The sequence below is a fragment of the Myroides albus genome (assembly GCF_024722315.1).
Taxonomy (GTDB): domain Bacteria; phylum Bacteroidota; class Bacteroidia; order Flavobacteriales; family Flavobacteriaceae; genus Flavobacterium; species Flavobacterium album_A.
In genome coordinates this window covers 749,730-865,072 of record NZ_CP102754.1, presented here as the reverse complement: position 1 = coordinate 865,072, position 115,343 = coordinate 749,730, and the positions used below count along the sequence as shown (strand labels likewise).

Below are 115,343 nucleotides of genomic sequence, written 5' to 3'. Positions count from 1 at the left end.
TGCAAAGCATGTTCTGGTAAATACGCTCTTACCATCTGCAATTTGTTGTGCTAAAGTTTTATCCTCTATTACTACTTTTTTAGTTTCTGTTTTTGGCATGTTTTGTATTGTACCTCCTTCAGGTAAGTAGATTCCCTCTTTTATCTTACCAGCAAATACTTTTTCATTTTCATCTCCTTCTACTTTCAACATTCCAAGAGCACCTTTGTTAAAGGCTCTAAAGATGGAGTGATCCACAATCACAAAGGTACCAGGGGTATTTACTTTGAATTCGACCATAGCTGCTCCACCAGCAGGTATAAGTGTAGTTTGTACATTTTCGTTTACCAAATCTCCACCTTCTACGTGTACTCTGTCGAAAATTTCTCCAATAACGTGGAATGAACTCACTAAGTTAGGCCCACCATTTCCAACAAATAGTCGAATAGTTTCTCCTACTTTGGCTGTGATAGCGTTTTCGTTGACTAGTCCATTCACATGACCATTGAATACTACATAGTCAGCATCTTCTTTTAATGCTTTATTCATGTCAAAGGGTTGCATCCCTTTTTCTCCGTAATTTCCTTTTGTATAGAAATCACCTTGCATGATGTAGTACTCTTTATCGACAGGAGGAAGTCCTCCTTCAGGTTCTACTAAAATTAATCCGTACATCCCGTTGGCAATGTGCATACCTACTGGAGCTGTAGCACAGTGGTATACATAGATACCTGGCTGAAGCGTCTTAAACGAGAAGGTTACTTCATGCCCCGGCGCAACTAATGATGAGGCTGCTCCTCCTCCAGGACCTGTTACGGCGTGCATATCAATATTGTGAGGTAATTTGTTGTCCGGGTGATTTTTTAACGTAAACTCTATTTCATCTCCTACACGTGTACGGATAAAACTTCCTGGTACTGTACCTCCAAATGTCCAATACATATATTTTACTCCATCAACCATTTCGCCCTCTTGTTCAAGGATTTCTAAATTGACGAATAATTTTGTCGCTTCTCTTTTGCCAACTGGTTTTGGGACAAAAGGAGGGGGAGTTAATTCTGCTTGAGCTTCGCCTTTTACAACAATTTTCTCTGCCATGTCAGCGGTCATTTTTGTCGGTTTCGCGTCTTTGTTTTGACAGCTTCCAAGTGTAAGTAAACCTAAAGCTAATAACATTACTCCAAGTTTGTTTTTTAGTGATTGTGTTTTTGTGTTCATATGACTGTTTGTTAGTATCTATTTTCTACATCAAAGATAAAGGACAAACTTGTCTTTTATAATGATAATTATCAGTTTATTACTTAAAGATAGAAAAAATTATATAATTGTTCTTTTTCAGTACGATAAGGTATGATATGTTTATTTAGGTTGTCTTGCGAGTTTGTAGGGAATAGCAGGGATGAAATGTTGATTTAAGGTGAGTTTAACTCAATCCAATAGTTCGTTTTTAGTGATAAAGTGATGAATTGTAATGAGTATAAACGCTGTTTGTTTTAGGTCTTATTGGATACAAAATCTTTGATTTATCTCATTGTTTTAATAATATCTTATCATCTAATAGCATGAGTGAGTGAACTCTATTCTTATTGACTTTAAGAATTGAATATACGCTTTCTCTACACATCTGTTCAAAAAATAGAACTCAGGTGAATTTGTTGTTTTTTAATGAAGTGTGAAATTGACTAAAAGTATATGATAAAATGGAAGAACAAACATTCTAAAATCTATTTTAGAGATAGGTGTATCGAGAACATAATGTTCCTACGTGTTTTTCGAAAACTCACGTATAGTTTTTTTCGGTTTTGATAAGGGGTTTCTTGCACCTTTCTTGCACCTTTCTTCGAGAAAACCGCACTTTTGGCAAGGAAACCCCAAGAAAAGTGCAAGTAACCCCCAAGGAAGTGCAAGCGAAGCCCATCCATAAAGTATGTCAATGTACTTTTGAAAGCTGCTCAACTTCACCTTTATTTTCCGCGATTCTTGCGATAGATAACTTGACAATTTTGGGAGTAATATAAGTGTTTAATCGTCTTTTAGAAGCAGCAATCCTATTTGCTTTTTTTGTCGAAATCATGTCGAATCTGTGTGATTTTGAAATTGCCAAGTGATAATTGTTGCTTCGTGATTATGGTAACTGTAAGAAATGGGCATAAGTTGTTGTAGAAGTGAACTTGCAATGATTCCCGTTGATTTGTAAACTGTGCTGTAAAACTGTAGCTAAATTTGAAATAGCCATTGTTTCACTTTATTTGAGTATATAGGGGCATGAAATGTATCCAACCGAAAGGTATTCACTTGTAAAGAGGTTTTAAACGAACAAAGCTTCTTTTGTATAGGAAGCTTTGTATTATATTATTTCCATTATAGGTTAAAGTTTTGGTCAATCTGTTTGACTATAATTTCTGCGAGAAGTTTCTTTGCCCGCATGATCTTTACCTTGACATTGTTTAATGGTTCGTCCAGTATTTCAGCAATTTCATTGTAAGAGAGTTCCTGAAAATACCGAAGTTCTATTACCTCTTGATAGTGAGGTTTTAGTAGTTTGATATAACTCTTAAATATTTTTAAGTTCTGTTCTTGAATAATATCGTCTTCAATATTATTTGAGTCATCTACAATATTGTTATAAGTAGAGTTGTTTTCGTCATTCATGTCTAAGAAAGAAAGGTTCTTTCTCTTGCGGATAAGGTCTATGTGTACATTCTTTGCAATAGTAATCAGCCAAGTATTGAAGGCATAGGTATCTTTATAAGAACTAATATTGCTAAAAGCTTTAGAAAAAGTTTCAATGGTTACATCTTCAGCATCTGTTTCATTATTGATTCTCTTAACCATAAACAAATACACCTCGCTCCAATAATGATTCAACAGAAAGGTGAAAGCACTTTGGTCTCCTTTACGAGCTAATTCAATATAATCAGTAATACTTTTTTTCAATTTTTTGTCGCGTGATAAAATGTGTGAAACTATAATATGTACTTATAAAAATATGAATAATTTCTAACAAAGGCAGTGTCCACACTAATTCTTTTGTGCCAAATTTACTAAATGTCTTTCCGCTGAATATATGGGCGATAATACAGCGAAAAAGGAATACTCCTAATACGATTTCCCATTGATATAAGAAGCTAATCAATAGCGTGAATGCAATGTAAAATAAGAGTTTGTTTAGATTGAAGAACCTTATTTTTAACTGTGCCCAAACGGAAAGTTTACGCAGGAGTAAATCCTGTTTCTTAATCGCATTTTTCCATTCAGAAATAGTGTTTTTGCTTTCAATTATAGTAAAGCTATCAGGCGAAAAACTTACTGAAGTATTCGTACTTGTTCCGATTTGATTAATGAATGTATATTCATCGCTAAAGGGAATTTTCATATGGCTGATAAAGCCATTTACTTTATAGAACAATGATTTGTTGTACGCTTGGTTATAGGCATTTCCATATAGTGGTTTTCCCGCACCACTCCACGAGAACAAGTTTGTTGTTTTTTGGACATTTTGGTAGCGTATCAATTTATTGATAAACGAACGTCTTTTGTTTGCTATTTGCGTAAATCCGATTACTAGATTTTTTTGCGTACTCAAGCCTCGACTCATAGAAAAAATCCAGTTTGGAGTCATTGGGCAAGCTGCCGGTTCAACAAATAGCAAATGTTCAAATTTAGCAACTTTAATACCTAAGGTAAGGGCGTATTTTTTGTTGCCCCAAAAAGTTTCATTGTTTACAACATCTACCAGTTTGGCATTAGCGTTTTTGAGCGCAAAGTCTTCTAAAATCTCCAAGCTTTCATCTTCGGATGCGTTGTTGACTAAAATAATCTCATAGCCAGGGCTGAAATCCTGTGCCTTTAAAAGTTCGAGGAACTCTGGTAGTTTTTGTTCCTGATTCTTCACGTAGACAATTACAGAAACAGGTTCAGATATATGCGATTTTTTATCTTTTAAAGTAGAGTGAAATGCAACATTACTATTGATGGCAAAATAATAGATTAATTCTATAACTGTTATAGCAATAAAACAATAAAATAATAATGTTAGCATGTGATTAAGTAATTTCTTTTTTAAGGAAACAAATGTACAATTTATCCTTTAGATTATAATTTTTTTAAATCAGAAGATGTTTACTTCTGCGTCAATTGAAATACCAAATATCTGTTGCACTTGTTTTTGGATAGAATGAGCTAATTTTTCTATTTGACTACCTTGTGCTTGTCCATAATTAACCAAAACAAGTGCTTGCTTTTCGTGTACTCCAGCATCGCCAAGTCTATAGCCTTTAAAACCAGTCTGCTCTATTAACCAACCAGCGGGCACTTTTACAAATTGATCGTTGATTGTATAACTTGGCATAGTTGGATATTTGGCGTGTAAGGCATTATATTGTTCAACTGGGATAATCGGGTTTTTAAAGAAACTACCACTGTTTCCAATTTCTTTTGGATCAGGTAATTTGCTTTGGCGAATAGCGATCACCATATTGCTTATATCTTGAATAGTAGGAGTAGTAATACCATTTTTATCAAGTTCTTGCTGTATCGATCCGTAACCAGTCTTTAAGATGTGATTTTTCTTAGTTAATTTAAAAACAACAGAAGTGATTACATATTGATTTTTTAATTCATTTTTAAAGACACTTTCCCTATAATCAAATTTACAAGCAGCATTGTCAAATACTCTTTGTTCTTGCGTGGATATACTTAATCCTGTACACGATTCTAATACATCTTTCACTTCAACACCATATGCACCGATATTTTGAATAGGTGTCGTCCCCACGTTTCCGGGGATTAAAGATAGATTTTCTATACCGCCATACCCTCTTTCTATACACCAAAGAACAAATTCATGCCAATTTTCACCAGCTTGTGCTTGAACCCAAACACAATCGTCATCTTCTTTTACAACCTCAATTCCCTTTAAGTTAATCTTTACGACAGTTTTGTTGATATCTTGAGTTAAGAGCATATTGCTCCCACCTCCCAGGATAAATAGTTTGTCAGGTGAATTGCCCTTCAGGATTTCTTTTAATGTGCTTAAACTTTCTATTTCAACAAAGTATTTTGCTCGTACATCTAATCCAAAAGTATTGTAAGGTTTAAGAGATATATTTTGTGATATTTTCATAAGTTGTCTAATTGAAATTGTTGTCTTCTTGTATTTTGAAAATTTCAAATTCTTGATGTATGCTATTTAGTAAACTCTCAGTTCGTTCAACATGTGTATCAGAGATGAATATTTGTCCGAATGTGTCCAAGTTTACAAGTTCCAATATTTTGCGAACTCTGTTTTCGTCAAGTTTGTCAAATATATCATCAAATAACAAGATAGGAGCAATTCCCTTCTGTTTTTTGATAAAGTCAAATTGAGCGAGTTTAAGGGCAATTAGAAATGACTTTTGCTGTCCTTGCGAACCAAATTTTTTGATTGGATGTCCGCTGAGTTCAAAGAGCAAATCGTCTTTGTGTATACCAACTGAGGTATATTGTACTGCGCGATCTTTCGGCAAAAACTCTTTGAAAAGTTCAGACATTGTCTTGTCGTGCAATTGAGAATCGTATTTTAGATCAACGTCATCGTGATTGTCTGTAATGAGTTGATGGTATTTATTGAATATAGGTACAAACCCCTCTAAGAAAGACTTTCTCTTTTCGAAAATGGGTTGTGCAAGTAATTCTATCTGTTCGTTGTATATTTCTATTGTCGCTGGATCAAAGTAATTGTTTTGTGCAAAGTTTTTCAGTAGCGCATTTCTTTGAGAAATAAGTTTTTGATATTGAATCAATTGTTGGAGATAGCTATTGTCCATTTGAGAAATGACGCTGTCTATAAATTTTCTGCGGGTTTCGCTGCCTTCTATGATTAAATCAGCATCAGAAGGAGAGATAATTACTAAAGGGATCAGCCCAAAGTGATCAGAGAAGCGATCGTAGTTTTTACCATTTCGTTTTAGTATCTTTTTTTGTCCTTTTTTTAGACTGCATACAATGTGTTCATCCTTATCTTGTAGTGAAAAGGTTCCATCAATGACAAAAAAGTCAGTATTGTGCTTAATGTTCTGCAAGGCTACTGGGTTAAAGTAACTCTTTCCATAAGCCATATAGTATATTGCATCTAAGATATTGGTTTTACCAACACCGTTAAATCCGACAAAACAGTTTATTCTTTGATGAAAATCAAAGGATTTATCAGAAATATTTTTGAAGTTTAGGATGTTTATTCTTTTTAAATACACGCGGTTATCAGCAATTTTAACGTTTTATAACGGTCTTTATTAAAATTTGGTGCAAATTATCAAAAATATAGATAGAAAGCACTTTTATATTACAATAAAAATCCTATTTTTGCCTCTTATTAAACTATTGTATACATGGCAACTTATAATAAAAGAGGTTATAAAGCCCCAAAACCAAAAGACGAAGCGACAGATAGCGAATTTGACCAATATGGAAAAGCAGATGCTGGAAATAGTGCAACCGCTGAAGTATTTAATTCTTTAGATAAAAGTGCTAACCGTGTAGAAGGTTGGGTGGCTCGTAACTCGAAAGCTATTTTTGGTGTGGTAGGAGCTGTTGCTTTAATCACGTTAGGATACGTAGGATATGACAAGTTTGTTGTAGAGCCTAAGAATGATGAAGCAGCTGAGCAATTAACTCAAGCTCAAAGTTATTATGTAGAGGCGTTAAGTAATCCAGGTGAAAAAGATAAGAACTTTGATTTAACCTTAAATGGTGGAGAAGGAAAGCTTGGTGCTTTAGGAATTATTGAGAATCACAAGGGGACTGATGCTGCTAATTTAGCAGAGTATTATGCAGGTATTGCATATTTACAACAAGGGAAGTTTCAAGATGCAATTAATCATTTGAACAATTTTAAATCAAAAGATGCGTTGATCAATGCTTTAGCAATTGGAGCAATTGGAGATGCTTTTTCTGAATTAGGACAAAAAGAGGATGCATTAGACTACTATAAAAAAGCTGTAGCGGCAAGTAATAATGATTTAACTTCTCCGCGTTTTCTAAATAAAGCTGGAATTGTAGCTTTAGAATTAGGACAAAAAGAGGAAGCTTTAAAAATGTTTACTGAAATTAAAAACAATTATTTAGGATCACCTGAATCAATGATGGTTGATGCAATGATTGGGATGGCTCAATAATTAGAAAATGGCAACAGCAAATAAAAACCTTTCTGAATACGATAAATCTACTTTGCCAAATGGCAAAGATTTTAAAGTAGGTATCGTAGTCTCAGAGTGGAATGATACCGTGACAAATGGACTTTTTTCTGGTGCAGAATACGCATTGAAAGATTGTGGAGTACTGCCAGAAAATATTATCAGATGGAATGTTCCAGGAAGCTTTGAGCTTGTATATGGAGCAAAGAAAATGATAGAGTCTTTTGAAGATTTAGATGCTGTTATAGTGATTGGTTGTGTGATTAAAGGAGAGACAATGCATTTCGAGTTTGTATGCGAAGGTGTTACTCATGGAATCAAAGACCTAAACTTGATGGCTGAAATTCCAGTATTGTTTTGTGTTTTAACAGATAACAATATGGAGCAATCATTAGCACGTAGTGGTGGAGTACATGGAAACAAAGGTACAGAAGCCGCAGTAGCTGCATTAAAGATGATTGAATTAAATAGGAAGTATTAAGAATACAAATAGTATAAAGTTAAAAACCTGCAATTATAAATCTAATTGCAGGTTTTTTTATTTTAAATAATTAACTATTTCTAAAATAGCTTTCGGAGTTTAATTTATTAAATTTGTGTTTCGATTTTTTTTTTAAAATCACAACTAAACAAACTAAAAGAACCTAATAAAAGTAGATGTCAAATATAATTAGATTACTGCCAGACCACGTAGCTAACCAAATTGCAGCAGGGGAAGTCGTTCAGCGACCAGCTTCTGTTGTGAAAGAATTGGTTGAAAATTCGGTAGATGCGGGTGCGACAGAAATAAAATTAGTATTAAAGGAAGCTGGTAAGACACTTATACAGGTTATTGACAATGGAAAGGGAATGTCTGATACAGATGCTCGAATGGCATTTGAACGACATGCAACTTCTAAAATTTCATCTGCTGAAGATTTGTTTGCATTGAGAACAAAAGGCTTTAGAGGTGAGGCATTAGCTTCTATTGCGGCTATTGCTCATGTTGAGTTGAAAACAAGGGCAGTTGATGCAGAATTGGGAACTCATATTGTTATTGAAGGAACCAAACTTGTTTCGCAAGAGGTTGCGGTTACACCTGTAGGAACATCTTTTTCTGTAAAAAACTTATTTTTTAATATTCCAGCTCGTCGCAACTTTTTGAAGTCAACAAACGTTGAGTTTAGAAATATTGTAGATGAATTTGAGCGCATTGTCTTAGTGCACAGTGATATTCACTTTGTGCTAATTCACAACGGAAATGAAGTTTACAATCTGCCCCCTGCTAATTTGCGTCAGCGTATAGTTAGCGTTTTTGGTAGTAGAACGAATGAAAAGTTAGTCCCTATTAAAGAAGCTACTGAGATTGTTGAAATAAGTGGATTTGTTGGAAAACCTGAGTTTGCTAAGAAAAGTAGGGGAGAGCAGTTCTTTTTTGTCAATGATCGATTTGTAAAGAGTGGTTATCTTCACCACGCTGTATTAGCCGCTTATGAAGGATTGCTGAAAGAAGGTACACATCCTACTTATTTTATCTATTTAAAAGTTCCTACGGATTCTATAGATATTAATATTCATCCTACCAAAACGGAAGTTAAGTTTGATGACGAGCAAGCTTTATATAGTATTTTGAGATCTACTATCAAGCATAGCTTGGGACAGTTTAATGTCGCTCCTGTGTTGGATTTTCAAAGAGATTCTACTTTTGATACGCCTTATGACTATGAAGGAACAGAAGCTTCTACTCCAACGATAGAAGTGGATAGAAACTTTAATCCATTTTCGAGAAATGAGTATGGAGAATCAGATAAGTTTGAATATAATCCGTTTGAGAATCCATTTATGCAAGAGGAGTCTGATAGTGATTCAGGTGTTATCGAGTCAAAAATGACAGCATTGGAGGATGAAGAACAACAAGAGTACGTTGATTTAGATACAGGGGAAATTATTTTAGAGAGCAAGGAGTTTGCATCTGATACCATGACTTTCGGATCTAAGAGCAATGACGAGTTTTCACTACACGATGACTACAATAACCATATTGATTTCGAGAAAAGTACTACGGATACTGGTTATATTGCTTCAAAAGGTAATGATGTCAACTTTGCTAAATCTCGATCTACTGCAGGTACGAGAAAAGAAGATAACCGAAATGCAAAGGGAAGTGGTAAGGAATGGAATAGTTTTTACGAGGGGTTGTACTCTGAAGGAAAGGACTTAGATGTATCTAATTTACACTTTGAGACTGAAGTTGTTGAGTCTACTTTGTTCGATAAAAGCAAAGAAACAAGTTCTACTTCGCGTACGTTTCAAATCAATCGCAAGTATATTGTAAGTCCTATCAAATCGGGATTAGTAGTCATCGATCAAGGAAGAGCACATCAGCGAATATTATACGAGAAGTTTTTAAGTGATATCACAGATCACCGTGCGGCTACGCAGCAATTGCTATTTCCTTTGACGCTTTATTATACGCCTTATGAAGTTGCTATTTTGAAAGAATTACAAGATTTGTTGAAACAAACTGGTTTTGGATTTGAAGAAATGGGAAGTGACTTTGTAGTGATTTCTGGTTTACCAGTTAATGTAGCGGAAAGTGAAGCATCAATTGTCTTGGAAGACTTGATTACTGATTTTAATGAAGGTATTCCACAGACGAAATTTAGTCAAGGAGATCGCATAGCAAAATCTTTGGCACACAGTTTGGCTGTGAAAACAGGAACAACATTAACAGAAGAAGAACAAGAGAATATTGTGAATACATTGTTTGCTTGCAAAGAACCCGATGTTTCACCATTTAGAAAACCTACTTTTATTACTATGAAAGTAGAAGATATTGAAAAAAAATTTAGTTTATGATGAGAATTACAGATACAGTAAAGCACTTACTTATAATTAATATCATTTTTTTCGTTGCAGCGAACTTAGTGGTTCCAGCGATGAATCAAATATTGCCAATGTATTTTTTTGAAAGCTCTAAGTTTTACATTTGGCAACCTATTTCGCATATGTTTATGCACGGTAGTGTCATGCATATTTTCTTTAATATGTTTGCTTTATTTTCGTTTGGTACAACATTGGAGGCGATATGGGGAGGTAAGAAATTCTTGCTTTTTTATTTGTTATGTGGTTTAGGTGCTGCAGCTTTGCACACTGGTGTAAATTATTATACAGTTCAATCAGGTATCTCAGCTTTAGTTGATGCGGGACTTGATAGAAGTGAAATAGTCGGTTTACTGTATGAAGGAAAGGTTGGTATTAGCTGGGAGTCAGTATTAGGTAGGAATGAATTGATTAATCTTTTATCTGCTTATAATACGCCTGTTGTAGGAGCGTCAGGTGCCATTTATGGTTTGTTAGTTGCTTTTGCATTTATGTTTCCCAATGCTGAATTGATGATGATGTTCGTACCTGTGCCTGTGAAAGCGAAGTATTTTGTTCCAGGAATATTACTTTTAGACTTATACGGTGGTGTTGCAGGCGGATTTAGCCTTTTTGGAGGAGGAGGAGGAATAGCTCATTTTGCTCATATCGGAGGTGCTTTAATGGGATATTTGCTGATGATTTATTGGAGGAATACACAATTTAATAAGAATCGTTGGGATAGATAATGGCAAATGTGTTAGATGACTTAAAGAATAGTTATAAGAAGGGAGGAATAGCCCAGAAGTTAATCTTCTGGAATATTGGTGTTTCTCTTGTGTTTTTTGTATTTCAAGGTCTGTTTCCTGAAGTATATAACAAAGTATTTTATTGGTTTGTATTGACTGATGATGTCAAAGGCCTACTTTTTAAGCCTTGGACATTACTTACTTATTCTTTTATACATGCAGGAATTGTACATTTGATACTGAATATGATTTTATTGTATTTTGTAAATCAATTGTTCGCTACTTTTTTTAGTCAAAAACAATTTGTAACTACCTATTTATTAGGTGCTTTAGTCGGAGGACTGTTCTTCTGCTTATTTGGATTAATATTTGTACATGCTGGAAACGTCTTAGTTGGTGCTTCAGCAGCTATTATTGCTCCCTTGTTAGCTTTAGTTACATTTAATCCTCATATGGAGGTTAGATTATTGCTGATAGGGACAGTGAAAATTTGGTATATAGCGGCCTTTATTGTTCTAATAGATGTTTTGCAACTCATGGGTAGTAGTAATGTTGGAGGGCATTTGGCACATTTAGGTGGAGCTGGTATAGGTGCTGTATATGCAATTATGTTGAAAAGGGGTACAGATTTAAGTGCTATATTTGATAATGTGGTTAACCTTTTTCGAAAAAAACAAGGAACAAAGTTTAAAAAGGTTTACGTAAATAAGAACAAAGAGAAATCAGTTAAGAATGATACGAATGCCGATGTTCAACAAAAAATTGATGCTATCTTAGACAAGATTAGTAAATCGGGATATGAAAGCTTGACAAAAGAAGAAAAAAGCTTTTTATTCAAAGCAGGTAAAGAATAAGATATGAAAAACCTTTCGTGGTTTAATAAAGTTGTTTTTTGTATCAATGTAATAGTGGCAATTATTACATTGGTTGGTTATTTCTTGCCTTTTTTAGCTCCTAAGTTATTTCCTGTTCTAAGTGTATTTACGTTGTTTTTACCTGGCTTGTTAATTGTTAATCTCATCTTTGTTTTTTATTGGGGAATTCAGTTTAAGAAGCAAGTGTGGTTGGCAATTGTCATATTGCTTTTGGGAATTACATTCATTAATAAATTCTATAAGTTCTCTGGTAAAGCGACAGCTGGGGAAGGCGGCGACTTTACCTTAATGAGCTATAACGTTAGGCTTTTTAATTTGTTCAAGTGGATTGAATCAGATAGTATACCAGAGAATATTAAAGAGTTTATCGATCTACATGATCCAGATGTTTTGTGTTTACAAGAATTTTCAAAGAATACTTCTCTAAAATTTAATCAATATCCTTATCGCTATATCGTATCTCATGGAAATAAGATAAAGACTGGACAAGCCATATTCTCGAAATACAGAATTATAGATAAGGGGGAAATTCGCTTACCTAATAATTCGAATAACAATGTTGTCTTTGCTGATATCTTAGTAAAGAATGATACCGTTCGAGTATATAGTATTCACCTTCAGTCTTTCAGTATTAAACCTGATATACACGAGATGATGGATGAGAAAAGTTCTAAGCGCAATCTTGATCGTATGTCTAAGGCATTTGCAGAGCAGCAATTACAATCTGAATTAGTTCGATCACATATGAACGATGCTAATCATCCCAAGATTATCTGTGGTGATATGAATAACAGCGCTTATTCGTATGTATATAGAAATGTAAAAGGAGATCTGAAGGATGCTTTTATCGAGGCAGGACACGGTTTTGGGAAGACCTTTGATTTTGATTATTTCCCTATGCGAATAGATTATGTATTTGTGGATAATCGCATAGAAGTAAAAGAGTTTAAGACATATAGTGAATTTTATAATTCAGACCACTTTCCTTTGGTTACCAGATTGAAAGTTTCTGAGTAAAAAAATAAGGCGTTCACAAAGAACGCCTTATTTTTTTATTTGATCATATCTAAGATTCTTTCTAATGCCATACCCCTTGATCCTTTTATAAGCACTAAAGAGTTTTCGAAAAGTTGCTTCTCCTTAGCTGAGTATTCCTTGAAATTGTCAAAGTTCTCGAAAAAGAATAGAGAATCTGTAGCTGAGTTTTTACACTTGTAAAAGTTTTGCCCTATGAAATATGCTGTTACACCTTCATTGTGTAAATCTTCTACTATCTTATTGTGTTCTTTCAAACTATCTGAACCTAATTCAAACATATCACCTAAAATAAGAATTTTAGGTTGTTTTGAGTTTAGTTGCTTAAAGTTGTTTATAGCTACTTCCATACTACTTGGATTTGCATTATACGCATCTAAAAGAATTTGTGATGTTCCTATTGTAATCCATTGTGAACGGTTATTATTGGGGGTGTATTCTTCAATAGCCTGCTTAATATCTTCAGTAGGCACATTAAAGAACTGACCTATAGTAACTGCGGCTGCAATATTAGTAGTGTTATACAAACCTGTTAGATTTGAAGATATTGTCAATCCATTTATCTTAACACTCGCATTTGGTTGAGCATTGTATTCATCAAAATGTACATCAGCCTCTTGCTCTACAGCAAAAGTGTATCGACTAAAGGTTAATGTTTTTGCATCTTGTCTTGGGTCATCAAGATTTACAAAGGCAGTTTTGTGGTAATCTTGTAGGTAATCATATAGCTCGCTCTTGGCTTTAATCACTCCTTCGAAACCGCCAAAACCTTCTAAATGAGCCTTGCCAAAATTAGTAATATACCCAAAATCAGGATCGACTAATTCACAGAGGAAAGCTATTTCTTCTTTGTGATTAGCTCCCATTTCAACGATTCCTAAATCAGTTTCTTCTGTAAAGGATAATAAGGTTAATGGTACGCCAATGTGATTGTTGAGGTTGCCTTTTGTTGCTGTTACATTGTATTTTTTAGATAGAACTGTTGTTATTAGTTCTTTTGTTGTTGTTTTTCCATTGCTACCCGTTAGAGCAATAATAGGCAAGCCAATTTGACTTCTGTGGTATTTAGCCAATTGTTGCAAGGCCCCCAATGCATTTGGGACGTATAGCATTTTCTTTTCATCTGTGATAAGCTTCTTATTGTCCATTACCACAAATGCAGCACCTTTAGTAAGTGCTTCTTGAGCAAATTCATTTGCATCAAATTTCTCTCCTTTTAAGGCAAAGAATAAAGAGTTAGGATGTACGTTTCTCGTATCTGTAGAAATGCCATCGCATTGTAAAAAACACTGGTATAATTCTGCTATTTCCATAGGACAAAAGTAAAAAAAAAGCCCTAATTATTTAGGGCTTTTCTTATATCAATAAAACTTAATTTTTCGTTTTTCTTTTTGTTGATTTAGGTCCAACTTTAGTCATTACTAAACGGAAACCGATATAATCAGAAGCTTGATCTTCTGGGTAATATCTTCTCGTAGCTGGATCTAACCAATATGCTCTATCTTTCCATGAACCACCTTTAATTACACGTGATTTGGTGTCATATAAATTTGCAGCTTTATCCGCTTTTGGCAATTGGTCAACTTTATTGACAATTCCTGTGTATGGGTTTGTCTTTAGAGTTGAGTCATCAAATTCTTCTTGAGCTACTTGTCCTGGAAGATTTCTCACTCTTAATTTACCAGTTGAGAGGGTGTCAAATTTAACTGTTTGATCAGTCACTATGACAACTTTACCATCAGGTCCAATTTGGTTTTTGTAGTATACATTGCCCTTGAAGAAATTGAAGTCAGCCTCTTCTTGATCCAAGCGAGGATCGTATATATCGGCAACCCATTCGGCAACGTTACCAGCCATATCGTATAGTCCAAAGTCATTAGCAGGGAATGATTTAACTGGTGTTGTTATATCTCCATTATCTGTTGACCAACCCGCAATACCTCCGTAATCACCTCTACTTTGTTTGTAGTTAGCATATTTGGTATTTAAGACTTGTGGTTTGCCTCTTTTTCGTTTATTATTAGCTTTATCCCAAGGGTATTTGCCTTTGCCTTTATAGTTGTTGTATTCTCTGTTTCCAACTAATCCAATAGCTGCATATTCCCATTCAGCTTCGGTTGGAAGTCTATATTGAGCAGTAAATAAACCATAGTTTTGCGAAGCGTATAAGTTGCGTTCACCTTCAGCTGACTTATTGTTTTTACCTTTATAGACAATATCGCTATTTCCTCCATAAACAGATTCTGGATTTTGCAAATACGCTTCAGTACTAAAATGTGCATCTCCATAGGCCTCACTAACTTTGGCATCTTTTTTTAAGAAGCCAGCTTGTTCTAATTTTAATTCATTGACACGATCCGTTCTCCATTTCGCATAATCCGTTGCTTGTAGCCAAGTAACCCCAACGACAGGGTAGTTAGCATAAGCAGGGTGACGTAAATAAGACATGATAAGTGTTTCGTTAAAACCAGACGGGCTTCTCCAAACGGTCGTATCTGGAAGTGCGCTTTTATATATCTCTTGATAAATTTCGTTGTTCTGTGGGTAAACCGTACTCAACCAATATAAATACTCATTGTACATGATATTAGTTGTTTCTGTTTCATCCATGTAAAAAGATTGCACATACATTTGTTTTGGATTGTTGTTCCAATCCGCCATGATGTCATCTTGTACTCGTCCCATTGTAAATGTTCCCCCTTCTACGGGTACCATACCATTGGGAGTTTTTTGGACATACTTGGTATTGTATTGAAACCCACCTTTAGAATCATTTATTTTCCACCCAGTAGCTGTTGATACATTATTGTTGGAATTACCACAACTTGTTAAACTTGCTGCTAAAAGAAAGCTTGCAAATAATTGGAAATTTAAAAGTTTATTAATCTTCATCTTATTTATCATGGACATAAAATTCTACGCAATTTATTAATTAACGTTTAATTGGCAATGCTATATCTTTGATTAACTTAAATGTTTAAAGTTAAAAATGTTTGTTGTTATAACATATTAGCTATATAACGATAATAATTGTTATCTATTGTTTGTATAAAGGTAAAATATTTTTTAAGTACTCTTTAGCAATTTTACTGCAAATATATATGAAAAAAATCTTAATTAGTGCCTTATTGCACAATTGCTTTACATTTGTAAGACATATTAATATTTAAAGTAATGTGTTTGATTTTTTAATACTTTTGGGTAGAATCAATTTACATTTCTACAAGGATTTTATTTAAAGCTTCATTTCTCTGTAATCTCTATGTTTTGTTAGAAGGTAGACTTGGTAGAAAAAGTTGCGAATATGCGATTTAAAGTTTTTGAAAGATTTAGTTTTTTATAAATTAACAATTACTTGATTATTTTGTTGAAAAAACAAAGAAATTTATACTTATTGGATTTAAAGTTTATTATGTTGTGATAATTAAGTGAGTAATGATTTGTCTTTTGTTAATTAAAACTAAAAATATTAGTAAATGATTAAGAAATAAGAGATTTCTGAAAACAGTAATATTTGAAATCTTGTAAAAAAAATTATATTTGTACTGTTCATTATTAAAAAGTGTATGAAAAAAATATCATTTATATTGTTAGCTGGCTTAGTGAGTCAATATATGTTAGCTCAAGATATCCGACCAATCGTAGTCGGAGTTCCTTTTTTAACAATCAATAGCGATGCTCGATCAGCAGGTATGGGAGATATGGGGGTTGGAACTTCTGTTGATGCTTATTCTCAACAACACAACCCTGCAAAGTATGCTTTTGCAGAACAAAGTCAAGCCTTTTCTATGAGTTATACTCCTTATATGTCTAAAATTGCAAGTGGAATGTCACTTGGGCAATTAACATATTACAATAAGTATAATGAACGAAGTGCTGTAGGAGCGAGTTTGCGTTATTTTGGTATGGGAGATATTGAGATGCGTCAACAAATGGATGATATGCCAGTTAATCGTAAACCTAACGAATTTGCAATAGATGTTTCTTATTCTTTGAAGTTAAGTGACAATTTTTCGATGGCTGTTGCTGGTCGATTTATCAATTCAAATTTAAAATATCCTGATGAAGTTGGAGGTAATTCAAATGCGAGTACTTTCGCAGTTGATGTGTCTGGTTTCTACGAGTCTCGAGTGATGCAGTTTGCAAATTTTGATGGGCGTTGGAGAGCTGGTTTTAATATTCAAAATTTGGGACCAAAGATTGAGTACGATGATTTACCAAATGGTTCTTTTATTCCTGCAACATTAAAATTAGGTGGAGGGTTTGATTTTATCATCGACTCTTATAATACACTTACGCTTACTGGAGAGGTTAGTAAACTATTAGTTCCTACGCCTCCTCGTAATGCTTTTGACGAAGAAGCTAAACGAGATTATAATGAAATCGGATGGTTTAAGGGAGTTTTTAAATCATTTGGAGATGCACCAGATGGATTTAGTGAAGAAATGAAAGAAGTTATGTGGTCGATGGGAGCTGAGTATTGGTACGATAACCGCTTTGCTTTTCGAACTGGTTATTTCCACGAAAGTAAAGATAAAGGAGCTCGACAGTTTGCGACAGTAGGAGCAGGTTTTAAATACAATATGGTTACAGTAGATTTATCATATTTGTTTTCAACGTCATCAGTTAATAATCCTTTAGAGAATACACTGCGTTTTTCATTAACTTTTGATTTAGGTAGAAAAACTTATCCAAAAGGTTAAAAAAAATAGATATATTTGTATATACAATCCAAACAACAATAAGTTCATTGTGTTTGGATTTTTTTGTCTAATATAGTCAAGTATATTTTTATGAAAAAGGTTGAAATTGTAGCAACTTTTCTGGAGTATGATTCGAAAGAAGAGTTAAACGAGCAAGACAGAAATTTAATGGAGAAAGCCATTGAAATTAGAAAAACTGCGTACGCTCCGTATTCTAAGTTTAAAGTGGGAGCCGCTTTGCTTTTAGAAGATGGCACAATTGTACAAGGATCTAATCAAGAAAATGCTGCTTATCCTTCTGGTTTATGTGCAGAACGCACAGCTATTTTTTATGCAAATGCAATCCATCCAGGTAAGAGAATATTAAAATTAGCTATTTCTGCATCGTCTGATTTGAAAGTGACAGACCAACCTATTCCTCCTTGCGGTGCTTGTAGACAGAGTATTTTAGAATATGAAACTAAACAGAAAGAACCTATAGAAATGTTCTTTATGGGAGCAGAGGGAGTAGTGAGATATTCTCCTTCCCTCATTAATATTTTACCATTCCATTTCGATAAAGATTCGATGTAATGAAATTACTTATATGCTAATTAAATTAGTATATAAGTTTTTTTTTGCTAATTATTTAATATACTTTAAGCTCTAATCTTTTGTATTAGGGCTGTATCTTCTATATCTGAAAAAAAATGCCATTGCTTTTTTTACATTATACAGAATTAATTATTACATTTGACTTACTAAATAGCTTATGCTTTAAAGAAGGTTATTTAGGGCCCCTAAAAAGACATTAACAAGTGGGCTTTTCGAATTTTAAAAATGGATACATACCCCCAGATCATCACAATGTTAGCTAGCGCTGGCATTGTGGACAATGAGATTTCTGTAAGTAAATTGTTACTTACGCTTTTTTTAGTTTTATTAAACGGTTTTTTCGTAGCAGCAGAGTTTGCTATTGTGAAAGTTCGTACTTCTCAAATTGAAGTTCATCAAGAGTTAAATTCTAAAGTCGCAGGTATTGCAAAAGGCATTGTTGGGAATTTAGATGCCTATTTAGCTGCTACTCAGTTAGGAATTACTCTTGCTTCTTTAGGATTAGGGTGGGTAGGAGAAAGTTCTTTAACTCCTGTCATTTTAAAAGTATTTGAATTAGTTGGAATGACTGGACCAGAGTATGCAACTTTGGCTAAAAGTATTTCCTTCCCTTTAGCATTTGCTATTATTACTATCCTTCATATTGTTTTTGGAGAGTTAGCGCCTAAATCTATGGCTATTCACTTTCCGACAAAAACAACTTTTACTGTTGCTTTGCCTCTGCGTATTTTCTATTTTGTTTTTAGACCTGTTATTTGGTTAATGAATGGTTTAGCTAATGGTATCCTTAGATTGTTTGGAATTACACCTATTCATGGATCTGATATTCACACAGAGGAGGAACTAAAAATGATTATTACAGAAAGTCAAGAAGGAGGAGCTATTGAGGAAACAGAGAGAGTACTTATTCAAAATGTGTTTGACTTTGACGATAGGAGAGTAAACAATATTCAAACTTTAAGAAAGAATGTTTCAGCTATTGATATAGAGACTTCTGTAAAAGATGCTATTGAATACGCCATTAATGAAGGTTATTCAAGATACCCTGTATTTGACGATTCGCTAGATAATATTAAGGGGGTTATTTACACGAAGGATTTAATGAAAGCGATGATGACAGATCCTGGTAAAGCTGATATTGCAACTTTACTTCGTGAACCAATCTATATTTCCGAAAATGCATTGATTAAAAATGTGCTTAAACAATTCCAAGCAAAGCATCTTCAGATGGCTATTGCTACCAATGAGGTAGGAGAGTTCACTGGGATTGTTACAATGGAAGATATCTTGGAAGAATTAGTTGGTGAAATCCAAGATGAATACGATAATGAGGAACCTGTAGTAGAAACAACAGGTGAGGGTATATACTTAGTACAAGCCCATTACAATATCTCCGATATTAACAGATTGCTTCCTTATAAATTTGAGGAGAGTGAACATTATGATACTTTAGCGGGGTTATTAGGTGAGGTCTATCCTGACCAAGAGTTCCAAGTTAACGATACAATTGATTTAGAAGATTATCAAGGTGTCATTTTGAAAATGTACAGAAACTCAGTAGAAAAAATTCAATTGAGTTTAAAGAGTCACGACACAGACAAATCTGATTCTTAATTGAGGTCAATAATATAATTTAAAAGAGCATTAGGTTGAATTACTTAATGCTCTTTTTGTATAAATAATGCTCTTAATTATAGCAACTTATTCTTGATTGTTGTGATATATTAAAGGTACTTCTATCTTTGTTATAACAAGTAAATAGATTAGAGATGAGATATAAAGCAGAATATGAAACTCCCGATGCTAATGATTATATAAATTTGAGAGTGGTGTGTGGGTTGTCTTCAAAAACTTTGATGGCTGCAACTATTGGGTTGGCAAACTCACTGTGTAGTGTTGTTATCCTCGATACAGAAGATAATGATAAAGTGATCGGGATGGGACGACTGGTAGGAGATGGCGGTTGTCATTGTCAAGTTGTTGATATTTGCGTTCATCCTACACATCAAGGCAAGGGGTTAGGAAAGGTGATTATGCACCAATTAGATGTGTTTATCAAAAGTAACCTTCCTGATTCTTGTTACGTTAACCTTATTGCGGATGGAGAAGCTTACAAGCTATATACGCAGTATGACTTTAAAGAAGTCTGGCCAGCGTCCAGAGGAATGGGATATGTTAAAAGGAGTAAAGAGTGAATTTCGTTTTCTAATCCCAGTATTATAAAAACAAAAAAGAGGAAATACTTCCTCTTTTTCTTATTGTTTCTTTAATGTAAATGTTGTTAGCACTGCTATTACTGAGAATAATACAAGTACGATGGCTAATGTTGGAAGAATACTACTGATATATAATCCTGTACCAATTAGCAAATAATAGAGTAGACCAAATAACGCACCAGCAGTTCCAATAGACGTTTTATAGTTAGCTAAGGCTTGGCTTAAAATATTTGGTATTGCAATTCCAAATGAAGCAACTATGAGTAGCATTGGCAATAAGAAGAACATTGTATTCTGTATACTAAAGAGTATTCCTGCATTTGCTATAGCTATAATAGAGGCGTATTTCATCATTTGTAGGGATGTATATCCTTTTTCAATTGCCTTTTTGTTTATGTAGCTTCCTATAAATGAACCCATAGCTAAGACTATACCGCTATATCCGTATATTGTTGAATCATAGCCTGCCTTTTCAAAAATAAAGGGAGCAAATGAATAGTAGCTAAATAGTAAAACATTATATGACATTACTAATAAGGCATATTTCCATATTGTTGCATCACTATACAATCTCTTTGCTACTTCCAATGTGTTTTTTAGCGTTGCTTTATCTGTGTTTTGTTTTGTTTCAGGTAAGCTTACAAAAGCTTTGCTAACTAATAGTATCGAAAGTATTGCTAATAGGGAGAATACTCCCATATAGCCAAAGTGTTTCGAGGTTAACCCTCCTATGAGTAGTCCAATTACAGGGCTAACTGATAAAGCAACTCCCATAATTGAAAAAACTTTAGCTAAATCTTTTCCTGTGTAACAATCTCTCATCATGGTCTGGGTAACTACTGACCCCACCGCAATTCCAAAAGCGGCTAAGAATCTGGCCATTAGAATAACCTCAAAGTTTGGAGCTATTAATGCGATAATAGAGGCTGTAAAATAAGTGAGCAATCCATATATCATCGCTTTTCTTCTTCCTAAATAATCACTTTGAATTCCCCAGAATATTACTCCAATCGCAAATGCTATGAAATAAAGACTTATAGTTAGTAAGGTTGTAGTTTCTGTTATATTAAACGATTCCGCAAGACTCGGCAACGCAGGGCTATAGATTGTTTCAACGAATTGCGGAAACATCATAAGTACAATCATGAAGCCAATGCTTAATTTAGTTTTCATTGTTTATAAATTTTCTGCAAATATCCTTTAAAGAATGACTAACTTTATAACATAAGAAATACAAGAAATAATAATAATCGGACAATGGCTTACTTAGAACCTACTGATTACTTTAAAGCAGAAGATATAGATTTACCAGTTGTTGGTATTGCATCGAATCTCGTTTTGCACGATAGTGGTTATCACCATCATGACCACCACTATCAGATACTCTATGCTCCGAGTGGGTGTATGACTTTAACAACAGATGATAGACAGGTTATCTTGCCACCTTCGAGATTGATGTTCATTCCCCCAACAGTAAAACACAGGGTTACCTTTAGAAATGTCGTAGATTATCGTTCAATTTACATTCGAAGTGAGTACTTTAATAAGCTTGACTCAGGACTAAAGGTTATAGCCGTGAATCCACTCTTGCGGGAGCTTATTGAACGTATATGTTTTTGGAAATTTACTTCCTATGATCAGCGCCAAGAGAATTTGTTGTCGGTATTTTGGGATGAACTTGAACTTGCAAAAAGCGAGGACTTTACTTTGAAAATCCCTGAAGATTATCGCCTTAAATCACAAATAGAAAAGTATGTCCTACACAAGGAACTTCCCCCTTTTTTGAGTGTATTAGCCAATAGTGTTGGTGCAAGTGAAAAAACAATTTCCCGTATATTCAAAAAGGAAACAGGGATGAATTACCAAGATTGGAGATTACAGTGGAGGCTATTTCGATCAATTGAATTGTTAGCGGAGAGAAAGAGCATTAGCGAAGTAGCTTTTGCTTTGCAGTTTTCTTCTGATAGTGCTTTTATAGATTTTTTTAAAAAGCATACAGGGAAAACGCCTTTGAAGTATATGACTGAAATTTAAAAGACTATTGATTATGGAAGATTTTAAAACGCTGTTATGTCGAATTAGAGAATGTAAAATCTGCGAGGACGAATTGCCTTTAGGTGCTAATCCTATTGTCCTGTCTGCTGTAGATTCAAAAATAATTATTATCGGACAAGCACCTGGTTTGAAAGTTCACAATTCAGGGATACCTTTTAAGGATAAAAGTGGTGAACAATTGAGAAAATGGTTAGGCGTAACGGAAGACGAGTTTTATAATACTTCTAATTTCTCAATCATACCTATGGGATTTTGTTATCCTGGTAAGGGAAAAAATGGGGATTTACCTCCAAAGAAAGTATGTGCTCCTACTTGGCACCCTCTTCTTTTAACCGAATTAAAGTCAACTAAATTGATTTTGTTAGTAGGGCAATATGCGCAAAACTACTACCTGAATAGCTCTCGCAATTTAACTGAGAACGTGTATCATTTTCACGATTATTTACCAACGTATTTTCCATTGCCTCATCCTTCTCCAAGAAATAATATTTGGAAGGCAAAGAACAAATGGTTTGAAGATGAAGTAGTTCCTGTACTTCGTCACCAAGTGGATATAATTTTAGGTAAAAGCGAAGGTAATTAAGCTTAATTGCTAAACTGAAGCTTATTTCTCAAAAGCATATAGAGTAAGCTAATGACTATAATACCAGCACTCAAATACATAATAATTGGAATATTGCTAATGATATCTTTATAGTACCAACCAGCAGCAAATGCACCTCCACCAACACCTATCTCTAAGGCGATATACATAGTTGAAACTGCTCTACCACGCTGATCTGGTTTACTAAAGTCAATAGTCCAAGCATTTAAAGCTGGAGATAATATACCTAATGAAATACCATAAATAAATGCCCCAGTGTATAAACCTGTAACATTCTCAAGGAAACCTATACAGATCAAGGATACTATAAGCAGTACTAAGCCAATATTAATAATCAAGACTCTGCCGTACTTGTCAGACACTTTACCTGCAACAAATCGCACTAACAAAGATGAGAGTGTGAAAATCATAAAGAAGATACCCTTATTCTGAAGGCCCAAATGCTCTGTCCAATCGGGAATTAAGGTAAGTATTACTCCATAGGCTATATAGGAAAGACAAGTCACTAAAGCAGCAGGGAAGACAGCCATATCAAAGATATCTTGTTTTGACATTTTTAAAAGTGAAAAGGAAAACTTCTCTTTTTTAGGCAAGGTTTCTTTCATATTTAAAAGAATCAAAATCGACAACAAAGCAAATAATGCAGAGCTATAAAAGAGAAAGTCAATGGAAGTATATAATTTGATTGTGCTTCCGATTGCTGGACCAATTGCCATACCTGTACTAAAAGAAATTCCGTGTAATCCCAAAGCTTCACCCCATCGTTCTCTTGGGACTATATCCGCTACATAAGCTGCAGTTGCAGTAGGTTTAAAACCAGTCGAAAAACCATGTAGTAACCTTAAAAATAAGAAACCAGATACAGTTGTTAGAATAGGGTATAACATACTACATATAAAACAAACGATAGAACCAATAGCCATGATGGGTACTCTACCTATTTTATCTGTCAGTTTACCACTAAAAGGCCTTGATATACCAGCCGTAATGGTGAATAATCCAATAATTAAGCCTTTGTATTCCGCTCCTCCTAAATTAGAAAGATATTCAGGTAATTCAGGAATAAGCATGTTGAAACTTGCTGAAAACAAGAGTGAACTTAAGCAAACAAGAATAAAATGTCTATTGTATATAGGGTGTTGTTCTTTAGTAGTCATAATCTTTTTGTACAGAGGTGCAAAGGTATGTTTTTGTCTTGCTTGTACAAAATGCATGAAACAAAATAAGAGACTCTAATTTAGAGTCTCTTACTGTTTTGAGAAATATAATAAGAAAATTACTTTTCCTTGTGGTAAATAGCGTCTGCTGTGTCAAATTTCTCTAACATTTCAGCAGGTGCCTTTTTGCCGTAATTAGAGGTTAAATAAATAGCGATTGAACTAAAAATAAAACCTGGTATAATTTCGTATAAAGTGTTTCCAAATAAAATAGGCCATAAGATAACCGTAACTGCTCCAACTAATACACCAGCAAAAGCTCCCATACCAGTAGTTTTTCGCCAAAATAAGGTAAATAGTATAGCTGGACCAAAGGCAGCTCCAAAGCCAGCCCAAGCATGTGATACTAATGCTAATATTTTGCTATCAGGATCGTAGGCAATAAAAATGGCAATTAAAGCAATTAATAAAACAGCAAATCTTCCTGTCCATACAAGTTCTTTTTGACTTGCACTTCTTCTGAAATAAGCTTTGTAGAAGTCTTGAGTTAGCGTACTTGAAGACATAAGTAGTTGAGCACTTAGCGTACTCATCACAGCTGCTAAGATTGCCGATAATAGAATACCAACTACCCATGGACTAAATAGTTGTTTGATTAACTCTATAAAAATCATTTCGTTATCTTTAGTAACTACAGCAGCTATATCAGTATGTTTGTAGTAATAACTAATACCAAGGTAACCAATTGTTACTGCTCCACCTAAGCACAGAATCATCCAAGACATTCCTATGCGTCTTGCATTCTTCATTGTTTTTACGCTATCTGCTGCCATGAATCGCGCTAAGATGTGTGGTTGTCCAAAGTATCCTAACCCCCAAGCTGCGGCACTAATGATAGCGATGAAACTAACATTATGAGTCAAACTCGAATAAGATATATTCGTTGCAATTGCTGCTTCTGCCGTATATGCAGTGATAGCATCCCAACCTCCCATGTACATTATAATCATTACTGGAGTTAGAATCAAAGCGAACAGCATTAAACTAGCTTGAATCGTATCACTCCAACTAACTGCTAAGAAACCACCGATGAAAGTATAAGCTATCGTTGCTAATGCCCCAAGGTATAAAGCATTAAGGTATTCCATGTGGAATAGTGTTTCGAAGAGTCTTGCTCCAGCTACCATACCTGAAGCACAGTATATAGTAAAGAAAATTAATATCGTTATAGCTGATACTGTTTTTACCAATCTTCCATCCTTGCCAAAACGATTGTTAAAGAAATCTGGAAGAGTTAAGGCATTATTATTAATCTCTGTATGTATACGCAATCTTCCCGCTACTAATTTCCAGTTGTAATAAGCTCCGATAATCAAGCCGATAGCTATCCAACTCTGTGATAAACCTTTTGCGAATATCGCTCCTGGTAATCCATCAGTAACCAGCCTGACATGTCTGATGCTCCTGCGGATAAAGCGGTTACAAGAGGACCAAAGCTTCGGCCTCCTAATATATAGTCTGAAAAGTCTTTTGTGCGTAAATAGGCAATTACACCTATACCCAATACTAAGACGAGATAGATTGTGAAGGTAATAATTGTTGGATCTAATGTTTCAAGCATTTTGTAGTTTTTTTAAATTATTTAATTGGTTAAAAATATCTAAAAAAATATCTAAACTCACAAGATTTGCAATGATGAAAATCTCGGTTTTATGTGATTAATTTTAATGTTTATATGTAAATATTTGATTTTTAATCACATTGTGCACTAACTTTACAATGTTAAAATTCTACTTATGTTAATGTTAGAAGCTTTTTTTACTGAATCTTCGAGGGAGTCGTATAAGTGTAAAGTAATTGTTTTAAAAGAAGGGATGATTGCCAATCGCATTGGTTTGATTAAAAAGGGTGGCTTGCGCATGTTTTTAGACAAAGACGGTGAGGAGGTTACTTTTCAATTTATGTTTGAAGGAAGTTTAATATCTTCTTTTGAGAGTTTTTGGACAGGAGAACCAAGTGCGTATAGTGTCGAAACAATCGAAGAAACAGAAATATATTGGATTGAGAAAGAGGTTTTTGAAAGTATTTTATCTGATAATCAATCGCTCAAAATTGCATTTCAAGACTACATTATCAATCGAATGCTTGCTTACCAGCGACTTTTTCTTTCGCGTATAAAGTATTCGCCAGAAGAGCGCTATAAGCAACTTCAAACCTTATCTCCAGAGTTATTACAGCGAGTTCCTCAGCATTATATTGCTTCTTACCTTGGAATCACAGCAGTGTCTTTGAGTCGAATAAGAAATAGAAGGTAAGTTATTTCTTAACAATTGTTATCGTCAGTATAATGTGTTTGTGCTTTACTTTGCTTGTATAATATTAAAAGATATAATTATGACAAAGAAGCAATTAATTGAACAAAACTTTAAAGACATTCTTGATAATCCTGTTTTTGATGAGCAGATTATAGGGAGGTATTTTGATAGGGATTACGTGCAATATGTTGATGGAAAAAAACTCGATTATGAAATGTTTTGTCAACACATGAAAGCTCTAAAAAATAAAACGAAGTCTCTTGAAGTAAAAATAATCTCATGCGTAGAGCAGGGGGATGAGGCGTTTACAAATCATTTGGTATCTGTCGTAGATGCCAATGGCAATGTGAGTACGATTAAGGTGATTGCTTATTTTAAGTTTAGAAATGAAAAGGTTATTCTGTGTGATGAACTTACTTTTCATTTAGAGGGAGATATAGCAAGTAAGGATCTGGGGTCTGTAATAGAGTAGAAAGCTATTTTACTTTGCTAATGCATAATCTGGATTAGAATTCAGTAGAAGAATCACATTGTATTTTGTTGTAGTGTTTTTTCAGAATGCTTAGCTGTATTTTTTTAATGAGATTTGAATGGAATAGATACGGCCACAATCTTCTAAAGTGGTCAATCTTCTATTGATCAATAGGTTTTTAGAACGTTGTCAATCTTCTCTAACATGTCTAAAAAGAAATAGCCCTACATAATGGGGGGCTATGTAGGGCTAAAAGTAGTATGAAAAAAAAGTTTTCAAGAATATTTCAATAACTGTGCCATTTTTTATCATTGAACGTGATTATTGGTTATAATGTATTGTAAACCTGTGTAGTATTTGATAATTATGCAAATCCATGGGGTATCGTATGTTTACTATAAAGGTGTAAGAGGCTGTCTAAAAAGCCTAAAAAACAAAACCCCGTCTAAAAAAGGCGGGGTTTTTTCATTGTTTGTCCTCAAAAATAATTATCTTCAAGGTGCAACCAAACAATAAGAAAGACAAATATAATGTTCAAATCTGAAAGTTTAAAATCGCCGAGTCTATTTCCTGAAGATATTTTTTCTAAAATTCCTCTAGACCATCCTGTTCGTCTTATCAATGCTGTTGTTGATGAGTTAGATATTAGTTCTATTTTAAGTCAATACAAAGGAGGAGGGACCACCAGTTATCATCCCCGTATGATGATAAAAGTCTTATTCTACGCCTATTTCAATAATATTTATTCATCGCGTAAGATTGAACGGGCTTTGACGGAGAACATTTATTTTATGTGGTTATCTGGTAATAGCTTGCCTGATCATCGCACGATTAATTATTTTCGCGCTAAGCGATTGAAAGGTCAAATCCATCAGCTTTTTGCAGATGTGGTTCGTCTGTTACAAGAATTACAATATGTTAGTTTACAAGTTCAATATATTGATGGAACAAAAATTGAATCTAGCTCTAACCGATACACCTTTGTATGGCGTGGTTCAGTGGAGAAAAACAAGGCTAAATTAGAAACAAAAATTCAAGATGTTCTCACAGAAATAGAGGGTCAAATCAAACAGGATCAAAGTGAACTCGCAAAAGAACACTGTTCCAAAAATATTGATAGTTTAGAGCTTAAAGAAAAAGTGACTCAGTTAAATAAACATAGGGCAGACCTACCCAAACCTACAGCTAAACAGCTCAAACAGTTAGAAGACGAGCATTTACCTCGCTTGCAAAAATACGAACAACAACTAGAAACTTTAGGTACTCGAAATAGTTATAGTAAAACAGATCCAGATGCTACTTTTATGCGAATGAAAGAAGATCACATGAAAAACGGGCAACTTAAACCTGCCTACAATACTCAAATAAGTACTGAAAATCAATTTATTACACATTATACTATTGCACAAAAATCAACTGACACCACTACCTTAATCAATCATCTAGAGACTTTTGAACAAACCTATGCACAACAAAGTAAAGAAGTTGTAGCAGATGCTGGGTATGGTAGCGAAGAGAATTATCTGTATTTACTTGAAAGAGAAATAACGCCCTATGTGAAATTTAATTATTTTCATATGGAACAGAAAAGAGCTTGGAAGAACAACCCTTTTCTACAACACAATCTTTACTACAATAAATTGTTTGATTACATCTTATGTCCAAATGGAGAAAAGCTACCTAATATTGGAAGTAGTACTAAATACACCACCACTGGTTTTGCGTCAAAAATACATCTGTATCAAGCTTCTAACTGCTTGAAATGCTCGTTAAAAGAGCTATGTAATAAAGCAGCAGAAAACAGAACAGTCTCTATGAATCATAGATTGGTTCAAATAAAACAACATATTAGAGAATTACTCAACTCTGAACGCGGTAAATATCATAGAAGTAAAAGACCTGTAGAAGTAGAAGCTGTTTTTGGACAACTAAAAAGCAACAACAAATTTACTAGGTTTACTCTAAGAGGATTAGAAATGGTCGAAATTGAATTTGGACTGATGGCTCTTGCACATAATTTAAGAAAACTTACTAAGAATAGAGAAAAATCGACTTTAAACAACAATTTTCATCCTAAAAAAGAGACTGATAAACGAAAAATGACAAATTATAAGTCTAAAACTCGTTTTAATTGCAAGAACTTTTAATCTAAGAGAAAAGTAACGTTTTATATAATACAAAAGAGGGTGACCTTTTGGGACACCCTCTTTTTGTTTTTGTATGTATTATTTATTGTATTTGCTTTTTGTTTGTAAGATTGATGAAAATGGAAAGTAAGATATAAATGAGGATAATCAATGGTATAGCCAAATACTGTAGTGTAATTAGCAATATGATTGATAGGACTACAAATCCGATTTGCAATTTATATGAGCTTAAATTCCCTGGTTTTATTTTTAGAGAAAACAGAGGTAATTCTGCGTTCATGATTATAGCACTTAAAATACTGATTACAACCAATAAATAAGGGTTACTTAAAACAGATATTATTGTTTCTGATTCTGTTGTTGCGATTATCATTGGAATACTCAAGATAAATAACGCATTACCAGGTGTAGGCAGTCCGATAAAAGAATCTGTTTGTCTTGTATCGATATTGAATTTAGCTAATCGGTACGCAGCACCTAAAGTAATTATGAAACCAAAATAGGGAACTACTCCCATGTAATATGTTTCTGGAGTGAGGTTGTATATCTCTTGATTTTCTTGTATGCTTGCTAACATTTTATAGACTACTAAGCCTGGTACAACTCCACTTGTAACCATATCTGCTAAAGAGTCTAATTGAAGACCTAATTCGCTTTTTACGTCTAAAATACGCGCAACGAACCCATCCCAGTAATCAAAAAATATTCCTAAACATACCCATAAAAATGCCATCGGGATATTGTCGTCGAATGCGTAAATACATGCGATTAATCCTGAAAGTAAGTTTAAAAGTGTTATTGCATTGGGAATGTGTTTTTTCATAATTGATTTTATTTGTGTATAAACTTTATAACGGTCTATCTATCATTAATGGTACAAATGTATCATAAAGTTACTAATTTTTATAGTGTTTGTTTGTATTACTTTATGTAATGCGCACTTTGAAAAGTAAAATGATATTGCTGCGAATCAAATTTCAAATGTGTTTTTTTTGCTACTATAGAGTCAATAGCGTTTGAGTGTATCAACAAGTTTGAGTGATTGTGTATTATTGGAAAAAGGAAAAGCACATTCACAATAGAATAAAATGGAATAGTAGGGTTATTGTAACTCATATTACGTGATAGTCTTATAAGTGAAATATAGTTGAGCAAGAAAGGAGTTTATTAATGGTGTAAGTTCACTGTGATATGTTTTTACAGCTATTGAAAGCAGAGGGGAATAGGTTTTCTTGGCAGTATTTGGCTAATTGGGAATACAGATTTACTACTAAAACGCTTTCTTAGGTGGTTAGGCAATTTTTTTTTATTGTAAATCATGAGGGAGTAAGCTATTTTTGTGATTACTCAATAAGAATTGAACAACTATTTATATCATCGTATATGGGAAAGAAAATAATGTGCGTGCTTTTATGCTTATGGTTTGGGCAAATTGCTTTGTCTGCAGAACGAGCTTTGTCTGATCGCGCTCAAATTAGTGTATTGACTATCGGCACAGGTCCTATGTTACACGAGTTGTATGGTCATACAGCTATTCGCGTTTTTGATCCGTCTTATGGAATAGATAGAGTGTACAACTTTGGAATGTTTGATTTCAGTACACCTAGTTTTGGATTGCGCTTTATAAAAGGTGATATGTTGTATTATGCCGATTATACATCAATGAAGGACTTCGTTAGAAGTTACGTTTATTACAATAGAAGTGTATACGAACAAGTATTGAACTTGACTGAAGATCAAAAAGAGAAGATTTGGCACAGTTTGGAAAATGCTTTAACTGAGGAAAACAAATACTATGTCTATAAATTTATTGACCAAAATTGTACAACAAAGGTTGTTGATATTGTCAATCAGGATACCAATACAGTAGTTGAAGCAGAGGTAACTGATAATATTAAAACGTATAGACAGATGTTTAATGACTATTTGGATAGTAGTTATTTTTTAAAGTTAGGGATAAACATGATACTCGGTGCTCGCATTGATCAGACGAATGACAAACAGTTTCTTCCTGATAAGTATATGATGGGACTTGAGCAAACGAAAATGGATGGCAAACCTATTGTAAAAGAAACCAAGACTATCTTTGAAGCAAACCAAGAGTTAAGAGCAACAACTCCATGGTGGGATACCTATGCTTTTTTTAGCTTGTTATGCGTTGTACTTGCTGTAATGTCATACAAAGTGAAAGCAATTCGCTATAGCCTAATATTAATTATTGGATTATTTGGAGCCTTCTTTTTATTTGTAAACTTTTACTCTTTTCACGTTGAGGTATTGAACAATAATATTTTACTATTGTGCAATCCTTTGCTGCTATTGCTCCCTTTCGTTAATACAAACATTAGAATGGGCAGAGTTTTGCATATCGTTTTGTTGATAGGTATGACAATTTATGTTGTTTTAAATATTACTTCTGAAAAATTAGTAGTTACTCTTCCTTTATATCTTTTAACTTTGTGTTTATTAATAATTGACAGAATTATTATAAACAAAAAAGATTAAGCTATGTTTTCAATTTTTAAATCTAAACCAGTATTAAAAGATTTAATACCCAATAATTATGTAGATATTCATTCGCATTTGTTATTTGGTATTGATGATGGTGCTAAAACAAAAGAGGATACAGTCTTCATTATTCAATCCATGAAATCTCTTGGGTTCGAACAAGCAATTACAACACCACACACCACACCTCTTGTATGGGATAACACCAAAGAAGGAATTTTGTCAAAATACCAAGAAGTAAAAGCAGTTTTACCTCAAGAAGCAGAGGCATTAAAGTTGCGCGTTGCATCTGAGTATTTGATGGATGAGAGTTTTCTCAAGAGAATAGCATCAGAAGAATTATTGACGTTAAAAGACAAATGTGTTTTAGTGGAGATGTCTTACATCAATCCGCCTATTCAATTACAAGATATATTATTTCAATTAAAGTCCAGAGGATATGACATTGTATTGGCGCATCCAGAGCGATACAATTTTTATCACAGCAATACGGATATGTATGCTAAATTAAAGAAAATGGGATGTCAATTTCAAATGAACCTACTTTCAGTGACAGACTATTATGGAGGTCACGTTTTGGAGGCTGCAAATTTTCTATTGAAAAACAATATGATAGACTTTGTAGGTTCTGATATTCACCATAGCAAGCACATCAAAGCGTTTGAATCAAAAGTACAAGTGAAAGATATAGGTAACTTTGAAAAAGCAATTGAGAACAATCAATTCTTTAGAATATAAGTTAAGATCTGTAATACAAAAAAGCCTAATCAATTGATTAGGCTTTTTTGTATTAAAATAGAATAAGTTTTCTCGGGTTATTTTGCAGGGATAACTTCTCCTTTAATTCTCAAGGGAACTACACCATTTACATAGTTAACTGCATTTGATTCTACAGTAATTGTTCGGCTAATACGGCCTACATTCATGTTGTATTGTACATCGATTTTTCCTTTTTGACCAGGTAAGATTGGTTCTGCTGGTTTAGAAGGAACTGTACATCCACATGTAGAACGAACATCAGTAATGATTAATGCTTCATCACCTGTGTTTGTAAACTCAAAAGTTCTAAGACCATTGTCTTTTCCTCTTTCTACTGTTCCGTAGTCAATGGTATTGTTTTCAGCTTTAAATTCGATTTTTGGTCCTTTTTGTGCGAATGAAACTGCACTTGCAAGTACCATTACTACTACTGCTAAAAATTTTTTCATTATACGTCTCTTTAATATTTGTTTTACTAAAATTAAATAAAATAGTTATTCAAGCAAATTAATAATTATAATACTTCATTTTAGGAGTAATTTTTTTATTATTAACGAGTAATAACTATTTTTGCTGATACAAAGATACGGAAAAAAAAGTTTAGTGATTTTTCACTACAAGTGAATTTTAATATTCATTATACTTTTTTAGAAGTGTTTAACGTTAAAACAAGTAAATTTTTTTAAAGAATGAGTATTCCTGCACAATTTGACGCGAAGCAAGTAGAGCAAAAGTGGTACCAGTACTGGCTTGAGAATAAGTATTTTCAGTCAATACCAGATCACAGAGAGCCTTATACAATTGTAATCCCTCCACCTAACGTAACTGGAGTTTTACACATGGGGCATATGTTGAATAACACAATTCAAGATGTATTAATACGTCGTGCACGTTTAAAAGGGCTTAACGCTTGTTGGGTTCCTGGAACTGATCACGCTTCTATTGCAACTGAAGCAAAAGTCGTCGCAAAATTGAAAGAGCAGGGAATCAATAAAAACGATTTAACACGTGAGGAGTTCTTAGCACATGCTTGGGAGTGGAAAGAAGAATACGGTGGAGTAATCTTGGATCAGCTTAAGAAATTAGGTTGTTCATGTGATTGGGACCGTACTAAATTCACAATGGACCCTGAGATGTCAGAACAAGTGATTAAAGTATTTGTTGATTTATATAATAAAGGTTTGATCTATAGAGGTTACCGTATGGTGAACTGGGATCCTGAAGCCTTGACTACTTTATCAGATGAGGAAGTAATCTACGAAGAAAGACAAGGAAAGCTTTATCATCTTAAATATCAAATCGAAGGTAGTAGTGAGTATTTAGTGATTGCTACCACTCGTCCTGAAACTATCTTAGGGGATTCAGCTATTTGTATTAACCCTAATGATGAGCGTTATACTCATCTTAAGGGAAAGAAAGCGATTGTGCCGATTTGTAATCGAGTAGTACCTATCATCTTTGATGAGTATGTAGATATGGAATTCGGAACAGGATGTCTTAAGGTGACGCCTGCTCACGATGTAAATGATAAAGATTTAGGTGAAAGACATAATTTAGAAATTATCGACATCTTTAATGCCAATGCAACCCTGAATGAACAAGGATTACATTATGCAGGTAAAGATCGCTTTGTAGTGCGCAAAGAAATCGAAGCTGAGTTAGCGTCTATCGGAGCTTTAGACAAAGTGGAGAACTATGTGAATAATGTTGGTACTTCTGAACGTACAAAAGCAGTTATTGAGCCAAGGCTTTCGGATCAATGGTTCCTTAAAATGGAAGAATTGGCAAAACCTGCATTAGAGGCAGTATTAGAAACAGAGGATGTTAAGTTATATCCAAGTAGATATAATAATACATATAGAAGCTGGTTAGAGAATATTCGCGATTGGAATATCTCTCGTCAGTTGTGGTGGGGACATCAAATACCTGCTTTTTATTACGGAACGGGTAAAGAAGACTTTGTCGTTGCTGAGACAATTGAGGCTGCTTTAGAATTAGCTAAGGTAAAATCGGGCAATTCAGCAATGACTGTGGCTGATCTAAAACAAGATGAAGATGCATTAGATACTTGGTTCTCATCTTGGATATGGCCAATGTCTGTATTCAATGGAATTAATCATCCTGATAACAAAGAATACAACTACTATTATCCAACAAATGATTTAGTGACTGGACCGGATATTATTTTCTTCTGGGTAGCGCGTATGATCATGGCAGGATATGAGTACACTGGTAAACAGCCATTTACAAATGTATATTTTACGGGGATTGTTAGGGACAAACAACGTCGAAAAATGTCTAAATCATTAGGAAACTCTCCTGATGCCTTAGGATTAATTGACAAGTTTGGAGCTGACGGTGTTCGTGTAGGACTGTTATTATCTGCTTCTGCGGGAAATGACATTATGTTTGATGAGGAATTATGTGCTCAAGGAAAAGCTTTCACTAATAAAGTGTGGAACGCATTCCGTCTAATCAAAGGATGGGAAGTGTCTGAGACATTAGCACAACCAGAATCTGCTAAAGTATCATTAGCATGGTACGAAGCGAAGTTACAGAGTGCTTTAGTAGAGATAGAAGATCACTTCTCTAAATATAGAATTTCGGATGCGTTAATGACCATCTATAAATTAGTATGGGATGATTTCTGTTCTTGGTTCTTAGAAATGATCAAACCAGGTTACCAACAACCAATCGACAAAGCTACTTTCGAGAAGACTATCGAATTGTTAGAAGCTAACTTGAAATTGTTACATCCATTTATGCCATTCTTGTCAGAAGAAATTTGGCAACATATTAAAGAGCGAGATGCTGCTGATGCATTAGTTGTATCTGCATGGCCAGAGATGACGTCATTTGATGAAAACTTGATTAAGGAGTTTGATTTCGCTACAGAAGTTGTTGCAGGTATCCGTACTATTAGAAAAGACAAGAATATTTCGTTTAAAGAAACGATAGACTTAAAAGTAATCAACAATGATAAAACGTCAGCATACTACGATAGTATCATCTCTAAATTAGGAAACGTTGTTTCTATAGAGTATGTATCTGAACAAGTAAGTGGAGCACTATCATATCGCGTAAAATCTAACGAGTACTTTATTCCTGTAACAGGAAGTGTAAACTTGGAGGAAGAAATCGCTAAGTTAGAAGATGAGTTGAAATACTTAAAGGGATTCTTGAAATCTGTACAAGGGAAATTGTCAAACGAGAAGTTTGTAAATGGAGCTCCTGCACAAGTAATCGAGAATGAAAGAAAAAAAGAAGCAGATGCTTTAGCTAAAATAGCTACTATTGAACACAGCTTAGCTGGATTAAAATAGCATTGTATCTCTTAACTATAAAATGCCTCTAATTAGCACAAGCTAATTAGAGGCATTTTTTTATCTTCGCACTTATGAAAATTAATGTACATAAACATGGGGCAACTGCACAAGTTGAAGGCATAGAGATTGTTAATCAATATCCTACAACTTTAGACACGTCTTTACCTGCTTATTCGGTAGGTATCCACCCTTGGTATATTAAGGAGGATAATATAGAGGAAGAATTGAGGCTGTTAGAATTGCAGTTGCAAGGAGTAAACTGCTTAGCAATAGGAGAGTGTGGTTTAGATAAAAAGGCGAATATTTCGTTAAATATTCAAGTTGAAGTATTCAAGAGACAGTTACTACTTGCAGAAAAATATAAAAAAGCAGTAATTTTGCACGTCGTTTCAGCCTTTCAAGAGGTTATTGCAATTAAGAAGCAGCTGAATATCAGTGTTCCTTTGATTATTCACGGATTCAATAAGAAGCATGAAGTAGCAGAAAGTTTGTGGAAAAACGGTTTTTATTTGTCTTTTGGCAGGCATTTAATTGACAAGGAGAGCTTACAGAGTACTTTTTTGCAAGTTCCCAAAGAGCGATTGTTTTTAGAAACAGATGACGCTGCTGAAGTGACTATTGCTGAGGTATATCAAGTAGCCGAGAGGTTATGTAAAGATATAGAAACGATAATAGAGCAGAATTATAGAACAGTATTTAATAGATAACAACAGTCAATAGACTGATTAATAAATAGAATTAATGGCGATTTGGCAAGAAAGAGCAGAATTACTTTTTAAAGAAGAAGGTTTACAAAAACTGAAAGAGGCAAAGGTATTAGTTGTAGGATTAGGAGGTGTTGGATCATTTGCAGCAGAATTTTTAGCAAGAGCAGGAGTTGGTAGTATGACTATTGTCGATGGAGATACAGTGGATATCACTAATATCAATAGACAATTGCCCGCTTTGCATTCTACAGTAGGTCAACCTAAAGTAAAGATCGTTGGTGATCGCCTTTTGGATATCAATCCAGAATTAAATCTTACGCGCATAGAAGAATTTATTTCTCCAGAGCGAGCACACGAAATAGTTACTTCGGATTTCGATTATGTGTTAGATTGTATTGATAGTATTACTCCAAAGATAAATATCATTTTGGCAGCTAAACGCAAAAAAGTAAAGGTTATTAGCGCTATGGGAGCAGGAGGAAAGATGCAGGTGAACAAAGTGGTTGTGAAAGACATAAGCAAAACAGATGTGTGTCCTTTAGCTAAACAAATCAGAAAGCGCCTGAAGAAAGAAGGTATTTCGTCAGGGGTTAAGGCTGTTTTTTCTGTGGAAAAACCCGATGAAAGTAGCTTGAAAATGACTGATGGAAAGAATTTTAAAAAGTCTTTTTTTGGGACAAATAGTTGGATGCCTGCTTTATTTGGTTTGACTTCAGCCGAGGTAGTTGTGAGGTATATTTTAGAAAAATAGTAGGAGGGTATGCGTGTACTTCTGTACCCATTTTCTTCAATTAAATAAAATTAAAAGCCTTAAGAATGGCTAATTCTTAAGGCTTTTTTTGGCTTGTAAGGTGAAGGTTAGTATCCAATAGTAAATTGTCTATTGAGCAGTTGTTTGTTGTTTACTTCATCTATAATTGCAACAGCTAAATCTTCTACAGATATTCTACTTCTACATTCGCTGTCATATACGGGCGTATTTGTACCATATCTAAATCGACCGGTACGCACTCCTGTGTTTGTGGGGTTCATTTCTATTGCTGGACTACAATAAGTCCAGTTAAAGGATTCCTCTTGACTTAATATTTTTTCGAAATAATCCTTAGCGGCTAAGGCTCCAGGTTTTATAACGTCTGGAAAATCTGCTGAGTTAACCAACTGTAAATTTGGTTTAATGTATAAAGTACCAGCCCCACCAATGACTATTAACCTTTTTGTATGGCTATCTTTTACTGCTTGGTGAATAGAAGTAGCACCTTGTATATAATCGTCATAGAGGTTTGGATTAGTCCAACCAGCATTAAAAGCACTGATGACTGTATCAGCACCTTTTAATAGTTCTGTTAGTTTATCTGTTTCCATTACATCCACAGATTTTAAAGTAAGCAAACTTGATTGAGCAATCGCTTCAATGTTGCGCGCCATCGCGGTAGTTTCTATATTTCGATAAACTAATTCTTTCAGTATCGCTTTTCCTACATAACCAGTAGCGCCGATCAAAACAACTTTTTGCATAGTACTTTACTTTTTATTTGTGGTAAAAGTAGTTAGTTTAGAAGTTGATAGAATAAAAAACCGACTTAAACTAGAAATTTCTTAATCTAGGTTAAGTCGGTTACTTAAGAATGATGATCTTCTATTCTTAATATGATGGAATTACGTTAATGACCATCAAAAACTGTAGAATAATAATTACAGCCGTTAACAACCACAAATACAGGAAGGCTATTCTCTGTGAGAAAGGTTGTTTTTCGCCAGCTTGTTTCTGTGCTTTCTTTAGGATTAACATGGGCATTATTAAAGCTAAAACAACTAAAGAAACAGAAGCATATCCCAAGGCAACGATGAATCCATCAGGGTAGAACAAAGCAAATCCTATAGGTGGTAAAAACGTTAATAAAATCGCACTTGTATTGTTTTTAATCAACGGCTTGTGTTTCCCTAAATCCTTTATATAGTCTTTTAGAGCCATTGCAACTCCCCAGAAAGAAGTTAGTATAGCTGCTCCCGCAAAAATATTAAAAGCAACCTTGATCACTTTGGAGTTTTCAATTTGGCGAATTGCTTTTAGTAGCCCTTCTATCTTTGTGTTTTCTTTTAGTATTTCTGTAAAAACTCCTTCATTAATGTTTCCAAGTATGGTTAACTCCCAAATCAAATACAATAATAAAGGGAGTATACTACCGACAAAAAACACCCACTTTAATTGTTTTAGATTGCCATCCAAGTATTTTACGAGTGTAGGTATAACGACATAGAATCCAAAACTGGTAAAAATTACGGGAATAGTAGCTAATACGGGTATTGCATTCGAAGGTTTATGCAATAGGTATTGAGCTTCTATTTTTGGGAGTAATAAGCCTATTACTACGCAGAGAAAAATTAATTTAATTGAGAATACTATTTTAGTACTTATATCGACAAGTCTTGTACCAAATGCAATAATACCTCCAAACATGACAGTAAATAAAATAGCGGATACTTCGGTAGATATTTCTCTGTTGAGCCATAGTTCTAAATTTGTGCGAAGGATATCTCCTCCTCCTGTAATATAGGCAGATACCAAGGCATACATTAAAGTAAGCATGCTGATTGCAGTAATAATTGCTCCAGTATTGCCAAGGTATTTGAATGTCAATGTATTTAGACCATCTTCTTTAGAATTGTATTTGTAAACATCAACCAAAAGTATCGAAGTGTAAAACATCGCGAACCAGATACAGAACAAGATAAAGGCCATAAAAGTAAAACCTACACTTGCTGAGATGATTGGCATTGCTAACATTCCTGCGCCGATGGTAGTCCCTGCTACAATAAGGACGCTTCCGATAATTTTTTGCATTTTTAAATTTTGTTTTATTAATGTTGATGATGTACTATTTTGTTAATCTAATATGGGTAATATTCCCATAGTCATTAGTATTTGAATAACTAAAATACCAGCCCCAAATAGGAAAATGAATGAAAAGGCTACTTTTTGTAATAGTGTAATCTTTTCTTTTCGATGTCGCTTTACTTGTATGTACAAAAGTACTGGAATGAAAAGTGAAGTGATCACGACTGATATGGCTGCGTATCCTAAAGCAATAATAAAGCCATCAGGATAGTAGAATACAAATAACAAAGGCGGTACAAAGGTGATAAGGTAAATTACGAGTGAATTATTTGCAAACACTTGTTTTTTGCTCAAGTCTTTGATGTAATCAAATAAAGCCAATGCTACTCCTAAAAAAGAGGTTAATATAGCAGCCGCAAAGAAAATATTTAGTGGAATATTAACCCATTTGGATGTAGTCACATTCTTTACTGCTCTTAGTACTCCAGAAGGTCCTTTGCTTTCATTGATAACGCTGTATAATGTTTGTTGATCTACACTTCCTAAGATTGATATTTGCCAAAACAAATACACAATTAAGGGTAAAATACTTCCGTATATGAATGCCTTTTTAAGCAATTTCGTATCTCCATTTAAATAGTTTACCATACTTGGTACGACAATGTGAAATCCAAACGAGGTGAATATAATAGGTATGGAAGAGAAAACTAATGCTCTTTCAATAGGAAGGCTCATTAAGTTCTCTATTTTGACAAACCCAAACATAAATAGGATAACGACAAGCAAGAAGATTAGTTTAATCATAAATATCCATTTAGTTGCGATGTCTACTACTCTTGCTCCTAATCCCACAATACCCCCAAAAACAATGGTAAAGCCAATGGCTATTACTTGGGGACTGAGATTAACTCCAAACCAATTTGAGATATTCAATCGAAGAATATCAGTACCACCTGCAATATAAGCACAGACAAGTGCGTACATCAACGTGAGCATACTAAAACCTGTGATATATTGCCCTGCTTTTCCTAAATATCTAAATACCATTGTGTTTAGACCATCTTCGTGTGAGTGATCGCGATAGGTATCTACCAATAGAATTGCTGTATAACACATGGCGAACCATATAAAAAACATGATTAAGGTAATTCCTGAGAATCCAACACCTGAGGATATTATTGGCATTGCGAGCATTCCACCTCCTATAGCTGTTCCAGCAATGATTAAGGTACTTCCAATTAGTTTACTATTCACTTTGTTAATGATTTGGTGTCTATTATGAGTAAAAAATAAATATATGTTTTTATTTATTAAAATAATAGAATATGTTGTACGATTATTTGATTTTTTATTATTTGTATTTAGCTTAAAATATGTTAATGTGCTTCTCGAGGCTACCGAAAAGGACACTTTGCGAAACATTGTTTATATTTGTACTAATACTAAATAGTAAGTTATGAGTATGGATAAATTAGAGAAACAGCTCACTGATAAAAAGATTAATCCAACTGCTATGCGATTGTTGATCTTAAAGTTTTTGAAACAACAAAATGGCGCTGTTTCCTTAGCAGATATTGAATCAAGCTTCGAGCAATCGGATCGCGTAACTATTTATAGAACAGTAAAAACCTTTGAAAGCAAAGGATTGCTACATAGTATTACCACAAATAATGTTACTCAATATGCTTTGTGTTCTCAGGAGTGTGATGCTAATAGTCATCACGATACTCACTTACATTTTGTCTGTAGTAGTTGCAAAAAGACAATTTGTTTGACGCAAGTTTCTATACCTCAGATTGAAATACCTCAAGGTTTTCAATTAGATGATATTGAAATTGTTGCTAAAGGGATATGTAGGGAATGTAAATCCTAATATCGATAATTGCTGCTGCTAAATCGATACTTTGAGATAACGTGGCTTATAATGTGTAGAGCGTGTTCTCTTGAATTTTCAATGAACCAAGTATGTGTATTAAGTCCACCACATACTACACCTGCTAAGTACAGGTTAGGTATGTTCGTTTCCATTGTCTCAGGGTTATAAATTGGTGTAAGTGATTCTGTATTGGCAATTTCTATTCCCAATTGCTTTAGGAAATCAAAATTTGGCTTGTAGCCAGTAAGGGCTAACACAAAATCATTTTTTAGTGTGATATCTCCATTTGGAGTATTTACAAGGACACTATCTTCCTTTATTTCAGTAAGGTTACTATTGAATAAAGCTTTGATACTTCCTTCTTTTATTCTGTTTTCTATATCTGGTTTTACCCAGTATTTAACATGGGAACTAATTTCTCCATCTCGAATAACCATAGTGACATTTGCTCCTTTACGGTAGCACTCTAAAGCTGCATCAACAGAGGAGTTACTTGCTCCTACCACTACCACATCCATACCTGCATAAAAATGGGGATCATTGTAGTAATGCGTAACTTTAGGTAAATCTTCTCCTTTGATATGAAGTAAATTAGGGATGTCGTAAAAACCAGTTGCAATAATGACATTACTCGCCTTGTAGTTTGCTTTATTCGTCGTTATGACAAAGTGATCACTTTCATCTTTTTTAGCATCGATAACAGTTTCAAATAAATTAATCTTTAACTCATTCGATGTCGCAACTCTTCTATAGTATTCTAAAGCTTCATTGCGTCGTGGTTTTTTCTCTGTAGAGATAAAGGGTATATTGTCTAATTCGAGCAAATCAGCTGAAGAAAAGAACTGCATATTGACAGGATAATAATACAGTGAGTTAACTATACAGCCTTTTTCAACAATAAGGTATGATAACCCTTGTTTTTTTGCTTCTAGTCCGCAAGCTATACCAATCGGTCCTCCGCCTACTATCACTATATCAAATTGTTCCATGTTTTTTTACAGTATGATTATTTTATGTATTACACAAAGATACTTATTTCTTTTAGGAATAGGGAGGTAAAAAGGAAGATTAAATGAAATAGAAGTCTAAAAGGGAGGGATTGTTATTTGTTTTCATGTTCGTCATTCTATCGGACTTGTAGCAAGTGTAAAAAGAAACAGGGAACCAATAGGCTCCCTGTCAAAGTGAGGTTATGCTATATAACCTATATTTTAATTAAATACTATAAAGCAAATAGATTATTTAGTTGCTTTAGTAGAAATTTTAATTTTGATTTCGTCGTTGATAATTTTATCTCCAGCTAAATCTTTAACGATTGAACCTGAGTTAAAGTTAACTCCCCATTTAGTTCTATCAATAGCAAACTCTTCAGAAACGATAGTAACATCATTATCAGTTACAGTTACCGTAGCAGGGAAAGTAATTGCATTAGTAGCTTCTTTCACAGTCAAGTTTCCAGTAACCATTTGTTTTCCATTTTCTTCTGCAATAGAAGTTAATTCAAAAGTTGCAGTTGGGTATTTTCCTACGTTAAAGAAGTGGTCTGCTTTTTCTTCAGCACTCCCTTTTAAGTGAGCTTCTAATCCAGCTTTTCCATCAGGATCTGTAATATCAGTTACATTGATAGTATTCATGTCAAGAACAAAAGTACCATTAGTAACTTTTCCTTCTTTTACGAATACTTTTCCTTCTTTTAAAGTAATTGTACCTGTGTGATTGTCACCAGATATTTTTCCACCAACCCAGTCAATTTTTGAGTCAGCAGCTACAACGTTGTAGTTGATCGCATCAGCAGCTGGTGTTGTAACCTCTTGCTCTGTTGTAGTTGTTGCTTTGTCAGCATTTTTGTTACCACATGATGTCAATGATAACGTAGCGATAACCGCTAAAGTCAATACAATTTTTTTCATTTTTTTTAAATATGCTAATTTGAGTTGCACAAATTTACAATAGTTCTAAATAATAAACAACGAGTCAGAAAAAGATGACTGTGTTTTTTTTTGAATAAAAAAAAGCTGTACGATTTCGTACAGCTTTTAATATTGTGATTATAAAATCTTATTCAGCAATTAATTTACCTTGCATCATTGCGAAGTGAGCAGGGAATGAACATAAGAAATCATAAGTACCAGCTTCAGTAATAGTGAATTCAATTGTATCTGACTCACCTCCACCTAAAGTTTTTGTATGAGCAACTACGTTGTCTTTTCCACTAGCTGGGATATAATCTGTATCAGGTGATTGTGCACCTTCAGTTGCAAATGCAGTAAGATCAGTTCCTGGTTTTAATAATACCCAGTTATGTCCCATTACAGCTTTGTCCATTTTCCCAACGTGCTTAAGAGTTAGTTTAATTGTTTTTCCAACAGGAACTTTAATTTCAGTTTTGTTAAACTTCATTTGATCATCTCCTGTAATCAAAACTCTAACTGTCTCTTTTTTATCAGTTGTAGCTTCTGTTTGTGCTCCTTCTGGAGTAACTTTTGCATCTTGTTTTTTATCTCCACAAGATACGAACATAACAGCAGTAATTGCCAATGCGAAAACAGTATTTAATCCTTTCATAATTATTGAATTTATGTTAAATGTAAAAAATTAGTTTTTTTATAACTATAAAGGTAAGATAATTCTGTGAATTAAGGTTAGTGGTAGTTCAAAATTTTGTTAAAACTTTATATTTCTTTAAAGCTTGATATGATATTTATCAGTTTTTCACTTTCTACCTCACTGTTTTTGCTCGTAGTCCAACTGATTATTTCATAATTGGCTTTTTGGCCTTCTATCATGACTTGAATCATATACATATACGTTTCGTTTTGAGACATCTTTAATTCATAGGTCTTACCAGGCAGCCCATTAATACGTACTTCATTTTCTTTGACTATCTCGTAATTAGGTTTTTTGTTGTAACGCGCTAAAGCTTTATCAATAAACGCACTGAAATCGCTATCTTCTGTCTTAGCTTCTTTTGTTGCTACGAAATACACTTGTTTGAAAGTATTACCATATTGCAAATCAGCATTAGGAAACAAGTTTTCCATTGGTGCAAGATTTCCAGGCATCTCGATTGTATAATAATTTTCTACGGTTAACGTAGTTGGGGGTGTTACTTTCTGGTTACAACTAATAGTAGTCAAAGCTAAGAAAGCTATAGCGATTATCTTTTTCATTGGAGTATATATTTAGGTTCTTATAAAAGTACTAATAATTTGCTATTCTCAGTACTAAGACCATGTTAAGTTTAGGTGTTTAGGCGAGATACAATTGTTTTATATAGAATGGAAATGTAGGAGGTGTTATTGTTCAGTTTGTTTGGTTTAGCGGATTCGTTGAGGTGTTTCCGTTATCATTGCATTATGTTGGGGATGTGGTCGGCTTATAATGGCACTTTTTAGCCGACCACAAGCCTATCACAAGCCGACCACAAGCCGACCACCCTCTTATTTGATGTAATAAAGACTACATTGTACAGAAATTATTTGTTTTTTCCTTAGCCAGTTCAACGGCTTGCTTCTTAAAAGCTGCATCGTAAGTCTTTCTAATTCTTTTCATAAGTCAAGGATAAGTTTTTATGCTTAACTCTTTGTCCAGACTAAGTTAGCAAGTCCAGTTTTACTATGATCCGTTAGGAAGACGTATCGCCAAGACGCATAAGGGCATCACCACCCGCTGGGTATGGGATGGCAATGTGCCACTACACGAGTGGCAACACCAGCATGCCTACCCTCGCCTGATGCAGGTAAACGATACAGGTAAGCTGTGTAAGGTCACAGAACCTACGGATAGTATCACGACATGGTTGTACGAAGTAAATTCTTTTGTACCTTGTGGTAAGATTAAGGATGGGGAGCACTTTAGTATTGTGAGTAACTATCTCGGTACACCGGAGTATATGTATAGCTCAGAAGGGGAGCTAGTCTGGCATGGTGTCTTAGATATCTATGGTCGTATCGATATGAAGGTAGGTAAGCGGATGGACTGTCCGTTTCGATATCAGGGACAGTATGATGATCTGGAGAGTGGTCTATACTATAACCGCTTTAGGTATTATAATCCTGATATGGGGATGTATGTTAGTCAGGATCCTATTGGGTTAAATAGCCGTAACTATAATCTATATAGTTATGTTAGAGATACTAATCGAATAACAGGCCCTTTTGGTCTAGATTGGGTTTATATCTTAGAAGATAGCAAAGGGAAACCATATTATGTTGGTCGCGCAGGAGATGACATGAGCCTGATGGATGTAGCTAGAAGGCACAATGCAACAGAAGGAACTATAGATGGAGCACGTTTCGGGGAAGGTGATACCTTGAAGAGAAAAACAGACTTTGATATTAAGCCTGACCCTGTTAGAGGTTTAGAACAAATCGGTATTGACGATACAGGTGGAAAAATAGGTAGAAGTCAAGAGTTTAGACGAGGTAATAATATCGATGGTATCTCAGAAAGAAAGCGAAAGAAAGCGGATGGTAAGAAAAGAATGAAACAAGGTAGAGAGTTCCTAAATAAAGAAAATGTAAAGAAAGTAACTGAACTTCCTACTCTTGAAGAATTAACATTCGATGAATTTGACAAAAAAAGAAAACACAAGCATTAGGAATATGAAGAATGAAATAGATAAAAAAGCATATAAAATATTGGATAAATATGCCTTTGAAGATGATACCTCTCTGTGGAGACATGATGACATTAATTACGCTATCACTAAAGGGTATTGGTTAACAGAACCTAAAGAAGACTCTATTCCCCATAGTGATTTTATTAAATTATTAGCTCGTGTACATGTAGAGATGAATAAACAAAAATGTACTAATCTATTCTTAAGAAGCCTGACTCTGAGCCGACCTGACTATCGTGTAGGTCTTGGGGTAATGGCTATAATGAAGACCTTTCCAACACATACATTCTATAATAAAGAACACAATTTAGAAGAGGAAGAATATGATAAAGTAAAATATGTAACAACTCCCTGTTCTATCTGCAATGACTATATGTACCAACCTAGCTCATTAAATAGTTCATTACTTTATTTAATGTATCTAGGGGGAGGAAAGAGTCTTGACTTAACAAACCTTTATGTAGGCATGCTTATAGATAAACGCTTAGAAGAGGAGACACCAACTGATGAAGATATAGAACGATTCTCAGCAATCTTAGATCTCGTTCTTTCTAGTGAACAGAAGGATACACCTACGATTTTAAGAAAAAGATTAACCAAGAGTAGACTACTTCATAAAGAACAAACAGATCAGGTTCAATCTTTCTTGGGACTACTAGGGTACTGTGGAATACTTCACAGTGATAAACATCTAGGAGCATTTTATGAATATAGACAGCTAGGTTGCCCTCCACACAAAACACATAATTCAGACTGGTCTTACCCAGTTGATTTCTGGTTAGGAGAATATGGTATCGATAAAGTTGCTTTTAAGTATTGGTTCGGAGAGTATAAAGGATTGGAAAAATATTGGAAATGATGAAAAGGACTTAGTTTTAATTAGCTAAGTCTTTTTAGTATCATCTGCAACTATCTCGGTACACCTGAGTATATGTATAATGCTACGGGGGACTTGGTCTGGCATGGTGTCTTAGATATCTACGGACGTATCGACATGAAGGTAGGTAAGCGGATGGACTGTCCCTTTAGATATTAGTTGCAGTATGATGACTTAGAGAGTGGTCTATACTATAACCGCTTTAGGTATTATAGTCCTGATATGGGGAATGTATGTGAGTCAGGATCCTATTGGGTTGATGGGAGGTATGGCGCTGTATGGGTATGTGCATGATGTGAATGGGTGGCTGGATCCTTTTGGGTTGTCAGCTTTAGGTGGAGGATAAGGACCTGTAAGAAAAGTTAACAAAAATATGGGAGGCGAAGTTAATCACATGCCTGCAAATTCGGCTACCCAAAATGCTGGTGGATTAGGAGGTAAAAAGATATCTAAGTATAAAGGACTTGGAATTCTAATGGATGTTGCAGATCATCAGAAAACAGCTAGTTGGGGGTCATTTGATTCTGCTGTTATATGGAGGTAAGTTCAAGAAGATTTGATTAGAAGAGGTAAGTTTGGAAAAGCAATGGAAATGGATATAAGAGATGTGACACGCAAATTTGGAAATAAGTATAATGATGGAATGAAAGATATGATAGATTATGCAATAGATAAACAATATATAACTAAACAAGAAGGAAAAAGATTAAAGCGAAAATACTTACATCATTAATATGAAAATAAATATTGAAAGTAGAACCTCGATAAATAATAATTATTTAGGAACTAAGAAAAATAAGATAGTTGAAGACATTGATAATATTACCTATTATTATGAATTAAATGCACAAAATGAAATAGAAACTTTATCTGTACGTTCTTGTGATGAATTTAATTTAGATAAGGAAAAGGTTACATATAATAACTTTGATATAATATCAACCAAATATAAGGCAATCGAAAGTGATGATGATACCTATTATTTCCTTCAACAAAACTTAGTAATATGGTTAAATAAAGAAGAACGTTGTTTTAATGAAATTCTTATTTATAAAGAAGAACTAAGTTCTTTTTACAAAGAAATGTGTACTAAAAGTAAAAAAAGAACTGAATCCAAAAGAGAATTGTCTGAACTTGTAACTTTTTTACCTTACATTGGAATTAATTCATTTAAATTTGATTCTACTGCTACAGAATATGCAGATTTAAATGAACTAGAAGTAATGTCTAATAAATTTTATATTGATAAAAGTAGTTATCTATTGAGGTTTGATAAAAATAAACTTTCTCAAATAACAATTTATAGACGATTATTTAAAGGTAATATTATATATAATGATCTAGATTTAAATAAAAAAGAAAATCTAGAATATTTAACTAAAAATAGTTCAATAATAGAAAGAAAAGGATATTGGGTTTTACCTGAAATAGGAATAACTATAAGTAATGATTTTGAAGAATTATTCTTTTTTAACAAAGAGTTGTTAAAATTCTGGATAATGATAAATAGACCAATTACAAGTTGGTAATAATAAAAGATCTAGCCATAATTAGCTAGGTCTTTTTTTTTTAACTTAAAACAAGTGTATAGTAGTTTAAAAAATGATACGATACACTGTTTTATCTTCGGAGAAGCCGTAGATACAGCTACAGGGCGTGTGACCAATACCAATACAGATATAGAGTTACAAGGGGCAATTCCTTCAGCGTAGAATAGGCATCAAAGGCAATATAAAAGCCAGTGACCGATACCAATGGGGACCGGGTAATCAGCTTCGCTCTATCATCAGTAATCTCACTCGCTCTAAGGTGGACTTCGAGTACGACCAGTGGGATAACCTGGTTAGTGGAACGTATAGCGGAGCTACTGAGCTTAAGACCATCTACAAGACACCTGATGCGGTGGAGGGCCGAACGTTAAGAAATAGTCCTGTGGACTATTTTAGTGATGGAGCCAGCAGGCGTGCGAGGGAAAACGAGAGTGCGAAGCAAGACGACAGAGTCTATGATACAGGTGGTAAGCTGATGAGTGATAAGCATCACTATTATTACTATGACAGCAAGGGGAACTTGATTTACAAGGAGTATAAAAAAGCTGACTTATTAGGCGCACTAGATAAGTACTACGTCCGCGAGCATCTAAAGGCTAAGCCTAAGGGCAGTGGTATCGGGTATATGTATAAGTGGTCAGTCAGCGGACAGCTTACTACTGTATTTAGTTCTAGCGGATTAGAGACGTATTACTATTATGATCCGCTGGGCAGGCGTATCGCTAAGACGCATAAGGGTGTCACTACCCGCTGGGTATGGGATGGCAATGTACCGCTACACGAGTGGCAACACCAGCATGCCTACCCTCGACTGATGCAGGTGAACGATACAGGTAAGCTGTGTAAGGTCACAGAACCTACGGATAGTATCACGACATGGTTGTACGAAGTAAATTCTTTTGTACCTTGTGGTAAGATTAAGGATGGGGAGAGTTTTAGTATTGTGAGTAACTATCTCGGTACACCTGAGTATATGTATGATGCTACGGGGGACTTGGTGTGGCATGGTACACTAGATATCTACGGTCGTATCGATATGAAGGTAGGTAAGCGGATGGACTGTCCGTTTCGATATCAGGGGCAGTATGATGACTTAGAGAGTGGGCTATATTATAACCGCTTTAGGTATTATAGTCCTGATATGGGGATGTATGTGAGTCAGGATCCTATTAAGTTTTTAGCTGGGATAAAATTCTATCCATACGTAGAAGATTCAAATATAGATTATGATTCATTAGGACTTATTTCTGAGGGAAAGTTTGGAACTTTTAAAGGAACTAAGAATACTCTAGATGAAGTAGGAAATGGTATTCAAAGGCATCATTTAAATCAAACTGGAGTATTCAATTTTGATAGGGATTCAGGAAGGGTAATTGGGTTAGAAGGTTATGCTTCTCGAAAAGGGAGTCAACATTATAAGGCTCATTTACATATGGATGATTTTTATGAAAAGTTAAGAGTTAAAGGGAAGATTCCATCCGTTTTTAGATATAATGTTGAATTATATAAATCACTGAGAAAAGCAGAAATGGGAAGAAGGGTAAGTGTGAAAGGAGTATATTTTGCTGTATTAGAACAACTTACTAATGGTAAATTTCCATGGAATAAAGTAGATAATATTAATGTTAAACGTGTAGCACATCATTAGAATATAAAATAATGAATTTAAAAGAATTATTATTTGGAAAGAAGATAGAGATTTCACCAAAAATGGATGAAATAGCTCAAAAGTTAATAAATAATGAATGGTTTATTAATTGTGGACCTGAGCATCAAGTTGAAATAGAAACCTATTTTAAGCTAGATCAAGTGCGTACTATTGATGAAGTAGAACAAAAGATGTCTTATAAAAAAGATGTAAAGAATTTTGTTACACTCGATAATCTTTTTATTGAGTCAGCCCGAAGAGGAAGTTTATTTAATCTGCTATACTATCCTAATGATAAAAACTCATCTAAGTATAATAATCTTACAGAGGCCATTGATAAAAAGTATATTAAAAAAGGATTATTTAAACCTGATTATATTTTTCACTTATTTAATGAAAAATATAATGTAGATATTGATTTATACATTAATAGATTATTTATAAATATTTTAGTTGAATTGTATTATAAAGAAAAATATCCTGAGTATCCTACTTTTTTATTGGATAATATCGATATCTATCTTAAAGGAAAGATTATAATTGGTTGGGTAGGAAGGTTTGGAAGTCATGAAGTTGTTGAAACTGATATATTCCCAATTTATCCAGAGGAAGGAAAAGTTAATATTTGGTAATACTAAAAAAGACTTAGTTTTAATTAGCTAGGTCTTTTTAATTACTTAGGTACTTCTACGCATGCTTATGACAAACAAGGTACCGAATTTTGGCATCGTCAGTTAGACATCTATGGTAGATGTATTAAGGTAGATAATGACTTTGTTCCTTTTTTATATCAGGGGCAGTATGATGATCTGGAGAGTGGTCTATACTATAACCGATTTAGGTATTATAGTCCTGATATGGGGATGTATGTGAGTCAAGATCCTATTGGTCTTATGGGAGGTATGGCGCTGTATGGGTATGTGGGTGATGTGAATGGGTGGCTGGATCCTTTTGGATTGTCAGCTTTAGGTGGAGGATAAGGACCTGTAAGAAAAGTTAACAAAAATATGGGAGGCGAAGTTAATCACATGCCTGCAAATTCGGCTACCCAAAATGCTGGTGGATTAGGAGGTAAAAAGATATCTAAGTATAAAGGACTTGGAATTCTAATGGATGTTGCAGATCATCAGAAAACAGCTAGTTGGGGGTCATTTGATTCTGCTGTTATATGGAGGTAAGTTCAAGAAGATTTGATTAGAAGAGGGAAGTTTGGAAAGGCAATTGAAATGGATATCAAAGATATAAAACGAAAATTTGGAGGAAAGTATAATGAAGGTATGAAAGATATGATTGATTATGCTATTGACAATGATTATATTACAAGCAAAGAAGGTAAGAGATTAAAACGAAAATATTTATATCATTAAAAATTATGGAAATAAGTATAACAAGTAAATTAAAAATAAACAATATTAGTATAGGAGATAAAAAAAAAGTAATTAGTGAAACAAATAATGGCATTACGTATTATTATGAATTAAATTCTAGAAATGAAATAAAAACAATATCTGTCCGCTCATGTTATGAATTTATTCTTGATAATAAAAAGGTCAATTGGCTTAATTTTAAAGAATTATTAGATACACATACGCATATAGAAATTCCTGATGATACATTCTATTTTGAAGAATTAGATCTTATAGTCTGGTTAAATAAATCCAAAAAAATATTTAATGAATTACTGATTTTTAATCAAGATTTAAAGAAATCATATGAAGATTATTTCAATAGTTTTATTGTTAATAAAAAGGTAATAAAAAAAATAGAAAATGATTTGTATTTTGCTCCATTTGTAGGGATTAATTCTTTTTACTTTGGTGAGAATATTGAAGAATTAATTCTTTTAGATGAACAAGAAATTAATATATTACCAAGTCGATATTATGTAGATGAAAAATATATTAGTTTTCGTTTTGATAAAATGTTATTGTCACAAATAATGGTAAATAGATATGCTTTTGAAGGGAAAATATATTTCAAAGAATTGAATCTTAAAAATAAAAAGGATTTGGATAATCTCATAGATAGAGAATTTAAAATTGAACGTAAAACTCATTGGGTTTTTCCTAATATTGGTATGGTTTTAAGTAAAGATAAAAGAGAACTTTATTTTGTTGATAGAGTTTTATTAGAATTTTGGAAGATGATAAATAGACCAATTACAAGTTGGTAATAACAAAAGACCTGACTGTATTAGTTAGGTCTTTTTTTTTAACTTAAAACAAGTGTATAGTAGTTTAAAAAATGATACACTGTTTTATCTTCGGAGAAGCCGTAGATGCAGCTACAGGGCGTGTGACCAATACCAATACAGATATAGAGTTACAAGGGGCAATTTCTATTGTATGGGAGCGTACCTATTATAGCGATGTATCCACGCGAGCAACCACATATTTCATAAGCTAACTTAAGGTAGTAAGTTTGTTTCAAATAATAAATAGATGAGCAAACAAGAAATAATGTATTCTCATGTAGAGGATTGGAGAACAAGTGGATTAACGCAATCAAGATACTGTGAAAGTGTAGGAATTAAATTAGCAACCTTTAGTTATTGGGTGGTTAAGTATAAGGCAAAGTCAGAGTCAACACAATTAGACAATAATTTTATAACTGTGACAAAAGACCAAGTAAGCAATAGTCAAGAATATGAAATCGTATATCCCAATGGTGTAAAGCTACGTGTACAAACAGACAATCTTAGCGAACTATATTCATTAGTAAACTTAGTATAATGTTTAGTTTGAGTAGTTCTAATCAATTTCATTTGTATAGACAAGCTTGTGATATGCGCAAGAGTTTTGATAGCCTTTGTGGACTTGTCCAGAATGAACTTCATCAAGTAGCTCATAACGGGAGAGTCTATATATTTATCAATAGACGCTGTAATCAAATGAAGCTCTTGCATTGGGAAGCAGGAGGCTTTGTACTATACCACAAACGCTTAGAACAAGGAACTTTTGCTTTTCCCACGCATAGTAAAGCTCAAATAAGTTGGAGTGATTTAGTACTGATGGTAGAGGGAATCCAGGTTATCAAAAGTAACCAAAAAAGGCGTTTTTCATTGAAGTAAAACAGGTTAAAACCTTGTATATTTAAGGCTTTTGACGTATTTTTACTTCATGGAAATAGACTTAGAAAACTTATCGAAAGAACAACTTTTGGCGCTTATAAAAAAGCAGTCCAAGACTATTTCCAAACAAGACAAAGTAAATACTAAGTTAGAGCAAAAGACATCTAAGTTAGAGCAAAAGACATCTAAGCTAGAACAAGAAAAGCAAGAACTCCAACGCTTAGTAGATCTTTTACGACGCATGCAATTTGGACAAAAACGCGAGCGTTTCGAAGACCCTAATCAAACACAGTTACCTTTAGAGGTTCAGCAAGCAGTCTTAGAAGAACAAGAAGAAGTAATCAAACAAGAGATCACTTATTCTCGTCAGAAGAAAAAACATCCAGGAAGAGCTAAACTACCTGATCATTTACCAGTAGAAGAAATAGAAATCTACCCAGAGGGAGATTTATCTGATAAGATTTGCATTGGTAAAGAAACTACAGATGTGTTAGATTATGTTCCAGGTTACTTTAAAATCAAACGGTACATCCGATATAAATACGCCACGAAAGATAAAGACAACACTCAAATTAGTATTGCATTGCTTCCAGAGCGAATTATAGATAAAGGAATACCTTCAGAAGGATTATTATCTACAATACTTGTTGACAAGTATGTAGATCACCTTCCACTATATCGCCAGAAGCAACGCTTTTCAAGAGAAAATATCGATATAGCTTCTTCTACTATAGATGGCTGGGCAACTCAAAGCATGGATGCTTTAAAACCACTATATGAAAAGCTTCTGCTGGACATCAAAAATGAAGGATATCTTCAAGTTGATGAAACCACCATCAAAGTCTTAGATGAGAAAAAGAAAGATAAATCTCATCTTGGGTATTATTGGGTGTATCACGCACCTATATCCAAACTCGTAATGTTCAATTACAGTCCCACACGTAGTGGTAGCGCTGCACTACCTGTATTAGAAAACTTCAAAGGATATCTGCAAACCGATGGTTATAGCGGATACAAAGCCTATGGAGCTAAGTCAGATGTAACGCATCTTGGTTGTTGGGCACATGCTCGTCGTGAGTTTGAAAGAGCTCTTGACAATGATAAGACAAAAGCACAGCATGTACTTATAGAAATACAGAAACTATATGCTGTGGAAAAAAAGGCGAAGGAACAAAACTTAACACCTGATCAAATCAAAGAGCTTCGTCTAAAAGAGAGTTTACCTATCATCAATGAACTTGGTAAGTATATGTTTGTTCAAATGAAACTTACACTTCCTAAAAGTCAAATAGGCAAGGCCTTTGCTTACTCTCAAACTAGATGGGATAATCTTAGTGCGTACTTATATGATGGAAATCTACAGATTGACAATAATCTTGTAGAAAACGCTATTAGACCTGTAGCGCTTGGTCGTAAAAATTACTTGTTCGCAGGATCACACGATGCAGCGCAAAGAGCAGCGATGGCTTATACCTTTTTTGCTAACTGCAAAAAACACGATGTTAATCCATATCAATGGCTTAAATATGTTCTAGAAAATATTCAATCTATCAATCATAAGAATATTACAGATTTATATCCTCATAACTATAAAAAGGCAATCTCTGACGCTGTAGAATAATTTTTATACCTCACAAGATGTACTTGCTAGGGTGGATACTGCGTATGGGTGGGATAGTAATGGGCAGGTGGATGTGTTTGGGTTGAGTAGTTTTGATCCATTTGAATTTGGTTTTATTACTTCTTTTCCTGATAATCTACATTTTGGTCAGCAAAGAGTTACACCTAATTTTAGTGATATTGGATCTCAAGCACATCCTTCAATTCGAGGACGTGCTATTTCTGATGTAGGAAAGGATATTGCAGCTAATAGAATAAATCCCAATATATTTTTAATTTCATATACTGTTGATCCTACTACAGGTAAGGCTGTGACTTTAAACAACAGAGGATTAGCAGCATTGTCCGAAGGAGGCAAAATGCCATCAGATGCTATATTTGTTCCTTTTGATAAAGTTCCTGAAAGACTTAAAAAAGATTTTGGTTTACTTGGATATTCAAATGAAGTTGTTCCATCAAAAAGTATTGCTGTTACTCAAAATAAGGATGGAACAGGATTAGATAGAATTATTAAAAACTATACATAATATAAATGAAAGAATACAATTACAGTTTAATACCTGAACGTGTTAATTTTGATATTTCAACAATCGACTTAAAAGTCCAATATTCTAGAAGGGAAACAAACGTTAAAGTTGAAGGAAAAATACTACAAGATTATAAGGATAGTTTAAGATTGCATGACATAAATATAACTTTTAATACAGTAGCAGAAGTAAAATGTATAACATTAGATTTTTTTGAATCTAATTATACTAATCATAAAATTTTTAAAGTTAATGAGGATTTAAATAAATTCGATTTTTGGGAAAGATTTGGCTATTGCCCAGATTCTGGATTTTATGAAGTAGATAGCTCAGAGTTGCTAAAAGAAAAGAACAAACTTTATGATCCATCAAATACATTTAATTTAAAACATTATTTGATAGTTGGGTATGATAGTTATATTGAAATACTAGCAGGTGGATATTTTTATGATATATCTAATAAATAAAATCAGTAATAAAAAGACTTAACTTAGTAATCAGGTTAAGTCTTTTTTTAATGACTACATGCAATATGTTAAAGTTGTAAAAGAATAGCGATACAGCATCATTAGTGATTATATCGGTCGCCCAGTACAGGCATTCGATGATAGAGGAGCTAAGATATGGAGTACAGACTATGACATCTATGGTAGATTAAGGAACTTAGAGGGAGAACGACCCCGCGCGACAGTTTGGCTCATTCGCTATAAACATCTACTAGATATTTACTAAACGCTCTGCCCTTATTTAGACAACTTGGTCAGTATGAAGGTATCGAGCTGAATGGGCTTTACTACAATAGGTTTAGGTATTATGATTCCACGACAGGGTTATACATATCTAAGGGTTCGATAGGTCTAGCAGGGAACAATCCTACTATGTATGCTTATGTATGGGATAGTAATGAGCAGGTGGATGTTTTTGGGTTAGATTTGATAGATGGTAAACCACAAAATCCTAGTATAGTTAGGAGGTTTATGTCAAGATCTGAGTATAAAGCATTTAAGAAAAATGGATTTAAATTTGATCCTACAGATACAAGAGGAGGGATTAGTGTAACATCTACCAAAATAAAACTACAAAATAGAGATGCAATTAAAAGAAGTACAGGGGCTTTTGGTGCAGATTATTATGTAGATATTGATACAAAAGGAAAAAATGTTGAGCTAAAAGGTAAAACAAAAGGAGGAGTTATGGATTGGAAGATTAAAGATGATGTTTCACCTAATGATATTGTAGGTTCAGGAAAAGTATATAAATAGATATGGAATTAAATAAATTGATAATTAAGTATTTAGATTTAAAAAGAGAGCTAATAGAGTTATTGTCTAATTTAGAAGTAGATAGTAAGTTGTCAGAAAATATTGATATTAATATTCTTTATGAATTAATGAAAGATAATACTTTTGAATGTAATGTCTTTGAGATTATGCTACATATAGATAGTGCATTAGCAACAGATTATATTAATAAATTTTATTTGGCTGGAGATCCGGAAAAGAAAACTAGATTTAAAGGAAATATTGATGTTATGTTAGATGATTATAAAGAAATATTGGGAAAAGATATGTTTTTGAAACTCATTGATGTTTTGCCTCTATCTACAAAAGAATTTCCTCCTATACGAGAAGCTATTGATTCTGTAAAAGATGATTGAAACATTATGATTTTTAGATGATGTCATTTATGATTAGTTAGGGTTAAATATAAAACAAAAGGCTTAATCTAGTAATAGGTTAAGTCTTTTTAAAATTAAATATAAATTACTGAATACCATATTGTATGTGTGTTTTGTGTCGGACGTCCGATACAGGCATTCGATGATAGAGGTACTAAGGTATGGAGTACAGACTATGACATCTATGGAAGGCTTAGAAACTTAGAGGGCGATAGACCCCACGCGATAGTCTGGCTCATTCGCTATAAACATCTACTAGATGTTTACTAAACGCTTTGCCCTCATTCAGACAATTTGGTCAGTACGAGGATGTAGAGTTGAATGGACTTTACTATAACCGTTTTAGGTATTATGATTCCACGACAGGGTTATACATATCTAAGGGTTCGATAGGTCTAGCAGGGAACAATCCTACTATGTATGCTTATGTATGGGATAGTAATGGGCAGGTGGATGTTTTTGGGTTGATTACTTCTGAAGCATTAAAAGAATTACAAAGTGAAATAAATTCTGTTTTTAGTAAATATGTACCTGATATAAAAGCTATTGATCCTGATGCTATTATTGGCTATAGATGAAGTACAGCTAGTGGTATTAGTACAGCTCATTTATCTTTAGATCAACAGAAGCCATTGAATTTAAATAGCTTTGATATTGACGCTTTTATACAATCGGATAAACTTTATAAGCAGTACAAGAAGAATCCATTATTTAAAAAGTCAGTAGAGTATTTAAAAATAAAAGAACTTCAAATGCAAATTAATAGTGAGTTAAAAACAAAATTTCCTGGGAACGATTTTAAAAAACAAAAATTTAGTTTTTACTTTTTAGTCAAGGAGCTTTTGATTTTAAAGAGATAGAGTAAGTAGCAGTATTGGTTTCTTTTTCGAGAGCTTTCTTACAATTTTACATTCCCTTAATACTACTGTCTAAATAAAACTGTAAATTACAAGGGTATAACTAATAATATCAAAACAATATGGCAAAAAGAGTTTTAATGTTGGCAGGTGATTTTGTGGAAGATTACGAAGTAATGGTTCCTTATCAAGCACTTTTATCTATTGGAGTACAAGTGGATGTAGTATGCCCTGGAAAGAAAAAGGGAGAAGTAATTGCTACTGCAATTCACGATTTCGTTGGTTTTCAAACTTATGCTGAATTAAGAGGGCATAATTTTGTAATCAATAAATCTTTTGATGAAGTAAAAGAGGGGGATTACAGTGGATTATACATTTGTGGAGGGCGTTCTTCTGAATATATTAGGTTGAATAAGAAAGTGATTGATATCGTTAAGTATTTCTTTGCACAGAATTTACCAGTAGCAGCTATCTGTCACGGTATCCAAGTGTTAACTCCAGCAAATGTGTTAAAAGGAAGGACATTGACAGCTTATCCTGCAGTAGGACCAGATATTGTACTGGCAGGAGGTAAGTATGAGGAGGTAGGTGCAGATAAAGCAGTAGTTGATGGGAATTTGGTGACTTCACCAGCTTGGCCTGGTCATCCCGATATTCTTAGAGAATTTTATAAAATGTTGGGCATTGTGATTGGCTAACATTCGAATAAATTATCCACATTTGCGATGCTAAAAAAGGAGAATTGATTTAACATTTCTTATTTTAGCATCGCAAATTTTTTTAAATATGATTACGAAAGAACAATTTCAAAGGGAATTAGATATAATTATCAGTAATGCTATTCGAGAAGATGTAGGTGATGGGGACCACAGTTCTTTGGCTTGTATTCCCAGTACAGCAACAGGTAGAGCAAAACTACTTGTAAAAGAAGATGGGGTAATAGCAGGAGTGGAGTTTGCTAAAATGGTATTGAATTACGTAGATCCAACTTTGGAAGTACAGGTGTGTATCGAAGATGGAACTCCTGTGAAGATTGGCGATATTATTCTTTATATATCAGGTAATTCTCAGTCAATTCTAAAAGCGGAACGTCTTATGTTAAACAGTATGCAGCGCATGAGTGCTATTGCAACTAAAACCAAGTTTTTTGCTGATTTATTAGAGGGGACTAATACGGTAATATTAGATACGCGTAAGACAACTCCAGGTGTTCGTGCTATTGAGAAATGGGCAGTTAAAATTGGCGGTGGTGGCAATCATCGATTTGCTTTGTATGATATGATTATGTTGAAAGATAACCACATTGATTTTGCAGGAGGGATTAAGGAAGCTATTGAAAAGACAAATCAATATTTAAAAGACAATAATAGAGATTTAAAGATTATTGTAGAGGCAAGAAGTATTGATGAGGTTAAGCAAATCTTGGCTTGTGAGAACGTTTATAGAATTTTGTTAGACAACTTTGATTATGCTATGACTCGTGAGGCTGTCGCTTTAATAGGAGATCAATGTCAAACAGAGTCTTCTGGCAATATTGATGAAACTACTGTTAGAGAATATGCGTTATGCGGTGTGAATTACGTTTCTTCTGGAGCATTGACACATTCAGTGCACAATATGGATTTAAGTCTAAAAGCAGTTGTTTAACCCGTAAAAGATGGTTGACGGTCAAGGTAGAGTAGTTTGTCCTTCTTGTGGTAGTACACAGGTAATGGAGTTTAAATATGAGCAATATTCTTGTGCTAATTGTAGGGAGTTATTTGTTGTCCTCGAAGGAGAGAAGACTGGTGAACTTAAGACTGAAGCTGTTGAACACATTCCTTTGAGCAATGAAAGTGGACGAAAGATGATTTCTATAGGGCTATTAATTTTTATGGCCATTGTCACCACAGTTGGTCAAAGATATAAGGAAAGTAAAAAGCCTGCAAAAAGCCTGAAACTTCACAAAGAAATGAAGATCTATCATATACCAAAGGTTTCAACGGATACAATTGCGTTGCGTTTGAAAAAAATGTAATCTAAATTATTATAATCTATACTACGCACTATTTTTATTGAGTTATATTTTATAGATAATGGTAATTTAAGTTGAATAGATTGCCTTGACTTAATGCTGTGTTCGGTGATTTTGCAGAGGTGATTTTGAGAAAGATAAAAAGAGAATTAGTAAATATACTGTTTCATAATGGCAAAGACATTAAAAAAAATAATTTGTCCACAATGTGGAAGTAATAAGATAAAAGAGTTAAAGGATGATTACTATAAGTGTGAAAGTTGTCAAACCAATTTTTTCTTAGATAGTGATGATATTAATATTAATCACAAATACACTTATAATGACAGTTATGATCCTAATGCAGAGAAGAATAAGAAAGCTGCCATAAAGTTTGTAATTATCTTTTTAGCTGTGATTTTGGTGTTAAGCTTTATAGGGCCAATTATCAGTGTAATTTCATCTTCAAAATCTAAGAATACGACAATAGTAGAACCTGTTCAAGAAATTGTACCTCCTAAAAAAGAGGTTAAGATGGTTCCTATGAGTATTAAGGCAAATACACTTTATAGGTTAAAAGAGAATAAAGTAACCTTAGTACAAGTGGCAACGACTAATGATTTTTTCGCAAAAAGAGATAAAGTTCGTTTATTTTTAATACTAAACGATGTGATAACGGGAGAAGAACTCAGTAGGAAACCAATTGATGTTGACTTGTCACTGAAAGGCGTTGGTCTAATGACTGACTTTTCAGTTGAGTTCTTTAAGATTTCAGATCGTGATTTATACCTTATTGTAAATAATTATCACTTACTGAAATTCAATGATGTTTTACAATGCTTTGAGAAAGTAGACGAAGAATTGTTTAGAAGTCACAAAGAGTTTAGTGAAGGTATCGCAGGATTAAAATACAATACTTTTGATGAAGGTATAGAAGTCACTAACAACTTGGGTAAAAAGTTTATGTATTATATATATTTGAACAAGGTGTATTCAAGTGATGAAGTCTATAAAGTCTATGATTTGCCATTGCCAAATGGAGTTAAAAAGACTGGTTACCTTTTTACAAGAAAGAGTTTTGATTATCCAGATGAAGCGAGACAACTAATTCAATATGATTATTGGTATCAAGAAGGATATCCGATGTATTATTTTTACTTTGAATGGAGGAGGGATTATGGTGGATCTGGTGTGTTTTCAAGTAGTTCACCACACAAGAAGGTATTAATATTGGATTATACGCGAAAAAAAGCGAGAATAGGAAAAGTAAGGGACTTTACGCCTAATCGAAAATATGCAGTAGGTACTGTTGTCGGATCAGATGAGGAAGGGGTGATCATTGCAATCAAACAGTCTATATTGGAGAATGAAACTTATTCTTTGCAAAAATTATCAAGCAAAGATGGCTCGATTTTATGGACGAAGAAAACAGAAATGAAAGGATTTAGAAATGTTGAAATGATCGATGGCGTATTCAAAGTAGGAGTAGATTATAATGTGTTTCAAATCTTTGATACAAAGGGTGAAGTACTTTCAACAATCGATCAATCCAATTTAAAAACACCAGTAGAAGAAAAAGAGTAAATTATGGGAATATTCAATTTGTTTAAAAAGCAATTGGCTACTGTTATTGAGTGGTCAGAGCAGAACAGAGAGATATTGTGGTTTCAATATCCCTCAGCAACAAGTGAAATTAAGAATGCTTCTAAGCTAATTGTCGGACCTGGACAAGGGTGTGTATTAGTCTATGAAGGAAAAGTGCAAGATACAATCACAGATGAAGGAGTGTATAGTCTATCTACTGATAATCACCCTTTTATTACTACACTGAAGAAGATTCGTCAGAATTTCGAAAGCGAACATAAGTTGTGCGTATTTTTCTTCAGAAAAGCACAAGTTGTGAATCAACAATGGGGAACTGCTACCCCTGTTAAGTATGTGGATAAAACCTATAATATCCCTATTGAGATGGGAGCTAATGGTAATTTCTCTTATAAAATCAACGACGTTGCTTTTTTATTTAATGAGCTATTGGGACAAGAAACTCACTTTGAAACCAAGGATATGAATGAGGTAATAAGTGGTAGAATACCTCAGGCAATTTCATCCTATTTGGCAAGTCAAAGTTTCGGTTATCAAGAAATTGATAGTCAATTAGAACTGATATCAAGTGAGGTCACTGCTAAATTAAATAATGAGTTTGCCAAATTAGGGTTAGAGTTAACTGATTTTAGAATTGTAGGAACTCTATTCGATGCTAATACCCAAAAGCGAATTGACAAAGTATCAGATATTGCTTCGGATGCAAAAGCTGCAGAGATGGCTGGTCTGTCTTTTGTTGAATTAGAGAAATTAAAAGCATTGAGAGATGCAGCTCGTAACGAAGGAGGAATGGCAGGAATGGGGATGCAGTTAGGGGCAGGTATGGAGTTGGGAAAACTATTTTCGGCAGAAACAAAATCTATTTTGGACGATGAAGGAGAAGATGTCTTAGAGAAGTTAAAGAAACTACATCTCTTGGTGAAAGAAGGAGTACTCTCTCAAGTGGAATTTGACGAGTTAAAATCAGAAATACTAAAAAAATATAAGTCATGAAATATATAATTGGAGTGCTTCTTACTTTGCTATTGCTTCTTGTGACAATGTATTTGGCACTTGGTTTTTGGGGGATTAGCATGTTTGACGCAATGCATTTAAACAATGCGTTTAAGACGATTGGAATTTTATTTGTTGCATCTATATTGTTAGTTCTGATTGTGTCTTATTTCTTTAAGAATCCTCACAAAGGATATGATACAACAAAAGGCAATATTGCGCATCCGAAGAAATAATCACTACCTTTGAATAGTAAAGAAGTAGAGTATGTCAAAAGAGATAGAGGATAAATTAGAACGTATTCCTATTCTCAATCAAATTGTATGTTTTTTTAAGAATATTAAGTTTTCTTTTTTAGAAGGATATTCTTTGTACGATTTGATTGAGTTGTATTTTGTGGGAATTGTCAAGGGAGCTTTTTCTTATAGAGCGGGGTCTATTGCCTTTAGTTTCTTTATGGCTCTGTTTCCTTTTGCCTTGTTTATTCTTAACTTGATACCGTATATTCCTGTAGATAATTTTCAAGCTGACTTTATGCAGTTTATTGCAGATTCGGTACCACCTACAACATTTGAAGCTGTGAAGTCCACGTTGGATGATATTATGAATAATAGTTACAAATCCCTCTTGTCTTCTGGTTTTTTGTTGTCTATTTTTTTAATGACAAATGGTGTTTTTGCTATCATAGGAGGATTTGAGTCATCATATCATATTACAATCTCTCGCAATATCATAAGACAGTATTTGGTAGCATTAGTACTGTCTGTTTTTTTAGCATTCCTACTTATTTTCTCAGTAGCTTTTTATGTGGGGTTAGAAGTTTTGATGTTTAAATTTGAGATTGATAATACTTTGATACAATGGTCGAGAAGTCTATTTTTATTGTTGATCGTCTTAGTGACTACTTCTATACTCTACAAGTTTGGCGCTAAGGAAACGAAGAATGTTTCATTTATCTCGATAGGATCCGTTTTTACTACTATTTTATATATTCTTACTTCCTTTTTATTTGGTGTGTATGTACTTCGTTTTGCGCGATATAATGAACTCTATGGGTCTATTGGAACTTTGCTTGTTGTGATGTTTTACCTTTGGATTAACTGTATGATTCTATTGTTAGGTTTTGAATTAAATTTAGCTATAAGTAAACTTAAGTCAAAAAAATAATTATATTTGGTTATAAACCTTAAACCAAAACGATATTTTATGAGAAACTCATTTTTGACAATAGTGTTTTTGTTCGTAGCTGTATGCACGGCAAATGCACAAGGCATAGTAGGTAAGTGGAAAACGATAGATGATAGTACAGGAAAAGAAAAATCTATTGTAGAGATTTATGAGAAAGACGGAAAGTACTACGGTAAAGTAGCTAAACTACTTAATCCGAGTAAACCAAATCCCAAATGTGAGAAATGTGAGGGAGATGAAAAAGGAGCGCCAATAGAAGGATTGGTTATCATTAAAGGCTTGCAGAAAAAAGGAGAGGAATACACAGGAGGTAAGATTACAGATCCAGAAAGTGGTAAGCAATACAAGTGTACTGTAAAGCTCAATGGAAAGGACAAATTAGACGTTAGGGGGTATGTTGGAATTTCTCTAATGGGGCGAACTCAAACTTGGGTGAAGGCAAATTAAGATTGTAGGATTGAAAGATAAGATAAAGAAAAGGTCATTGGCTATTGCCAATGACCTTTTTTATTGGATGTAAGTCTTGTACGGTATATAATTGGGTAAAAAAATAGAAGGGACTGCGCATTGTGCTATTTATACTTGGGATTATTCATAAATATTCATCGCTTCATTACATATAGGGCTATCTATATTTAGGAAATTTAAGACACTGTGTTATTTCGGTGTAACATAGGTTGAGTTATCAGTGAGCTCTATTGGTGTGGCGGTATAAATTTACACCAACCTGAAACATACTGATGTGTTGTTGTATACTATAGTGTTTTTTATGTAGATTATAAATTATATTGGCTGTATGTGATAATTATATATTTGTTTGTGTATTCAATCTTGCGATAAATAAGTACGAATGCAGTGAGGTTGGGAATGATGTAAACTGAAAAAGTTATCTTTGTATTTAGTATTAAAAAAGTGAGATGAATTATTTCGTTGAGGTTATTATTCCGTTAGCATTAGAGCCAACATTTACTTATCAAGTAAGTGAAGCTGAATTTGAGTTTATCCAAGTAGGGATGCGCGTAGCCGTTCCCTTTGGTAAATCAAAAGTTTACACTGCTTTAGTGATAGAGAAGCACAATAGAGTTCCTCAATTGTATCAAGCTAAGGAGATTAATGAAATCATAGATATTACTCCAGTGGTGACTGAAAAGCAGATTGCTTTGTGGAAGTGGATGGCAGAGTATTATATGTGTACGATTGGAGAGGTTTATCGTAGTGCAATGCCTTCTCGTTTACTTTTGGAGAATGAAACACTTGTACAGTATAACGATAAGGTGACGATCAATACAGACGAATTAGATGATTCTGAATATTTAATTTACGAAGCCCTACAATCGCAGGCTATACTTAAAATAGAAGAGATTATAGCTATTTTAAATAGGAAGAAGGTGTTTCCTGTCATCAATACCCTCTTGGAAAAGGGAATTATATTCCTTCAGGAGGAGATGATAGAGAAGTATAAACCAAAGCAAATACGCTATATTAAATTAGCTGATCAGTATATTCAAGACAATGGTTTGGCAGATTTGATGGAGATGGTGTCAAGAGCCGAAAAGCAAAGGGAGATGATCTTGAAGTATTTTCAATTGAACGCTTCGATGAAAAAACCAATAACTGCAAAGCAGTTAATGGACGAGTCAAATACAACCAATGCCGTACTAAAGGCGTTATTAGATAAGGGAATCTTTGTTGAATATTTCTTACAGCAAGATCGCGTTGTTTTTGGTGAGGCTACACAAGAAGTCATTGTTTTAAATGATGAGCAAAGCAAGGCACAATGGGAGATTGAAGAATCATTTAAACAAAGAGAGGTAACCTTGTTGTACGGGGTGACAGCATCAGGTAAAACAGAAATTTACATCAAGTTAATTGAAAAGTTAATTGCCCAAGAGGGACAGGTGTTGTTTTTGGTACCTGAGATAGGGTTGACAACGCAGTTGGTACAACGCTTGACAAATTATTTTGGCAATCAAGTGGCCGTTTATCACTCCAAGTATTCTCATAATGAGCGCTTAGAGGTGTGGGATCAGGTATTGAATCAATCAGAAAAGGCGAAGGTAGTGATAGGTACTCGTTTGGCGGTTTTTTTACCTTTTCAAAATTTGAAGTTTCTCGTTATTGATGAAGAGCAGGAACCGAATTATAAGCAGCATGATCCTGCTCCTCGATATCACGGGAGGGATTGTGCAGTCGTTTTGGCAAAACAACATGGTGCAAAAGTATTAATGGGTTCAGCTACGCCGAGTTTAGAGACGTATTACAATGCCAATCAAGGTAAGTATGGATTAGTTCAATTGCGCAAACGATACACTAATGTTCGCTTGCCAGAGATAGTCTTAGTTGATATCAAGGACAAGTATAAGCGCAAGCAGATGACAGGCCATTTTTCTGATTATTTGATTGATGCAATTAATATGTCTTTGTCTTTGGAGGAACAGGTTATCTTGTTTCAGAACAGAAGGGGATTTTCTCCTGTAGTTGAATGTATGACATGTGGTGCTGTACCAGAGTGTCCACATTGTGATGTGAGTTTGACCTATCACAAGTATCGAAATGAATTGAGATGTCATTATTGTGGGTATACTTTGCCAATGCCTAAGCAGTGTTATCGCTGTCATAGTGTTGATTTGAATACAAAGGGGTTTGGGACAGAGCAAGTAGAAGAAGAGTTGAAAGAGTTGTTTCCCAATAAGCGCATCGGCCGCATGGATCAAGATACGACTCGAGGTAAATATGGTTATGAAAAGCTGGTAGAGGCATTTGAGAAGAAGGAGATTGACATCCTTGTAGGTACACAGATGTTGGCGAAAGGCTTTGATTTTAGTAATGTGAATTTGGTAGGGGTGATGAACGCTGATAATAGTTTGTATCATCCAGATTTTAGGGCACATGAGAGAGCTTATCAAATGTTAGTGCAAATCTCTGGAAGAGCGGGAAGAAAGGATAAAAAAGGGAAAGTTATCATACAGACATTTAATCCATATCACAATATCATACAGCAAGTGACTAATAATGATTATTTAGGTATGTTTAAGGAGCAGATGTATGAAAGACATAATTTTAAATACCCTCCTTTTTATCGCTTGGTAAAGTTGACTTTAAGACATAGGGAGTTTGAGAAGTTAAAAGAGGCCTCTTTTTGGGTGTATAACAGTTTGAAACAACAGTTTCAAATTCCAGTATTAGGGCCAGAAGAACCTGCTATCAATAGAATAAGGAATCAGTATATTCGCGTGATTTTAATTAAGATTCCACAGCAAGTGTCATTGAATAAAACAAAATTAGAGATCAAGCAGATTTTGAAAAGCTTTGAGGCTATTGGCGCTTATCGCTCAGTAAAAGTGACTATTAATGTAGATTTTTACTAAAGTAAGAGAATTAGGTAAAGGTGTATTTGATGCAAAAGTATTACCTTAGTTTAGAAAATAATGTTAGGAGGTGTTTTGTGTATAGCGCTCCATTTAAAAGAAATAAATATGAAAGATTTAAAGATTGTTGTTTCAGAGAATGCAATGAAAAGTGAGGATGCGTACGATGTAGTGTATTCAAATATTACATTTATTAACTTAATCAGAGAAGAAGCTGAAACAGATCCAGCAGAGTTTATTCATCCAGATGCATTTTTAAGTTATTATGTAGATTACTATTTGGCAGAGTATAATAATGGCAATTTCTCTCAATTAGTTTGGAATACACAAGCTGATTATGATTTCTTCGATGTAGTTATCGAGGGATTAGAAAAAATGGGAGCTGTGAAACATTTGGCTTTTTTACAAAAACAAGTAGCGTTTTTGAAAGACTATGATGAAGTGGCATTAGAAGCTTTTATTGAAACGGATTATTTTGGTGAGAATCCAACGAGAGATGCTTTAAAGAATGATGAGTTTTACGATATTGAAGAAGACTTAGTTGAGTTAAATGCGAAGTGGTTAAAAGCACACCCTGATTTATTGGTACTGTCAATAGAGGGAATGTATGAAAGAGCAGAAGCTTTGTTAGGTAAGGAAATAGAACGATAATAGATTATCGTGTTGATAGCTTATTCTAACTATTAGAATTAGAATGAAATAAAAAAGCAAAAATAGCTTGTGTTGAATGATATTAATACTTATTTTTGCACCCAATTTTTATAACAAATAAAATTTTTTATTTATGAATCATTATGAAACTGTTTTCATCTTGAATCCCGTTTTATCTGAAACTCAGGTAAAGGAAACAGTAGCGAAATTCGAAGAATTTCTTACTTCTAGAGGAGCTGAGATGGTAGCTAAAGAGGACTGGGGCTTGAAAAAATTAGCTTATGAGATCCAACACAAGAAAAGTGGATTCTACCACTTATTCCAATTCACAGCACCAGCTGATATCATTATCAACTTAGAGACTGAATTCAGACGTGACGAAAGAGTTATGCGTTTCTTAACTGTAGCTTTAGACAAACACGCTGTAGCTTGGGCTGAAAGAAGAAGAGAGAAATTAAAATCTAAAAAAGCTTAATTGTTATGTCAAGTATAGAGCAATCTGCAAAAGGTAAAAAAGACGGAGATATCAGATATCTAACGCCTTTAAACATTGAAACAAACAAAACTAAAAAGTATTGTCGTTTCAAAAAATCAGGAATCAAATACATCGATTATAAAGATGCTGATTTCTTATTAAAATTCGTAAACGAGCAAGGTAAAATTTTACCACGTCGTTTAACAGGGACTTCTTTGAAATTCCAAAGAAAAGTTTCTGTAGCAGTAAAAAGAGCACGTCACTTAGCTTTAATGCCGTACGTAGCTGACTTATTAAAATAATTAAAAACTTAAGTTGTTGGTTTTCATTCGTGAAACCTAACTTCTTCTTAAAAGGACATCAACAATGGAAATTATCTTAAAACAAGACGTTCAAAAGTTAGGATTTAAAGATGACGTAGTAACTGTAAAACCAGGATACGGACGTAACTATTTAATTCCTCAAGGAATGGCTGTATTGGCTACTCCTTCTGCTAAAAAAGTATTAGCTGAGAACTTAAAACAAAGAGCGCACAAAGAAGCTAAATTAATCGCTGACGCACAAGTTATTGCAGAAGCTTTGAAAGCTTTGGAAATCAAAATCGCTGTTAAAGCTGGTGGTGAGAAATTATTTGGATCTGTAACTAATGCAGATATCGCTGAAGTTTTCGCTAAAAACGGACAAACAGTTGATAAAAAATTCATTACTTCAGGAGTTATCAAACGTTTAGGTAAATATACTGCTAACGTTCGTTTACACCGTGATGTAATCGTTGAAGTAGATTACGAAGTAATCGCTGAGCAAGAATAGTCTTAAAAGATTATATATAGAAAAGGCCTCCTAATTTAGGGGGCCTTTTTTGTTTTGTGAAGTGCTTACTACGTACAGGTATCATAAGTGAGTTTTTTAGATTCAATCTCCAGTATTTTGATAAGGTGTAGTGTGGTGAAGGTTTTAGGGTTGTGTATTTTTTTGAATAGTGTAAAGAATCAACGTGAAAGTTGTAGAATCCGTTTTGTTTGAATTTTATTTGAAATCGTTTACTAATATTTGTTATTGTTTTTTAACAATAGATAAGGATGTCTACTTTTGAATTGTAATAATCATTTTTCATGGGTGATTTAGATTATTAACGATTAGATTTTTTTTGAAGCAAATAGGTTTGTCGGCTATTTGTTAGAAAGTTTTAGCTTTAGTAGAGAGTTTTTAGGCCCTTTGGTTTACCAAAGGGCTTTTTGTGTTTATTTAAGATATTATATTGTATTGTTGTATTTGCTTTTGGTTTTTATGTTCATTAGAATTAGTATTTTTGACAGTTGAAATTAAGTAATCATGAAATATACACGTCTTACAAAAGAGCAATTTGAAGAAATGCACCCGGAATTCACTAATTTTCTTGCTTCTCAGCAGATAGATAAGCATGAGTGGGATAAATTGAAGGAAGAGAAACCAGAAGTCGCAGAACAAGAGTTAGATGTTTTTTCGGATTTAGTATGGGAAGGAGTGTTGAGTAATGCTCGTTTTTTAGAGCACTATTCAAAAAATCATATATTTCTTTTTGGTTTTGATGAGAAGCACATACATACAATTGTTATAAAAGCGTTATTAACAGATATCGACTTTATGACTCAAGAAGGATTACAATGGTTAAGTGATGCTGTTTTTACAAACGATGTAGAGATAAAGCACGGAGGTAAAGACTTTGGAAGTGACAGAAATAAGGAGGTTTTTGATATTATCCAACAAGGAGCTATCCTGAGTGATGGAGTGCTGTATCAGCAGTTTAAAGATTTGTTGAAGTTGTAATTTTGCTTAGAATGAATGTACAAGAACAGATTATTGCGTTAAGAGAGGAATTGAATTTACATAATTATAATTATTATGTATTAGATACGCCTACCATTTCTGATTTTGAGTTTGATCAAAAGTTAAAGGAATTAGAAAAATTGGAGCTTGCTCATCCAGAATATTTTGATAGTAATTCACCAACACAGCGTGTTGGCGGGGCTATAACTAAGAATTTTGATACAGTAGTTCACCGTTATCGTATGTATTCTTTGGAAAATTCTTATTCTAAAGAAGATTTACTGGATTGGGAACAACGCATTCAAAAGAACTTGGGCGATGTTCCTGTAGAGTTTACCTGCGAGTTAAAGTACGATGGAGCATCTATAAGTATTACTTATGAAGATGGCGAGTTAATAAAGGCAGTTACTCGAGGAGATGGTGTACAAGGAGATGATGTGACAAATAATATTCGCACTATTCGTTCTGTTCCAATAAAATTGAAAGGTGATTATCCAAAGAGTTTTGATATACGCGGAGAAATAGTTTTGCCATTTGCAGGTTTTGAGAAAATGAATCAGGAGTTGATTGAAATTGGAGAAACTCCTTATTCAAATCCCAGAAATACCGCTTCTGGAAGTTTGAAATTACAAGACAGTGCAGAAGTTGCCAAACGACCTTTGGATTGCTTGCTTTACTATGTTGTAGGAAGTGATTTAGGTTTTGCAACCCAGTATGAAGGCTTAGAGAAGGCTCGTGAATGGGGGTTTAAGGTTCCAATAGTGTCTAAATTAGCAAAGAATATAGATGAGGTTTTGGAGTTCATTGCCTATTGGGATGAACACAGACATGAGTTGCCTTATGAGACAGATGGTGTGGTAATTAAGATAAACTCACTTCATTACCAGGAAGAATTAGGATATACTTCTAAGTTTCCACGATGGGCTATTGCTTATAAGTTTAAAGCAGAGCAAGCAGAGACAATATTGAATACTATTTCTTATCAAGTAGGTAGAACAGGGGCAATAACACCCGTTGCAAATCTGGAGCCAGTGCAATTAGCGGGTACGATCGTTAAGAGAGCCTCTTTGCACAATGCAGATCAAATTGCTAAATTAGATATCCGAGAAGGTGATTCTGTATATGTAGAAAAAGGAGGAGAGATTATACCAAAGATTGTAGGGGTGAATTTAGAAGCAAGACCAGCTGACTCTCAGCGTACCGTTTATATAAAAGAATGTCCGGAATGTCAAACTAAATTGGTTAGAAATGAAGGAGAGGCACAACATTACTGTCCTAATGTATATGGTTGTCCTCCTCAAATCGCTGGTAGAATTCAACACTTTATTTCCCGTAAAGCGATGGATATTGATGGACTTGGAGAAGAAACAGTTGTATTGTTGTATAAAAATGAATTAGTGGAGAACTATGCGGATTTATATGAACTTAAGAAAGAACAGCTTTTGGGATTGGAACGCATGGGAGAGAAGTCCGCAGATAATCTAATAAAAGGGATAGAACTATCTAAGCAAGTTCCTTTTGAGAGAGTATTGTATGCTTTGGGAATTAGATTTGTTGGAGAAACCGTAGCTAAGAAGTTAGCAGCACATTATAAGAATATAGATGCTTTATCTCAAGCACCTTTGATGGAGATGATAATGGTGGATGAGATTGGAGAAAGAATTGCACAGAGCGTAATAGATTTCTTTAGCAATGAGAAAAATAAAGAAATTATAGAGCGATTAAAGTCTTATGGTCTACAATTTGTAATAGAGGAGAAAGAATCAACTGTAGTGTCTGATATATTAAAAGGAAAGACAATTGTGGTTTCTGGTGTTTTTACTAAAATGTCCAGAGATGAGATAAAACAAGCTATAGAAGATCACGGAGGAAAGAATGGAAGTTCGATTTCTTCTAAGACTGATTATGTTGTAGCAGGAGATAAAATGGGACCATCTAAATTAGAGAAAGCAAATAAGTTAGGAATTACCATTTTGAATGAAGAGGAATTTTTAAGTATGATTCAATAAATCGATGTTAAATACGCAACATGGTTTACGAATTTTTTTAAATTTACAAAAATCACAATGGTATGTTGTTTAATGCAGTAAAAAAGAAAGCTTTACGCAAGGCGGTGGAAGGGACAAAATTACCTTCAGTTCCTTTAGAATTTAATTATCAAGTAAAGACAATAGGAATTTTGTCTGAGAAGAAGGAACAGTCTACTGTAGAGAGTATGATAAATATTTTAGTAGATAGAGGTTTTAAGAGGGAAGATATTTTAGTTTTGTATTACGATGGAAGTAATTCGAAGGTAAAAGAGGAGGATGCGTATGTTTTTAAGTTGAGAGATTTTGAGTCAAGTTTGAAAACATCAAATGAATCGTTGAAGGTATTTGTTGAAAAACCATTTGATCTATTGATTAGCTTTTACAAGAGTGATACAATACCTTTGTTATGGGGTACGAGTCAATCTAAAGCGAAGTTCAAAGTTGGTTTGGCATCAGTAACGTCTTTTGTCAATCATTTTAATATAGAGATGAATGGATTAGATGCGGAGTTATATGTAAAATTATTATTTGAGTATATAAATATTTTTAAGAACTAATAGTCAAGAATCATTATGCAATCATTAAAAGGGACAGGTGTAGCTTTAATTACACCATTTAGAAGTGACCTTTCTGTAGATGTAGCAGCTCTGCAAAATTTGGTAGAGTATGTAATCAAAGGAGGAGTTGAGTATCTTGTAGTTTTGGGAACTACAGGAGAATCTGTAACTTTAACTACAGAAGAAAAACAGTTAGTCAAACGCGTAGTAGTGGAGGCTAATAAGAAGCGATTGCCATTAGTTTTAGGAGTAGGAGGAAACAATACTCAAGCCGTAGTGCAAGAGTTGTCTCATGATAATTTAGAAGGATTTGATGCTATATTATCAGTATCGCCATATTACAATAAGCCAACACAAGAGGGAATATATCAACATTTCAAAATGATAGCTGAACATAGTCCTCTACCTATTATACTTTACAATGTTCCAGGACGCACAGGAAGTAATATGATGCCGGGAACAGTGGCGAGGTTAGCGAATGACTTTAAAAACATAATAGGTATTAAAGAGGCAGCAGGAAGTATAGTTCAAGGAATGGAGATTTTACGTCAAGTAGAGCGCAAGGACTTTTTAGTTATTTCTGGGGATGATACTATTGCTTTACCACTTGTATTAGCAGGAGGAGCAGGTGTGATTTCTGTTATTGGTCAAGGAATTCCTCAACAGTTCAGTGAAATGATACGCTTGGGATTAGCGCGTAAAGTAGATGAGGCATTTGCTTTGCAATTTGATATGATGCCTATCATTGATATGATTTTCGAACAAGGAAATCCTGCGGGTATTAAGGAAATTTTAAAATTTGCTAAAATATCTGAGACTCATTTGCGTTTACCTTTAGTAAATGTCGATCGTTCTTTAGCAGAGAGAATAGAGAATGAAAGCAAAAGAATATTAAAATAAGAAATATGTTATCAGATAAATTACAAGCAGCGTTAAACAACCAGGTTAAATTAGAAGGAGATTCTTCTCAGATTTACTTGGCCATGGCATCGTGGGCAGAAATACAAGGATTTGAAGGAATTGCAACTTTTATGTTTGCTCAATCAGATGAAGAGCGTCAGCATATGTTGAAGTTAATTAAGTATATTAATCAAAGAGGTGGTGAAGCGGTTATTCCGGATATAGCTAAACCGGTATTAGATCATTCTTCTTTTAAAACTCTTTTTAAACAATTGTTTGAACACGAGGTTTTTGTGTCTAAAAGTATAAATGACTTAGTACATATCGCTTTAGAAGAAAGAGATTATGCAACACATAATTTCTTACAGTGGTATGTTTCAGAACAAATTGAAGAAGAAGCGACGGCTCGTACAATTTTGGATAAGATAAATCTTATTGGTGACGATAAAGGTGGTTTATACTTATTTGACAATGATATTAAAGGGTTTAACCAGCAAGGAACTAATAACACAACAGTGTAATTTAGTCTATTAAGAATAAGTATCTTAAGAAAAGGTGTCAAAAAAGTGGCATCTTTTCTTTTTAGTGTAAAAAGGTTTTTGTATAATGCAATTAATAACTAAATTTGCAATTGCTTTCTAATAAGTATGCAGCAAAACTTTTGTTTTAAAAAACTATAATTATTTATGAAAAGATATATCGGTTTATCTTTTTTAATGCTTTCTCTGGTGGGGTGTAGTCCTATGCAAAAAGCATTGAAGTCAGAGGATCTAGAGTATAAAAAAGAGGTAGCAAACCAATATTATGAACAAAAGAAATACCGACGTGCAATACGTTTGTATGAGCAATTAGAAACAGCTTATAGAGCTCGTCCTGATGCTGAAGAAATGTATTATAATTTTGCTGAAGCAACGTTTGTTACTAAGGATTATGAGTTAGCAGGTTCTAGATTTAGGATTTTTGCAGCAAGTTATCCTCGTAGTGAAAAAAGAGAAGAAGCGCTATTAAAAGAAATTAAATGTGGTGTGAAATTGTCACCAGTTTATTCTTTAGATCAACATATTACCAATGAGACTATTGATAAACTGCAACGATTTATAGATCAGTATCCAACATCTGATTTTGTGTTTGAAGCCAATAGCATTATGTCAGAGATGAATAAGAAGCTGGAAAGAAAGGCCTTTGAAAATGCAAAACAGTTGAATACTATTGGAGCATTCACGCGTAATTATACAGCAGCTATTATAGCTTTGGATAATTTTATATACGATTTTCCTGGAACAGAGCTGAAAGAAGATGCATTGTACTACAAGTTTGATTCTGCATATAAATTGGCAATGAATAGTGTCGTTTGGAAAATGGAAGAGCGTTTAAAGAATGCACAATTAATGTATGACGGTTTAATTCGCTTTAATGCTGAGACAAAGTACAGATCGAAAGTGGATAGTATGATTACTGATATTAATAAAGAATTAGAAAAATTTTCAAAATAATTTAAGCGAGATGGATTTAAAGAAAACAAATGCTCCTGTAAACACAGTTACTTATAACAAGAATAAAATTGAAGAACCAGTAGGTAACGTTTATAAAGCTATTACAATCATTGCTAAGAGAGCTAGCCAAATCAATACGGAGATTAAAGGTGAATTGATTGAAAAATTAGAAGAGTTCGCTACTTATAACGATAGCTTAGATGAAGTTTTTGAAAATAAAGAACAAATCGAAGTATCAAAATTCTATGAGAAACTTCCAAAAGCTCATGCTTTAGCTGTTGAAGAATGGTTAGATAATAAAGTGACTTTTAAAGAAGCTGTAAAATAATTATATACTAAGAACATGTCAGTATTAAGCGGAAAAAAAGTAATACTGGGTATCACTGGTGGAATTGCCGCTTATAAAACGGCTGGCTTAGTACGTTTACTTATAAAGGCAGGTGCAGAAGTACAAGTACTTATGACACCTGCTTCTCATCAATTTGTTACTCCTTATACCTTATCTACTTTATCGAAGAAACCAGCTTTTACAAACTTCTTTCATGCTGGTGATCAAGGAGGAACATGGAATAATCACGTTGATTTAGCTCTTTGGGCTGATTTGATGATTATTGCTCCTGCAACGGCAAATACATTAGGTAAAATGGCTAACGGTATTTGTGATAATCTGCTTATGGCAGTATACCTTTCGGCAAAATGTCCTGTTTATATTGCTCCTGCAATGGATTTGGATATGTATGCACATCCTTCAACGGAGATGAACTTAGATCGATTAGCTTCTTTTGGGAATATTATTATTCCTGCAGAGGAAGGTGAATTAGCAAGCGGATTAATCGGAAAAGGTCGTATGGCTGAACCAGAGAATATCGTAGCGTTTGTTTGTGAGGAATTGTCAAAATCTTTGTCTTTGATCGGTAAGACCGTTTTAGTAACAGCGGGACCAACTTACGAACCTATTGATCCTGTTCGCTTTATTGGGAATCACTCATCTGGTAAAATGGGATATGATATTGCTAATGAATTGGCAAGATTAGGTGCGGAGGTAATTTTGGTTTCGGGGCCTACCAACCAGAAGGTGAAAGATAAAAGGGTTAAAGTGATCTCGATAATGTCTGCCATGGAAATGTATACTGTTTGTCATGATTATTTTGAGCAAGTAGATGCTGTTATTGCTGCTGCTGCTGTAGCAGATTATCGCCCAAGGCATATTGCCAATCAAAAGATTAAAAAGAATACTGAGGAATTTGTTATCGAAATGGACAAAAACCCAGATATACTTGCGTCCTTAGGAGCAATTAAAAAAGAACAGTTTCTCATTGGTTTTGCCCTTGAAACAGAGAATGAGATAGAACATGCGAAACAGAAGATAACAAAGAAGAATCTGGACTTAATTGTTTTGAATTCTTTAAATGATAAAGGTGCAGGTTTTGGTAAACCAACAAATAAAGTTACCTTTATAGATAAGGATTTTAATATTCAACCCATGGAGTTAAAATCAAAAGAAGATGTTGCAAAAGATATTGTGCAAAAAATTGTAGAGCATTATGAATAAACTTATTTGGCTGATTAGTTGTTTTTTTTTGATGATAAACTCTTACTCACAAGAGTTACATGCAACTGTAAATATTAATCATAGCCAAGTAGGAAATAGTAATCAAGCTTATTTTAAAAACTTAGAGAAGTCCTTACAAGAGTTTATAAATAATACAAGTTGGGGATCGAAGAAGTATAATGCGGTAGAAAAGGTAGATTGTGTATTTATCCTTACTGTAACTTCGTATAATAATAACTTGATAGGAGGTAGTATGCAAGTGCAAGCTACTAGACCAATTTATAATTCTTCTTATTCTAGTCCTATCTTAAACTTTAATGATAAAGATATTTCATTTTCTTATATAGAATTTGAAAATTTGTTTTATAATCCCAACTCTTTTGACTCTAATTTAACCAGTTTAATTGCTTTTTACGCTAATATGATACTCGGTTTAGATGCAGATAGTTTTCAGTTAGAGGGAGGAAGTGAGTTCTATCAGAATGCGTCTTCTATTGTTTCAATTGCACAGCAATCTGGGGCAAAAGGTTGGAAGCAAGGAGATGGGACGAATACTCGATATTATCTTGTGAATGATGTAATTGCTGGAACGGGTATGCCATATAGAAAAGCGCTTTACAATTACCATTTAAAGGGATTGGATGTTATGTCTTCTAATTTAGAAAATGGTCGAGATGGAATTTTTAAATCACTTCAAGATTTGGAAGTGTTGCACAAGAATAGACCTGGCTCTTTTTTAATGCGTATCTTTTTTGATGCAAAAACGGAAGAGTTAAGTAATATTTATTCGGGTGTTACAGATAAAAATAAAAAGTTAGTTATCGAATTATTGAATAAATTAGCTCCGCTGAACTCGGCAAAATGGAATAATTTATAGTTTAAAACTAAAGGTATATGTTGACTTTATTGACTATTAAAAACTTTGCTCTAATCGAATCTTTAGAGCGAAAATTCTACAATGGTTTTTCTATTATAACTGGAGAGACAGGGGCAGGTAAGTCTATTTTACTTGGTGCTCTGGGATTGTTGCAAGGTAAACGAGCAGATTTAGGGTCATTAAAGAACAAGGAGGAGAAATGTGTAGTTGAAGGACATTTTAATATTAAAGAGTATAAATTAAAAGAGGTTTTCGCTACTTTGGATATTGAATATGAAGAGGTAACTATTATTCGCAGGGAGATACTCCCTTCTGGGAAGTCTCGCGCCTTTGTCAACGATAGTCCAGTTAACCTTGCTGATTTACAAGAATTAAGTAGTTATCTTATTGATATACACTCACAGCATCAAACAGGTGAATTGTCAGATGAAAATTATCAATTGCACATTATAGACGCTGTTGCTGATAATAATAGTGTTTTAGAAGAATATCAAGCTCATTTAAAGCAATATAAGAAACTGCAAAGTAAGTTAAAGGAGTTTTTGCAGACACAAGCAGAACTTTTAAAAGAACAAGATTATAATGCTTTTCTGTTACAAGAATTAGAGGAAGCTCATTTATCAGATTTGAATCAAGAGCAATTAGAAGCAGAGTTTGACAAACTTAATAACGTTGAGTTTGTGCGTGAGAACTTTAGCCATGCATTGACTGTATTTACTGATGAGCAAGTAGGTTTGGTTGCTGGATTAAGAGAAGCCCGTAATATACTGTCGAAGTTAGCTTCTATTTCTAAAGAGTATGAGGAACTGTCTAATCGCATTAGTAGCGTTGATATTGAGGTAGAAGATATCGTCGGTGAAATTGAGAACATGGTAGATAGCGTTATATCGGATCCAGAACAGCTCGCGATTACCAATGAGAAATTACAGTTGTTGTATTCTTTGCAAAAGAAACATCAAGTTGCTACAGTTGAAGAATTGATTACAATTGAGAATGAGTTAAGTGGAAAAGTTTTTCTTGCCACTGATTTAGAGGATAAAATAGTAGAAGTTACAAAAGAGATAGAGAGCTTAGAAAATGTGTTAGAGCGATTAGCTAAGCAGTTATCAGAAGCCAGAAAGAAGGCAGTTCCAGTGTTACAAAAACAATTAATAGATATTTTAAAGCAAGTTGGAATGCCAAATTCAAATTTCAAGTTTGAGTTTGAATATACTGCCCATTTTATGTCAAATGGAAAAGATCAGATGCAGTTGTTATTTTCTGCTAATAAGGGAATGGATTTTGGACTTTTAAAGAAGGTTGCATCTGGAGGTGAAATGTCTCGTATCATGTTAGCTATAAAATCGACTTTGGCCAAGTATTCTAATCTACCAACAATTATTTTTGATGAGATTGATACTGGAGTTTCAGGAGAGGTTGCTGATAAGATGGGGGAAATTATGCGTGAGATGAGCAAGGAAATGCAAGTTTTTGCGATAACCCATTTACCGCAAATTGCAGCCAAAGGAGATACCCACTTTAAAGTATTTAAGACTGCGAAGGGAGAAACAACAACGTCACAAATAGAAGAATTGACGTATGAAAGTCGAATAACGGAAGTGGCTCAAATGCTATCAGGTAAGGATATATCGGAGTCGGCATTAGTTCACGCAAAAGAGTTATTACAGCGATAAATAAAAAAAGAGTTCAATTAGATTTAGTAAAATCGCATTGAACTCTTTTTTTAGTTTACGGTTTTGGTTGTTCAAAAATCTTGTGTTTATAAGTTTGTTTCTCTGTTATCCTAAAGTATCCAAAAGCTTGTTTGTCTGGAGAGGTTAGGTTCTTTACATTGCCTTTTACTTGACCTGGAGGTACTTGAAAAGGGCCACCTGCAGAATTAGTGTTTGATGTAAGTTGTTTTAGATAATTGTAATAGTTTCTTGATATTTGATAAGAACTAATATTTATTTCATCATCAACTTTTGTATCCTTGTCAATGTATAGCTTTTCGATTTGATTTCCTTTCGAATGTTCATTTGAAATTACACTTAAGTAAGGTCGGTCGTTGTTGCGCTCTATTTTGCTGTAATAGTAATTAAGAGTGCCATCTTCCTTTGGCGTATCTTGGAAGTAATACCTTAACACATATAAATCTTCGTTGATTAGTTTTTCTCTTGTTTGTTTTAATTCAGTAATGACAGGTGTACTTAAAAGTATCTCATTTGCTTCATATACATCATTGTCGTACTCTATGTGAAGTTTGTATTTTTTGTTGATTTCTTTTGGAACTTCAGTTGATATATAGACTCCTGTATTATTCATTTCATGGAAGGTATAAGTTGTACCATTCTCTCTTTCGACCCAAACGATTGCATTATTTACAACTGGGATATTGGAGTTGTAATAGTCTGTAGTTAGAGATAATTTAATTTTTAATGTATCATTGATGTTTTCAGGGGTAAAATCAATATTTCCCTCTACAACTAATCTTGCTGGAGCAGTAGGGAGATCCAAATCAATTACCTTTTCACATGAGGTTAAAAGAAAGTAACTAATGATTATGGAATATAATAGATATGCTTTTTTCATGTTTTTAAAATTTAAAATTATAAGTAACACTTGGTACTAATCCAAATATTGACATACGTACTGCTTCATTCTGTCCTCTCACATCTTCATTTTCTCTGAAGGTTATAGATGCTGCATTAGATCTACCATACAAGTTGTAGATTCCGAAGACCCATTCTCCTTTCCATCTTTTTGTAGAGTTTGGATTTGGTATATAGGTAGCGGACACATCTAAGTGGTGGTAAGCAGGAAGATTATGTGCATTTCTTTTGCCAAAGTTAGGGACTCTCACACCGTCATATTCATATTGACCTTCAGGATAGGTTATAGGTCTACCAGATTGTAGTGTGAAACTTGCACTAAAACTCCACTTGGGATTTAGCTCATACATTGCTGTAACAGATAAATCATGTAATTTGTCATAAGGAGTTTTATACCATTCGCCATTGTTTATACCAGGTTCATTAGCATTTCTACCAGGTGTTCTTTGTTCTGATTTGGAAAGAGTGTAGGCAATCCAACCAGTGAGTGCTCCTGTATTCTTTTTAAGCATTAACTCTAAACCATATGCTCTTGATTCTCCATTTAGTATAACTCGTTCTATAGCTTCATTTCCAATTAACTCTGCGCCGTCTATATAATCAATACTATTTTTACCTTTTTTAAAGAATGCTTCTGACTCGATACTATATTTTCCGTCATTTAAGTTTTGAAAATACCCAAGCGCAACTTGATCTACTAATTGTGGTTTTATATATGAACTACTTGGCGTCCAAATATCTAAAGGAGTTGGAGCAGATGTGTTTGAAATTAACTGTATATATTGTGTCATTCTATTGTAACTGGCTTTAATAGATTGATCGTCATTTATGGCATAAGAAATACCAAATCGCGGTTCAATATTAGTAAAGTTATCAATTGATTTCCCTTTGCTATACGATTTAGTTCCTATTGGATCCGCCATATCATATATACCTAAATCAGCGTTATAAATAACAGCCTGATCGTTTTCATACAAATTAATTGTTTCTTTACCTACACGGTTAAAATTAGATAATCGAAGTCCATAGTTAAAACTAAAATGTTGTCCAATATGTTGTTCTGATTCGATGTATGCATTTGTTTCTAAGGCATATTTATTGTCAATCTTCTTGTAGTTAATTGGTGAATCTGCTTTAGTAGGTTTTATTGTACCAGGTGCAAAATCATAATAAGTTGAGACAGCACCGTATTTTAGTTGCCAATTTGGTTTTACGTCATGCGTAAAGTCTAGCTTGAATTGATATGTTTTAATACCAGAATCCCATTTGAAACCTACCAAATCCATATCTAAACCATAGTAGTAATCACTGTAAATTAAAGAAGCATTACTTACCAAATTATCATTGAAAAGGTGGTTCCATTGAAGTGAAGCTGCTGTATTTCCAAAGTTATTCTTTAGCAAATCAGTGAAGCTAAAAATATCTCTACCAAAATACCCAGAGAAAAATAATTTGTTCTTAGGCGACAAATCAAAGTTTAGTTTTGTATTTAAATCATAAAAGTAAGCAGAGTTTTTGTTGTCTGACATTTTTAAGAATAAATGAGCATATGAAGCCCTACCTGCTACTAAGAAAGAGGATTTATCTTTTTGTATAGGGCCTTCCGCCATAATTCTACTTGAAATTAAGCCAATACCTCCCATAGCGTTAAAAGCAGTATTGTTTCCCGTTTTTTGGAATACTTCTAATACTGAAGAAGATCTCCCTCCAAAACGAGCTGGAATTCCTCCCTTGTAAAGTTTGATATCCTTAACAGCATCTGAATTGAAAACAGAGAAGAAACCAAACAAGTGTGAGGAACTATAGATAGGTGCATCATCCAGAAGGACTAAGTTTTGTCCAGCAGAACCTCCTCTAACGTTAAAACCAGCTGCTCCTTCTCCTGCATTAGTTACACCAGGTAATTGAAGAATTGATTTTAGAATATCTGTTTCACCAAGAACAACAGGCATTTTCTTTATGTCTTGAATAGAGAGTTTATTCACGCTCATTTCAGGAGTTCTGATATCAGCTTTCTTGTCATTTTTTACAATAATCAGCTCATCTAATTGCTTGCTGTCCTTTACTAATTGAATGTTTAATGTGTAATCATCTGTTAGTTCTAATTTTCTAGATTGATTTTCATAACCTAAATAGGAAACAGTGACAGTATACTCTCCTGCAGGAAGTTGAAATTGGAATTTACCCAATTCATCTGTGGAAGTTGCATATTTAGTTCCTTCTATATAGACAGTAGCTCCAATTAAAGGAGATGTTTTATCCATAATTTGTCCTTGAAAAGTCAATAGCTTTTGAGAATAGAAACTTGACATCGCATGGGTATCGATAGAAAAAGTTGACAATACTCCAATATGAAGTATTATGCCAATTAATAAATTGGTAAACTTTTTGTGTTTTCTCATTTGTAGTGTTTTTAATTTCAATGTAAATGTAGTAAAGGTAGTAACGTAAATATTAATTAAATATATATACCTAAAAGAGTATTATTTTAATGGTTTTCAAATAAATAATAATAAATTATAAGTTTGTAGAGTATTGATTATCTACATTTGTTTGTATGAAGTCACTTTGGAAGATATATTCAAACTTTTGGTTGAGAAATGTGATGGTAGTTCTTATACTATTATCCATTTTTACTTTTGCCGCTTCTGTAGATCGTGGAGATCGAACGCTTCCTGAAATATGGAAAGAACTTCTACCTACCTTTTTCATTATTTATGGAGCTATCATGGGAAGTAATATTATATTGATTAAGCGTTATGTCATGACCAAACAATATGATAAGTTCTTTCCTTTATCGTCTTTTTATTGGGCAACAGTTGTCATAGGAATAGCATATATGAATATGTTAACAGGAGATTTTGACTCCTGGTTGATAGAAATTGTCAATATTCTGTTTTTTGCCTTTTTAGGTACGGGTGCATATTTTATTCACTTATGGATATTTAATGATATTACGGTTAGAGAAAAACGCCTTGTCTCTACTGTAGCAGAATTAGATTTCTTAAAGATGCAACTCAATCCTCATTTTCTGTTGAATGCTATGAATAATCTCTATGGAGAAGCTTTGACTAATCCAAGTGAAACGCCTGAACGCATTTTGCAACTTTCTCATTTACTTCGCTATCAGTTAGAAGCGACAAAGAAAGAATTTATCAGTTTAGAACAAGAGATTGATTTTTTGAAAGAGTATTTTAACTACTATAAGTTTAGAAGTAATAATCTTATAGTGGATATTGCTTATGAAGGAGATATATCAAAGTATAAAGTACCTCCTCTTTTGTACTTTAGTTTAGTAGAAAATGCTATTAAGTTTGCTCTGCAAACGGAAGAACCCTTTATAAAGTTAAGAGGAACTGAAAAGAATAATCATTTGTTTTTTGAAATTGAGAATAGTTGTTTAGCGGATGAGTTGATACAGACAGGGACAGGAGTGGGGATAAAGAATTTAGAGCGTCGATTAGAAGTGTCAAAGTTGAAATATAAATTTACAAGGACTAAATCGAAGAATTATTATAAAACAAAATTAGAGTTATGGGAGTTACCTATAAATGTTTAATTGTTGATGATGAGAAACCTGCTCATCAAGTACTTTTAAGTCATATTAATCAATGTGCCGACTTAGAATGTGTAGGGCATGCATATAATGGTAAGGATGCGTTGTTATTTATGCAAGAAAAGGATGTGGATATTCTTTTTTTAGACATTAATATGCCTTTAGTTTCTGGATTAGAATTTTTGGAAATGTTATCTGTAAAGCCAACAACTATTGTTACAACTGCTTATTCCGATTATGCATTAGAATCTTATCAGAATGATGCAGTAGATTATTTATTGAAACCGATTTCTTTTGCTAAGTTTTTAAAAGCAGTAGAAAAAGCGAAAGTATTTTGTAAAGATAAGCTTCAATTGAAGGAAGTACCTTCTTTTATTACCATCAAAGAGGATGGGATGGATTATAAAATTAATTTAGACGATATTATTTATGTAGAAAGTGCAGGAAACTATATCAAGATATTTACGAACAGCCGACGCAAGAGCTATTTTGTGTATGGCTCTTTAGTAGGGATAAAGAATGACCTATCTGGATCTAATTTTGTTCAAGTTCACCGTTCTTTCATTGTCAATAAATTGAATATAAAAGAGCGCTCTATTGGCAAAATGACTATGACAAACAATGATGAAGTTCCAATAGGAAGAAAGTATCAAATCTTGTTAGATCAATAGAGGATAGAGCTATTGCGATTAGCATTTGTAGATGCGTTTATTGTCTCTATTCGCTTTATTAGATTGATAGAATCGTATGAAACAGAAATAAGAAAAGGTCGTCAATATATTGACGACCTTTTAATTTTATACTTAATCTATAATTTATGCTATAGATGAGATAATTTTATTCAAAGTAGCACTTGGACGCATAGCGTTTGAAGTGGCTTCTTGATTTGGTTGATAGTAACCTTGGATAGCTTGAGCTTTTCCTTGAGCACTAATCAACTCTTCATTAATTTTTGCTTCATTAGCAAGCATCTCTTTTGCAATTGGAGCAAATTTAGCTTTTAAGTCAGCATCTTTGCTTTGGTTTGCTAATGCTTCTGCCCAGTACATTGCTAAGTAGAAGTGAGAACCGCGGTTATCTATTGAACCAACTTTACGAGCAGGTGATTTGTCGTTGTCTAAAAATTTAGCTGTAGCTTCATCTAAAGTTTCAGCTAAAACTAAAGCTTTAGCATTATCTTGAGTTTGGCTCAAGTGCTCAAATGAAGCACCCAAAGCTAAGAACTCTCCTAATGAATCCCAACGTAAATAACCTTCTTCAATGAACTGCTCAATGTGTTTTGGAGCAGAACCTCCTGCACCTGTTTCGAATAATCCCCCACCATTCATCAATGGTACAATAGATAACATCTTAGCTGATGTACCTACTTCTAAGATAGGGAATAAGTCAGTTAAGTAGTCACGTAATACGTTACCTGTTACAGAAATAGTATCTAAACCTTGACGAATTCTCTCTACAGAAACTTTCGTAGCCTCTACCGGATTTAAGATTCTAATATCTAAACCAGTCGTATCGTGATCTTTTAAATAAGTATTTACTTTCTTAATAATTTCTCTATCGTGAGCTCTGTTTTCGTCTAACCAAAAGATAGCTGGTGTATCAGATAAGCGAGAACGGTTTACAGCAAGTTTTACCCAATCTTGAATTGGAGCATCCTTAGTTTGACACATTCTGAATATATCTCCATTCTCTACATTTTGTTCGAAGAAGATATTACCTTTTTCATCAGATACTCTAATGATTCCGGCAGCATCTGCTTGGAATGTTTTGTCATGAGAACCGTATTCCTCTGCTTTTTGAGCCATTAAACCAACGTTAGGTACAGATCCCATTGTTGTAGGGTTATAAGCACCATTCGCTTTACAGTCTTCGATTACAGTTTGATATACACCTGCATAACAACGATCTGGAATAATAGCTAATGTATCTTGTTGTTTTCCTTCTTTGTTCCACATTTGACCTGAAGTACGAATCATAGCAGGCATAGAAGCATCAACAATAACATCCGATGGTACGTGTAAGTTAGTAATTCCCTTGTCAGAGTTTACCATTGCTATTGCTGGTCCATTAGCTATAGCTGTATCAATAGCTGCTTTTATTTCGCCTTCTTTAGCATGTCCTGCAATTTTAGCGTATAAATCTCCTAATCCATTGTTAGGTATGATTCCCAATTCAGCAAAAACGTCTGCATACTTTGCATATACATCCGCAAAGTAACCTTCTACTACAGCTCCAAAGATAATTGGATCAGACACTTTCATCATCGTTGCTTTCAAGTGAGTAGAAAATAGAATACCTTTTGCTTTAGCTTCTTCTTTGCATTCAGAAACAAATGCTTTTAATTTATTTAAAGTCATTACTGATGAGTCAATAACTTCACCTGCTAATAAAGGTGCAAAATCTTTTAGCAATTTAGTGCTACCGTCTTTCGCAATGAATTCAATTTTGAATTTGCCATTTTCAGCAACAGTTACAGACTTTTCTGTTCCATAAAAATCTCCTTCTGACATAGAAGCAACATTTGTTTTAGAACTTGCAGTCCATGCTCCCATTGAGTGTGGGTGTTTCTTTGCATAGTTTTTTACTGCTTTTGGAGCTCTACGGTCAGAGTTACCTTCACGCAATACAGGGTTTACTGCAGAACCTAATACTTTTGCATATTTTGCTTTAATAGCTTTTTCTTCGTCATTTTTTGGTTCAGCTGGATAGTTAGGAATAGCATACCCATGTGCTTGTAATTCTTTTATAGCAGCATTTAATTGTGGTAATGAAGCAGAGATATTAGGTAATTTAATAATGTTTGCTTCTGGTGTTTTTGCTAATTCACCAAGTTCTGTTAGAGCATCGCCAATTTTTTGGTCCTCTTTTAAGAATTCTGGGAAGTTTGCAAGGATACGACCTGCTAAAGAGATATCACGTGTTTCTACATCTATATTTGCTGTTTTAGCAAAAGCTTGAACAATTGGCAAAAATGAAAACGTAGCTAACATTGGAGCTTCGTCTGTTAACGTGTAAAGGATTTTAGATTTTTGTGTCATTCTTTTTTATTTTAAATGAAAACAATATTATCAAAGACTTGAGTCTGTTCGTTTTTCAAAACTTTAAGGCAAATATACTAAATCACTAATACAATTGTTAGTAAAATGCCCCTTAGTTATAGCGATTTATCAATTTGATATTCTCGTCTTTCTATATTTCGAAATCGGTATATTTTGATATAATATTTTGTCAATTAATGAAAAAAGGTCACTCATAGTTGAGCGACCTTTTTTATATATTTTATCTATTCAATAGTTTTTTCCACCATGGACGTTCTTCAGTTTCCATTTCTTGACCATATCCGTAACCATATCCGTAACCATATCCATATCCTCCATAACCTTTTGTTGTAACAGTGTCATTTAAAATGACAGACATATTCGAAAGTTTTCCTTCTTTATGTAAGTCATTTGGAAGTTTTAACATGCGTTTATCTAAATAGTTAGCTCTCGCAACATAAATAAATGTATCTGCATATTTGGCTACCAATAATGTATCTGTTACTAAGCTAATAGGAGCTGTATCTACAATGATATAATCATATTTGTTTTTCAATTCTTCAAATAATTGACCAATTCTTTCTCCCATAAGCAATTCTGCTGGGTTAGGAGGTATTGTACCTGCTGGTAAAGCGTAGAAGTTGTCATAACCATCTACTTTTACAATGAATTGATCTATATTTTCTTCTTTTCTTAATAAGTAATCTGATACACCTTGAGTAGGTAGCATAATGTAATCATCTAAGCGAGGATTACGCAAATCAAGTCCTATTAACAATGTTCTCTTACCTGATAAAGCAATTGTCGCTGCTATATTTACAGATGTAAAAGTTTTTCCCTCTTTAGGGAAAGTAGAAGTTAAGAAGATCATTTTTGCTTTTCCTTCTTCCGTATGACTTAGCATAAATTCTAAGTTGGTACGAATGATACGCAATGCTTCTGCAGTACTTGTTCTACTTGAAACATCGACAATTTGCGCGTTATTATCTGAGTGTGGAATATCTCCTAAGAAAGGTAAATTAGTTCCCTCCTCAATGTCAAGACGCGTTTTCACTTTTGTGTCTAATAAACTGCGCAAGTAAATAATTGCAAAAGGAATAAGTCCTCCTAAGATTAAAGCAGCCAATAATATAATTGCTTTTTTAGGTGATACAGGCTTATCCGAACTTTTTGCTAAGTCGATCACTTTAGCATTTAAATCTGTTGCAGCTAACGCAATTGCTGTTTCCTCTCTTTTTTGGAATAAGTAAAGGTAGATTGCCTCTTTTACTTTTTGCTGTCTATCAATAATTCTAAACTCTCTTTCCTGTCTTGGAACTTGAGAAAGTCTATTTTTAATTTCTGATTCTTTACTGGCTAATTCCTTTTGTGTAATTTTTAGAGAACTCTGTAGCGTAATTAAGCTTTCCATAACTGAAGCTTTCATTGCTGAAATTTGGTTGTCTAATTTGATTACAGCAGGGTTTTTTGAAGTTGAGCTTGCGCTAATTCTATTTCTATCTAATACTATTGTATTATATTGATTAATCAAGCTATTCGAACTTGCATCTGAAGAAATAATATTTCCAGGGATAAGTTCATTAGGCTCACTTTTTTTCAAAAATTCAATCATTGAAGTAACCACTTTTAATTCGGTTTCATTTTCAATGATTTGCTTTTCATATACATTAGTATTCTGTAAGTACAGACCTAATTCTGTTGGTATATCTGTAATATTGTGTCTGGATTTATATCCCTCAACACTTTTCTCTACATCACCTAATTCTTCAGTGATTAAATTTAATCGACTTTCAATAAATTCAGATGTCTTTTCTGATATAAATCGCTTGTCTGCAATTGCCGCATCGTTGTATAAGGTAACTAATGTGTTTAGATAGTCAATTGCTTTAGTAGGTGTTGCATCAAGTAAAGATAAGTCTAAAACACTTGAAAACTTATCAGTAGGAGCGATTTGAAGGTTTTTTACATAATCATCTACCACCTTTTGTACTGGAAATATCTCTACAGTAACATCTCTAATTGGCTCTTCTTCTTTTTCCTCTTTTAGTTTTTTAAGCGTAGGCAGGGGTTTTTCTTGATTTTTAGTAACGACTAATGTTCCTAAAACAGTTTCAATATTCTCTGTATACTTATAAGTTCCAATCTCTTCTTTATCTTCATTTAATAAAGTAAATTGGTTCTCATCGATATTTTTTACATAAAAAGTATAGCGTATAGTATCAAAGTCAAATACGCGCTTTACAAAGTTGAATGAAATAGGTGTGTCATTGTATAAATTGCTCTTTACGACTCTGCCTTCATTTATATATGCAATGTTAAGTTGTAGTCTGCGTACAGTGCGTTCAGCTAAGCTTCTCGACTGTAATACTTGCATTTCATTCTCAACGTTACTCTTACCACCCGATAATAATCCTAAATCAGAAAAAGCTGCCATCTCAGAAGCGATACCACCACCCCTTTTTTCATCTTTTACGATTATCGTAGTATTTATTTTGTATGTCTTTTCTGTATATCTTAAATATACAAAAGCCAAAATAATAGTAATAATTACACTAACAACAAACCAGCGCCAGTGAATTAAATATTTTTCTAATTCTTCTCTTATATTAATGTTGCTGTTGTCGTTGTTGTCAAATTTGTTTTCCATAGTAATTATTTAGTTGATAACGCAATAATAGTAACAAGAAGTGAAAGTGCTGATAGACCTAAACTTAAGTTCGGTCCCACTACTGAAGAATTTACTCTTGTTTTATTTGGTTCTACATAGACGATGTCATTCTGGTTCAAATAGTAGAAAGGTGAATTCATAAAGTCTGATTTTGTCATATCCACGCGGATAGGGACTCTATGACCGTCAATTTCTCTGATAATTAAAACGTTTTCTCTTTTTCCATAAACAGTCATATCACCTGACAAAGCAATTGCTTCTGATAAGGTTAATCTTTCACTGTTTATTGAGTGGACTCCTGGTTTATTAACTTCTCCTTGAACAGTTACTTTAAAGTTCATTATACGCAAGTTAATAATAGGATTGTTGATGTATTGTCCGATTTCTTTTGATAGGTAGTTAAGAGCGTCTTTACGCGTCATTCCTCCTAATTTTATATTTCCTAACACTGGGAATTGAACATACCCGTTGTTGTCAATTAAGTAGAGTTGTTGTTGCATTTGACCTGTACCTGCTGGATTAAGAGGGTTTGAGGTCATACTGTTGATTAAGTTGAATGGAGCTGCTGCTTCAACATCTTCTGCTGAAACGATAATCATTAACAAATCATCAGGTTGTAGTCTTGTTTGAAATTTTGTATCCTGTAAATTGTTCATTAATACACTGTCAGCATCTTGGTAGTACACTATTTTCTCTCTTGATGCACAAGAGGTCAATAGAAGTGTAAAAACTGCAATTACAACAGTTATATTTAAGGAAATTCTACTTTTCATTTTCTTTTTTTTTGTGCAAATATAAAATTTAAAGATAGTCAAAAAAATAAAAATGTAATTTAGGTTTCGCAATTGTTGTGTTTTGACGAGTCATTACATTTTTAAATAAGTCTGATTAGTGATACTTCTTTGTGTTTTTTCTTAGAAATAGAACTGTTATAGAAAAGGAAATGTATATAATCAAACAATCCTTAATAATTTAGTATTAAGGATTGTTTGATTAAAAAGTTAATTTTTTCTTACGCAATTCAAAGTTTTGTCCTAAGTATACTTTTCTGACCATTTCGTCCGCAGCAAGTTCTTCAGGAATTCCAGCTTTTAGGATTCCTCCTTCAAACATTAAGTATGTTTTGTCCGTGATTGCTAAGGTTTCTTGCACGTTGTGATCAGTGATCAAGATTCCAATATTCTTGTTTTTTAGCTTTGCTACGATTCTCTGTATATCTTCTACTGCTACAGGGTCAACTCCTGCAAATGGTTCATCTAATAATATGAATTTTGGGTCGGTAGCTAATGCTCTTGCAATTTCGGTACGACGTCGCTCTCCTCCTGAAAGTAAATCTCCTCTGTTGGTACGGATATGTTCTAAGCTAAATTCTTCGATTAAAGATTCCATCTTTGCTATCTGTTCCTGTTTAGAAAGTTTAGTCAATTGCAGCACACTCAGTATGTTGTCTTCAATACTTAATTTTCTAAATACTGAAGCTTCTTGTGCTAAATATCCAATACCATGTTGAGCTCGTTTATACATTGGGAAATCAGTTATATCTGTATTGTCAAGATATATATGACCCGCATTGGGTTTTACAAGTCCCACAATCATGTAAAAAGAAGTGGTCTTTCCAGCTCCGTTAGGTCCCAGTAGACCAACGATTTCTCCTTGATTTACTTCAACAGAAACTCCTTTTACTACTTTTCTCTTTTTATATATTTTGATGATATTGTCTGCTCTTAATTTCATTCTTACTCTGATTTAGTAATATTGGTATTGGCTAACTCTTTTCTCTTATTTGATCCTTGTACGAATTTAGAAATATATATACTAACTTCATAGAGAATTAATAAAGGTATTGATACGATGATTTGACTAACCACATCCGGAGGTGTAATGACTGCCGCAACAATCAAAATTAGTACAATCGCATACTTTCTGTAATCTCTTAAAAATTCAGGGGTAACTAAATTCATAACAGACAGAAAGTAAATGATAATAGGTAATTCAAAAACTAATCCACAGGCAATAGATGTTGTTTTAACAAGACTGATATACGAGTTTATATCAATTTGATTTTTGACAATCTCGCTGACCTGGATATTTGCTAAGAAATTAATCGATAATGGAGTTATCATATAATAGCCAAATAATACTCCCAAGAAGAAGAGCAAAGAGGATACTACAATAAATAGCTTCGCATATTTTTTTTCATTTTTGTATAAAGCAGGGCTGATGAATTTCCAAACTTCCCATAAAATAAAAGGCACAGCAATTATGAAACCTGCACTGATACACGTCCATATAATTACAGAGAATTGACCATCCATTGTACGGTTCTGTATTTCGAAAGGTAATTCTTGATTGCAAAAGCCATCTTCAAAATTAAAGTATTGGGCTACTTTGCAAAACATTTTATATGTAATGAAATTGGGATCTTTGGGGCCAAAGATTACTGTGTTAAAGATGAAGTCCCTAAAGAAGAATGCTACAGCACCTCCACCTAAAATAAATATAGATGAGCGTACCAATAACCAACGTAATTCTTCTAAATGATCAAGGAAAGACATTTCCTTTTTTTCGTTCTTTACTTTTTTCGTCATAATTTTAAACTATTCCTTCTTTAAGGATATCATGTAAATGTATCACACCAGCGTATTCTTCATTGTCTGTTACCAATAGTTGAGTGATTGAATTATCCTCTAATATCGACAATGCTTTTGATACATGTTGGTTGACATCTATTGTTTTTGGATGTTGAGTCATGATATCAGCGGCTACAAAGTTAGCTAAAGAATCGCTTTTTTGTAGCATACGACGCAAATCTCCGTCTGTAATGATACCAATTATTTTATTATTTTCCACTACAGCTGTCACACCGAGGCGTTTTTCTGATATTTCGACAATCACATCTTTGATAGAAGATGTAGGTGAAACTGCCGGTTTGTTTTGACTTTTCAAGATGTTCTTTACCAATAATAACAGTTTTTTACCTAAAGCTCCTCCAGGGTGATACATTGCGAAGTCATTTGAAGTGAATTGTTTTAACTCAATTAAACAAGCAGCAAGGGCATCTCCTAATACTAATTGAGCTGTTGTACTATTCATAGGGGCTAAATTATTTGGATCAGCTTCTCTGTCTACTTTTGACAGTAATACAAAATCAGAGCCTTTCGCCAAGAAAGAGTTTTCGTTAGCTGTTATGGCGATTAATTTATTGCCTTGTCTTGTTAACAATGGAGTTAATACTTTTATTTCTGGACTATTTCCACTATTTGAAATACAAATGACACAATCTTCAGGTTGTACGATTCCCAAGTCACCATGTACAGCTTCTGCAGCGTGCATATAAATGGCTGGAGTACCTGTTGAGTTGAATGTTGCTACTATTTTTGCGCCAATTAGTGCACTTTTGCCTATTCCTGTCACTACGATTCGCCCTTTGCAGTTGAAGATAGCCTCAACAGCATGTGCAAAATCATCAGATAAATAATTAACAAGTTTCTTAATGCTTTCACTTTCAGATAACAAAGTGTTTTTAGCAGTATTCAGTATAGTTGATGTTGTATTCAAAATTAGTGAATGTTAAATGTTTAGGATTGAACTAAAGAAATTTTGTACCTTTAGGTACTGCAAATTTATGTAAAATACCATACAAAAATAATGAAATCAACTGAATTTGACTTGTACAAGGAGTTAAAGAGATTTTTCGGCTTTTCACAGTTTAAAGGTCTACAAGAGGATGTAGTTAAAAGTATTATTTCGGGACATAATACTTTTGTAATTATGCCTACTGGGGGAGGTAAATCTCTATGCTATCAATTACCAGCTTTAGTTCTGGAAGGTACTGCTATTGTTGTTTCACCGCTTATTGCATTGATGAAGAATCAAGTAGATGCAATACGCAGTTTGTCAACAGAGCACGGTATTGCGCATGTATTGAATTCATCTCTTACTAAAACAGAGGTGAATCAAGTTAAGCAAGATATTAAAAATGGTGTAACTAAATTGTTATACGTTGCTCCTGAATCTTTAACAAAAGAAGAATATGTCACTTTTTTACAAGGAGAAAAGCTTTCTTTTGTCGCAATAGATGAAGCTCACTGTATATCTGAATGGGGGCATGACTTCCGTCCAGAATATAGAAATCTTCGAAATATCATAAAGCAATTAGGAGATATTCCTATTATAGGGTTAACTGCAACTGCAACTCCAAAGGTTCAAGAGGATATTCTTAAGAACTTGGAGATTCCAAATGCAAACGTGTTTAAGGCTTCTTTTAATAGACCTAACTTGTTTTATGAAATTAGACCCAAAACTAAAAATGTTGAATCTGACATCATTCGCTTTATTAAACAGAGAGAAGGTAAATCAGGTGTAATATACTGTTTGAGTCGTAAGAAAGTAGAAGAAATTGCGAATGTTTTGCAAGTAAACGGTATTAGTGCTGTTCCATATCATGCTGGATTAGATGCTAAAACTCGTGCAAAACACCAAGACATGTTCTTGATGGAAGAAGTAGATGTTGTTGTTGCAACAATTGCTTTTGGTATGGGAATCGATAAACCAGATGTGAGATATGTAATCCACCACGATATACCGAAATCGCTTGAGAGTTATTATCAGGAAACTGGTAGGGCTGGTCGTGATGGCGGTGAGGGATATTGCCTTGCTTATTACTCTTATAAAGATATAGAGAAACTTGAGAAGTTTATGGCAGGAAAGCCAATTGCGGAACAAGAAATTGGCTTTGCACTATTACAAGAAGTAGTTGGATATGCTGAAACTTCTATGTCGAGAAGAAAATTCTTACTTCACTATTTTGGAGAAGAATTTGATGAAGTAAATGGCGAAGGTGCTGATATGGATGACAACGTCCGAAATCCCAAGAGTAAAATCGAGGCTCAAGATAGTGTCAAGAAGGTAATTGAAGTCGTTCGCGATACCAAACAGATTTACAAGACTAAAGAAGTGGTGAATACTTTGCTTGGAAAGCTTAATGCTTTAATTAAAGTGAATAAAACGGATAATCAAGTTTATTTTGGTTGTGGAAAAGAACACGACGATAAGTACTGGATGGCTTTGATTCGTCAAATGCTTGTTGCAGGACTATTGAAAAAAGATATTGAGACTTATGGTGTTTTGAAATCTACTGAGGCAGGACTTGAGTATTTGGAGAAACCTTACTCTTTCTTGATGACTGAAGATCACGTATATTCAATCTCAGATAGCGAACAAGATTTAGGTGTTTCAAAATCTGCCTCTGTGGTAGACGAGGTACTGATTGGTATTTTGAAAGATTTACGTAAGAAAGTTGCCAAGAAATCAAGTGTACCACCTTTTGTGGTGTTTCAAGATCCTTCATTAGAAGAAATGGGGCTGAAGTACCCTATTACTCTTGAGGAAATGGCAAATATCATTGGAGTTAGTGATGGTAAGGCCAAGAAATATGGTAAAGAATTTGTCGAAGTAATAAAGAAATATGTAGAGGAAAACGACATTATTCGACCGGACGATTTAGTGGTGAAGTCTACAGGTGCTAACTCTGCTCTTAAATTATACATTATTCAGAGTGTTGATAGAAAACTTTCGCTTGATGATATTGCCAAAGCAAAAGGATTAGACATGGATGGTCTATTGAAAGAAATGGAGCAGATTGTTTACTCTGGTACTAAATTGAATATTGATTACTGGTTAGAGGAAGTACTTGATGAAGATAGTCAAGAAGAAATCTACGATTACTTTATGGAATCTGAGACAGACAATATTAAAGTTGCAATGGCGGAATTTGAAGGTGATTATGATACCGATGAACTACGATTGATGAGAATTCAATTTATGAGTAAAGAGGCAAATTAGATTTGTTAACTGATAAATTAAAATATAAAAAGCGAGTTTCTAATTTATAGAAACTCGCTTTTTTATTGATTTGTATTCATCATTCTATGATTAGGAAATAGTACGTTGTGTATTATTGAACTTATTTGTTGTACTCATAACAGTGTAGTACTAAACTTAATTCGCATTGATACACCTTTTGATATGTGTAAATCTGTCGTTTAGTCCTTATAAAGAATGCGCTCACGGTCTGTTGCTATAGTCTTATTATTAACTGATGTCTTTTTGATACAGAGATAAATAATTAAAAAGTACTTAACAACAGGTATCAAATAGAGTAAAAACCAATGTAAAGACAAATTAGCGTCTTTTAGTCTACGCGTGGTTGCAGCCATTGTAGGGGTAGTGATTAGGATATGCAATACTAAAGCATATGGCCAGTTTAAAATGCTGCGGTTGTAAAGGTCGATATTGTCTATCAAGCGATAAATAACAATAGTCGTCAATGCATAGATTATCGAATAAATAAAATATTCGGTTCTATTAGCTCTCCCGGTTATGTTAAAAAGATAGTAATAGATCTTGGAGAAAAAGTTGTTTAGCACTTGGTTTTAGATTTAATTATGAGTTATATCTCCTTCGTACAACTCTCCACGATGTGGTTTTAGGACATCTCTTAGTTGGAGCATTTGCTCATCATTTACGACAATATAAGCCAAGCTGTATGATTCGTTTATATTTTCCATGTCAATTATCGCAATAGGAAGTTTTTCGATTGCGATGTACTCTTTTAAGTGAATGACATGGTGTTCTGCTGTTTTTGAAGCTCCAGGTCCTCTGAAGTCCCAGATTAATTTTATTTTTCGTTCCATAGTGTTGTAAAGTTCTTGTCAAAAGTAAATAAAATATGTTGATTCAAGTAAGCGAATCTTTAACAGTATTCAATCCAAAGCAATAGTGAACATCAGAATGAATCATATCGCGTCGTTTGTATGTGGTGGCCTCTTGTGTTTTAATCATCGCGATTGTGGTATATAGGGTGTTAAGTAGTGTTAGCATTCAAAGGAAATGTTAGGTGTATGATTTCATATTGATAGGTAGGTGGTCGGCTAAAAAACAGGGTAAATAAGCCGATCATAAGCCGATCATAAGCCGACCACATGCCGATCACAAGCCGACCACCCCCTTTTGTTTTCAAATTTCATTAGCAGTTGTACTGTTGTTTTAAATAGATTAAACAATTGAATTTTGAATTGCAAACAGAGATAAATTAGTGGTTGGTGAAGTGCTAATGGGATTGATCTTAGCATTGCTTTAAAGAGAGGTCTGAGTCTTAAGTGGAAGTGTTAGTCAAAAGGCAAGTGATTAGGTAAAGTGTTGCCAATAAGAGAATCGAGAATAATGCATGGGCTTGTTTTTGAATCACATAAAATGTTTTGAGTTTGGAAACAAACAAATCACAGCAAAACATTGGGCATTGAGAGAAGTAATTAGATAAACAGTTTCTTTTTTTGTATTTTTGGATTTGATATAATTAAAAAAGAAATGGCAAAAGAATTTGTAATATTAGTTAATGAAAACGACGAGGAAATAGGAGTAATGGAAAAAATTGAAGCTCATGAGAAAGCTTTGTTGCATCGTGCCTTTTCAGTTTTTATTTTAAATGACAAGAATGAAGTTATGCTCCAACAAAGAGCATCAGAAAAATATCACTCCCCTTTATTATGGACCAATACTTGTTGTAGTCATCAACGAGCAGGAGAAACAAATATAGAAGCAGGTAGAAGGAGAATGGTGGAAGAAATGGGTTTTGAAGTACCGTTAAAAGACGTTTTTAGTTTTATTTATAAAGCTCCGTTTGACAATGGATTGACAGAGCATGAGTTTGATCATGTAATGATAGGATATTACAATGGCGAACCAACTGTTAACCGAGAAGAAGTAGAAGCTTGGAAGTGGATGGGGATAGATGACATTAAAGAAGATATGGAAAAACAACCCGAACTATATACCGCATGGTTTAAAATCATATTCTCGAAATTTTACCATTTTATTGAAGCTCAAAAAAAGTAAATTATGCGCTTAACAATCAGTAGAAAATCACATTTTAACGCAGCCCATCGATTATTTAATAAAAATTGGGACGATAAGAAAAACCAACTTGTCTTTGGGAAGTGCAATAACCCTAATTACCATGGACATAATTATGAATTGATTGTACATGTAACAGGAGAGTTAGATCCAGAAACTGGGTTCGTTATGGATTTAAAAGAGTTGTCTGATTTGATAAAGGCTGAAATAGAAGAAGCTTTTGATCACAAAAACTTGAACTTAGATGTTGCGGAATTTGCAGAATTGAATCCAACTGCAGAAAATATAGCTGTGGTTATCTGGAAAAAATTAAGACCTTTTATTAGCGAAGACAAGGATTTAGAGGTGGTGTTATATGAAACTGCTCGTAATTTTGTTTCTTTTAAAGGAGATTTTTAAAAATACGTTTTGTATATACTAAAATTCGTAAATTTGTAGCTTGAATTTTTTTAAGGGAAGAGAGGTAGGTTTAGCCTACATGTTTTATAATAGGAAAAATATTATATGAGTTTTATTCAATATCCTATCGTATTTGTACCAATCCTAAAAGATCGCATATGGGGCGGTACAAAATTAAATACAGTATTAGGAAAAGAAATACATTCTGATCAAGTTGGAGAGAGTTGGGAAGTTTCTGGAGTTACAGATAATGTTAGTATTGTAGCAAATGGAACTTATAAAGGTTGCGATTTAGAAGAGCTCATAAACCAATATCCAGAGGAATTATTAGGTAGTTATATATACAATCGCTTTGGCAAACAATTTCCATTGTTATTTAAATTTTTAGATGCCAAGGAGGATTTGTCTATACAATTACACCCTAATGATGAACTTGCGATGAAAAGACATCAATCTTTAGGTAAGACCGAAATGTGGTATGTTATGCAAGCAGACCCAGGTGCGAGAGTTGTGGTGGATTTTAAGGATGGAGTACATCAAGAGGATTATATGAAGCATCTCGAAAACAAGACATTACCTTCTATTCTAAATGAAATTTTGGTAGAGAAAGGGGATGTTTTTTTTATTGAGACAGGGACTGTTCACGCCATTGGTGGGGGAGTACTATTAGCAGAAATTCAACAAACTTCTGATATAACTTATCGAGTATACGATTGGGATAGAGTTGATGCTGAAGGCAATTCAAGAGAGTTACACGTAGACTTAGCTAAAGACGCGATTAATTATGAGCCAAAACAAGTAGAGTTGGTTTATGAGAAAAAAGAAAATGTAGCAAATTCTATTGTTGAATGTCCTTATTTTTCAGTGAATTACATTCCTTTAAAAGAGGTGTATCACCTAAAAAAGGCAATTGATAGATTCCACTTTTACGTGTGTACAGAAGGAGATTGTACATTCGTAATAAATCAAGATAAATATGAGTTTAGCAAAGGAGATAGTATATTAATACCAGCTGCTATTGCTGAATTTTCTATAGAAGGTAAAGCGACTTTATTAGAAATATTTGTTTCGTAAAAAGACTATAAAGTATAGTATTAAAGTTGTAGCTTTGTTCAAAATTTTAACCCATAAATTAGATTAATATGGCAAGTGTAAAAAACTTAAAAAAGGATATTCATTACGTATTAGGAGACATTATCCAAGCTATTTATATTCACGAAATGGCAACTGATGGAGCAACTCCACAAACTGAAGCGTTGTTAGAAGAAACATTAACTTCATTCGATGAATTAATTGAAGCAGTAAACGCTAAAAACGTTGAAAATAAAAAAGCACATTTTAAAGGAGTTTACTCAAAATTAGAAAATGTTGCAGGTCAGTTAGTTGAGAAAATTAACGCATTGTAGTCTAAAAAAAGAATACAAAAACAAGCCGAAAGGCTTGTAAGATTCAAAAAGCGTGTTATCTTTGCACTCGCAAAATGAGTCGCCGGTGTAGCTCAGCTGGCTAGAGCAGCTGATTTGTAATCAGCAGGTCGTGGGTTCGAGTCCCTCCATCGGCTCAAATTTTGAAAATAACATATTGCAATAATACTATTGAGTCGCCGGTGTAGCTCAGCTGGCTAGAGCAGCTGATTTGTAATCAGCAGGTCGTGGGTTCGAGTCCCTCCATCGGCTCAATTTTTTGAAAATAATATATTGCAATAAAAACTATTGAGTCGCCGGTGTAGCTCAGCTGGCTAGAGCAGCTGATTTGTAATCAGCAGGTCGTGGGTTCGAGTCCCTCCATCGGCTCAATTTTTTTGAAAGTTAAATATTGCAATAATAATATTGAGTTGCCGGTGTAGCTCAGCTGGCTAGAGCAGCTGATTTGTAATCAGCAGGTCGTGGGTTCGAGTCCCTCCATCGGCTCAATTTTTTGAAAATTACATATTGCAATAATACTATTGAGTCGCCGGTGTAGCTCAGCTGGCTAGAGCAGCTGATTTGTAATCAGCAGGTCGTGGGTTCGAGTCCCTCCATCGGCTCAATTTGAAAATTAAATGTTGCGACATTATTAAGTCGCCGGTGTAGCTCAGCTGGCTAGAGCAGCTGATTTGTAATCAGCAGGTCGTGGGTTCGAGTCCCTCCATCGGCTCAAAGGCTTCCTTATTAAGGAAGCCTTTTTGCATTAAAAACTTTCTCTTGAACGCTCGACTGTCAATTTCTTTTTATAATTTTATTGTAAATTATACTTTTTTAAGTAATTGCTTTTATTTACTCGCTTGATTTGCTACCTTTTTTTGCCTATACTATCGTTTGTTATAATTTTTAAAAATAATACCTATGCAAGTTGTTACTGATTCTGGTTGGTTTGTGTATTTAGAGATATTGTACTTTATCTTAACGATTATTGTAGCTATTCGCATTATCTATGACACAGATTCTATATCTAAGACTTTAGCCTATTTGTTATTGGTTGTTTTTGTTCCCGTCTTTGGGATGTTTTTTTATTTCTCTTTTGGCATCAATTACCGCAAGAGAAAAATGTATACTAAGAAATTAGAGCATAACGATGATTACAATGAGCGCTTAACCCAGAGATTGAAAGAAGTTCACATTGATTTTAAGCAGAAAGGGAATAAGATAGTGGAGGAGAATCGCTCCTTTATCAAGATGCTATCAAGTACGGCTATGGGAGAAGGGCCTTTGTTAGTTGATAATAAAGTAGATCTATTGGAGAATGGCGAAGTGTTTTTTCCAAGGTTGTTAGAGGATTTAAAGAATGCTAAGCACCACATACATATTGAGTATTATATTTATGAAAATAGCGAAATCGGTCGACAAATTGAAGAAGTACTCATTAGTAAATTAAAAGAGGGGGTGGAAGTCCGTTTTATTTACGATGATTATGGTTCTCGCTCAATTCGTAAGAATATTGTTCGCAATATTCGCAAGCATGGTGGTGAGGCATTTCCCTTTAACCGAATTATTTGGATAGCTTTAGCTAACCGTCTGAATTATCGCAATCACAGAAAAATTGTTGTAATTGATGGATTAATTAGTTACACGGGGGGTATTAATATTTCTGATCGATATGACAACCGAAATAAGGATCAGAATGACTATTATTGGAGAGATACACATGTTCGCATTGAAGGGACAGGTGCTTATGGTTTGCAGTATATATTTTTAGCAGATTGGAATTTTTGTAGTAAACAAACTATTGCTTTTAGCAAAGAATATTTTCCAAAAGTTGAGTACAGTAAGGATCGTTTAGTTCCTTTGCAGATTATTTCTTCTGGACCTGACTCAGATGTACCTTCTATTTTATACAGTGTATTGAAAGCAATACAAACCGCAAAAAGTGAGATTCTCATAACTACTCCTTACTATATTCCCGATGAATCACTTCAATTAGCTATTAAGATGGCAGCATTGAGCGGTAAGAAAGTGAAGATGATTCTACCTGGTATTACTGATTCAATGATGGTGAAGTGGGCATCAGAATCCTATTTTCAAGAATTATTAGAATATGGAGTTGAGATTTACTTGTACAAGAAAGGCTTTATACACGCCAAAACTTTTGTGACTGATTCAGGAGTATGTTCTGTTGGAACTTGTAATTTAGATCATAGAAGTTTCGATTTGAATTTTGAAGTAAATGCAATTATTTACGATGAGGACTTTGCCTTAAAGATGAGGGAAATGTTTTTTAGAGATTGTAAAGAGTCAATCAAACTTGATTTAAAGCTTTGGAATAAACGTTCAAAATGGCATCGTTTAAAGAACAGTTTTGTTCGTTTATTAGCGCCGTTATTATAAGCGAAATTTATAGTGAGTAGTATTGAGGTTATGCAAAATGCAAGTATAAGTATTAGTGCTACTATATAGGGTGATTTCCTTTTGGTGTCTGGAAGCAGAAGGAATGACAATTTCTATAATTTTTTTAAATAAACTTAGTATTTAAGTAATAGTATATGAATTTACATTTAACATATAAAGAATATATAACACACCAACATCCCTTCGAGAATGACTATGAGGGTAAAGTGATTACTACTTTGATCGAATCACGGGCAAACAAAAAGGAAAATAAGAAGGTCGTTTTGTATATTCACGGCTTTAGTGATTATTTCTTTCAGTACCATATGATGCGTTATATCAATGCAGAGGAGATTAATTTCTTTGCAGTTGATTTGCGTAAATGTGGTCGATCACTATTATCTCATCAGCATCCTAATTATTGTCAATCTATGCGTGAGTATTTCCCTGATTTGAACTATGCTATTGAGTTTATCACGAAGCAAAATAGCAATACTGAAATATATATGATGGGACATAGCACAGGAGGATTATTAGTTTCTTATTACGCAAAATTTGGTTTACTGAGAAATCGGATAAAGGGGATTGTCTTAAACTCTCCATTTTTAGATTTCAATTTACCTTTTTATGTTAAACCCTTTATAACAACTGTTGCTAAGAGCAAGTCTTCTAAGGATGCATATGCTTGTATGGAAAGCTTACCTCCAATCTATGGGGAGTCTTTACATCGAAATTATAACGGTGAGTGGAAGTATAGTCTTGACTTAAAACCGATCAAGCCTTTTCCTGCTTTTTATGCATGGATATTAGCTGTACAACATGCGCAATCTTTAATTAAAGAAGACCCCAATTTAGGAGATTTGCCTATCTTGTTAATGAGAAGTGATAAATCTGGTAACGCATACAGACAAACGGATATTACAAATTGCTCAGATGTTGTACTCAATGTAAAAGATATGACCAAAATAGGTTGTAAACTTAGCGATAACGTCGAAGAAGTTATTGTCGAAGGAGGCGTACACGATTTAGTATTATCAAGTGAAGCTGCAAGAAATTTTGCCTTGCAAAAAATTGTAGCATTTGTTAAGAAGTAAAAAGCAGAAGTATACAAAATCAAAAAGCTGTTATTCACATTGAATAACAGCTTTTTTTTAAGTAATAATTGAAATATGTTGTGATACAATCGGATTAGAATAGACCTCCTCCAGTTCCACCACTTTGCTTTGTATTTGCATCTCTGTATTTTCGTTGTAATGCACGCCCTTTTCCTCCTCCAAACGTATAGTTTAGTCCTATGTAAAGAGATCTACTTTCCCATGTAAATTGACCATTAGAAGGGTAAGGATACTGTGAATCATATTTGAACTTCATGGTATTAAAGATATCGTTGAATCTTGCACTGATACTTAATTTATTTTGAAGTAGAGAATATCTCACACCAGCATCAATCTTATACATCTCTTTAGAGTTCATCGTCAATCCGTCTAAAGGACCTCTATAGAAACCAAATAAGTTAAATCTCAAGTTTTTAGTTGCTTTAAAATTACTATTCAAACGCGCATTAAATGAATTGGCAGTAATGTTGCGCTCGATGAAGTCCATTTGATTTGTAGTCGTATTTAACTTAGAAACAAAACCACTTTGTTTGATACTTGAAAAATCAATTGCCGGTTGCATATCCCACCAAGGTGTAAGGATAAGGTTTGCAGAAAGTTCAAAACCATAAGCATCATTTGATTTATAGTTATCAAAAGTCATTAATAGCGCATTTGGGTTGTCATTTTCTGGGTCATCATAAATAACCTGATTAATTTCTTTATTGATTTTTCTGTAGTATACACCTGCTGTTACACTGCTTTTGTTAGTAAACATTCTTGTGTAGTTAAGTTCCACTGAATTAGTGAATTGAGGTTTTAATTCTGGATTACCTACCATTGTCATTAATGGAGTTGAGAATTGTCTCACAGGGTTTGTTTGTGAAATACCAGGTCTATCTACTCGTCTACTATAACTCAGGTTGAACATATCATTGTCTGTCATTGTATACCCTATGTAAACAGATGGATATAAAGTAAGGTAGTCATCTTTGAAATTGGTTTTGCCATTTAAAGTTGATTCAACTTTATAACTTTCTAATCGGGTTCCTAATTGGTAGTTGAATTTTCCATAGGTTTGGCCGAAGGTTACATAGGCAGAGAAAATGTCTTGATCGTATTTATTGTTTATTTGATGAGTATCCGAAGAAGTCATTGGATTATTAGAGTCAAATGCATTGTCTGCTCTTGATAATCTCGCTTCAGCTCCTAATTCAAGTTTAGTGTGATCATTTAATGGATTAACGTAGTCGATATTAATCGTAGTAAGGTTACTTTTATTTTCGCTTCCATCTCTGTACAATTGGTTTGGGTTCTTTCCAATTGTTGTATCATAATCTCCATCATTGGTAGATTTGTTTCTACTGAAGTTTCCTTCAATATCTAAAGTATGTCCTTTTTTCTCAAACAAGTGTTTGTAAGCTAAGTTATAGGCACTATATTTATTTTCTCCGTCATATTTCGTGTTTTGAAATATATCTTCAAATAAATTATTAGGATATGTAGTAGCATTAGCCATATCCATTGTGTTGTTGTTTGTACTTTGGTTAGTATAGAATGACAAAGTGTTGTTGTCATCAATATAATAATCCATCCCTACTTTGTATAAGTAGTTTTTATTGATAGACTTCATGCGAATCTCCGTTGGTGATTGTATATCAGTACGCATCATATCTCCATCATTTTTGTATTGTCCGTACGAATAACTACCATTGCCATAGAAGTTAAGTTTTCCTTGTCTATAGTTTAGGTTAATTGAGTTTGAGTTTTTAGCATAGTGAGAGAAAGTAGCTCCTGTATCAATTGATCCATTAAAACCATCCATTGTATTTTTGTGTAAGACAATATTGATGATACCAGACATACCTTCAGGATTGTATTTAGCACTTGGATTGGTAATTAATTCAATGCTTTTGATAGAGGTAGAAGGGATTTGTTTTAAAACTTGCTCAGAAGACATATTTGTCGGACGACCATCGATTAGAATTCGCACATTCTCATTACCTCTAAGTGAGATTTTACCATCTTTATCGACATTGACAGAAGGGATATTATTCATTATCTCTCCAGCAGTAGCTCCTGCTGTGGTTAAATCTTTTCCAACATTAATTACTTTTCTGTCTATTTTTTGCTCTATTGTTGACTGTTCAGCAATGATATTAACTCCTTCTAAAGTTGTCGCTTCAGGTTGAAGGAATATTGTACCTAAGTTTAAGATAGATTCAGACAGAACGATGTCTTTTTGGAATGTTTGATAGCCAATGAATTGAACTTCTAATGTGTATTTGTTTTGTGGAACAGATAATTCAAAGTTACCTTGGTCGTTTGACATAGCTCCTGTGATTATCTGCTCTCCATTTTTAATAGCAATTGTAGCATAAGGTACTGCAGATTGCAAATCTTTATCTATTATCGTTCCTGTAATTTTCCCATTTTGAGATAAACCAGTGTAGATAGCAATCAAGAAGAAAATAGCACTAAGTTTAAATTTCATAAGTTATTCTAATTTGAGTTGAGTTTATTTTTTTACTTTAGGTCTTTGTTTAATAGACACCTATTTTGACTTTTTGTTACAGAATAAAATTCAAAATTGTTTATATATAATAATTCTTAATTGTAATTGATTGATAATCAGTTAATTTAATGTATTTGAAAAATTAAAAAAAATGAGATATACTGTATTTTGTGGATCGAGTAGTGGATTTGATGAAAACTTTAAGCGTGAGGCGTATAATTTAGGAAAGGCTTTAGCTTCTAAGACTATTGGATTAGTATACGGTGGGGCTAATGTTGGATTAATGGGAGCTGTGGCCGACGGTTGTTTGGACCATGGAGGTGAAGTTATAGGGGTATTACCTTATTTTTTGAAAAATGTTGAGATAGAACACAAGGCGTTGACAGAGTTGTTTTTAGTTGAGTCAATGCATGATCGCAAGGCTAAGTTAAATGAGTTATCTCATGGAGTGATTGCTCTACCTGGCGGATATGGGACATTAGAGGAATTGTTTGAAATGATAACGTGGGCGCAGTTAGGACTTCACAAGAAACCTGTAGCAATACTCAATACAGATCATTTCTATGATCCTTTATTGCTAATGATAGATAAGATGGTTGAGAAAGGCTTTTTAAAGCAAATCAATAAAGAAATGCTTATTGTTTCTGATCAAATTGAGGATTTGTTGGATAGAATGGAGAAATATGAAGCACCTAAAGAAGGAAAGTGGATAACGAAGGAGAAGTAGATTCATTCAAATTTCACATTTTAGATTTTTTAAGTTTAAATTATCATATCAGAAGAATTAGAAAGACGTAAAAAGTCGTAATTTAGGATTTATTAAAGTTAGGAAAATGGAAAAACACAATAATAATATTGCAATATTGGTTGATGGCGATAATGCACAAGCAAAATTGTTAGATAAAATATTAGAAGAAGTATCAAAATACGGAAAAGTTACAATTAGGCGTATATACGGAGATTGGACAACACCGCAGATGAATAGCTGGAAAGATTTGCTCAATGATTTGTCTTTTTCACCTATGCAGAAGTTCAATTATACTTCAGGGAAAAATTCTACGGATAGCTCTTTGATTATTGATGCGATGGATATCTTACATGATAAGGCTGTTGATGGCTTCTGTATAGTGTCAAGTGATAGCGACTACACTGGATTAGCTAAACGCATTCGAGAGGAAGGTATTTTCGTGATGGGAGTAGGAGAAAAGAAAACACCTAATGCCTTTGTTCAATCGTGTGAGATCTTTACTTATTGCGAAACACTTATGCCAAAAGAAAGTACGGTGAAAGGAGATAATGGGAGTAATAAGAAAAGTGCTCAGTCTGATGAAGATGACAATAAAACTTTGACAAAAAAAGAGTACAAGTTGATTGATCGCGCTTTTGATATGTCCGTTGATGAGGAGGTTGAGGCTTATATTGCAACTGTAGGGCAAAACTTGAGAAAGCTAAATCCAAGTTTCGATGCTCGTGATTATGGCTTTAGAAATTTGACAGAGATGTTCAAGCACTTAAAGACCTACGAAGTAATCAACAATAATGTAAAGGGACTGAATCACCCATTGGTGAAAAAGAAATAAAACAAGGAAACGCTTTTTTATAAAGCGTTTTTTTATTTTTAGGCTTTAGAATAGAAAATATTAATAGTTATGACATTAGACGAAATAAAGGGAATACGCAAGCAGTTTGAATATTATCGCATGTTAGCAGATAAAACTGTTTTACTATTATCTCAGGAGGAGTTAAACTGGAAAGTAAATGAGGAAAGTAATACGGTAGCTGTACTGATGCGTCATATTACGGGTAATTTACTTTCGAGATTTACTAATTTCTTTACAGAAGACGGAGAAAAGGAATGGAGAAAGCGCGACGAGGAGTTTGCGGAAGGCTTTTACGATAGACATGAGTTGATTTCTAATTGGGATAAAGCGTGGAATGTATTGTTTGCTACGATAGACAGCATTGATGAGCATAATATCGAGACTATAATTAAAATTAGAAACCAAGATCACACGGTAGGGGAAGTACTATATCGTCAATTAGCCCATTACCCTTATCACATTGGGCAAATAGTTTTTATCGGAAAGATGATAAAGAATAAAGATTGGCAATCTTTAAGTATTCCTAAGAATAAATCAACAGATTACAACCAAGAAAAATTTAGTAATCCTAATTCTGAGAAACATTTTACAGATAATTATTTAAATAAATGAGTTTAAAATTTTGTAGTTCGTAATTATGTGTGGACATAATTATAGATGTTACGTATAGAATTTTATATATTTGTTGCTACACGAATAAATAACACATTATGAAATTAAACACAGTAGCTTGTATGGTATTAGCTTCAACTATGTTACTTTCTTGTGGAGAAACAAAAGATAAAAAGGAATCTCAAGACACAACGGAAGTAGCTGAATTTAAATACAGTGTTGACAAATTTGCTGACATTGAAGTATTGAGATACCAAATTCCTGGATGGGAAGACTTAACTCTAAAGGAAAAAGAATTAGTTTATTATCTAAGCCAAGCTGGTTATGTAGGTCGCGATATTATGTGGGACCAAAACTACAAGCATAACTTAAAAATTCGCAAAGCACTTGAGAATATTTATGTGAACTATAAAGGAGACAAAGAATCAGAAGATTGGAAAAACTTTGTTACTTATTTAAAGAGAGTTTGGTTTTCAAATGGAATACACCATCATTATTCAAATGACAAAATAAAACCAGCTTTTGATAAGGCATATTTTGACACGTTGCTAAAAGAAACAAATACAACATTAGACAATGCAGTTGCTGAAATCTTGTTTAATGATGTGGATAGTAAAAAGGTTAATCTTGATTCAAAGAAAGGTTTAGTTACTGGATCAGCTATTAATTTTTATGGAGAGGGAATTACTGATGAAGAAGCCGAAACTTTTTATGCAAATATGAAAAGTCCAGATCCTAATCGACCATTATCGAATGGATTAAATTCTAAACTAGTAAAAGAAAATGGAAAGTTAGTTGAAAAGGTTTGGAAAAGTGGAGGAATGTATGGTCCTGCTATCGATCAAATCATCTATTGGCTTGAGAAAGCGATAACAGTTGCAGAGAATCAAAAGCAAGCTGATGCAATCGCTTTGTTAATTAAATTTTACCAAACGGGAGATTTAAAATCATGGGATGATTACAATGTAGCATGGGTTCAAGCGACAGAAGGTAATATTGATTACAACAATGGCTTTATTGAGGTTTATAATGACCCATTGGGACATAAAGGTTCTTATGAAAGTGTTGTTCAAATTAAGGACTTTGATATGTCAAAGAAAATGGAAGTACTTTCTCACGAAGCGCAGTGGTTTGAGGATAATTCTCCATTAATGGATGAGCACAAAAAGAAAAGTGTGGTAGGAGTAACTTATAAAACAGTTATTGTAGCATCCGAATCAGGTGATGCTTCACCGAGTACACCTATCGGTGTGAATCTACCGAATGCTGACTGGATTAGAGCAGAACATGGATCTAAATCTATTTCATTGGGAAATATTATTGATTCTTATAATCACGCTGGTGGATCTGATCGTTTAAAAGAGTTTGTTCACGATCAAGAGGAATTTGACTTAGAAGAAAAGTACGGTGAATTAGCAGATAAGTTACATACAGCCTTACACGAAGTAATTGGACACGCTTCAGGACAAATTAACGATGGAGTAGGACAACCACAGGTAACACTGAAGAGCTATGCTTCTACCTTAGAAGAAGGTCGTGCAGACTTAGTAGGATTGTTCTATTTATATAATCCTAAATTACAAGAGTTGGGATTAGTGGATGATTGGAAAGCAGTAGGAAAAGCAGCTTATGATGGATATATTCGAAATGGATTAATGATGCAATTAGTGCGTTTAGAACCAGGTGCTGATATTGAAGAAGCACATATGAGAAATCGTCAATGGGTGAGTGCTTGGGTCTTTGAAAAAGGACAAAAAGACAATGTGATTGAAAAAGTAGTTAAAGACGGTAAGACGTACTTTAATATTACAGATTATGAGAAATTACACGATCTATTTGGACAATTATTAAAAGAGACACAGCGTATTAAATCGGAAGGAGATTTTAATGCAGCAAAAGCATTAGTAGAAAACTATGGTGTGAAAGTAGATCAAGCTATTCACAAAGAAGTTTTAGAACGCAATGCAAAATTTGATTCGGCTCCTTACAGAGGATTCGTTAATCCGTATATTGTTCCTGTTAAGAATGATAAAGGTGAGGTAGTTGATTATAAAATCGAACAACCAGAATCATTTGCAGATCAAATGTTGTACTACGCTAAAGAATATAGTTTCTTACCTGAAAATAATTAATAGTTATTTTTTTACAATATGTAAAGCCAACCTCCAATAGAGGTTGGCTTTTTTTTATGATTACTTTGTTTGATTTATAAAATCAGTAGGTCGTTGGCCCAATAGTTTAGTAAAGACATTGCTGTAAGACTGCGCACTGTTATAGCCTACGAGTATGGCGATTTCACTGATACTATATTGTCCTTCACTGAGTAGTTCGATTGACTTGATGATGCGTACCATCTGTATATATTTTGCAATGCTAATCCCTGTTTCCTTTTTAAACTGCCGCTCTAATGTTCGAATACTCATAAAGCATATAGCAGCTAATTCGTCTATCGGTATGGTTGATTGATAATGTTGGTGAATATAAGCTGTTGCATCTAATAATACTTTTGTTCGGGGAACTGGTGTAATAAGGGGAACAGCATTCTTGACAAACGAGGGAAGTTCTAACAGTATCGCTCTTAAAAACGTCTGTTCACTTTCGTCATAATTCATATTCATTGACCATTTTTCGGTGTACATTATCATTTCCCTAAGAACGGTAGGAATTGCAAACAGGTATAATTCCTCATAGAAGTTTGGCAAGTCCTCAACGTCAAAATACAAAGTACGCAAAGAAACGTGTTCTGATGCATGTGTTGTTTTATGAGGCACATTCGAAGGAATATAAGCTACGTGGTTTTGTGGTAATAAAAATTGGCACGATTCCACGTGTAGATATTGATACCCTGATTCAACATAAACTAACTGAGCTTTCTTGTGATGATGAAACTCATTATTGTGTTTCCAGTATTCTGCATGCCATGAAAAAGCAGGCTTTTTTACTTCATCGACTAATTGCGGTTTACTCATACTTGTCGTTTTAGTTATGATATATGGCGAATATAATCATTTATCTGAACTTACCTTTGTACTCTTAAATAACAATAGGTAATTTTTTAAAACAAACAACCATGGAAAAAGATATAGAACAAGTTTCTAAATTAAAGAAACTACTAATGTTTTTGGGGATCATCTTTGTCGCTTCGAATTTGAGAGCTCCACTTACATCTGTTGGACCAGTAATAGCAGAGATTACAAAGGCACTTGAGTTGTCTAATACAACAGCAGGTTTGATTACAACGATTCCCTTAATGGCTTTTGCTTTTCTATCTGGGATTGTACCGCGTTTTTCACGAAAGTATGGAATGGAAGTTATTCTGTTGCTTTCATTAATTATATTGACAATAGGGTTGATTATTCGACCTTTGGGAAGTATTGCGAGTTTATTTATTGGAGCAGCTTTAGTGGGAACGGCTATTACAGTAGGGAATGTTTTAATGCCTGCATATATTAAGAATAATTTTCCAACTAAGGTAGGAACAATGATGGGGATTTACTCTGTTGCGATGAATTTAACTGCTGCTTTAGCTGCTGGTTTTAGTATTAGTTTAGGACATTTTACGGAGTTAGGATGGAGAGGTTCTATCGGTATATGGGTGGTATTGAGTATTACGACAATTGTCATTTGGATTCCTCAAGTAAAGAAAAAACGAATTGATCCTGTTAAAGGGAATTTTGCAATTGATGAAAATAAAGTGAATTTATATAAATCAGGATTAGCTTGGGCTGTAACTGTTTTTATGGGTGTACAATCGCTTTTGTTTTACTGTTTAGCAGCTTGGTTGCCAAAGGTTGTGCAGACTTGGGGAGTATCGGAGGTTGAATCAGGTTGGATTTTATCTTATGTACAATTCGCCCAGTTGCCAATGACGTTTATCGGAGCTATTATTGCCAGTAAAATGAACAACCAAAAGTTCTTAGCTGCTTTATCAGGGATATTGTTTACTATAGGGATTTTAGGTGTTGTCGTTTTTAAGACAGAGTATTTATTACTGTGGTGTATATTAATAGGTGCAGCAAGTGGATTGGCATTTAGTTTATCAATGCTCTTCTTTGTGTTGAGAACCAAAAATGCAGTACAAGCTGCTGATCTTTCAGGAATGGCACAATCGTTTGGTTATATGATAGCAGCAGTAGGACCACCATTGTTTGGAGCGTTTTACGACATGACACAATCTTGGACTACCTCGTTAGGTTTTCTGTTAGCGATGTCTATAACACTGATTATTTCAGGTATCATCGCAGGACGAGATACTTGGGTAGAATAGAATAGTGAAAAGAGCGGTTGTATCATTTAACAACCGCTCTTTTTGCATTTAGATAAAGTTTATTTCAATCTACATAACATTTCTATTAAGTAACATAGTTTGTTGTTGTCGCTATAAGTAGGAGTTTTTATAGCGGTTGGTTACAATAGTTAAATACTGCATAATGTCTTATTTATTAGCTTCTCCACTATTAGTACCCTCTAAACTATAGCTTGCTTGTATTGTTTATTTTGACTTGGCTTGTATAGTTTCTTTCGCTTAATAATTTATAAGAGATATTGAGGTGATAATTGTTTTGTAAAATATCTAAGAGCAATTTTAAAGTGATAATAGCAGTAGTCATCTAAATACTAAAATGTGTGTTTTATTTTTAGTAAGGTGCTGAGGTTACCAGGGTATATATTTTATGTAATGTTAAAAAGGAAGTGAAACACAGATTAAAGCTGTATTTTTGAGAATAGACATTTTTGTCTATAATTTTTTAAAATGAAAAATATGAAAGTAGAGATATGGTCGGATGTTATGTGTCCGTTTTGCTATGTTGGGAAAAAGCACTTTGAAAGTGCATTAGCAGCATTGCCTTTTAAAGATAAGATAACAGTAGAATGGAAGAGTTTTCAATTAGACCCTACTTTACCAGCAGAAGGTGCTGATATTTCTACAAAGGAATACTTAGTACAACGCAAAGGTATGCCAATGGAGCAAGTTGAAGGTATGCTAAATCATTTAAAACAAGCAGGAGAAAGTGTAGGTATTGTATTTAATCAAGACAAGTCAATTCCCGTAAACACTTTTAGAGCTCATCGATTTATTCATTTTGCACAAGAACAGGGCAAAGGGAATGAAGCAGAAGAGGCATTGTTTTATGCTCACTTTACAGCAGGTAAAAACGTAGGTAATGTAGATGAATTAGTTAGCTTAGGGGAGCAAATTGGTTTGGATGCTACAGCTGTGAGAGCTTTTTTATTAACTGATGAACAATCGGATGAGGTGAAAGCGGATATAGTTGAAGCTCAAACTTTGGGAATTTCTGGTGTACCATTTTTTGTACTTGATAGAAAGTATGGAATCTCTGGAGCACAACCAGTAGAGGCTTTTGTAGAGGCATTAACTCAAGCTTATCAAGAGAGCCAACCTGGTTTTGAAATGAAAGGTGATAATGGAGCAGGTGCTTGTGGACCTGATGGCTGTGAGATTTAAGGATCTTAAAATAACAATTGAACGAGGGTGTCCCAAAAGGTCACCCTCTTTTGTATTATATAAAACGTTACTTTTCTCTTAGATTAAAAGTTCTTGCAATTAAAACGAGTTTTAGACTTATAATTTGTCATTTTTCGTTTATCAGTCGATTTTTTAGGATGAAAATTGTTGTTTAAAGTCGATTTTTCTCTATTCTTAGTAAGTTTTCTTAAATTATGTGCAAGAGCCATCAGTCCAAATTCAATTTCGACCATTTCTAATCCTCTTAGAGTAAACCTAGTAAATTTGTTGTTGCTTTTTAGTTGTCCAAAAACAGCTTCTACTTCTACAGGTCTTTTACTTCTATGATATTTACCGCGTTCAGAGTTGAGTAATTCTCTAATATGTTGTTTTATTTGAACCAATCTATGATTCATAGAGACTGTTCTGTTTTCTGCTGCTTTATTACATAGCTCTTTTAACGAGCATTTCAAGCAGTTAGAAGCTTGATACAGATGTATTTTTGACGCAAAACCAGTGGTGGTGTATTTAGTACTACTTCCAATATTAGGTAGCTTTTCTCCATTTGGACATAAGATGTAATCAAACAATTTATTGTAGTAAAGATTGTGTTGTAGAAAAGGGTTGTTCTTCCAAGCTCTTTTCTGTTCCATATGAAAATAATTAAATTTCACATAGGGCGTTATTTCTCTTTCAAGTAAATACAGATAATTCTCTTCGCTACCATACCCAGCATCTGCTACAACTTCTTTACTTTGTTGTGCATAGGTTTGTTCAAAAGTCTCTAGATGATTGATTAAGGTAGTGGTGTCAGTTGATTTTTGTGCAATAGTATAATGTGTAATAAATTGATTTTCAGTACTTATTTGAGTATTGTAGGCAGGTTTAAGTTGCCCGTTTTTCATGTGATCTTCTTTCATTCGCATAAAAGTAGCATCTGGATCTGTTTTACTATAACTATTTCGAGTACCTAAAGTTTCTAGTTGTTGTTCGTATTTTTGCAAGCGAGGTAAATGCTCGTCTTCTAACTGTTTGAGCTGTTTAGCTGTAGGTTTGGGTAGGTCTGCCCTATGTTTATTTAACTGAGTCACTTTTTCTTTAAGCTCTAAACTATCAATATTTTTGGAACAGTGTTCTTTTGCGAGTTCACTTTGATCCTGTTTGATTTGACCCTCTATTTCTGTGAGAACATCTTGAATTTTTGTTTCTAATTTAGCCTTGTTTTTCTCCACTGAACCACGCCATACAAAGGTGTATCGGTTAGAGCTAGATTCAATTTTTGTTCCATCAATATATTGAACTTGTAAACTAACATATTGTAATTCTTGTAACAGACGAACCACATCTGCAAAAAGCTGATGGATTTGACCTTTCAATCGCTTAGCGCGAAAATAATTAATCGTGCGATGATCAGGCAAGCTATTACCAGATAACCACATAAAATAAATGTTCTCCGTCAAAGCCCGTTCAATCTTACGCGATGAATAAATATTATTGAAATAGGCGTAGAATAAGACTTTTATCATCATACGGGGATGATAACTGGTGGTCCCTCCTCCTTTGTATTGACTTAAAATAGAACTAATATCTAACTCATCAACAACAGCATTGATAAGACGAACAGGATGGTCTAGAGGAATTTTAGAAAAAATATCTTCAGGAAATAGACTCGGCGATTTTAAACTTTCAGATTTGAACATTATATTTGTCTTTCTTATTGTTTGGTTGCACCTTGAAGATAATTATTTTTGAGGACAAACAATGAAAAAACCCCGCCTTTTTTAGACGGGGTTTTGTTTTTTAGGCTTTTTAGACAGCCTCGTTTTTTTTTGAAGTCTCCTGTACATAAGTTATCGAGTTCTTGTAAGACCGAAAATATAAAAAGCCATTCACGACTAATGAATGGCTTTTTAAAGTAAGTGTCTTTCGTATAATCTAAAATTTATCTAGCACTTTTACAATTGATGGTTTTTGACAGAATTAAGCCATTTATTGTTTTACATAAAGATTATACAAATACGGTTAAGATGTGTTGTATCTTTCCGTTAACAAATATATACCCATTTATCTCCATTTAAATGAAAGTCTTCAAATAGATATGCACAGATTTATTAACAATTCTAATAAAAGTTCCTTTAGAATCGAATCGCAAATCTTCTTGTTGAACTAAAGGAGGTCAAATTTTATTTGAAATTCAAGTAATATATTGGTACTTCTCCTTTTTCGGCTAATGAAATTGAATCAAGTGTATTAAGGTTATCAAGGTCTTTGTTCTGCAGTAAATTGTGAATCTTGTACAGTAACTCAAATAATGAAAAAGAGTGCTGATTATCCGCAGTTAGTGTTGCTTGGATTTCGACAAGATAGCTACCGTCTTCATCGTCTGGGTCATCTTCTATGATATCTTCACCATCTAATAAGTCTTCGCATTCGTGTAGTTCATCAATACTTGATAACCAAGCTTGGTATTGTATGATTACTTCAGCGTGATTTATCACTGCCTTAGTTAGTAGTGAATACATATTTATACTTGTTGTATCGTCTTTTATAGATGTTTCAAGATCTATATTGAATAGTATGGGGTCCGAATAAAGCTTTTTCGAGAATACCCAAGGTAGATTAGAACATAACATAGTATGAATGATTAGGTACTTAAATTTAAGAAAATAAATGAAATCTAATATTAAGAAATTGTTATGTAAATAGTTGTTTTATAGATTTTTAAGTCTGATCTGTTTGTTTTTTGGAAAGTGTTTGCTAAAATTGAATGTAATCAACATGAAGGTGTAGTCGTGTACTTTAAATTTGAATAACTGTTTACCCTAAGTCAATCTCAAATAGGAATAAATCTTAGCCCTTTTCAAGAATCAAAATTTGCAAGTAACTCATCGCGAATTTGTATATAATTACTTCCAGCTGTAAAAGGTAAATGAATAACTTGATATTGAGGATATTTGAACACCACAAAGGGTAAATGATATTTACTATGAAGGGATTTCTCTTTTCAGATAGGAGTTTTTTTAACTTTTCAAAAGGCTTAATCTGTCTATTAAATGCAAGAGAAACCTTGATATTGTTAGTATCTTTGGATTCAGAATAAAAGAGTAAACAATGGCATTAAAGATTCTACATACTGCGGATTGGCATCTTGGAAAGAAACTCGATAGCTATAGTCGGGTGGAAGAACAAAGAGAGGTTTTAGAGGAAATTTGTAAAATAGCAGATA

General features: G+C 33.9%; 116 protein-coding genes, 6 tRNA genes and 1 pseudogene (2 of these 123 cut by a window edge). 89 read left to right on the top strand and 34 right to left on the bottom strand.

Translation table 11 applies throughout. The features are described 5' to 3' along the window. The 5 genes from nirK to recF all read right to left on the bottom strand — a co-directional run. A protein-coding gene (gene nirK, locus NWE55_RS04015) for a copper-containing nitrite reductase (RefSeq protein WP_155093039.1) crosses the window boundary here: on the bottom strand, positions 1-1,197 show its 5' portion. It extends 270 nt beyond the left edge of the window; 1,197 of the gene's 1,467 nt are visible here — the first part of the coding sequence; its start codon is at positions 1,195-1,197; its stop codon lies beyond the left edge, outside the window. A 1,143-nt stretch (positions 1,198-2,340) separates the two neighbouring features. Then, the gene (locus NWE55_RS04010; protein ID WP_155093038.1) at positions 2,341-2,916 is read right to left on the bottom strand and encodes an RNA polymerase sigma factor; all 576 of its coding nucleotides are present in this window, start codon (positions 2,914-2,916) and stop codon (positions 2,341-2,343) included. Beyond that, the gene (locus tag NWE55_RS04005; protein ID WP_155093037.1) at positions 2,897-4,021 is read right to left on the bottom strand and encodes a glycosyltransferase; all 1,125 of its coding nucleotides are present in this window, start codon (positions 4,019-4,021) and stop codon (positions 2,897-2,899) included. Before NWE55_RS04005 ends, NWE55_RS04010 begins: the two co-directional genes overlap by 20 nt. Positions 4,022-4,090: 69 nt before the next feature. Then, a complete protein-coding gene (gene murB, locus NWE55_RS04000) occupies positions 4,091-5,104 on the bottom strand; it encodes a UDP-N-acetylmuramate dehydrogenase (RefSeq protein ID WP_155093036.1) in 1,014 nt (337 codons plus the stop codon). Between the two features lie 7 nt (positions 5,105-5,111). Next, positions 5,112-6,212 (bottom strand): DNA replication/repair protein RecF, encoded by a 1,101-nt coding sequence (gene recF / locus NWE55_RS03995; RefSeq protein WP_258204621.1) that lies wholly within the window; start codon positions 6,210-6,212, stop codon positions 5,112-5,114. 135 nt (positions 6,213-6,347) lie between these two features. Between recF and NWE55_RS03990 the strand changes: the two genes are divergently transcribed. The 6 genes from NWE55_RS03990 to NWE55_RS03965 all read left to right on the top strand — a co-directional run bounded on the left by NWE55_RS03990 (position 6,348) and on the right by NWE55_RS03965 (position 12,633). Beyond that, positions 6,348-7,133 carry a tetratricopeptide repeat protein gene (locus tag NWE55_RS03990; protein WP_155093035.1) on the top strand — a complete coding sequence of 262 codons (786 nt, stop codon included), beginning with the start codon at positions 6,348-6,350 and terminating at the stop codon, positions 7,131-7,133. A gap of 7 nt (positions 7,134-7,140) precedes the next feature. Further along, complete coding sequence (ribH, locus tag NWE55_RS03985; RefSeq protein WP_155093034.1) at positions 7,141-7,632, top strand: 6,7-dimethyl-8-ribityllumazine synthase; 492 nt, start codon at positions 7,141-7,143, stop codon at positions 7,630-7,632. A gap of 176 nt (positions 7,633-7,808) precedes the next feature. After that, positions 7,809-9,989, top strand: a complete 2,181-nt coding sequence (gene mutL / locus NWE55_RS03980; protein WP_155093033.1) for a DNA mismatch repair endonuclease MutL — start codon at positions 7,809-7,811, stop codon at positions 9,987-9,989. After that, positions 9,989-10,741, top strand: a complete 753-nt coding sequence (locus NWE55_RS03975; protein ID WP_155093042.1) for a rhomboid family intramembrane serine protease — start codon at positions 9,989-9,991, stop codon at positions 10,739-10,741. Before mutL ends, NWE55_RS03975 begins: the two co-directional genes overlap by 1 nt. After that, positions 10,741-11,595, top strand: a complete 855-nt coding sequence (locus NWE55_RS03970; protein WP_155093032.1) for a rhomboid family intramembrane serine protease — start codon at positions 10,741-10,743, stop codon at positions 11,593-11,595. Before NWE55_RS03975 ends, NWE55_RS03970 begins: the two co-directional genes overlap by 1 nt. A gap of 3 nt (positions 11,596-11,598) precedes the next feature. Continuing rightward, entirely contained in the window at positions 11,599-12,633 is a 1,035-nt protein-coding gene (locus tag NWE55_RS03965; protein WP_155093031.1) for an endonuclease/exonuclease/phosphatase family protein, read from the top strand. A 35-nt stretch (positions 12,634-12,668) separates the two neighbouring features. Here NWE55_RS03965 and NWE55_RS03960 read toward each other — a convergent pair whose 3' ends face one another. After that, positions 12,669-13,964 (bottom strand): UDP-N-acetylmuramoyl-tripeptide--D-alanyl-D-alanine ligase, encoded by a 1,296-nt coding sequence (locus NWE55_RS03960; RefSeq protein ID WP_155093030.1) that lies wholly within the window; start codon positions 13,962-13,964, stop codon positions 12,669-12,671. Positions 13,965-14,022: 58 nt separating this feature from the next. After that, entirely contained in the window at positions 14,023-15,543 is a 1,521-nt protein-coding gene (gene gldJ, locus NWE55_RS03955) for a gliding motility lipoprotein GldJ (protein ID WP_155093029.1), read from the bottom strand. Between the two features lie 674 nt (positions 15,544-16,217). Between gldJ and porV the strand changes: the two genes are divergently transcribed. From porV to NWE55_RS03935, 4 genes are all read left to right on the top strand, one after another. Then, complete coding sequence (gene porV / locus NWE55_RS03950) at positions 16,218-17,354, top strand: type IX secretion system outer membrane channel protein PorV (protein ID WP_258204620.1); 1,137 nt, start codon at positions 16,218-16,220, stop codon at positions 17,352-17,354. Positions 17,355-17,444: 90 nt separating this feature from the next. Further along, a complete protein-coding gene (locus NWE55_RS03945; protein ID WP_155093027.1) occupies positions 17,445-17,927 on the top strand; it encodes a cytidine deaminase in 483 nt (160 codons plus the stop codon). Positions 17,928-18,173: 246 nt separating this feature from the next. Continuing rightward, positions 18,174-19,562 (top strand): hemolysin family protein, encoded by a 1,389-nt coding sequence (locus NWE55_RS03940; protein WP_155093026.1) that lies wholly within the window; start codon positions 18,174-18,176, stop codon positions 19,560-19,562. 155 nt (positions 19,563-19,717) lie between these two features. Next, the gene (locus NWE55_RS03935; RefSeq protein WP_155093025.1) at positions 19,718-20,143 is read left to right on the top strand and encodes a GNAT family N-acetyltransferase; all 426 of its coding nucleotides are present in this window, start codon (positions 19,718-19,720) and stop codon (positions 20,141-20,143) included. Between the two features lie 60 nt (positions 20,144-20,203). On the opposite strand, the gene NWE55_RS03930 is transcribed toward NWE55_RS03935, so the two are convergent. Then, positions 20,204-21,337, bottom strand: a complete 1,134-nt coding sequence (locus NWE55_RS03930) for a Bcr/CflA family efflux MFS transporter (protein WP_258204619.1) — start codon at positions 21,335-21,337, stop codon at positions 20,204-20,206. Positions 21,338-21,421: 84 nt separating this feature from the next. Between NWE55_RS03930 and NWE55_RS03925 the strand changes: the two genes are divergently transcribed. Further along, on the top strand, positions 21,422-22,198 hold the full coding sequence (locus NWE55_RS03925; RefSeq protein WP_155093412.1) for an AraC family transcriptional regulator: 777 nt from the start codon (positions 21,422-21,424) through the stop codon (positions 22,196-22,198). Between the two features lie 13 nt (positions 22,199-22,211). Continuing rightward, positions 22,212-22,802, top strand: coding sequence for a uracil-DNA glycosylase family protein (locus tag NWE55_RS03920; RefSeq protein WP_155093411.1), 591 nt, complete (start codon positions 22,212-22,214; stop codon positions 22,800-22,802). 2 nt (positions 22,803-22,804) lie between these two features. Here NWE55_RS03920 and NWE55_RS03915 read toward each other — a convergent pair whose 3' ends face one another. The 3 genes from NWE55_RS03915 to NWE55_RS03905 form a co-directional block, all read right to left on the bottom strand. After that, positions 22,805-23,980 carry an MFS transporter gene (locus tag NWE55_RS03915; RefSeq protein ID WP_155093410.1) on the bottom strand — a complete coding sequence of 392 codons (1,176 nt, stop codon included), beginning with the start codon at positions 23,978-23,980 and terminating at the stop codon, positions 22,805-22,807. A gap of 119 nt (positions 23,981-24,099) precedes the next feature. After that, entirely contained in the window at positions 24,100-25,356 is a 1,257-nt protein-coding gene (gene putP, locus NWE55_RS03910) for a sodium/proline symporter PutP (protein ID WP_258204618.1), read from the bottom strand. Positions 25,357-25,364: 8 nt separating this feature from the next. Continuing rightward, positions 25,365-25,601, bottom strand: coding sequence for a hypothetical protein (locus NWE55_RS03905; RefSeq protein ID WP_258204617.1), 237 nt, complete (start codon positions 25,599-25,601; stop codon positions 25,365-25,367). A gap of 175 nt (positions 25,602-25,776) precedes the next feature. Between NWE55_RS03905 and NWE55_RS03900 the strand changes: the two genes are divergently transcribed. The 3 genes from NWE55_RS03900 (at position 25,777) to NWE55_RS03890 (ending at position 28,914) form a co-directional block, all read left to right on the top strand. Beyond that, positions 25,777-26,295, top strand: coding sequence for a Crp/Fnr family transcriptional regulator (locus NWE55_RS03900; protein ID WP_155093408.1), 519 nt, complete (start codon positions 25,777-25,779; stop codon positions 26,293-26,295). Positions 26,296-26,374: 79 nt separating this feature from the next. Then, on the top strand, positions 26,375-26,767 hold the full coding sequence (locus tag NWE55_RS03895; RefSeq protein WP_155093407.1) for a nuclear transport factor 2 family protein: 393 nt from the start codon (positions 26,375-26,377) through the stop codon (positions 26,765-26,767). A 530-nt stretch (positions 26,768-27,297) separates the two neighbouring features. Further along, positions 27,298-28,914 (top strand): IS1182 family transposase, encoded by a 1,617-nt coding sequence (locus NWE55_RS03890; RefSeq protein WP_258204053.1) that lies wholly within the window; start codon positions 27,298-27,300, stop codon positions 28,912-28,914. An 82-nt stretch (positions 28,915-28,996) separates the two neighbouring features. Here the strand turns inward: NWE55_RS03890 and NWE55_RS03885 are convergent, their stop codons facing one another. After that, the gene (locus NWE55_RS03885; protein WP_155093066.1) at positions 28,997-29,737 is read right to left on the bottom strand and encodes a CDP-alcohol phosphatidyltransferase family protein; all 741 of its coding nucleotides are present in this window, start codon (positions 29,735-29,737) and stop codon (positions 28,997-28,999) included. A 560-nt stretch (positions 29,738-30,297) separates the two neighbouring features. On the opposite strand from NWE55_RS03885, the gene NWE55_RS03880 reads away from it, so the two are divergent. Both NWE55_RS03880 and NWE55_RS03875 read left to right on the top strand, forming a co-directional pair. Next, positions 30,298-31,419, top strand: coding sequence for a lipoprotein N-acyltransferase Lnb domain-containing protein (locus tag NWE55_RS03880; RefSeq protein WP_258204616.1), 1,122 nt, complete (start codon positions 30,298-30,300; stop codon positions 31,417-31,419). Between the two features lie 3 nt (positions 31,420-31,422). Continuing rightward, entirely contained in the window at positions 31,423-32,160 is a 738-nt protein-coding gene (locus tag NWE55_RS03875) for a tyrosine-protein phosphatase (protein ID WP_155093064.1), read from the top strand. 77 nt (positions 32,161-32,237) lie between these two features. Here NWE55_RS03875 and NWE55_RS03870 read toward each other — a convergent pair whose 3' ends face one another. Continuing rightward, a complete protein-coding gene (locus NWE55_RS03870) occupies positions 32,238-32,630 on the bottom strand; it encodes a DUF1573 domain-containing protein (protein ID WP_155093063.1) in 393 nt (130 codons plus the stop codon). A gap of 240 nt (positions 32,631-32,870) precedes the next feature. On the opposite strand from NWE55_RS03870, the gene NWE55_RS03865 reads away from it, so the two are divergent. The 3 genes from NWE55_RS03865 to NWE55_RS03855 all read left to right on the top strand — a co-directional run bounded on the left by NWE55_RS03865 (position 32,871) and on the right by NWE55_RS03855 (position 36,965). Then, positions 32,871-35,504 (top strand): valine--tRNA ligase, encoded by a 2,634-nt coding sequence (locus tag NWE55_RS03865; RefSeq protein WP_155093062.1) that lies wholly within the window; start codon positions 32,871-32,873, stop codon positions 35,502-35,504. Between the two features lie 74 nt (positions 35,505-35,578). Then, a complete protein-coding gene (locus NWE55_RS03860; protein WP_155093061.1) occupies positions 35,579-36,214 on the top strand; it encodes a TatD family hydrolase in 636 nt (211 codons plus the stop codon). Positions 36,215-36,248: 34 nt separating this feature from the next. Then, positions 36,249-36,965 carry a tRNA threonylcarbamoyladenosine dehydratase gene (locus NWE55_RS03855; protein ID WP_155093060.1) on the top strand — a complete coding sequence of 239 codons (717 nt, stop codon included), beginning with the start codon at positions 36,249-36,251 and terminating at the stop codon, positions 36,963-36,965. A gap of 107 nt (positions 36,966-37,072) precedes the next feature. Here NWE55_RS03855 and NWE55_RS03850 read toward each other — a convergent pair whose 3' ends face one another. From NWE55_RS03850 to NWE55_RS03840, 3 genes are all read right to left on the bottom strand, one after another. Continuing rightward, positions 37,073-37,729, bottom strand: a complete 657-nt coding sequence (locus NWE55_RS03850; RefSeq protein WP_155093059.1) for an NAD(P)-dependent oxidoreductase — start codon at positions 37,727-37,729, stop codon at positions 37,073-37,075. A gap of 127 nt (positions 37,730-37,856) precedes the next feature. After that, the gene (locus NWE55_RS03845; protein WP_155093058.1) at positions 37,857-39,056 is read right to left on the bottom strand and encodes an aromatic amino acid transport family protein; all 1,200 of its coding nucleotides are present in this window, start codon (positions 39,054-39,056) and stop codon (positions 37,857-37,859) included. Between the two features lie 42 nt (positions 39,057-39,098). Further along, the gene (locus NWE55_RS03840) at positions 39,099-40,304 is read right to left on the bottom strand and encodes an aromatic amino acid transport family protein (RefSeq protein WP_160339839.1); all 1,206 of its coding nucleotides are present in this window, start codon (positions 40,302-40,304) and stop codon (positions 39,099-39,101) included. A 202-nt stretch (positions 40,305-40,506) separates the two neighbouring features. Here NWE55_RS03840 and NWE55_RS03835 point away from each other — a divergent pair, with 202 nt between their 5' ends. After that, positions 40,507-40,923 carry a Fur family transcriptional regulator gene (locus NWE55_RS03835; protein WP_155093056.1) on the top strand — a complete coding sequence of 139 codons (417 nt, stop codon included), beginning with the start codon at positions 40,507-40,509 and terminating at the stop codon, positions 40,921-40,923. On the opposite strand, the gene NWE55_RS03830 is transcribed toward NWE55_RS03835, so the two are convergent. From NWE55_RS03830 to NWE55_RS03815, 4 genes are all read right to left on the bottom strand, one after another. Further along, positions 40,920-41,915: a YpdA family putative bacillithiol disulfide reductase gene (locus NWE55_RS03830; RefSeq protein WP_155093055.1), complete on the bottom strand. Its 996-nt coding sequence runs from the start codon at positions 41,913-41,915 to the stop codon at positions 40,920-40,922. The two genes, NWE55_RS03835 and NWE55_RS03830, sit on opposite strands and share 4 nt — an antisense overlap. Positions 41,916-42,164: 249 nt before the next feature. After that, the gene (locus NWE55_RS03825) at positions 42,165-42,836 is read right to left on the bottom strand and encodes a YceI family protein (RefSeq protein WP_155093054.1); all 672 of its coding nucleotides are present in this window, start codon (positions 42,834-42,836) and stop codon (positions 42,165-42,167) included. Positions 42,837-42,984: 148 nt separating this feature from the next. Continuing rightward, positions 42,985-43,491 carry an azurin gene (azu, locus tag NWE55_RS03820; protein ID WP_155093053.1) on the bottom strand — a complete coding sequence of 169 codons (507 nt, stop codon included), beginning with the start codon at positions 43,489-43,491 and terminating at the stop codon, positions 42,985-42,987. A gap of 107 nt (positions 43,492-43,598) precedes the next feature. After that, a complete protein-coding gene (locus tag NWE55_RS03815; protein ID WP_155093052.1) occupies positions 43,599-44,096 on the bottom strand; it encodes a DcrB-related protein in 498 nt (165 codons plus the stop codon). A gap of 563 nt (positions 44,097-44,659) precedes the next feature. On the opposite strand from NWE55_RS03815, the gene NWE55_RS03810 reads away from it, so the two are divergent. From NWE55_RS03810 to recN, 46 genes and pseudogenes are all read left to right on the top strand, one after another. Beyond that, entirely contained in the window at positions 44,660-45,526 is an 867-nt protein-coding gene (locus NWE55_RS03810; protein WP_155093051.1) for an RHS repeat domain-containing protein, read from the top strand. 4 nt (positions 45,527-45,530) lie between these two features. Next, on the top strand, positions 45,531-46,406 hold the full coding sequence (locus tag NWE55_RS03805) for a hypothetical protein (protein WP_155093050.1): 876 nt from the start codon (positions 45,531-45,533) through the stop codon (positions 46,404-46,406). Positions 46,407-46,605: 199 nt separating this feature from the next. Then, on the top strand, positions 46,606-46,770 hold the full coding sequence (locus NWE55_RS17035) for an RHS repeat-associated core domain-containing protein (protein WP_155093048.1): 165 nt from the start codon (positions 46,606-46,608) through the stop codon (positions 46,768-46,770). A gap of 27 nt (positions 46,771-46,797) precedes the next feature. Further along, a complete protein-coding gene (locus tag NWE55_RS03795; protein ID WP_155093047.1) occupies positions 46,798-46,968 on the top strand; it encodes a hypothetical protein in 171 nt (56 codons plus the stop codon). A 12-nt stretch (positions 46,969-46,980) separates the two neighbouring features. After that, entirely contained in the window at positions 46,981-47,157 is a 177-nt protein-coding gene (locus tag NWE55_RS03790; protein ID WP_155093046.1) for a hypothetical protein, read from the top strand. A gap of 1 nt (position 47,158) precedes the next feature. Beyond that, positions 47,159-47,953 carry a hypothetical protein gene (locus NWE55_RS03785; protein ID WP_258204615.1) on the top strand — a complete coding sequence of 265 codons (795 nt, stop codon included), beginning with the start codon at positions 47,159-47,161 and terminating at the stop codon, positions 47,951-47,953. Between the two features lie 54 nt (positions 47,954-48,007). Beyond that, positions 48,008-48,136 carry a hypothetical protein gene (locus NWE55_RS03780; RefSeq protein WP_258204614.1) on the top strand — a complete coding sequence of 43 codons (129 nt, stop codon included), beginning with the start codon at positions 48,008-48,010 and terminating at the stop codon, positions 48,134-48,136. Positions 48,137-48,233: 97 nt separating this feature from the next. Beyond that, positions 48,234-49,622: an RHS repeat domain-containing protein gene (locus NWE55_RS17030; RefSeq protein ID WP_155093044.1), complete on the top strand. Its 1,389-nt coding sequence runs from the start codon at positions 48,234-48,236 to the stop codon at positions 49,620-49,622. Positions 49,623-49,633: 11 nt separating this feature from the next. Beyond that, a complete protein-coding gene (locus NWE55_RS03765) occupies positions 49,634-50,254 on the top strand; it encodes a hypothetical protein (RefSeq protein ID WP_155093043.1) in 621 nt (206 codons plus the stop codon). 108 nt (positions 50,255-50,362) lie between these two features. Then, entirely contained in the window at positions 50,363-50,602 is a 240-nt protein-coding gene (locus tag NWE55_RS03760) for an RHS repeat-associated core domain-containing protein (RefSeq protein ID WP_308860669.1), read from the top strand. A gap of 27 nt (positions 50,603-50,629) precedes the next feature. Continuing rightward, positions 50,630-50,800 carry a hypothetical protein gene (locus NWE55_RS03755; RefSeq protein ID WP_155093047.1) on the top strand — a complete coding sequence of 57 codons (171 nt, stop codon included), beginning with the start codon at positions 50,630-50,632 and terminating at the stop codon, positions 50,798-50,800. Positions 50,801-50,812: 12 nt separating this feature from the next. After that, complete coding sequence (locus NWE55_RS03750; RefSeq protein WP_155093497.1) at positions 50,813-50,989, top strand: hypothetical protein; 177 nt, start codon at positions 50,813-50,815, stop codon at positions 50,987-50,989. A gap of 5 nt (positions 50,990-50,994) precedes the next feature. Further along, positions 50,995-51,795, top strand: a complete 801-nt coding sequence (locus tag NWE55_RS03745; protein ID WP_155093498.1) for a hypothetical protein — start codon at positions 50,995-50,997, stop codon at positions 51,793-51,795. A gap of 71 nt (positions 51,796-51,866) precedes the next feature. Then, entirely contained in the window at positions 51,867-52,028 is a 162-nt protein-coding gene (locus NWE55_RS03740) for a DUF6531 domain-containing protein (RefSeq protein WP_258204613.1), read from the top strand. A gap of 35 nt (positions 52,029-52,063) precedes the next feature. Then, the gene (tnpA, locus tag NWE55_RS03735) at positions 52,064-52,354 is read left to right on the top strand and encodes an IS66 family insertion sequence element accessory protein TnpA (protein WP_258204220.1); all 291 of its coding nucleotides are present in this window, start codon (positions 52,064-52,066) and stop codon (positions 52,352-52,354) included. Next, positions 52,354-52,692: an IS66 family insertion sequence element accessory protein TnpB gene (gene tnpB, locus NWE55_RS03730; RefSeq protein WP_258204378.1), complete on the top strand. Its 339-nt coding sequence runs from the start codon at positions 52,354-52,356 to the stop codon at positions 52,690-52,692. Before tnpA ends, tnpB begins: the two co-directional genes overlap by 1 nt. Positions 52,693-52,741: 49 nt before the next feature. After that, complete coding sequence (tnpC, locus tag NWE55_RS03725) at positions 52,742-54,313, top strand: IS66 family transposase (RefSeq protein ID WP_258204584.1); 1,572 nt, start codon at positions 52,742-52,744, stop codon at positions 54,311-54,313. Positions 54,314-54,344: 31 nt separating this feature from the next. Further along, positions 54,345-54,839 (top strand): hypothetical protein, encoded by a 495-nt coding sequence (locus NWE55_RS03720; protein ID WP_208103214.1) that lies wholly within the window; start codon positions 54,345-54,347, stop codon positions 54,837-54,839. Positions 54,840-54,844: 5 nt separating this feature from the next. Then, on the top strand, positions 54,845-55,306 hold the full coding sequence (locus tag NWE55_RS03715) for a hypothetical protein (protein ID WP_155093487.1): 462 nt from the start codon (positions 54,845-54,847) through the stop codon (positions 55,304-55,306). 270 nt (positions 55,307-55,576) lie between these two features. Further along, positions 55,577-55,708, top strand: a pseudogene (locus tag NWE55_RS03710) (RHS repeat domain-containing protein); the annotation flags it as partial. A 9-nt stretch (positions 55,709-55,717) separates the two neighbouring features. Continuing rightward, positions 55,718-56,101 carry a hypothetical protein gene (locus NWE55_RS03705; protein WP_243731259.1) on the top strand — a complete coding sequence of 128 codons (384 nt, stop codon included), beginning with the start codon at positions 55,718-55,720 and terminating at the stop codon, positions 56,099-56,101. A gap of 2 nt (positions 56,102-56,103) precedes the next feature. Next, entirely contained in the window at positions 56,104-56,496 is a 393-nt protein-coding gene (locus NWE55_RS03700; RefSeq protein WP_155093496.1) for a hypothetical protein, read from the top strand. Positions 56,497-56,792: 296 nt separating this feature from the next. Further along, positions 56,793-57,095: an RHS repeat-associated core domain-containing protein gene (locus NWE55_RS03695; protein ID WP_166520727.1), complete on the top strand. Its 303-nt coding sequence runs from the start codon at positions 56,793-56,795 to the stop codon at positions 57,093-57,095. Positions 57,096-57,496: 401 nt separating this feature from the next. Beyond that, positions 57,497-58,072 (top strand): DJ-1/PfpI family protein, encoded by a 576-nt coding sequence (locus NWE55_RS03690; protein ID WP_155092417.1) that lies wholly within the window; start codon positions 57,497-57,499, stop codon positions 58,070-58,072. Between the two features lie 88 nt (positions 58,073-58,160). Then, positions 58,161-59,021, top strand: a complete 861-nt coding sequence (gene nadC, locus NWE55_RS03685) for a carboxylating nicotinate-nucleotide diphosphorylase (RefSeq protein WP_155092416.1) — start codon at positions 58,161-58,163, stop codon at positions 59,019-59,021. Between the two features lie 10 nt (positions 59,022-59,031). Continuing rightward, positions 59,032-59,391: a hypothetical protein gene (locus tag NWE55_RS03680; protein ID WP_155092415.1), complete on the top strand. Its 360-nt coding sequence runs from the start codon at positions 59,032-59,034 to the stop codon at positions 59,389-59,391. A gap of 168 nt (positions 59,392-59,559) precedes the next feature. Next, complete coding sequence (locus tag NWE55_RS03675; RefSeq protein WP_155092414.1) at positions 59,560-60,951, top strand: hypothetical protein; 1,392 nt, start codon at positions 59,560-59,562, stop codon at positions 60,949-60,951. A 3-nt stretch (positions 60,952-60,954) separates the two neighbouring features. Then, complete coding sequence (locus NWE55_RS03670) at positions 60,955-61,962, top strand: SPFH domain-containing protein (protein WP_155092413.1); 1,008 nt, start codon at positions 60,955-60,957, stop codon at positions 61,960-61,962. Continuing rightward, positions 61,959-62,198 carry a hypothetical protein gene (locus NWE55_RS03665; protein WP_155092412.1) on the top strand — a complete coding sequence of 80 codons (240 nt, stop codon included), beginning with the start codon at positions 61,959-61,961 and terminating at the stop codon, positions 62,196-62,198. The genes NWE55_RS03670 and NWE55_RS03665 overlap by 4 nt, the downstream gene beginning before the upstream one ends. 31 nt (positions 62,199-62,229) lie before the next feature. Next, the gene (locus NWE55_RS03660) at positions 62,230-63,129 is read left to right on the top strand and encodes a YihY/virulence factor BrkB family protein (protein WP_155092411.1); all 900 of its coding nucleotides are present in this window, start codon (positions 62,230-62,232) and stop codon (positions 63,127-63,129) included. 39 nt (positions 63,130-63,168) lie between these two features. Next, positions 63,169-63,597, top strand: a complete 429-nt coding sequence (locus NWE55_RS03655) for a DUF2147 domain-containing protein (RefSeq protein WP_155092410.1) — start codon at positions 63,169-63,171, stop codon at positions 63,595-63,597. Between the two features lie 470 nt (positions 63,598-64,067). Further along, positions 64,068-66,518, top strand: a complete 2,451-nt coding sequence (gene priA / locus NWE55_RS03650) for a replication restart helicase PriA (RefSeq protein ID WP_155092409.1) — start codon at positions 64,068-64,070, stop codon at positions 66,516-66,518. 108 nt (positions 66,519-66,626) lie between these two features. Next, positions 66,627-67,169, top strand: coding sequence for a DMP19 family protein (locus NWE55_RS03645; RefSeq protein WP_155092408.1), 543 nt, complete (start codon positions 66,627-66,629; stop codon positions 67,167-67,169). Between the two features lie 133 nt (positions 67,170-67,302). Continuing rightward, complete coding sequence (gene rpsF / locus NWE55_RS03640; RefSeq protein ID WP_155092407.1) at positions 67,303-67,644, top strand: 30S ribosomal protein S6; 342 nt, start codon at positions 67,303-67,305, stop codon at positions 67,642-67,644. 5 nt (positions 67,645-67,649) lie between these two features. Further along, entirely contained in the window at positions 67,650-67,946 is a 297-nt protein-coding gene (rpsR, locus tag NWE55_RS03635) for a 30S ribosomal protein S18 (RefSeq protein ID WP_155092406.1), read from the top strand. A gap of 64 nt (positions 67,947-68,010) precedes the next feature. Then, positions 68,011-68,454: a 50S ribosomal protein L9 gene (gene rplI, locus NWE55_RS03630; protein ID WP_155092405.1), complete on the top strand. Its 444-nt coding sequence runs from the start codon at positions 68,011-68,013 to the stop codon at positions 68,452-68,454. A gap of 522 nt (positions 68,455-68,976) precedes the next feature. Beyond that, on the top strand, positions 68,977-69,450 hold the full coding sequence (locus NWE55_RS03625) for a DUF6495 family protein (protein WP_155092404.1): 474 nt from the start codon (positions 68,977-68,979) through the stop codon (positions 69,448-69,450). Between the two features lie 11 nt (positions 69,451-69,461). Further along, positions 69,462-71,459, top strand: coding sequence for an NAD-dependent DNA ligase LigA (ligA, locus tag NWE55_RS03620; protein WP_155092403.1), 1,998 nt, complete (start codon positions 69,462-69,464; stop codon positions 71,457-71,459). 62 nt (positions 71,460-71,521) lie between these two features. Continuing rightward, positions 71,522-72,037, top strand: a complete 516-nt coding sequence (locus NWE55_RS03615; protein ID WP_155092402.1) for a DUF6913 domain-containing protein — start codon at positions 71,522-71,524, stop codon at positions 72,035-72,037. Positions 72,038-72,052: 15 nt separating this feature from the next. Beyond that, positions 72,053-72,937, top strand: coding sequence for a 4-hydroxy-tetrahydrodipicolinate synthase (gene dapA, locus NWE55_RS03610; protein ID WP_155092401.1), 885 nt, complete (start codon positions 72,053-72,055; stop codon positions 72,935-72,937). Between the two features lie 5 nt (positions 72,938-72,942). Next, positions 72,943-73,458: a ferritin gene (locus NWE55_RS03605; protein WP_155092400.1), complete on the top strand. Its 516-nt coding sequence runs from the start codon at positions 72,943-72,945 to the stop codon at positions 73,456-73,458. Between the two features lie 165 nt (positions 73,459-73,623). Then, positions 73,624-74,430 (top strand): outer membrane protein assembly factor BamD, encoded by an 807-nt coding sequence (locus NWE55_RS03600; RefSeq protein ID WP_155092399.1) that lies wholly within the window; start codon positions 73,624-73,626, stop codon positions 74,428-74,430. Between the two features lie 10 nt (positions 74,431-74,440). Next, positions 74,441-74,758, top strand: coding sequence for a DNA-directed RNA polymerase subunit omega (locus NWE55_RS03595; RefSeq protein WP_155092398.1), 318 nt, complete (start codon positions 74,441-74,443; stop codon positions 74,756-74,758). A 15-nt stretch (positions 74,759-74,773) separates the two neighbouring features. Continuing rightward, positions 74,774-75,982, top strand: coding sequence for a bifunctional phosphopantothenoylcysteine decarboxylase/phosphopantothenate--cysteine ligase CoaBC (gene coaBC / locus NWE55_RS03590; RefSeq protein WP_155092397.1), 1,209 nt, complete (start codon positions 74,774-74,776; stop codon positions 75,980-75,982). Beyond that, a complete protein-coding gene (gene porD / locus NWE55_RS03585) occupies positions 75,975-76,859 on the top strand; it encodes a type IX secretion system protein PorD (protein WP_155092396.1) in 885 nt (294 codons plus the stop codon). Before coaBC ends, porD begins: the two co-directional genes overlap by 8 nt. A 17-nt stretch (positions 76,860-76,876) precedes the next feature. Further along, on the top strand, positions 76,877-78,532 hold the full coding sequence (gene recN, locus NWE55_RS03580) for a DNA repair protein RecN (RefSeq protein ID WP_155092395.1): 1,656 nt from the start codon (positions 76,877-76,879) through the stop codon (positions 78,530-78,532). A 55-nt stretch (positions 78,533-78,587) separates the two neighbouring features. Here the strand turns inward: recN and NWE55_RS03575 are convergent, their stop codons facing one another. After that, the gene (locus NWE55_RS03575; protein ID WP_155092394.1) at positions 78,588-79,430 is read right to left on the bottom strand and encodes a DUF4249 domain-containing protein; all 843 of its coding nucleotides are present in this window, start codon (positions 79,428-79,430) and stop codon (positions 78,588-78,590) included. Positions 79,431-79,434: 4 nt separating this feature from the next. Beyond that, on the bottom strand, positions 79,435-81,762 hold the full coding sequence (locus NWE55_RS03570) for a TonB-dependent receptor (RefSeq protein WP_373425579.1): 2,328 nt from the start codon (positions 81,760-81,762) through the stop codon (positions 79,435-79,437). A gap of 245 nt (positions 81,763-82,007) precedes the next feature. Here NWE55_RS03570 and NWE55_RS03565 point away from each other — a divergent pair, with 245 nt between their 5' ends. Both NWE55_RS03565 and NWE55_RS03560 read left to right on the top strand, forming a co-directional pair. Continuing rightward, positions 82,008-83,009 carry a sensor histidine kinase gene (locus tag NWE55_RS03565; protein WP_155092392.1) on the top strand — a complete coding sequence of 334 codons (1,002 nt, stop codon included), beginning with the start codon at positions 82,008-82,010 and terminating at the stop codon, positions 83,007-83,009. Then, entirely contained in the window at positions 82,985-83,677 is a 693-nt protein-coding gene (locus tag NWE55_RS03560) for a LytR/AlgR family response regulator transcription factor (protein WP_155092391.1), read from the top strand. The genes NWE55_RS03565 and NWE55_RS03560 overlap by 25 nt, the downstream gene beginning before the upstream one ends. A gap of 144 nt (positions 83,678-83,821) precedes the next feature. On the opposite strand, the gene NWE55_RS03555 is transcribed toward NWE55_RS03560, so the two are convergent. The 6 genes from NWE55_RS03555 to NWE55_RS03530 form a co-directional block, all read right to left on the bottom strand. Next, positions 83,822-86,044: an NADP-dependent isocitrate dehydrogenase gene (locus NWE55_RS03555; RefSeq protein ID WP_155092390.1), complete on the bottom strand. Its 2,223-nt coding sequence runs from the start codon at positions 86,042-86,044 to the stop codon at positions 83,822-83,824. Between the two features lie 241 nt (positions 86,045-86,285). Beyond that, complete coding sequence (locus NWE55_RS03550; RefSeq protein WP_155092389.1) at positions 86,286-88,691, bottom strand: GumC family protein; 2,406 nt, start codon at positions 88,689-88,691, stop codon at positions 86,286-86,288. Between the two features lie 5 nt (positions 88,692-88,696). After that, a complete protein-coding gene (locus NWE55_RS03545) occupies positions 88,697-89,485 on the bottom strand; it encodes a polysaccharide biosynthesis/export family protein (RefSeq protein WP_155092388.1) in 789 nt (262 codons plus the stop codon). A 220-nt stretch (positions 89,486-89,705) separates the two neighbouring features. Continuing rightward, positions 89,706-90,446: an LPS export ABC transporter ATP-binding protein gene (lptB, locus tag NWE55_RS03540; RefSeq protein ID WP_155092387.1), complete on the bottom strand. Its 741-nt coding sequence runs from the start codon at positions 90,444-90,446 to the stop codon at positions 89,706-89,708. Positions 90,447-90,448: 2 nt separating this feature from the next. Continuing rightward, positions 90,449-91,267 (bottom strand): twin-arginine translocase subunit TatC, encoded by an 819-nt coding sequence (tatC, locus tag NWE55_RS03535; RefSeq protein ID WP_155092418.1) that lies wholly within the window; start codon positions 91,265-91,267, stop codon positions 90,449-90,451. Positions 91,268-91,304: 37 nt separating this feature from the next. Continuing rightward, positions 91,305-92,270 (bottom strand): KpsF/GutQ family sugar-phosphate isomerase, encoded by a 966-nt coding sequence (locus NWE55_RS03530; RefSeq protein WP_155092386.1) that lies wholly within the window; start codon positions 92,268-92,270, stop codon positions 91,305-91,307. A 90-nt stretch (positions 92,271-92,360) separates the two neighbouring features. On the opposite strand from NWE55_RS03530, the gene recQ reads away from it, so the two are divergent. Beyond that, positions 92,361-94,556 (top strand): DNA helicase RecQ, encoded by a 2,196-nt coding sequence (recQ, locus tag NWE55_RS03525; RefSeq protein WP_155092385.1) that lies wholly within the window; start codon positions 92,361-92,363, stop codon positions 94,554-94,556. 200 nt (positions 94,557-94,756) lie between these two features. On the opposite strand, the gene NWE55_RS03520 is transcribed toward recQ, so the two are convergent. Continuing rightward, entirely contained in the window at positions 94,757-95,140 is a 384-nt protein-coding gene (locus tag NWE55_RS03520; protein ID WP_155092384.1) for a DUF805 domain-containing protein, read from the bottom strand. Between the two features lie 12 nt (positions 95,141-95,152). Then, complete coding sequence (locus NWE55_RS03515; RefSeq protein ID WP_155092383.1) at positions 95,153-95,407, bottom strand: hypothetical protein; 255 nt, start codon at positions 95,405-95,407, stop codon at positions 95,153-95,155. Between the two features lie 673 nt (positions 95,408-96,080). Between NWE55_RS03515 and idi the strand changes: the two genes are divergently transcribed. From idi to NWE55_RS03455, 12 genes are all read left to right on the top strand, one after another. Continuing rightward, the gene (idi, locus tag NWE55_RS03510; RefSeq protein WP_155092382.1) at positions 96,081-96,608 is read left to right on the top strand and encodes an isopentenyl-diphosphate Delta-isomerase; all 528 of its coding nucleotides are present in this window, start codon (positions 96,081-96,083) and stop codon (positions 96,606-96,608) included. A 3-nt stretch (positions 96,609-96,611) separates the two neighbouring features. Further along, on the top strand, positions 96,612-97,025 hold the full coding sequence (locus NWE55_RS03505; RefSeq protein WP_155092381.1) for a 6-pyruvoyl trahydropterin synthase family protein: 414 nt from the start codon (positions 96,612-96,614) through the stop codon (positions 97,023-97,025). A gap of 105 nt (positions 97,026-97,130) precedes the next feature. Further along, positions 97,131-98,099: a type I phosphomannose isomerase catalytic subunit gene (locus NWE55_RS03500; RefSeq protein ID WP_155092380.1), complete on the top strand. Its 969-nt coding sequence runs from the start codon at positions 97,131-97,133 to the stop codon at positions 98,097-98,099. A 68-nt stretch (positions 98,100-98,167) separates the two neighbouring features. Then, positions 98,168-98,431: a hypothetical protein gene (locus tag NWE55_RS03495; protein ID WP_155092379.1), complete on the top strand. Its 264-nt coding sequence runs from the start codon at positions 98,168-98,170 to the stop codon at positions 98,429-98,431. An 81-nt stretch (positions 98,432-98,512) separates the two neighbouring features. Then, positions 98,513-98,586 (top strand) — tRNA-Thr (locus NWE55_RS03490). Between the two features lie 41 nt (positions 98,587-98,627). Continuing rightward, positions 98,628-98,701 (top strand) — tRNA-Thr (locus NWE55_RS03485). Positions 98,702-98,744: 43 nt separating this feature from the next. Continuing rightward, positions 98,745-98,818, top strand: a tRNA-Thr gene (locus NWE55_RS03480). A 43-nt stretch (positions 98,819-98,861) separates the two neighbouring features. After that, a tRNA-Thr gene (locus NWE55_RS03475) sits at positions 98,862-98,935 on the top strand. A gap of 42 nt (positions 98,936-98,977) precedes the next feature. Then, positions 98,978-99,051 (top strand) — tRNA-Thr (locus NWE55_RS03470). A 36-nt stretch (positions 99,052-99,087) separates the two neighbouring features. Beyond that, positions 99,088-99,161, top strand: a tRNA-Thr gene (locus tag NWE55_RS03465). A gap of 188 nt (positions 99,162-99,349) precedes the next feature. Then, the gene (gene cls, locus NWE55_RS03460) at positions 99,350-100,828 is read left to right on the top strand and encodes a cardiolipin synthase (protein WP_155092378.1); all 1,479 of its coding nucleotides are present in this window, start codon (positions 99,350-99,352) and stop codon (positions 100,826-100,828) included. A 155-nt stretch (positions 100,829-100,983) separates the two neighbouring features. Beyond that, complete coding sequence (locus NWE55_RS03455) at positions 100,984-101,922, top strand: alpha/beta hydrolase (protein WP_155092377.1); 939 nt, start codon at positions 100,984-100,986, stop codon at positions 101,920-101,922. 94 nt (positions 101,923-102,016) lie between these two features. Here NWE55_RS03455 and NWE55_RS03450 read toward each other — a convergent pair whose 3' ends face one another. Next, positions 102,017-104,416, bottom strand: a complete 2,400-nt coding sequence (locus NWE55_RS03450; RefSeq protein WP_155092376.1) for a TonB-dependent receptor — start codon at positions 104,414-104,416, stop codon at positions 102,017-102,019. Positions 104,417-104,588: 172 nt separating this feature from the next. Between NWE55_RS03450 and NWE55_RS03445 the strand changes: the two genes are divergently transcribed. From NWE55_RS03445 to NWE55_RS03430, 4 genes are all read left to right on the top strand, one after another. Beyond that, entirely contained in the window at positions 104,589-105,164 is a 576-nt protein-coding gene (locus tag NWE55_RS03445; protein WP_155092375.1) for an LOG family protein, read from the top strand. Positions 105,165-105,270: 106 nt separating this feature from the next. Beyond that, positions 105,271-106,017, top strand: coding sequence for an NYN domain-containing protein (locus tag NWE55_RS03440; RefSeq protein ID WP_155092374.1), 747 nt, complete (start codon positions 105,271-105,273; stop codon positions 106,015-106,017). 69 nt (positions 106,018-106,086) lie between these two features. Beyond that, on the top strand, positions 106,087-106,650 hold the full coding sequence (locus NWE55_RS03435) for a DUF1572 family protein (protein WP_258204612.1): 564 nt from the start codon (positions 106,087-106,089) through the stop codon (positions 106,648-106,650). 98 nt (positions 106,651-106,748) lie between these two features. After that, positions 106,749-108,782 carry a dipeptidyl-peptidase 3 family protein gene (locus tag NWE55_RS03430; protein WP_155092372.1) on the top strand — a complete coding sequence of 678 codons (2,034 nt, stop codon included), beginning with the start codon at positions 106,749-106,751 and terminating at the stop codon, positions 108,780-108,782. A 60-nt stretch (positions 108,783-108,842) separates the two neighbouring features. On the opposite strand, the gene NWE55_RS03425 is transcribed toward NWE55_RS03430, so the two are convergent. Next, positions 108,843-109,619 carry an AraC family transcriptional regulator gene (locus NWE55_RS03425; RefSeq protein ID WP_155092371.1) on the bottom strand — a complete coding sequence of 259 codons (777 nt, stop codon included), beginning with the start codon at positions 109,617-109,619 and terminating at the stop codon, positions 108,843-108,845. Between the two features lie 101 nt (positions 109,620-109,720). On the opposite strand from NWE55_RS03425, the gene NWE55_RS03420 reads away from it, so the two are divergent. Next, a complete protein-coding gene (locus tag NWE55_RS03420; protein ID WP_155092370.1) occupies positions 109,721-110,917 on the top strand; it encodes a CynX/NimT family MFS transporter in 1,197 nt (398 codons plus the stop codon). A gap of 495 nt (positions 110,918-111,412) precedes the next feature. Beyond that, positions 111,413-112,117: a DsbA family oxidoreductase gene (locus NWE55_RS03415; protein ID WP_155092369.1), complete on the top strand. Its 705-nt coding sequence runs from the start codon at positions 111,413-111,415 to the stop codon at positions 112,115-112,117. An 83-nt stretch (positions 112,118-112,200) separates the two neighbouring features. Here NWE55_RS03415 and NWE55_RS03410 read toward each other — a convergent pair whose 3' ends face one another. Both NWE55_RS03410 and NWE55_RS03405 read right to left on the bottom strand, forming a co-directional pair. Continuing rightward, entirely contained in the window at positions 112,201-113,817 is a 1,617-nt protein-coding gene (locus NWE55_RS03410; RefSeq protein WP_258204611.1) for an IS1182 family transposase, read from the bottom strand. 483 nt (positions 113,818-114,300) lie between these two features. Beyond that, a complete protein-coding gene (locus NWE55_RS03405; RefSeq protein WP_258204610.1) occupies positions 114,301-114,750 on the bottom strand; it encodes a hypothetical protein in 450 nt (149 codons plus the stop codon). Between the two features lie 478 nt (positions 114,751-115,228). Between NWE55_RS03405 and NWE55_RS03400 the strand changes: the two genes are divergently transcribed. Next, on the top strand, positions 115,229-115,343 hold the 5' end (the start) of the coding sequence (locus tag NWE55_RS03400; RefSeq protein WP_155093012.1) for a metallophosphoesterase family protein. It continues 1,103 nt past the right edge of the window; 115 of the gene's 1,218 nt are visible here — the first part of the coding sequence; its start codon is at positions 115,229-115,231; its stop codon lies off the right edge, out of view.

Excerpts from the sequence above, each read along its gene's own strand:
- rplI (WP_155092405.1), top strand. The coding sequence starts at position 68,011 with ATGGAAATTATCTTAAAACAAGACGTTCAAAAGTTAGGATTTAAAGAT.
- tnpA (WP_258204220.1), top strand. The coding sequence starts at position 52,064 with ATGAGCAAACAAGAAATAATGTATTCTCATGTAGAGGATTGGAGAACA.
- NWE55_RS03405 (WP_258204610.1), bottom strand. The coding sequence starts at position 114,750 with ATGTTATGTTCTAATCTACCTTGGGTATTCTCGAAAAAGCTTTATTCG.
- NWE55_RS03825 (WP_155093054.1), bottom strand. The coding sequence starts at position 42,836 with ATGAAAAAAATTGTATTGACTTTAGCGGTTATCGCTACGTTATCATTG.
- NWE55_RS03765 (WP_155093043.1), top strand. The coding sequence starts at position 49,634 with ATGAATTTAAAAGAATTATTATTTGGAAAGAAGATAGAGATTTCACCA.
- NWE55_RS03940 (WP_155093026.1), top strand. The coding sequence starts at position 18,174 with ATGGATACATACCCCCAGATCATCACAATGTTAGCTAGCGCTGGCATT.
- rpsF (WP_155092407.1), top strand. The coding sequence starts at position 67,303 with ATGAATCATTATGAAACTGTTTTCATCTTGAATCCCGTTTTATCTGAA.
- mutL (WP_155093033.1), top strand. The coding sequence starts at position 7,809 with ATGTCAAATATAATTAGATTACTGCCAGACCACGTAGCTAACCAAATT.
- NWE55_RS03565 (WP_155092392.1), top strand. The coding sequence starts at position 82,008 with ATGAAGTCACTTTGGAAGATATATTCAAACTTTTGGTTGAGAAATGTG.
- NWE55_RS03555 (WP_155092390.1), bottom strand. The coding sequence starts at position 86,044 with ATGACACAAAAATCTAAAATCCTTTACACGTTAACAGACGAAGCTCCA.
- nadC (WP_155092416.1), top strand. The coding sequence starts at position 58,161 with ATGATTACGAAAGAACAATTTCAAAGGGAATTAGATATAATTATCAGT.
- tatC (WP_155092418.1), bottom strand. The coding sequence starts at position 91,267 with ATGTCTTTCCTTGATCATTTAGAAGAATTACGTTGGTTATTGGTACGC.
- NWE55_RS03805 (WP_155093050.1), top strand. The coding sequence starts at position 45,531 with ATGAAGAATGAAATAGATAAAAAAGCATATAAAATATTGGATAAATAT.
- NWE55_RS03715 (WP_155093487.1), top strand. The coding sequence starts at position 54,845 with ATGAAAGAATACAATTACAGTTTAATACCTGAACGTGTTAATTTTGAT.
- NWE55_RS03795 (WP_155093047.1), top strand. The coding sequence starts at position 46,798 with ATGGGAGGCGAAGTTAATCACATGCCTGCAAATTCGGCTACCCAAAAT.
- priA (WP_155092409.1), top strand. The coding sequence starts at position 64,068 with ATGAATTATTTCGTTGAGGTTATTATTCCGTTAGCATTAGAGCCAACA.
- NWE55_RS03670 (WP_155092413.1), top strand. The coding sequence starts at position 60,955 with ATGGGAATATTCAATTTGTTTAAAAAGCAATTGGCTACTGTTATTGAG.
- recN (WP_155092395.1), top strand. The coding sequence starts at position 76,877 with ATGTTGACTTTATTGACTATTAAAAACTTTGCTCTAATCGAATCTTTA.
- NWE55_RS03675 (WP_155092414.1), top strand. The coding sequence starts at position 59,560 with ATGGCAAAGACATTAAAAAAAATAATTTGTCCACAATGTGGAAGTAAT.
- NWE55_RS03605 (WP_155092400.1), top strand. The coding sequence starts at position 72,943 with ATGTTATCAGATAAATTACAAGCAGCGTTAAACAACCAGGTTAAATTA.
- NWE55_RS03680 (WP_155092415.1), top strand. The coding sequence starts at position 59,032 with ATGGTTGACGGTCAAGGTAGAGTAGTTTGTCCTTCTTGTGGTAGTACA.
- NWE55_RS03965 (WP_155093031.1), top strand. The coding sequence starts at position 11,599 with ATGAAAAACCTTTCGTGGTTTAATAAAGTTGTTTTTTGTATCAATGTA.
- NWE55_RS03945 (WP_155093027.1), top strand. The coding sequence starts at position 17,445 with ATGAAAAAGGTTGAAATTGTAGCAACTTTTCTGGAGTATGATTCGAAA.
- NWE55_RS03430 (WP_155092372.1), top strand. The coding sequence starts at position 106,749 with ATGAAATTAAACACAGTAGCTTGTATGGTATTAGCTTCAACTATGTTA.
- NWE55_RS03595 (WP_155092398.1), top strand. The coding sequence starts at position 74,441 with ATGGATTTAAAGAAAACAAATGCTCCTGTAAACACAGTTACTTATAAC.
- NWE55_RS03970 (WP_155093032.1), top strand. The coding sequence starts at position 10,741 with ATGGCAAATGTGTTAGATGACTTAAAGAATAGTTATAAGAAGGGAGGA.
- NWE55_RS03855 (WP_155093060.1), top strand. The coding sequence starts at position 36,249 with ATGGCGATTTGGCAAGAAAGAGCAGAATTACTTTTTAAAGAAGAAGGT.
- NWE55_RS03645 (WP_155092408.1), top strand. The coding sequence starts at position 66,627 with ATGAAAGATTTAAAGATTGTTGTTTCAGAGAATGCAATGAAAAGTGAG.
- NWE55_RS03450 (WP_155092376.1), bottom strand. The coding sequence starts at position 104,416 with ATGAAATTTAAACTTAGTGCTATTTTCTTCTTGATTGCTATCTACACT.
- NWE55_RS03850 (WP_155093059.1), bottom strand. The coding sequence starts at position 37,729 with ATGCAAAAAGTTGTTTTGATCGGCGCTACTGGTTATGTAGGAAAAGCG.
- NWE55_RS03785 (WP_258204615.1), top strand. The coding sequence starts at position 47,159 with ATGAAAATAAATATTGAAAGTAGAACCTCGATAAATAATAATTATTTA.
- NWE55_RS03425 (WP_155092371.1), bottom strand. The coding sequence starts at position 109,619 with ATGAGTAAACCGCAATTAGTCGATGAAGTAAAAAAGCCTGCTTTTTCA.
- ligA (WP_155092403.1), top strand. The coding sequence starts at position 69,462 with ATGAATGTACAAGAACAGATTATTGCGTTAAGAGAGGAATTGAATTTA.
- NWE55_RS03900 (WP_155093408.1), top strand. The coding sequence starts at position 25,777 with ATGTTAATGTTAGAAGCTTTTTTTACTGAATCTTCGAGGGAGTCGTAT.
- ribH (WP_155093034.1), top strand. The coding sequence starts at position 7,141 with ATGGCAACAGCAAATAAAAACCTTTCTGAATACGATAAATCTACTTTG.
- NWE55_RS03745 (WP_155093498.1), top strand. The coding sequence starts at position 50,995 with ATGGAAATAAGTATAACAAGTAAATTAAAAATAAACAATATTAGTATA.
- NWE55_RS03435 (WP_258204612.1), top strand. The coding sequence starts at position 106,087 with ATGACATTAGACGAAATAAAGGGAATACGCAAGCAGTTTGAATATTAT.
- NWE55_RS03880 (WP_258204616.1), top strand. The coding sequence starts at position 30,298 with ATGGGAAAGAAAATAATGTGCGTGCTTTTATGCTTATGGTTTGGGCAA.
- NWE55_RS03705 (WP_243731259.1), top strand. The coding sequence starts at position 55,718 with ATGTATGCTTATGTATGGGATAGTAATGAGCAGGTGGATGTTTTTGGG.
- murB (WP_155093036.1), bottom strand. The coding sequence starts at position 5,104 with ATGAAAATATCACAAAATATATCTCTTAAACCTTACAATACTTTTGGA.
- NWE55_RS03905 (WP_258204617.1), bottom strand. The coding sequence starts at position 25,601 with ATGCTTGAAACATTAGATCCAACAATTATTACCTTCACAATCTATCTC.
- lptB (WP_155092387.1), bottom strand. The coding sequence starts at position 90,446 with ATGAAATTAAGAGCAGACAATATCATCAAAATATATAAAAAGAGAAAA.
- NWE55_RS03660 (WP_155092411.1), top strand. The coding sequence starts at position 62,230 with ATGTCAAAAGAGATAGAGGATAAATTAGAACGTATTCCTATTCTCAAT.
- NWE55_RS03690 (WP_155092417.1), top strand. The coding sequence starts at position 57,497 with ATGGCAAAAAGAGTTTTAATGTTGGCAGGTGATTTTGTGGAAGATTAC.
- NWE55_RS03415 (WP_155092369.1), top strand. The coding sequence starts at position 111,413 with ATGAAAGTAGAGATATGGTCGGATGTTATGTGTCCGTTTTGCTATGTT.
- NWE55_RS03895 (WP_155093407.1), top strand. The coding sequence starts at position 26,375 with ATGACAAAGAAGCAATTAATTGAACAAAACTTTAAAGACATTCTTGAT.
- NWE55_RS03835 (WP_155093056.1), top strand. The coding sequence starts at position 40,507 with ATGAGTATGGATAAATTAGAGAAACAGCTCACTGATAAAAAGATTAAT.
- NWE55_RS03925 (WP_155093412.1), top strand. The coding sequence starts at position 21,422 with ATGGCTTACTTAGAACCTACTGATTACTTTAAAGCAGAAGATATAGAT.
- NWE55_RS03500 (WP_155092380.1), top strand. The coding sequence starts at position 97,131 with ATGAGTTTTATTCAATATCCTATCGTATTTGTACCAATCCTAAAAGAT.
- idi (WP_155092382.1), top strand. The coding sequence starts at position 96,081 with ATGGCAAAAGAATTTGTAATATTAGTTAATGAAAACGACGAGGAAATA.
- NWE55_RS03545 (WP_155092388.1), bottom strand. The coding sequence starts at position 89,485 with ATGAAAAGTAGAATTTCCTTAAATATAACTGTTGTAATTGCAGTTTTT.
- NWE55_RS03885 (WP_155093066.1), bottom strand. The coding sequence starts at position 29,737 with ATGAAAAAACACATTCCCAATGCAATAACACTTTTAAACTTACTTTCA.
- NWE55_RS03560 (WP_155092391.1), top strand. The coding sequence starts at position 82,985 with ATGGGAGTTACCTATAAATGTTTAATTGTTGATGATGAGAAACCTGCT.
- NWE55_RS03875 (WP_155093064.1), top strand. The coding sequence starts at position 31,423 with ATGTTTTCAATTTTTAAATCTAAACCAGTATTAAAAGATTTAATACCC.
- NWE55_RS03975 (WP_155093042.1), top strand. The coding sequence starts at position 9,989 with ATGAGAATTACAGATACAGTAAAGCACTTACTTATAATTAATATCATT.
- NWE55_RS03865 (WP_155093062.1), top strand. The coding sequence starts at position 32,871 with ATGAGTATTCCTGCACAATTTGACGCGAAGCAAGTAGAGCAAAAGTGG.
- NWE55_RS03810 (WP_155093051.1), top strand. The coding sequence starts at position 44,660 with ATGCAGGTAAACGATACAGGTAAGCTGTGTAAGGTCACAGAACCTACG.
- NWE55_RS03455 (WP_155092377.1), top strand. The coding sequence starts at position 100,984 with ATGAATTTACATTTAACATATAAAGAATATATAACACACCAACATCCC.
- porD (WP_155092396.1), top strand. The coding sequence starts at position 75,975 with ATGAATAAACTTATTTGGCTGATTAGTTGTTTTTTTTTGATGATAAAC.
- tnpC (WP_258204584.1), top strand. The coding sequence starts at position 52,742 with ATGGAAATAGACTTAGAAAACTTATCGAAAGAACAACTTTTGGCGCTT.
- azu (WP_155093053.1), bottom strand. The coding sequence starts at position 43,491 with ATGAAAGGATTAAATACTGTTTTCGCATTGGCAATTACTGCTGTTATG.
- NWE55_RS03890 (WP_258204053.1), top strand. The coding sequence starts at position 27,298 with ATGTTCAAATCTGAAAGTTTAAAATCGCCGAGTCTATTTCCTGAAGAT.
- NWE55_RS03870 (WP_155093063.1), bottom strand. The coding sequence starts at position 32,630 with ATGAAAAAATTTTTAGCAGTAGTAGTAATGGTACTTGCAAGTGCAGTT.
- NWE55_RS03740 (WP_258204613.1), top strand. The coding sequence starts at position 51,867 with ATGATACACTGTTTTATCTTCGGAGAAGCCGTAGATGCAGCTACAGGG.
- NWE55_RS03515 (WP_155092383.1), bottom strand. The coding sequence starts at position 95,407 with ATGGAACGAAAAATAAAATTAATCTGGGACTTCAGAGGACCTGGAGCT.
- NWE55_RS03755 (WP_155093047.1), top strand. The coding sequence starts at position 50,630 with ATGGGAGGCGAAGTTAATCACATGCCTGCAAATTCGGCTACCCAAAAT.
- NWE55_RS03420 (WP_155092370.1), top strand. The coding sequence starts at position 109,721 with ATGGAAAAAGATATAGAACAAGTTTCTAAATTAAAGAAACTACTAATG.
- NWE55_RS03815 (WP_155093052.1), bottom strand. The coding sequence starts at position 44,096 with ATGAAAAAGATAATCGCTATAGCTTTCTTAGCTTTGACTACTATTAGT.
- NWE55_RS03440 (WP_155092374.1), top strand. The coding sequence starts at position 105,271 with ATGGAAAAACACAATAATAATATTGCAATATTGGTTGATGGCGATAAT.
- tnpB (WP_258204378.1), top strand. The coding sequence starts at position 52,354 with ATGTTTAGTTTGAGTAGTTCTAATCAATTTCATTTGTATAGACAAGCT.
- NWE55_RS03665 (WP_155092412.1), top strand. The coding sequence starts at position 61,959 with ATGAAATATATAATTGGAGTGCTTCTTACTTTGCTATTGCTTCTTGTG.
- NWE55_RS03655 (WP_155092410.1), top strand. The coding sequence starts at position 63,169 with ATGAGAAACTCATTTTTGACAATAGTGTTTTTGTTCGTAGCTGTATGC.
- NWE55_RS03930 (WP_258204619.1), bottom strand. The coding sequence starts at position 21,337 with ATGAAAACTAAATTAAGCATTGGCTTCATGATTGTACTTATGATGTTT.
- NWE55_RS03860 (WP_155093061.1), top strand. The coding sequence starts at position 35,579 with ATGAAAATTAATGTACATAAACATGGGGCAACTGCACAAGTTGAAGGC.
- NWE55_RS03920 (WP_155093411.1), top strand. The coding sequence starts at position 22,212 with ATGGAAGATTTTAAAACGCTGTTATGTCGAATTAGAGAATGTAAAATC.
- NWE55_RS03600 (WP_155092399.1), top strand. The coding sequence starts at position 73,624 with ATGAAAAGATATATCGGTTTATCTTTTTTAATGCTTTCTCTGGTGGGG.
- NWE55_RS03700 (WP_155093496.1), top strand. The coding sequence starts at position 56,104 with ATGGAATTAAATAAATTGATAATTAAGTATTTAGATTTAAAAAGAGAG.
- NWE55_RS03615 (WP_155092402.1), top strand. The coding sequence starts at position 71,522 with ATGTTGTTTAATGCAGTAAAAAAGAAAGCTTTACGCAAGGCGGTGGAA.
- NWE55_RS03410 (WP_258204611.1), bottom strand. The coding sequence starts at position 113,817 with ATGTTCAAATCTGAAAGTTTAAAATCGCCGAGTCTATTTCCTGAAGAT.
- NWE55_RS03845 (WP_155093058.1), bottom strand. The coding sequence starts at position 39,056 with ATGCAAAAAATTATCGGAAGCGTCCTTATTGTAGCAGGGACTACCATC.
- recQ (WP_155092385.1), top strand. The coding sequence starts at position 92,361 with ATGAAATCAACTGAATTTGACTTGTACAAGGAGTTAAAGAGATTTTTC.
- NWE55_RS03575 (WP_155092394.1), bottom strand. The coding sequence starts at position 79,430 with ATGAAAAAAGCATATCTATTATATTCCATAATCATTAGTTACTTTCTT.
- NWE55_RS03960 (WP_155093030.1), bottom strand. The coding sequence starts at position 13,964 with ATGGAAATAGCAGAATTATACCAGTGTTTTTTACAATGCGATGGCATT.
- NWE55_RS03570 (WP_373425579.1), bottom strand. The coding sequence starts at position 81,762 with ATGTCAAGTTTCTATTCTCAAAAGCTATTGACTTTTCAAGGACAAATT.
- coaBC (WP_155092397.1), top strand. The coding sequence starts at position 74,774 with ATGTCAGTATTAAGCGGAAAAAAAGTAATACTGGGTATCACTGGTGGA.
- porV (WP_258204620.1), top strand. The coding sequence starts at position 16,218 with ATGAAAAAAATATCATTTATATTGTTAGCTGGCTTAGTGAGTCAATAT.
- dapA (WP_155092401.1), top strand. The coding sequence starts at position 72,053 with ATGCAATCATTAAAAGGGACAGGTGTAGCTTTAATTACACCATTTAGA.
- NWE55_RS03445 (WP_155092375.1), top strand. The coding sequence starts at position 104,589 with ATGAGATATACTGTATTTTGTGGATCGAGTAGTGGATTTGATGAAAAC.
- cls (WP_155092378.1), top strand. The coding sequence starts at position 99,350 with ATGCAAGTTGTTACTGATTCTGGTTGGTTTGTGTATTTAGAGATATTG.
- NWE55_RS03830 (WP_155093055.1), bottom strand. The coding sequence starts at position 41,915 with ATGGAACAATTTGATATAGTGATAGTAGGCGGAGGACCGATTGGTATA.
- NWE55_RS04005 (WP_155093037.1), bottom strand. The coding sequence starts at position 4,021 with ATGCTAACATTATTATTTTATTGTTTTATTGCTATAACAGTTATAGAA.
- NWE55_RS03495 (WP_155092379.1), top strand. The coding sequence starts at position 98,168 with ATGGCAAGTGTAAAAAACTTAAAAAAGGATATTCATTACGTATTAGGA.
- NWE55_RS03625 (WP_155092404.1), top strand. The coding sequence starts at position 68,977 with ATGAAATATACACGTCTTACAAAAGAGCAATTTGAAGAAATGCACCCG.
- NWE55_RS03935 (WP_155093025.1), top strand. The coding sequence starts at position 19,718 with ATGAGATATAAAGCAGAATATGAAACTCCCGATGCTAATGATTATATA.
- NWE55_RS03505 (WP_155092381.1), top strand. The coding sequence starts at position 96,612 with ATGCGCTTAACAATCAGTAGAAAATCACATTTTAACGCAGCCCATCGA.
- NWE55_RS03990 (WP_155093035.1), top strand. The coding sequence starts at position 6,348 with ATGGCAACTTATAATAAAAGAGGTTATAAAGCCCCAAAACCAAAAGAC.
- rpsR (WP_155092406.1), top strand. The coding sequence starts at position 67,650 with ATGTCAAGTATAGAGCAATCTGCAAAAGGTAAAAAAGACGGAGATATC.
- NWE55_RS03915 (WP_155093410.1), bottom strand. The coding sequence starts at position 23,980 with ATGACTACTAAAGAACAACACCCTATATACAATAGACATTTTATTCTT.
- NWE55_RS03550 (WP_155092389.1), bottom strand. The coding sequence starts at position 88,691 with ATGGAAAACAAATTTGACAACAACGACAACAGCAACATTAATATAAGA.
- gldJ (WP_155093029.1), bottom strand. The coding sequence starts at position 15,543 with ATGAAGATTAATAAACTTTTAAATTTCCAATTATTTGCAAGCTTTCTT.